Here is a 115,343-nt window from a genome sequence, read left to right as displayed (position 1 = left end):
CGTTTTATGATTCAATTACTGCTAAACAAAAGTTGGTAAAAGGTGATAAATTAGAATACCATTCAAACATAAACTCTGTTATTTCTTATGCTCATTTAAGTGTGCCAAAGTATGGGAATTCTGATAGTGCAATAGAGGTGTTTAGGGGACCAGAATTTGATCAACTTTCCAGTAGAGAAAAAGAACTTTTATTAGAGAGTAGGTTTACCATAACCGGAGCATCCAATCGTATGGCGATTCAATTTATGGAATCTATCTCAAATTCACTTCCTCAAATGTTGACATCTCCGGTATTACCAGGAACAGTTCAATTAACTCCGTCGGGTAAATTGATGGTGTTGATGAGAGATTGTCAAACTACAGGAGGATATCCTAGAGTGTTCCAACTTACCGAAACCTCGATCAATATATTAGCGCAAACTAGGATTAATGAGCAAATTCAATTTCAATTGGTTGATTTTTAATACAATGTGTGGCAGGGGGTAACACCCCTTAACATGCAGGGGGAAAATCCCCTGGTCTATCTTTTTTTAAGATTTTTTTAGTATATCTAACCCGCTAATTATCAGTAATATGATGTTACGGTTTTCCCGCAGTCACTTGCAGTCAATGGTGATGTATACTTGCTTTGCATCTGGATTTTTGGATATATTAGCGATTATAACCTAAAATAATCTATTGTTATGGGAAAACCTAAAAAATGTATAAGTGTCGAAGAGGCCAGAGAATTACAACAAGTGTGGTGTGATACCAGAACTCCAGAAATCGATAAGTGTCTCGGTTTTGAAGATACTCGAGAGTTTTGGTGGAGTGTTGAAGATTTAATGGAGTATCTTAAGTATGTAAAGAAAAAATCTAGAAAAATGGGGATAGATAATCCTGGTATTAGAGTTTATCTAGGTGCGTATCCGGAAACTAAATGTAAAAAACATAAAGGTTATTCGACCCTTTTCTTTGCTCCCACTGGCGCTCCAGTTGGTAGTTTAGGCAAGGGTGGTGATAGTGCACCAAATAATTACGAAATAGAACCAATGAACATTGGTGGTGCAGGTAGTCCACCGCACAGTTATTAAAAGTGGGTCATTTAGTCATAATTAATATATTTGAATTGTTTGCTGTTATTTCGGCTACAATTTATTTTTATGGAAAACCAGTTAAAGATAAGTTTAACAAATATTTTATTCTATTTTTATGGATAACTCTATTTGTTGAACTTGTTTTTGGTTGGTTACCAACTTTAATTGAAGACTACGAACCCCTTTCTTTTTTACAGGATACTATATGGGCAAAAAATTTATGGATTTATAATGTATACATAATTTTAAGTTTTGCGCTCTATATCAACTACTTTAGATGGAATATAAAAACGGTAGTTTTAAAGAATATTCTAAAAACTCTAAGTACGTTTTATATATTAAGTTCAATTTTAAATTTATTATTGTCCGATATATATTTTAAATCTGTTTCCTCATATTCTTTTTTAGTTGGTTCGATTTTTCTTTTGTTTGGAATAGCACTTTATTTTATTGAGATGTTAAAGAGTGATAAGGTTTTAAATTTTTATAAGTTACTTCCTTTTTATGTCTCTATCGGAGCATTGGTTTATCATTTAATAGTTACTCCAATTACAATTTATAGTAAATATTTTTCTCGTGATAAGAGCCCCGAGTTTGTTGAAGTTTACTTTATTATTTTAGTTGCAGCCAATGTTTTTATGTATAGTTGTTATACTTTTGGGTTTTTAGTGTGTTTACCATGGAAGAAACTATATCAAAAGAGCAGATCTTATTAATTATTTACTTTGTTTTAGTAATTTTATGTTTGGTATGTTTTGCCATAATTTTTTTCGTTGCTTTCCAAAGACGCAAAAACAAACTGCTTTTAGAAAAATTAAAAGCCGAACAGCGTTTCGAGGACGAGATATTTAAATCTCGAATAGAAATCCAGGAACAAGCGCTTAAAAATGTAAGTTGGGAACTACATGATAATATCGGACAACTACTTTCCACAGCGGTTATGCAAATCAATATTCTAGGATCTTCACTTAACGAGAAAACTTCAGAATCTTTACAAGACGTTCGCAAACTAGTAGGGGATAGTTTACAGGAGATTAGAAATCTTTCCAAAACCTTAAATCACGAGGTGATCCAAAATATTGGATTGATTAAATCCATCGAAGCTGAATTAAAGCGATTCGAAAAATTAAATTTCCTGGATACTCATTTTGATATCCAAGGAGAAGAGGTACACATCAACCCCAAAGACGAAATTATTTTATATCGGATCATTCAGGAATTTTTTTCAAACACCATAAAACATGCCGAAGCATCCAATATGTATGTTACCCTGATTTATGCTCCTGAACTGCTCAAAATTACAATCAAAGACGACGGGGTAGGTTTTGATATGAATTCGGTAGAAGCCAACTCTGGATTGTTAAATATGAAAAGCAGAGCTGGATTGGTGAATGCAACATTTGAGTACGATTCTGCTCCAAATAAAGGAGTTTTGCTTACCTTGGCGTATCCAATCAAGCCAATGGATTGATTTAATGCACAGATCATATGAAAAAGAAGACTATAGTAATTGTTGATGACCATCTGTTATTTGCACAGTCTCTGGAGAGTTTAGTTTCTCAATTAGAAGATTACGAAGTATTAGCCATACTTAAAAACGGTAAAGAGCTTACGCAGTACTATCTACACAAAAGAAAAACACCAGATCTCATTTTATTAGATGTAAAGATGCCTGTTATGGATGGGATACAAACCATGCAATGGCTCAAAGAAAATAAACCGGATCAAAAAGTACTGGCCTTAACCATGGAGGATGATGAAGAAACCATTATCAAAATGTTGAGAGCTGGAGCCAAGGGGTATTTATTAAAAGACATTCACCCAGAGAATTTTGAATTTGCCATGAAAATGGTGATCGAACAAGGTTTTTATTATTCAGGTAAAATTGAAAGTGCTTTACGACACTCTGGTAATTATGAGGATAAGAACTTTCATGAGAAGCTTACAGAAAGAGAATGGGAGTTTTTGAAGTTAGCATGTTCCGAATTAACCTATAGGGATATCGCCAAGGAAATGAATCTGAGTCCAAAAACTATAGAAAATTACAGAGAAACGGTTTTCAAGAAATTACAAGTAAAAACAAGAGTTGGCTTGGTAATCTATTGTATGAAAAATAAACTTTTTAAAGTAGAGTAGTAAAAACTGAAATTATTTTCTATATATTTGATCCTAGAAATGAACATAGTAACAAAAAATATCATTGTGGTCTCTATTATTGAAGGTATTATTACACTTCGATAAGGGATCTAATGTATATAACCATATAAATTCAAATCCCTTTTCTTTAGAAAAGGGATTTTTTTGTTTGTAACATGAAAAGATTAAACAATAGAATTATTAACGTCATTAGTATCGTTGTGGTGATTTACTCACCATAGGGGAGCACTATTGATGTATTTTGATAAAAAAAACTCCCTTCTGGTACCGAAGGGAGTTTTTTTATGGATAATGAGTAAAAAAAATAAAAAATTAACAAATAGTGGTTGTAAATGAAAAGTATTTAAAGTATTGAAAATCAGAACTTAAAGATGTTAAAACAACAATTGGATGTTGTAAGGATATTGAATAATGTGTAACAATTTTAGCGTAACGAAATAATTTTATACTAGACACTTTTTATTTGTTGATAATCTGATAAATAAAAGGTTAAGTTTTTGAATAATTCGCAATAAAATAAGAACTCGGATACAATGAGTATTAATAAATATAGTAAACAGGTCACTCAAGATGACACTCAACCAGCAGCACAAGCGATGTTACATGCCATTGGTTTAACGGATGAAGATTTTAGTAAACCTTTGGTGGGTATTGCCAGTACAGGTTACGAAGGAAACCCTTGTAATATGCACCTTAATGATCTTGCCAAGTTAGTAAAGCAAGGTACACGCGAAGAGGATGTAGTAGGATTGATATTTAATACAATTGGTGTAAGTGATGGGATTTCTATGGGAACCCCAGGGATGCGTTTTTCATTGCCATCCAGAGATGTGATTGCAGATTCTATGGAAACGGTAGTACAGGCCATGTCGTATGATGGTATGGTAACTGTAGTTGGGTGTGATAAAAACATGCCGGGCGCGCTTATGGCGATGCTACGATTAAATCGTCCCGCAATACTGGTGTACGGTGGTACTATTGCTTCTGGATGCCATGAAGGGAAAAAGCTAGATGTTGTTTCTGCTTTTGAAGCTTGGGGAGAGAAAGTAGCTGGTACGATTACCCAAAAAGAGTATAAGAATGTGATCGAAAAAGCTTGCCCTGGCGCTGGTGCTTGTGGAGGTATGTATACCGCAAATACCATGGCATCTGCCATAGAAGCTCTTGGGATGTCCTTACCTTATAATTCTTCTAATCCAGCCATAAGTGATGAGAAGAAACAAGAAAGTATTGCCGCAGGACAAGCCATGCGATTGCTTCTGGAAAAAGACATCAAGCCAAAAGATATTGTAAACAAGAAAGCATTAGAGAATGCGATACGTTTGGTTACCGTGTTAGGAGGATCTACGAATGCCGTACTGCACTTTTTGGCTATTGCTCGAGCTGCAGATGTAGAGTTTACACTAGCTGATTTTCAAAGAATCAGTGATGAAACGCCATTCCTGGCGGATTTAAAACCAAGTGGGAAATATTTGATGGAAGATGTTCATGCGGTAGGAGGTATTCCTGCCGTTCTTAAATATCTTCTGAAAAAAGGATTACTGCATGGAGACTGTATGACAGTAACCGGGAAAACATTAGCGGAAAACTTATTGGACGTGCCTGACCTTACCGAAGGGCAGGATGTAATAAAGCCATTAGAGAGTCCTATCAAAGCTACGGGGCATTTACGAATTATGTTTGGTAATCTAGCCGAAGAAGGTTGCGTTGCCAAAATAACCGGAAAAGAAGGGTTAAAGTTTACTGGAAAAGCCAAAGTATTTGACAGTGAGTATGATGCAAATGATGGAATCAAAGCAGGAAAAGTAAAATCTGGCGAAGTCGTCGTTATTCGGTATGAAGGGCCGAAAGGAGGACCAGGTATGCCAGAAATGCTAAAGCCAACAGCAGCGATAATGGGTGCAGGTCTAGGGAAAGAGGTGGCCTTGATTACCGATGGCAGATTCTCAGGTGGAACCCATGGTTTTGTTGTGGGGCATATAACGCCTGAAGCCCAGGAAGGAGGAATGATTGCTTTGGTAGAAGATGGAGATATTATCACTATCGATGCCGAAACAAACACCATTGAAGTAGCAATAGATGAAAACGAACTAGAGAAGAGAAAAGCTGCTTGGAAACAACCTCCATTGAAGTTTAATAGAGGAGTATTATACAAATATGCAAATACGGTTTCGTCTGCATCCAGAGGGTGCGTTACAGACGAATTTTAAACAATACAAGCGTATGGAAACACAAACGCAAACCAGAACTAAAAAAACCGAAACGGTTACAAAAAGAATGACAGGTGCCGAAGCTGTAATCCGTTGTCTCTTGGCAGAAGACGTAGATCTAATCTATGGATATCCGGGAGGAGCTATCATGCCGGTTTATGATGAATTATATAAATTTCAAGATCAATTGCACCATGTGCTTACCAGACATGAACAGGGAGCAACACATGCGGCTCAAGGATATGCCAGAACTAGTGGTAAGGTAGGGGTGGCCATAGCTACTTCCGGTCCGGGAGCAACTAATTTCGTAACAGGAATTGCCGATGCGCAAATTGATTCGACACCAATGGTATGTATCACTGGACAAGTGGGATCTCATCTTTTGGGATCAGATGCTTTTCAGGAAACGGATATTATTGGGATTTCTACACCAATCACCAAATGGAACCATCAGGTTACCAAAGCAGAAGATATTCCTACGGTATTGGCAAAAGCGTTTTACATTGCAAGATCCGGCCGACCTGGACCGGTATTAATCGATATTACCAAAGATGCACAATTTGGAGAGTTGGATTTTGCTTATGAAAAGTGCAAGGGTATACGTAGTTACATGCCAGTTCCCGTGACAGATCCTAAAAGTCTTGAAGAAGCTGCCAAATTAATCAATGAGGCCAAAAAACCAATGGTGGTTTTTGGACAGGGCGTGATTTTGGGAGAAGCTGAAGAAGAGTTAAAGAATTTCATAGAAAAATCCGGCATACCCTCTGCCTGGACCATTTTAGGGTTGTCGGCATTACCAACCGCTCACCCTTTGAATGTAGGGATGGTAGGAATGCATGGAAATTATGGACCTAATAGATTAACCAACGAATGTGATCTTTTGATTGCCATCGGAATGCGGTTTGATGATCGGGTTACCGGGAATTTGGAGACCTATGCTAAACAGGCAAAAATTATCCATTTTGAGATCGATCCTGCTGAAGTTAATAAAAATGTATTAGTAGATGTTGCGGTAATGGGTGATGTAAAGTATACATTGAATCAAATACAACCTTTAATTAACCCTAATACCCATGAATCTTGGGTGCAGGAGTTCAAAGACCACGATGCCATAGAATTTGAAAAAGTCATTAAAGAAGATTTGTACCCTACCAAAGATGGTTTGTCTATGGGAGAGGTATTACGAAGAATTAATAACGAAACCAAAGGGGATGCAGTGATCGTATCAGATGTAGGACAACACCAAATGATTGCTTGTAGATATGCAGAATTTGCGCAATCAAAAAGTAATATCACTTCTGGAGGATTAGGAACTATGGGATTTGCACTTCCGGCTGCAATCGGAGCTAAAATGGGTGCGCCAGAAAGAGAAGTAGTAGCAATAATCGGAGACGGAGGGTATCAAATGACGATACAAGAATTAGGTACCATTTTTCAGACCAGAGTACCCGTTAAGATCGTGGTGCTTAATAACGACTTTTTAGGAATGGTGCGTCAATGGCAACAGCTATTTTTTGATAAGCGTTACGCATCTACAGAAATGGTAAATCCTGATTTTGTAAAAATTGCAGAAGGATATCATATCCAGTCTAAAAGAGTTACCAAAAGAGAGGATTTACAAGAAGCAATTGCAGAAATGATTGCGAGTAAGGATCCATACTTCTTGGAAGTGTGTGTGGAAAAAGAAAATAACGTGTTTCCGATGATTCCAACAGGAGCCTCGGTTTCAGATATAAGATTAGAGTAGTTATGGAGAAGGAGAATTTTACAATTTCGGTATATACCGAAAACAATATCGGTTTATTAAATAGGATATCTTCGATTTTTTTAAAGCGCCATATCAATTTGGATAGTATGACGGCTTCACAGTCTGAGATCAAAGATGTGTTTCGCTTTACGATTGCAGTAAAGGTTACCGAAGAGCAAGTGAAAAAGATTGTAGGACAAATAGAAAAGCAGATCGAAGTCATCAAAGCTTTTTATCATAAGGAGGAACAGATTATTTATCAGGAGACAGCACTTTTCAAAGTATCTTCAAAATTACTCTTTGAAGAACGTTCGATTCAGAATGTCATAAAGAATAGCAATGCAAATATCGTCACGGTAACTCCCGAGTTTTTTGTCATCGAAAAAACCGGAAGAAGAAGAGAGGTAGAAGCATTATATAGAAAACTAGAGCCGTATGGATTAATGCAGTTCACGCGATCTGGTAGAATAGCAGTTACCAAAGAGAAGATGCACATATCGTCCATTTTGGAAAGCTTTGCTACAGAAGAGACGGTGTCAGTATAGTATAAACAAGAATCAAAATCAAATCAAAATTTCCGAAAGGAACATACAACTAATTACGAAGTAAAATGGCAAATTATTTTAATACGCTATCATTAAGAGATCAACTAACACAGTTAGGAAAATGCAGATTTATGGACGCCTCAGAGTTTGAGGATGGAGTAGCTGCATTAGAAGGAAAAAAAGTGGTCATTGTAGGCTGTGGGGCTCAGGGACTTAATCAAGGGCTAAACATGAGAGATTCCGGATTGGATATCTCATATGCTTTAAGAGCGTCTGCGATAGAGCAGCAAAGACAGTCTTATAAAAATGCTACAGAGAATAATTTTACTGTGGGAACTTACGAGGAGTTGATTCCTCAAGCGGATATGGTAATCAACCTGACTCCAGATAAACAACATACCCAGGTAGTAAATACCGTAATGCCCTTAATGAAAAAAGGAGCAACATTATCTTATTCTCATGGTTTCAATATTGTAGAAGAAGGGATGAAGGTACGTGACGATCTAACGGTGATCATGGTAGCTCCAAAATGCCCGGGTTCTGAAGTACGAGAAGAATACAAAAGAGGATTTGGAGTTCCTACTTTGATAGCTGTACACCCAGAAAATGATCCTCAGGCTCATGGTTTTGAACAGGCAAAGGCGTATGCTGCTGCCACAGGAGGACATCGAGCAGGAGTGCTAGAATCTTCATTTGTAGCCGAAGTAAAGTCGGATTTAATGGGAGAGCAGACCATTCTTTGTGGGTTGTTACAGACAGGGTCCATTCTATGCTTCGATAAGATGGTAGAAAAAGGAATTGATCCTGGTTATGCTTCAAAATTGATTCAATATGGTTGGGAAACCATTACTGAAGGAATGAAATACGGTGGTATTACCAATATGATGGATCGATTACCAAATATTTCAAAGCTTAAAGCCTTCGATCTTTCAGAAGAATTAAAAACCATCATGCGTCCGCTTTTCCGTAAACATATGGATGATATCATCACGGGACATTTTTCCAAAACAATGATGGAAGACTGGGCAAACGATGACCATAACCTATTGTCTTGGAGGGCTGCTACAGGAGAAACTGCTTTTGAAAAGACACCAGCAGGAGATGTAGAGATTACAGAGCAGGAGTTTTATGACCATGGGGTGTTAATGGTTGCTTTTGTAAGAGCAGGAGTAGAACTGGCTTTTGAAGCGATGACAGAATCTGGAATTATTGAAGAATCTGCATACTACGAGTCTTTGCATGAAACTCCGCTGATTGCAAATACGATTGCCAGAAAAAAGCTGTTCGAAATGAACCGAGTAATTTCGGATACAGCAGAATACGGGTGCTATCTTTTCGACCATGCGTGTAAACCATTACTAGCTGATTTTATGAAAAATATAGATACCGATGTAATTGGTAAAGCATATCATGCAGGAAAGGTGAATGGAGTACATAACTCTAAATTAGTAGAAGTAAATGCTACACTAAGAAATCATCCTATAGAAATTGTAGGAGCCAGATTAAGAGCTTCTATGACTGCTATGAAACCTATAGTAGAAACCAACTAAAACTATAACCAACCATTTTTTTGTACGGCCGGATCTGTTGAGGTATTTTGAGATGTGTATTGTGTGACCTTTGATGGGTCCTGGCTGACAAAAAAATTAAGAACGTACAAAAGGAATTATGAGTACTATAACCACCACATATTTTCCTGAATTAGAAGATATTCAAAAAGCAGCAACTGTTATTAAGGAAGTAGCTATGGTTACCCCTTTAATGAATAGTATACGCTATTCTAAAAGATATGATGCTAATATTCTACTGAAACGAGAAGATCTTCAGCGGGTACGTTCCTATAAAATTAGAGGTGCTTTCAATAAAATCAGCTCACTTTCTAAAGAAGAACTAGATAGAGGAGTAGTTTGTGCAAGTGCAGGCAATCATGCTCAAGGAGTCGCTTTTGCCTGTAACCATTTGGGAATAAATGGTACTATTTACATGCCTGCAGTTACTCCTAAACAAAAAGTGGAGCAAACGCAAATGTTTGGTGGGGAACATGTGAAAATTGTACTGGAAGGAGATACCTTTGATGATTCTTCCAAAGCCGCAAAAGCCATTTGTAAATCCGAAGGTAAGACATTTGTTCATCCTTTTGAAGACCCTAAAACCATCGAAGGGCAAGGAACTATAGGACTCGAGATATTTAAGCAAAGTGATGTACCTATAGACTATATTTTTGTTGCCATAGGAGGGGGAGGACTCGCATCTGGATTATGTGGCGCCATGAAATCCTTATCTCCAAAAACAAAAATTATAGGAGTAGAGCCACAAGGAGCTCCTTCAATGTTAACCTCAATTAGAAACAATAAAAATACCGAGATTTTTGATATCGATAAATTTATCGATGGAGCCGCGGTGCAAAAGGTAGGTGATCTTAATTTTAATATTTGCAAAGAGTACCTTTCGGACATGTATACCGTGCACGAAGGTTTGGTATGTCAAACTATCCTGGATTTGTATAATAGAGATGCTATTGTAGTAGAACCTGCGGGAGCACTCACACTGGCCGCGCTAGAGGCATACAAAGAACAAATCAAAGGTAAAAATGTGGTTTGCATTGTGAGTGGAAGTAACAACGATATCACAAGAACGGCTGAAATCAAAGAAAGAGCATTGCTATATGCAGATTTGAAGCATTACTTCATTATTCGTTTTCCGCAAAGAGCTGGGGCGTTAAAACAGTTTTTGGTAGAGGTACTAGGGCCAAATGACGATATTACTCATTTTGAATACTCCAAAAAATCGAGTAGAGAGAATGGTCCAGCTGTAGTAGGGATCGAACTAAAGAACCAGGAAGATCTACAACCCTTAATTTCCAGAATGAAACAATATAACTTCTTTGGAGACTATCTAAATGATAAACCCCATTTGTTTCAATTTTTAGTTTGAAAAGTACAATTTAGGTTTCTGCAATAGGAATAATAGATACGAAATTCCCCCATAATTAGTACACTTAATAGTAACCAAATCAATTGATTTGGGTTCGGTGTTTTATCAAATGAAATAAAAAAACTTTCAAAATAATTTGTTAAAATCAACTTTTTATCGATATATTGTGCACTTAAACGATAAAAACCTAAATCTATTATGAAAAAAACTCTATTATTTATCGCAGTAGCATTACTTGGATTTACAGCTACAAACGCACAAGTTAAACTTGGTTTTGGTGTTGGTTACGCAGTACCGTCTGGAGATGTTGCAGATTTTACCGATGGAGGTATAGCTGCTCACTTTGAGCTAGGATATGGCATTACAGAGAATATCGACGTTTCTTTCCTATATGCCGGAGACTTCTTAGTTGGAGCGGATATCGTAGCTGTAGCGGGACAAACAGCGGCAGAAATTGGAAATGTAGCCGTTGGAAGTTACTTGCTTAATGGTCGTTACTATTTTACTGATACTGCTTTCAAACCTTATGGTGGTCTTGGTATAGGTCTAGCTACTATTGGTGCTATCGAAGTTGATGGAACCTCTGCAGAATTAGCAGCTAGTACTTCTAACTTTGCTATTCGTCCAGCTTTAGGATTCAAGTACGGAGTACTTAATGTGCACGCTGCTTATTTGAGTGCAGGTAAAACAGGAGATGCTTCAGTAGGAGATATTTCTTTTAACCTAGGACTATTATTTACTTTCGGAGGAAACTAAAATTCCATATATAAAAAATAAGTTTACAAAGTACGATCTTCTGGGTCGTACTTTTTTTATGTTTTCAGATCAGATCTTCTTAAAAAGAAAAACCCTTGCACTAATTGTACAAGGGTATTGACAAGCGAAAATTAAGATGTCAATCATAATCTAATTCATGCTTTAAACTTACATAACTACACAACATTAGATTTATCTTTGATTTATGGATGCTTTGGTTCTATGAATAATAGAAATAGATGTTTTGGTGAGTTCTGTTATTTTTTGATAGTCAAAAGAACCATCCTGATTTTTTATGATCAATTTGGATCCCATTCCTACACAAAATACACCTGATTGAAACCATTCACTTAGATTCTTTTCGTCAGGTGCTACTCCACCACTAGCCATAATACTGGTCCAGGGACATGGTGCTTTCACGCTTTTTACAAAACCCGGTCCGCCAACTTGACTAGCTGGAAATATTTTTACAATTTCTGCTCCCAGTTCTTCGGCATAATTGATTTCAGATAAGGTAGCACAACCGGGTAACCAGGATACCTTTTGTCGGTTACATGTTTTTGCAATTTCTGGATTTAAAATAGGGGAAACGATAAAGTTTGCCCCTTTTAAAATATATAGAGATGCTGTGGCCGGATCTACAATAGATCCAATTCCTAATATCATCTCTGGTAATTCTTTTTTGATCCAGGAGGATATCCCAGAAAAAACTTCGTAGGCTGCTTCTCCTCTGTTGGTAAATTCGAACACTCTGGCACCGCCATCGTAGCAGGCTTGTATTACCTGTTTTACGGTATCTATGTCTTCATGATAAAATAAAGGAACAAGTCCTGTTTTCTCTATAGTTTGTACAACTTCTATTCGGGTATATCTAGCCATTTACCTTAATATTCTTCCGTTTACGTTACCTTTTACTATGTTTTTTATTTCTGTTTCTGAAACCAAATTAGCATCTCCTTCTATAGTGTGTTTCAAGGCACAAGCAGCATTTGCAAATTCAAGCGCTTCATAATCATCATAATGAAGCAGTCCATGGATTAGGCCTGCGGCAAAAGCATCTCCTGTACCTATTCGATCCACTACATGAGTAATTTCTAACTCTCTAGTTTCTGCAAATTCTACTCCATTCCATGTTCTGGCTTTTATTTTATGCCAATTCACATTACGAGAAGATCTTGTTTTATCAAAAACTTTCTGTAGTCCTTTATGATGATCCATTACTGTGGAACTAGCTTCAATAAATTGCTCTATTTCATTAGAATAAGAGGTGTCTAATAGCTCATTAATTTCATTTGGACCTCCGATAAAAATATTGGACAATCCTACTAACTCATTTAGCGTTGCTTTGGCATCTCTACCGTACTTCCATAAATTACTTCGATACGCTGGATCTGCCGATACTGTAATGCCTAATTCATTTGCAACTACTAATGCATCCTTTAGTGCCTGATAAGCATTTTCTGATAGAGCAGGAGTGATCCCGGTCCAATGAAACCAATTTGCGTTTTCCAGAATAGCGTACCAATCAATAATTTTTGGATCGATATTACAAAAGGCAGAATGTGCACGATTATAACTTATGGTAGTAGATCTCATTACAGCTCCTGTTTCCATAAAGTATACGCCGAGAGGATGAGAAGAATCTTGAATAGCTGAGGTATTTACTCCATTTTGTTGCAAGTAACCTTTGACAGCTTCTCCCAAAAAATCATTCGATACTGCGCCAACGTGTTGTGTGCTATTTCCCAATTGTGCAAGAGAAATGGCTACGTTGGCTTCTGTTCCACCAAAGTAATATTCTAATTGGTTAGACTGTTTTAATTTTTTATTTCCCAAAGGAGCAATTCTCATTAAAACTTCTCCAAAGGTTACTATTGTGTTCATTATACTATTATTTCAGCTATAATTTAATCTTTATTTTTAAATTCCTAGTGCTTGCCCTCCACCAATTTGAATAGTTTCTGCAGTGATAAACGCAGAGTCATCACTCGCTAGAAAAGAAACCACCGATGCAACATCTTCTGGCTGTCCTAGTCTGCCTAACAAGATGTTATTTTTCCAAGAGGCAAAAACTTCAGGTTTTGTAGATTTAATCTGTGAGTGAAAAGGAGTGTCAATCGTTCCTGGAGATACTGCATTTACTCGAATTCCGTACTCTGCCAAGTCTTTTGCTAACGCTCTGGTAATAGCATGAACAGCTGCTTTAGAAGTTCCGTAAATTCCTGCGCCAGGTCCACCTGCGGTCCATCCTGCATTAGAAGAATAATTAATAATAGACGCACCTTCAGCTTTCTTTAGGTAAGGAATGGCTGCTCTTGAAGCAAAAAAGGTAGAATCTAGATTCAGAGCCATTACACCTCTATAGAATTCTGTTGTCATTTCTTCAAATCTGGATCTTCCTCCCAATCCACCTGCATTATTTACCAGGACATTAATTTTACCATATTTTTCTCCAATGGCTTTAATATTTGTATTTACAGCCTCCTCATCGGTTACATCAAAACCAAAGTATTCTGCAGTGATCCCTTCAGCTTTAAGCTCGGCAACTCTTTCTGCTCCTTTATCATCTTCGATACCGTTTAGAATAACAGTAAATCCATCTTTACCTAGTCTTTTCGCTACGCCGAAACCGATACCACCGGTAGCTCCGGTTACGATAGCAACTTTTCCGTTTAAGTTCATTTTTATAGTTTTATTTTAGTTGTTTTATTTTTCTTCTTTTAAGGGTTTTATCTCTTTGATTAGTACAAAAATTGATAAAACAGATAGTGGTGCTAAAACTGCCAGAATGATAAATGCAGGCGTATATGACACCGTTGTTATTTTGGGAATTACAAAATTCATGATGGCTACCGAAATGGCTCCGATAGTACCAGCAAGTCCAGCGAGGGCTCCAACAGATTTACTCTTTAAAAGATCACTGGATAAGGTCTGTATATTACTGATCGAAAATTGGAAACCAAATAGCACGATAAATACAAAAGACACAAACTTGATGGGTGTATCTGCAAATAGAATAGCTCCTAGTATGGCCAAGAAAATAATTGCTCCTCCTAATGCGATTACCCGCTTTCGTGCTTTGTCTAGACTTAACGACTTCATGAGTCGTTGTACATACCACCCTCCGGCAATACTTCCTATGGCGGCACCTACGTAAGGGAACCATGCGTAAAGACCAATTTCTTTTACATTAAACCCATATTCTTTATTAAGATAAATCGGCATCCAGAATACAAACAACCACCAAATAGGTTCTATAAAAAAACGGGAAGCCAATATACCCCATGCTTCTTTGAAGCTTAATATTTTTAGTAGGGGTAACCTTTTTTCCTGCTTGTTATCATCTTTGGTAGTTTCTTGATCGGATAGGATGTATTCTTTTTCCTGATCAGTAATCCAAGGATGTTGTTTTGGTTGTTTCTTATTGAAAATCAACCACGGAATGATCCATACAAAACCGATAACTCCTATAATGATAAATGTCCATCTCCACCCATAAGCGCCAAACAACTCAGCAATTGTTGGTGCAGCTACTATCGAACCAATAGCAGCACCAGCATTAAAAATACCTTGGGCTACAGCTCGCTCTTTGATAGGAAACCATTCTGCATTGTTTTTTACTGCTCCGGGCCAATTTCCGGCTTCAGAAACTCCTAAAATTCCTCGATATAAACCTAAAGAGGCTAAACCTCTGGCAAAGAAATGAAGTAAGGAAGCCAGCGACCAGAAAAATATAGATAATACAAATCCGATTTTGGTTCCTACTTTGTCATAAACCCAACCAGAAATAAACTTACCTGCAGCATAAGTAATCGTAAAAATGTTGATGATCCAGGCATAGTCTTCTTCAGTTAGCCCCAGATCTTTTTTCATTTCTGGCCACATGATACCTAATGCAGATCGATCTATATAATTGATAATTGTGGCTAGGCAAACAAGGCCAATAATCCACCATCGTAATCCTTTAATTTTCATAGTCTATTTTGGTTCTAGATAGGGTAAAAGAAGTTCTTAGTGATACTCCGATTACCGTAACAGTTTGTAAAACCATTGTTGAAATTGAATACTTGGTTGTAATAACCAACACATTCGGTTGAATGATTTTAAGAGTGTTATGTTTGTTAATTAGTGCTTTGCGTTTTTATTGATTATAGCAGTATTGATATAAAATTTTAAAATGTGCTTTCATCTTTTCTTTAGCCAGCTTAGGGTCTTGAGAGCGAATAGCTGCATAAATATCAGTATGCTCCTGTATCCCTAAAAATGCTTGATTTTTATCACATACGTGATACTTCTCAAAATTGGTGATGATTCCTGGGGTTATAATAAGCATGAACGTATTCATCGAACTGTTTCTACTGGCTTTTGCAATAGCAAGATGAAATAGTAAGTCTTCTTGAACGGCATCTTCACCATTGATTACCTTTTCAGAATAGGCATCCAGTGCTTCTTTAATTGCTTGTAGATCTTCGTCAGTTCTTCGTATGGCTGCTAATTGGGCCGTTTTTAGTTCTAAAAGAATTCTGGTTTCTACCAAAGATTTAAAATCAGGTTCTTCTAGTCGAAGAATATCTTCTATCATTCCATTAAGTGCCGTGATACCAATATTGGCTACAAATGTTCCACTTTGCGGAATGGATTCCAGAAGTCCATAAAACTCCAACTTTTGAATCGCTTCACGGATGTTTCCTCTGCTTACTTCAAACTTTTCAGATAAAGTTCTTTCTGAAGGAAGTTTATCACCAGGCTCTAAATTTTTGTGGTTAATCAAATCGCGAATTGCAGAAATGATCTTTTTCTGAATGTCGTGATTTTCATTATTTAAAATTTCTAATTTCATAGTTTAAATGAGTGTTGAGCAAACTGGTTAACCAGATTGGTTATCCAAATTTATAAAATTATCAAATACTACAAAAGCATATCTATCATCAATATTATTTTTTTTCAGAAATAACTTTCCGGGCTTATTATCCAAGGGGAGTACTGGGTAATAAACCCGGTGTTATGGCTATCTCAAAAAACTGTTCTCATACGGTTGTGGTTTCTAGTTGGTTTACTGGTTAATGAGAAACTTCTAGGTCATAAAATTTAACTTTTGCAAAAGCATTTGGAGTTTTGGTGGCTAGATAATTTCCTGCCTTGAAATAATTTTCAAAAACTCCCCATCTTTTCATATCGTATCCTCTATACACTTTGCGGTATTTGTCATTAAGGATTACTTCCATCTTACCTTCGGAGGCTATGATTTCTACAGTAAATTTTTCGAAACCAACCTTCTTTGGAAAATTATACCCTTCATCATCTCCCCAGGCATCTTTACGCAGTACTTCCTTATCTGTAGCATCAGGATTTTTTAAGAATTTTGATTTTAATCTAATTCTACCATTATTCCAGTATACTTTCATAATAGGAGGGGCGTCGTTATCCTTTTTTCCGATTAATTCTTTCTGTTCATTAGATAATCTGCCATGAATCTGTAGCACAATTACTTTATCGTGCTTCCCTTTTTGGTTCTTCGAAATCTCATCGATTGCAATGGTAGCTTTCATTCTACCACCATCCTTAAAACTCCAATTCACATTGTTTTTACCAGGAACAAGCTGTTCTCTGAGTTCACATCGAGAATATTTGGTGTTTGTAGTGGTTGCACCTGGTGTTGCATAAAACACCAGGGAACCATCTTTGGGGTCATCATACATATACTTTTGTAAAGTAGGATGATTTGCATAATCCAAAATTTCTGGCGGAGAAACGTTAATTGGTTTTGGGCTACCTATTGGTAACGTAACTTTCCAATGACTCAAATCTATTTTGCCAGATTGTGCTGCCTCATTATTTCCTTCTGATTCTTCTATAGTACTAGCCTCTGCAACGCTGCCATTTTGTGCTTGGCAGGCAGCGCTTACAGATAAACATAGTATTATCAAAAATGAGAATATGTTATTTTGAATGATTTTCATTTTCTCAATTAGTTATTAATTGCTGTAATGGTTACAGAATCTAAACGCACTTCTTCATCACCGCTAGAGTAACCGTATAGAGCAAAGTCAGCAGGGTCTTCCGGCCCAGAGTTACCGATACCGCGTATAAATAACGCTACACTATCATTGGCTCCTGAGTTAAAGAAGAAAGTGAATAAACGATACTCTGATGTATCAGGGTTATCTACAGTTTCTAATAATAGGTTGTTAGCTGCGTCTTCGATCTGAGCGATTGAAGTATAACCAAAACCATCCTGTGGAATTTCCACCGTATCTGCATAAGTAGTAGGAGTATATCCATCTACATAGCCTTCTCCAGCTAGTACTCTTACTTCTAATTGAGTAGGTAGATCTCCAGCTTGATCTGATTCGAAACGAATAGGGATTTCGATTCTATAATCTGCATTAGGAGTTACTGCAAATTCTTGATATGCGTGATCTGGTTCTGCATTATCTAACTTGATGACATCAGAACCGTTACCGCTACTAGACTCTCCTTGCTCTCCAACACTTCTATTGATCCACCCAGAACAGGTACAATCTGATCCTGAAGATTTTGGAAGTCTGTCAAAATCGGGGTTGAGTATTACAGGATCTGGCACATCCGGCACATCTGGCTCGATTAACTCTATAGTTTCAGAGTAGGTAGAGGTTTGACCTAATGCGTCAGACACTGTTAAGGTAACAGTAAAAGAGCCTTCTCCTGGGTAAATATTTACTGGGTCTACTTCTGTAGAGGTATTCCCATCGCCCAAATCCCAACTGTAAGAAGTTGCATTATCAGATTGATTGGCAAAAGTTACCCTTGTAAAAGTCTCAATTTCAACCCCATTCGTAAATGTGAAGAATGCCGTTGGAGGTGTCTCATCTGCGATAGAGTTTTCTTCAGGTAATTCGTCTATAAACTCGCAAGAGGCAAATACCGTAGCAAAAACCAGAAGCAGTGCTATGCTGGCTTTTGAAAGTATTTGGTTGTTTAAAATTATTTTCTTCATAACGTTATGTTTTAACTTTAGTATCCTGGGTTTTGTGTTAGCAATCCTTGACTAATAGAAATCTCTGCTCCAGGAATTGGCAGTAGTAGATCTGTAGCTTGAAATTCAAAACTATTTGCTGCAGAAAAAGCAGACAAAACATCTTGCGCCACTCCGAAACGTTTTAAATCAAGAAAACGGTGGTTCTCGAAAGCTAACTCTACACGTCTTTCATCCATCAATGCTTGCTTGGTAATGGTAGTCACAGGGTCCATGATACCTGCTCTTTGCCGTACTGCCTGGAAAGAAGCAATTGCTGCAGGAGCACTAGTTTCTAGACCTCCAGCCATGATCGCTTCAACATGAAGTAATAATACATCTGCATAGCGAGTCACAATCCAATCGTTACCGGCAATTCTAGGATTAGCCGGTGCCGTAGTAACTCCTACAGTTTCATCTACAATTGGAAGGAATTTTACGGTTTGAAACAAACCAGGGTTTCCTGGGTCTTCTCTAAATGAAAATTGCCCTCTATTTCCCCCAAAATTGTTGAAAGCTTCCACTAACTCGGCAGTTGCATAATTTGAACCGGTACCTCGACCTACAGCATCCAAAAATTCTGCAGAAAATCCTTGGCTGTCATTCACAATGGTATCATCAAAACCGATTGAAAATACCGTTTCATCATTAGCTTCGTTATAAAATATATCTAAGAAATTAGGTTCAAGGCTATAATCACCACTACCAATAACATCCTCTAATAAACGCTGTGCTTCCAGGTAATTGGTTCCTAGAGTTAAGTATACTTTTGCAAGAAAAGTTTGTGCAGCGGCTTTTGACGCTCTAGTTCTAAAGCTATTATCTAAATCACTAGCAACTGCAAACTGAAGATCACTTACAATTAATTCGTAAACCAAACTTTCGTCCACTCGGGTAAAAGCAATTTCGGTTTCCTGAGGACCAATTACTCTATCTACTAGAGGGACATCTCCATAAAAACGAACTAAGTTAAAGTATGCATATGCTCTAAGAAAACGAGCTTCTGCTTCAAATCTATTGGCATTTTCTTCAGATGCATTTTCCAGATTTTCTAGTACCAGATTTGCTCTAAAGATGATATTGTACATACTTCGGTAATAGGTGATTACCGCAGCAGTCTCTGGAGTTACTGTAAAAGTTTCAAAGTCAAAACCTTGAGGAGATCCACTTTTGGTTCTGGAATTGTCACTTAGCGTTTCTGCCATTTGGTATTCTATCTGTATCGCCAAATGTGGATTGTTAAAACCGCCATCGCCTTCTAATGGATTACTACCTTGTAAACCATCATATATGTTGATGATTCCTGCTGTTATTTCATCATCATCATTAAAGAAATTATCAACGGTAGTCGCCGATTCTGGCACGGTGTCTAAATCACATGACCATAAACAAGCGGCCAGGCAAAACAATGAATATATTTTTATTAGTTTCATAAGTCTTGTTTTAGGGATGTTAAAATTCAACATTTACACCTAGTGTTATAGTTTGTTGTATTGGCGTACCACCTCTTTGATAACCAAAGGTAAGTGGTGTTAGCTCTCGAACATGTTCTGGATTCCAACCTGTATAATCATCAGCTGTAATGAATAGTAAGTTTTGACCGGTAGCATATAGTCTAAGACTAGATAAGTTCAAATTATCAAGTACCTGATCTGGGAAATTGAATCCTAAACTTACCGTACGAAGCGCCACATAACCAGCATTTTGTACCAGCTGACTGGTGAATATACGCTGTACCAAAAACTCTTGATCTGGTGTGATAGATCGATCAAAATCTACCGTATTACTATTGAAGAAATCAAAAATGTACTGATCTCCCAGGTTATATGTTTTTGCCCCGTGACTACCTTGGAAAAGGAAGCTGAAATCTACATTTCCAATTTGGATATCGTTACCAAAACTCCAAATCAGATCTGGATACGGGTCACCCAAAATGGTTTTATCATCTTCATCGATTAGACCATCACCGTTCAAATCTTTTGCGTAAGCAAATTGTGTTCTATTCCCCACTTGTCTAAATGGATCATTCAAGAATTCGAAAGGAATGTCTCTATCAAATACATATCCATAGAATGAAGAAATCGGTTGACCTTCAAGGTTAATCCATTCTACCAAACGGCTACCATCATTAGTATTTACAACCTGTCCGTTTGAATCTCCAAAATCCACTAAAGTATTCTTGTTAAAAGATCCTATTAAGGAGGCAGACCATTTAAATTTTTCTCTATTAATAAATCGAGTTCTTAATTCTACTTCGACACCTTCATTTTCAACTGTTCCTAAGTTTACAAGCGCCGATGTGAAACCAGTAGTTCCAGAAACCGGGTTGTCCAGTAATAACTCATCACTAGTTCTTTTATAGTAGTCTACAGAACCAGAAATAGCATTATTAAAGAAACCAAAGTCAACTCCAGGGTTAATTTCTTCAGATCTTTCCCATTGTAGTAATGCATTAGGGATATTAACCGGATTAAAACCATTGGTTATAGCTCCGTCGATTACTGCACTAGAAGGCTCCAATAATGCAAGGGAAGGGTAGTTCTCGGTTAAGAAATCACCATTAAGATCGTTAGTACCTGTAACCCCATAACTTACTCTGAATTTAAGTTGGTTGATCCATTCCACATTTTCCATAAATGCTTCATTAGATACTACCCAACCAGCAGATACCGCAGGGAAGTTACCGTATTTAGTGTCTTGTCCAAAAATTGAACTTCCATCACGACGGATACTTGCATTAAACAAGTACTTATCGTCATAAGAGTAAATTACACGACCTAAAAAGGCGTTCAAAAAGTTTTCATATTCAAATGCAGTGGCGTCATTAATAATAGATCCTCCGCCAACATTTGGAATTAAGTCTGAGGTAAACCCACTAGCTTCAATCTGTGACTCTTCAAAAAATCTGTTTTCCAAAGAAATACCTGCGATAGCACTAATCTTGTGCTTTCCTATGTTTTTGTTAAAACTTAAGATATTGTCAGAAATTAAAGCATATCGACTACGTGTGTCATAAGATGCCGTTGCAGCTGCCGCTCCATTTCTGGTATTGTTTACCCCGCGATAATCGGTATTAATTCTATTTTCATAAGTGGCAGTAAACGTAGATTTAAAGCTTAAATCATCTGTAAACTTATAATCTGCATATAAGTTTCCGAAGAAATTATATCGGTTTTCAAAACGCTGACGCTCTAATAATTTAGCTAAAGGGTTGATATTACTTGTATTACTAATATCTACACCACTGGTTACAGGAACTCCTTGAAAGTTGCCAGCTCCGTCAAAAATACTAGTTGCTCCAGTTGGATATTCGAAATCGTCAAACATTCTTTGCAGAACGTAATCTCCAATTTGTGCATCAGCAAATCGACCACCATCACGTACTCTGTTTACAAAGTTAATGTTGGTTTCATCTAGTCGAGAAGGAACCCATGACGGCTGTCTAACCACGTCATAAAGTCCGGTAGCACTAAATCTTCTTCGTTTTGAGTAAGATGGAGAAAAACTAGCTCCTATTTTAAAGTTGTCCGTAACTTTTGTACTTACCTTAAGTTGTGCTTGATACCTCTCAAAACTATCGGTAAGTAATACTCCATCATCCGAAACATAACTCAGGTTTACATTATATTTGGTTTTTTTACTGCCACCTCTTACACTAAAACTGTGACTTTGAATCACACCTCCATCTAGGATAATGTCTTGCCAGTCGTTATCGGCGTTGATCAGTTGTCTAAATTGACTTCCTAAAGAAAGCCCACCAGTAATTCGACGTTCTCTGTCTAACTCAGCCTGAAAATCTATATCGTAGGCATCACTTCTTCTTCCTTCTTTAATCCCGGTAAACGTATTATAAGTAAAGCGTGCTTTACCTTCTTTACCTTGTTTTGTGGTAATCTGAATAACTCCATTAGATCCTCTCGAACCAAAAATAGAAGCAGAAGCAGCATCTTTCAGTACCTCAAAAGACTCTACGTTATTCATGTCGATATTGGTCAAAAAATCAGAATCCACAACGGCCCCATCTACAACAACTAGTGGTCCGTTGTTTGATGTGATCGATCCCACACCTCGAATTCTAATGGTAGGAGCAGAACCTGCTTCTCCTTCAGAGTTTCTAATATTTACCCCGGATACCTGACCGATTAATGCTTCGTCGACCCTAGATACTGCAATTTGATCTAGATCTTCATTAACAACTTTGGAAATAGCCCCGGTTAGTAATGATTTCTTTTGCGTTCCATATCCGATTACTACAACCTGTTCGAGTTCTGCTGCATCTTCCTGTAGTACTATATTTAGTGTTGTTTGATCAGAAATGATTACTGTTTGAGTTACATATCCGATATACGAAAATTGTAATACGTCTTTTTCTTCGACCTGTATCTGATAATTACCATCAAAATCTGTAGAGGCACCTGTATTGGTATTTGTGATGATCACATTTACTCCTGGTATAGGTAATCCCTTTTCATCGCTGACTCTACCAGATAATAAATAGCTCTCCTGGGCCAAGAGTGGTATTTGTGATAAGACCAGGACAATAAAAATTAGTTTGATTTTAAAATTCATTTTAAATATGTTATGTTTCTACAATGAGAGGGATATCGGTAAGGATATCCTAATGAAGAATAATAAAGAAGATGTATTTCCTAATTCCCCTTTGTACTAATCACATAGCCCAAACATAATTGTTTAAATTTTTGTACTTTTGTAGGACATGTGATGACAAGATCATGTGTTTAACTATTACTTCCCTCCGAAAGAAGTAATTGAAGAAAGGATAGGCGCGCACCTGTCCTTTTTTGTTTTAATTATTTCTGACTGACTTCATAAAATGTATTGAGTTTTTTTCTAGTGATTATTTGATTGTTTTTTGTGGTAAACCAAACTGGATAACCAATTTGGTTTACCAAATATATGTTATTTTAATGTTAAAAAAAAATTATATTGATTTTTATCGTTAAAAAATTGAGTGTTTCTCAATTTGAGGTAGGGGAGAATAAATAAATTCGCAATGCGAGAAAAGGCTGCGCTAGGTTTAGTGCAGATTTTTAAGCCCTGTTATTCCATAAAATCTTCTCGTATTGGACTGAAAGTGTCTATAAGAAAACCTGATTCCAGACAAATCGCTCCATGCATTACATTTGGTGGGATGTAAAATGAATCTCCTGCAGTTAATACCTTTTTTTCTTCACCGATAGTCACCTCAAACTTACCACTTACTACGTAAGTCACTTGAGAATGATAGTGTTGATGCATAACACCAATTCCTCCTTTGTCAAACTTTACGTTTACTAGCATGAGTTTATCATCGTATCCCATAATTTGACGATGTACACCTTCTCCTACTTGTTCCCATTCAATTTCCTTTCCTGATACAAATTCCTGACTTGAGCCAAAACTTTTCATTATTTACCTGTTTTAAATTAGTTTGTTTTTTTATATGCATATGGGCCTTTCCATTCTATGGTATTTCCCATAAATTTTACGGTATGCAAAACCTCTTTATTGTTGTTGGTTAGGCACAACAAAAAGGTGTGTTTGTGGTCTGTTGTTGTGGTAATTGTCCATCCGATGTAATTTTTATCGAGGAGTTCAATTTTTTCAACACTTTTGATTATGCTAGAAGCATTTTTGGCAAGTTCGGTAACAGGGCTGTAAGATCCGTGAGCTTCAATAATAGAAATGAAAGTATCGGATTGAGAATCTACTTTTCTATGGATAAGTGCGGGATCTTTTCTAAGGTTAAATTTGGGATCATTAGCTCCAATACGAGTAAATAACAATTGATCTTCAGCATTGGAGAGCATAGATATGGTATAAAACTGGTGATCTGATAACCAGGTAAACTGAGCAGTTTTTGCGGATAATGCATCGCTTTTTCCTTCTAGCCATAGATGCTGATATCCAAAATCATCACCCAAGGGTTCTGGTTTTACTGGTTTTTGATACTTAAAATTAGTAGCTATTATTTGTCCGTTATAATAAAATGGAAGATCAAATTGATGTGGTTGATCTGATTCGTAATGCATAACATCAATGAGCAGGGGAGCATTGAAATCTTTGTTCTCCAGTAGGATCATGGTTCTGTGCAAAGCAGTATTGGGGTAAGCATTTTTTTCTTTAGCACTTACCCATTGAATTTTTGGGTTTGAAACATCGAATAGATAAGGTTCAGAATGATGTGTACTTCCGATTTCATATTTTCCACCAAAATGAGAGATCTGATCTTGAATGATCGTATTGTGAGCTATAGTTTGTTTGGCCCAGGTTTTATTTTCTTTTAAATATCCACCACCGTTTTTTTGTTCGATATTTACAAATCGAGCTAAACCATAATCTTGTAGAATTTCTTTTCCATCGTTATAATAAGAATAAGATAATTTGTCATAATGACCATGGCTTAATCCCTGCGATGTATATTTCATAACCAATTCAAATGGTTGGTCACTAGATCTTAATATACCAATACCTCCTTGTTTTCCGTTAGCACCATCCTTTAATGCTATCGAGTTTTTTGGGAAAGCTTTTACTTTGTTTTCTTTGATTCCTAAAGCTACATGCAATCCAGCTTCGTCTAGCTGAACTTTATTCTGCTTCTTTGCGATACTTAGTAAGGCTGGATCTTTTTGCCCAAAATAATAGGCAATATCAACTGCAGAAACCAATTCGTTGGATAAGTAAGACATTCCTTTTTGAGCATCGTTTAATGGAAAAAACTCACCATCGCTATCGGTTAAATTGAGCAAAGCATAGACCGATTTGATCAATACCTGATCTTTGTATTCAAAAATGTTTAACTCAGGTTTTTTGTTTTGCAAAGCCTGGGCGAATATCATAAATGGATACATGGCATATCTTTGGTAATAGGGGCCCTCGGTATAATATCCATCGGGAGAAAATGGGGCGTCGAGATTAGCAAGAAATCCAGTTTTTTGTCCATCGATCGATATAAAACCTCCATCATTATCTTTAAGGTTTGGATTGGCTTTTACATCCTGTAAACCATGTAATGCTCTTTGTACTAGTTCTTCATTATCTATTACTAACCCAATCATCCCTACAGCGACATTTCCCCAGGTACTGTGATTATGAATACGATTGAAAAATTGCGGAGTTTCTTTGGATAAAAAATCTGCGTAAGGAATAAAAAGTTGTTGCTCCAGGAATTTTCTATCCTTTTTTGATAAATATTCATAAATGCAATCATAAGCTTGACTAACATATACCAACCAGTTAGCATCATTTAAACATTGCCAGAAAATTTTCCCTCGGGCATAAGATCTTTCCTGAGGATGCAGCGGCAAAGTAGGATACATTTTGGCGTATTCTTTTAGTACCTCATGAACGTATGATGCGTATTTTTCATCTTGTAATATCTGATATAATATTCCTGCTTTTTGAAGTGTTTTCCAGTTTTTCTTATGCTGATCATGCGTATATCCTCCAGCCATATCCTTTGGAATTGGTACAAGAATACCTTTTTCCATTTCGATATCAATCTCGGCTTTAACGTTGGCTAGGGTTTGATCAAAAATTGGGACCTGACCAAGATGTTTTCTGATTTCTTGTACTCCTTTTTTTGTTAGGATCAGATTGGGGTGATCTTGAGCATATATAAAGGATATCCCCACAAATAAAACAGGTAGTACGAAGTAATGCCTAATCTTGATCAAAAATGTTTGTGTGTTCATTTATGCGTCCTTTATACCTTATTTAATAAGTCCAAGATGAAGTCCGTCGTCTCCCTTGTTTTGCAGTTCAGAATCTTCCTGTAGCGAATAAGTGGTTTTGTTCAAAAATTTGGGATCCAAAGACCATAATGTATTTACTTCATAGTCCTGATCTCCGGTTACGATCACTTTTTCAGAATCAAAGAAATTGTTATGATGTACTTTGGCAATAGGGCCGCCTACAACCAAATGCATTTGTATTCCCTTACTGTTGTTGAATATGCTATTTTTAATCTCTGCATTTTGCACACCTACCATGGTTATGGATTTTTTGTTTTTATTTCTTTTTCCATTTCCAACATTATCCAGCACATTGTGGTCAAAAGTTAGAAAGGGACCAAAAGTACTTTCGTCACGACCGTCACGTACCAGATTTAAAACAGCTCCTTGAATGTCTGAAAACACATTATTTTTAAGAATTACAAATTCTGCATTAAATATCCCATTCTCTCCGATCTCCTTATCCAAAGCCAGTATATCACCAGTAATGTTTTTGAAAATAGAATTGGTAATACTAATTGTATCTGCAACTGTGTTTTTGTATACCTTGATAGCATTGTAGGAGTGATTGATATTCAAGTTTTTGAATTCGCAGGCATTGATCAGCAATGTATAGTTTTTGTTCATAGAATATTTGCTGGTTCTGATTACTGAATTTCCTGAGTAATCAGGAGCCTCTTTACCATCAAAAATTAACTTATTAAGTTTGAGATTCCCTCCGTTTTGAATATCAAAAAGTGAATTTTTCTCAAAAACAATCGTTGATTTTTCAAGAAATGAGGTGATAGTAATCGGATGATTGATATCGATGGTTTTGGTGACCAGATATCCATGAGGTGAGGTGAGTTGTATGATGTCTCCAGGTGCAGAGTTTTTTACCGCATCATAAAGTGTATTATTCCCAGGGGCAACTTGAATAGTTTTACCAGCATCAAATTTGATTTTCTCATTGGTTTTAGGATACCATGAAGGACCTGTGTTTTCTTTAGTAGGAGTATTTTCCCCGATACTGGCTCCAGCTTGGTTACTTTGGCTTGGAATAAGCAATCCTTGCGCATTTTTCTGTAGGGCTAGTTTTTTGGATACAAATCCTTTTTCGCTGATTGGTTTTGTATTAGGGCTGATAATATTATTCTGAAAATCAATACCACTGATATCATCATATACGGTAAAGGTATCATCTTTTGATTCGTTATAAAAAATGTTGTTTTTCATTTCAGAATTGAGTGGAGTGGCACTACGTTCACTATCACTTCCTGCGCATAACTGTATATAGTTGCAGTTGATAAAAGTGTTATTATTTATTTTGGCATCTTCTACCTGAAAATATCGGTTAAGTGGTGAATTAGGAACTCCATTCATCACCACCAGAGCTCCACCAAAACGATATCCGGTAAGTCCGATTCCGTAGTTGTTTTCAACAGTTTGTTTCCCGTTAATCACACGGATACCTCCTGTACTAGGTATTCCATTACCTATAAATACATTGTTTTTTACCATGGTCTCATTTCCATGCCTCATAGTAAGTGTTCCTCTACATTCATAAAACACATTATTACGGAAGGTGTTTTGGCAAGATTTGTTGGAGATGATTTCGAGTTCCCCACCACAACGATCAAAATAGTTGTTTTCTACAATGGTGTTTGAATTACTTAATGAGTGATGACTTGTTCCTATACGTAATGTTTCTCCTCCATTAGAACCAAGGGTTTGCCTTGGACCGAAGTAATTATGATCGATTTGGTGATGATTTTCTATGAATTTTTTCGAATTTAAACGAACCGCCATGGTTACCCCCAAATTTCCTTTGCCTTCAAAATGGTTGTGGTCGATACGATTGTTTTTTCCGTAGATACCAATCCAATAATCTTGTTCTCTCCTCTCGGGATTGCTATAGTTATCAATTACACATTCTGTAAGACGTGAATGAGAAGCGAAGGTATTTTTATCTTTTTTAAAAGAGATCACTTCTGAAGTAGGAGTGAAGCCATTTTTAAAAACCAGACCGCTCACTACAAGATGTTCGCCAGCTATTCTAAGATTGGAGTTTCCTTCTAGTGTTGTTTTTCCTTTCTCTTCAACAGTTAAGGTAATAGGATTATCCTTTTCCCCTTTGGCTTCAAATAGTAACTCGGTATCTTGCCATACACCAGAAGCTAGGATGATGGAGTCACCAGGTTTTGCTTGTTGGACAGCATCATTAAAAGCTTGTAAAGTTGTAATGGTATTGTTCTCTTTTGTAGTATTCGAGGATTGGCAAGAAGCTAAAAGTAGTACTAAAAGGACTGCGGGATATGTTACTATTTTTGTCATATGAAATCTGGTTAACCAATTTGGTTAACCAAAAATAGTAATATAAATCAATTATCAAAGAAGAAAATTTATTTTTTTATTAAAAAATTAAAGGATTCCTTACGTAATGTATAAATAAAGAGTGTTATTTCTAATCATTTCTCATTGAGAGTTGTCGTAGTAATAGAGTAGTTTATTGCTCACAATATTTATAAAGTTCTTTAAAATGATCTTTTAAATGTTGTACAGCTTCTTCCGGTTTTTGCTCTTGAATAGCATCGACTATGGCTTGATGCTCTTTAACTAATAAATAGCTCTCTTCTTTGTTGCACACTTTATTTGTAATGAAATGAGTAATAATTTCTGGTGTAATAATAAGCATTAGAGAGTTGATCACACTATTATTACTGGCTTCAGCAATTTTGATATGAAACATCAAATCCTCTTCAATTGCAGCAATACCTTTCATAGCTTTTTCGCTGTACGCTTTATGCGCCTTTTGGATTTCTTCCATTTGCTGTTCTGTTCTTCGCTTTGCGGCCAGTTGCACAGCATTGGTTTCTAAAATAATCCTGGTTTCAACAAAAGATTTGAAATCAGGTTTTTGTAGTTGTAGAATATCCGACATCATTCCATTTAATGCAGTAACACCAATGTTGGATACCCGTGTACCGGATTGAGGAAACTTTTTTACAAGACCATAAAACTCAAGTTTTTGGAGTGCCTGTCTAAGCTGATTTCTAGTCACTCCAAATTTCTCAGAAAGTTCGCGTTCTGCAGGAAGTCGATCTCCAGGTTCCAATTGTTTGGAAAGAATGAGTTCTCTTATTTTGGAAATAATAACTTCTTCTTTGCTTTCCTTTTTGTTTTCTGATGTTTTGGTTTTATCGATTGTGTTTATTTTCATAAGGTTTTGGTACTTGACAATTGGGTAATTCCATTTTGGTTTACCACAAAATATTCTTAAAATTATTAATATAATTTTAAAAAACTTTAAATTTTCTAATAAAAATACGGCTATCCCATAAAAAGAGGAATAGCCGTGTTTTCTTAGATTAATTTATTTCCTTGATGTCAAGTGTTTAATGAAATACTTCAAGTTTATTGATACCCACTCTTCCGTAGTCAGAACTCTTGTAACTTTTTCCTTTCATTGATTGCAAATAGTTTCCTGCCTTAAAGTAGTTTTCTTTGGCAGCAACCGATTTTGAAGTATATATAGTACGTACTCTGTTACCGCTATTGTCTAATTCATAAAGTTTTACGATGCTGTTCTTGTAAGTGAGTTCAAGATACATTTCTTCTCCAAGATTAAAATTCCCCACTGTTTTTCCTCCACCTTCGAGGACTTCAGTAACGTAACCGTTAATTCTCATTTTTACAGATCCACTGGTTTGATTAGCGTTTCCTTGACATTGCACTCGAATTACATCATCAAATTTGTCGGTTTTATCATGAATTTGGCCAAAACAAACTTTTCCAGAACTAGGTAATCGGTCTACTCGTACTCTCCATTTCATACGGTGTTCAGTATTTGTAGTACCATCCCAGAATATGTTGCTATTTCCATTGGCTGTTAATTCTCTCAATTCCATTCTAGGGTTTCCAGAACCTGAAGAAGTATCACTTCCTGCCCAAACTTGGAATATTGCCCAATTATTTTGAACAAAGAACCAATCGTCATTAGTGTAGTTTGGTAGATTAGGAATAGCATCGACATATTGGTTGTTTGACGGAGTTCCGCTCAGACCATTAAGTTTCCAATTCTGTAAACCAAGAAGAGCGTACGGGGTATTGCTAGAAGGTGGTGGTGGTGGATTTACCGATCCGTCTTCTCCATAGATTTCTACTTCGGTAACACTATTCCAATCATTGCTGGAGTTTCCAAAACTAGAAATACGTACATATCTTGCAGTGGTTTCCGAGAAATCATATGTTTCTAATTGACGGGTATTCCCACTACTTCCTTCCTTCTTTTTATCTACTACTGTTGATAAGCTCGAGGTAGAATTACCTACTCTTACTTTAAAAAATGCCTTGCGTTGATCTCCTTTGTACCATGCGATTTTGATCCTGGAGATTTTTTTAGAAGAACCTAAATCAAAAGTGATGTATTTTCCGGTTCTTCCAAAAGAAGACCATCGTGTGTTTAAGTTACCATCCAAAGTATTAGAAGGAACGTTACCGTCATCACCATTAGCCGAAACTGAAACAACAGGTAATTCTCCCAAAGATTGTTTTAGATTATTGTCTTCGGTTAGGGATATATCGTCTGCAAATTCAATATCCGTGGTGCAATTCGTAAATGTAATTAGAGCTAATGCTGTAAGAGTGCAGTAAGCAGCTTTTCTTAAGTTTTTCATGATTGTTTGTTTGTGTTAAATCAATATACCTTCTAATTGGTCGACCAATTTATGTTAATTTGTTGATTTTCACAAATTAAAAATTGATAATTAACAAAATTATTGTTAAAAAAATAGAGAATTGATATTTTTAATAGTAGTTTTTGTTGAGTTAGTATTTATTAAAAATGGTGATCTTTCACCATTAATTTTTGCCAAACTAATAAACGAAGAAGGGGGGTGAAAACTAAAATGCTAGAGCTACAGTATTCAGAAATAAACTGTACACAAGGTATTGATATTAGTCCTATATAAACAGATACTTTTAAGCAGTAGGATGCCCTTTAGTTTTTTTATTTGCTTTGGTAAAGTCATTGGTTTTATAATATGTAATTAGTTTAGAAATCTTTTTTGGTTAACCAATACATAAACTATAGAACACTTTTTTTATTGTTGTCTATTTGTCAAAATCTTTCATTGCGTACTATTTAATTTTTAATACAATTTTTTATCATATTCGCATTAATACTAATTTTTACATAATAATTCACTGTGGTACAAAGTTTTTACTTAATATTGCAGTATTAGTTAACGAAAGGGGCTACGGCCGACGATTTAGAGTTACTATTATGAAAACGGCAACATACATTTATTCGGAAGTTAAAGTTCAATCTTTGAACGTATCAGGTAATATTTCAATTACTCCTATACGCCGTTTCCGTCGCCCCTTGGGGGTTTAATTTTCTTCTGAAGTAGGTGCGCCCTACTTCCCCGAGAGACATCCAACTTGATTTTAGAACTGTAACGAATACTACCTCCTATACTAGTTTTTGCACTTTTCTATATCACTTCCTGGATACCAAAAATAAAATCAAAACTAATTATCAAACTTTTGATAAACGCAGCTTACGTTTATGCAAGAAGTACATATTACAATAGCAGACGAAAGTCATTTTCTATACGCTGAAGAAATTTGCAGTGTAATATCGGATTCCGCCAAGGTTAGAGGAACAGGTATTGCGAAGCGAACACCAGAGTATGTGCAGACCAAAATGAAAAAAGGAGATGCAATCATTGCATTATCCGACAATCAATTTGCTGGTTTTTGTTACATAGAAAGTTGGGGTCATGGCGAGTACGTGGCACATTCGGGTTTAATTGTTCATCCCGACTTCAGAAACCAAGGATTGGCAAAAAAGATTAAAGAATTTACGTTTAATCATTCTTTAAAAAAATACCCTACATCTAAAGTATTCGGAATCACCACAGGTTTGGCAGTGATGAAAATTAATTCTGAATTGGGATATAAACCAGTAACATTCTCAGAATTAACAGATGATCCAAAGTTTTGGTCTGGCTGTAAGACATGTACAAACTATGAGATTTTGACTTCAAAGGATCATAAAATGTGTCTATGTACCGGAATGCTGTACGATCCACTGAAAAAAAAGAAAAAGAAAGAGAAGTGGTTCAATCAAAAAGTATTAAAAAGATTAAAAAAGATCAAGCAAACCATGCTTGCAAATAATAAACCATTGTTATTATGGAAAAAGTAGTATTGGCATATAGTGGAGGGCTAGACACCTCTTATTGTGTAAAATATTTAATTCATGAAAAAAACCTTGAAGTGCATACCATTTTGGTAAATACTGGAGGATTTTCGGAAACAGAATTAGAAGAAACCGAAAAAAGAGCTTATGAACTTGGGAGTTCATCTCATATTAATAAAACCATTGTTGAAGAATTTTACCAAAAAGCAATCAAGTATTTGATTTTTGGGAATGTTCTAAAAAACAATACCTATCCGTTGTCGGTAAGTGCAGAAAGAATCTTCCAGGCGATAGAGGTGATCAATTATGCGAAGCAAATAGGCGCAAAGTATATAGCTCATGGAAGCACTGGGGCAGGGAATGATCAGATAAGATTTGATGTGATTTTTCAAACCCTGGCACCAGAAATTGAAATCATAACACCAATTAGGGATCTTAAACTTTCAAGACAAGAAGAGGTCACTTACCTTCAAAGTCATGGAGTGCAGTACAGTTGGGAAAAGGCCCAATATTCCATCAATAAAGGGATTTGGGGAACCAGTGTAGGAGGTAAAGAAACGCTAACTTCTCAAAACCCGTTACCAGAAGAAGCGTTCCCAAGCCAACTCCAAAAAGAGAAAGAAGAAACGATCACGCTCAATTTTGAGAAAGGAGAACTCGTTGGTTTGGATGGGATAAAAGATACTCCGGTAAATAATATACTGAAACTAGAAGAACTCGCAAGTGCCTTTGCTATAGGTAGAGATATTCATGTTGGAGATACCATAATTGGAATCAAAGGAAGAGTTGGATTTGAAGCAGCTGCACCAATTGTGATTATAAAAGCACATCATCTGTTAGAAAAGCATGTGCTGACCAAATGGCAACAATACTGGAAAGAACAATTGGCGAATTGGTATGGAATGCTTTTACATGAAGGCAATTATCTGGATCCGGTAATGAGAAATATAGAAGTGTTTTTAGAAGATTCGCAGAAATCAGTGACAGGAGAAGTAAAGGTAAAATTAAAACCGTATCACTTTATGTTAGAAGGAGTAGAATCAGATTTTGATATGATGAAATCCGATTTCGGACAGTATGGAGAGATGAATAATTCCTGGACTGCAGATGATGCCAAAGGTTTTATTAAGATCTATGGCAATGCTAATAAAATTTATCACAATGTAAACCCAGATCAATCATGATAAAAGTTGGAATAATAGGAGGGTCAGGATATACTGCCGGAGAATTACTAAGACTTTTAGTGCATCACCCAAAAGCGCAGTTGGATTTTGTGTATAGTACTACCAATGCAGGAGTTACTATAGCTAAACAACACCCTGATCTGGTCGGAGAAATTGATTTAAAATTCACCGATACCGTAAACCCAAATGTGGATGTAGTGTTTTTGTGTTTAGGTCATGGGCGATCTCAGGCTTTTCTAAATGAACATAGTTTTTCTGAAGCGACCAAAGTAATTGATCTCGGAAATGATTTCAGATTGAACAAAGATAAAAGCTACCAAAACAGGGATTTCGTATATGGATTGCCTGAATTGCAAAAGGAAAAGATCATAGAAGCAACAAACATTGCTAATCCAGGTTGTTTTGCTACAGCTATTCAATTGGCACTGTTACCCTTGGCATCCATTGATCAATTAAATAGTGCTGTACATATCAACGCAACAACGGGAAGTACAGGAGCTGGTGTAATACCTGGTAGTACTACTCATTTTAGTTGGAGAGATAATAATTTTTCTAGTTATAAGGTATTTACCCACCAACATCTAGACGAGATCCAGGAAAGCATTGTACAATTACAACCCAATTTTGATAGTCCACTGTTCTTTATCCCTAATCGAGGGAATTTCAGCAAGGGGATATACGTAACACTTTATACAGAATTTTCAGGAAGTGAGGAAGAAGCCATTAAGTTGTACAATGATTTTTATAAAGAAGCCCAGTTTACTGTAGTTTCTGATCAAGAAATTCACTTAAAACAAGTGGTAAATACCAATAAATGTATCCTTCATATTAGTAAGAAGAACGGGATGTTACTCATTACATCTGTTATAGATAATTTGATCAAAGGAGCATCCGGACAAGCCATTCAGAATATGAATTTGATGTTTGGAATTGAAGAAAAAACAGGTTTAGAATTAAAAGCAAGTGCATTTTAGTCATGAATAAGATAACCATCATAGGAGGAGGGAACTTAGGGAAATCCATTATTTCAGGATTGGCCAATAGTGACCTTTTTGAAGCAAAACATATTACTGTAGTCGATAAGTCAGAACATAATTTGACCGAAGTAAAAGAGAAGTTAGGAGTATCAACCTCTCAAAATATTACAGAAGCCATCTCAGGTGTGAAATGGGTGATTTTGTGTGTGCAACCTAGACAGTTGGATGTAGTTCTGGAGGAAATAAAAGAAGAACTCACTGCTGATCAGATATTGATTTCGACTGTCACTGGTACGTCCATCGAAGAGATCAATGAAGTGGTTCCTCAAAACAAGGTGATTCGTGTAATGCCAAATACAGGAGCATCAAAAAAGTTATCGATGACCTGTATTTCTGCAAATGAGGATGTAAAAGAAGAGTTAGCCTTTGTTCAAAAGATGTTTGACACCATCGGAAAAACGTTGATCATTGAAGAGCGACTTATGCAAGCAGCTACCGTATTGGGAGCAAGTGGGATTGCGTTCTTTTTGAGGTTTCTTAGAGCAATGATTCAAGGAGGAATACAAATGGGATTTCATCCTCATGAAGCACAGATTATCGCAGTACAAACAGCTATGGGGGCTGCAACTTTGGTAGCCAAGAATGGAACACACCCTGAACGTGAAATTGATAAGGTAACGACACCTCAAGGATGTACTATCGAAGGTCTTAACGAGATGGAACATCAAGGTCTTAGTTCTTCGGTGATAAAAGGGGTAATGGCCTCGTATGAAAAGATAAATACAATAAAATAAGGAGCATTAAAAAGAATATGAGTATGAAATTGTTTGATGTATATCCATTATATAATGTAGAACCGGTAAAAGCATTCAATAGTACGGTTATTGATAAAAATGGTGTAGCATATTTGGATTTGTACGGAGGTCATGGAGTAATTTCCATAGGGCATTCGCATCCTCACTATACCAAAAAAATAAAAGAGCAGATTGATAAAATTGGATTCTATTCTAATGCGGTACAGAATAGTATGCAAACTGATTTGGCACAAAAGCTGGGAGCATTATCAGGATACGATACTTATCAGTTGTTTTTGTGTAATTCTGGAGCAGAAGCCAATGAAAACGCATTGAAGCTAGCCTCTTTTCATACCGGGAAATCTCGAGTAATTGCTTTTGATAATGCATTTCACGGTAGAACGTCGGCAGCAGTTGCAGTAACTGATAACACCAAAATTAATGCTCCGCTCAATAAGCAGCAAGAAGTAACTTTTCTGCCTTTGAATGATATTGATGCTGTAACCAAAGAATTAGAAAAAGGAGATGTATGTGCTGTAATCATCGAACCTATTCAAGGAGTAGGAGGGCTTGATCAACCGACCACTGCATTTTTTCAGGAATTGCAATCGCTTTGTAAAGAGAATAATGTGGTATTGATTGCCGACGAAATTCAATCTGGATATGGGAGAAGCGGAAAGTTTTTTGCGCATCAACATCATGGTATTACTCCTGATATTATTTCTGTAGCCAAAGGGATGGGGAATGGTTTTCCTATCGGAGGTATACTAATAACTCCACATATTCAATCTAGTTATGGATTGCTGGGAACTACGTTTGGAGGTAATCATTTAGCTTGTGCAGCGGCTCTTGCAGTACTCGAAGTGATCGAAACCGAAAATTTGGTAGATAATGCAGCATCAATTGGAGAGTATTTCTTAACCAAAATTAAAGAACTACCAGGAATTAAAAAATGTAAAGGTAGAGGGCTCATGGTTGGTTTGGAGTTTGACTACGAAGTAGGAGAATTACGTAAAAAGTTGATTTATGATGCACATATTTTTACTGGTGGATCTATGAATAAAAAGCTGTTACGAATACTACCGCCACTTACAATCGATAAAAAAGAAATCGATCAGTTTGTAATGGCATTGCAAAACATCTTAATCGCAGAAAAAGTGTAGCTATGGAAGCAGTACTGAATATAGAACAACGAAATGCAGTTTTGCTAAAGATGGCGGAGTTGATTGCTAAAAACAAGGAAACTTTGATCACGGCCAATCAAAAGGATCTGAACAATTATGCAGGAGAGGATAAAGCAATGTATGACCGATTGAAAGTAGATGTCGATAAAGTACAGGGGATGATTGATGCATTAGAACAATTGGCAAATCTAGAGGATCCTTTAGGAGTAGAACGTTTTCAATTTACACATGAAAATGGAATGCATGTTTTTAATAAAACAGCTCCTTTTGGTACGGTACTTATCATCTACGAATCAAGACCAGATGTGACCGTCGAGGCGACTGGAATTGCGTTCAAATCTGGAAACAAAATTTTACTAAAAGGAGGTAAAGAATCACTAAACTCTAATTTGGAAATAGTAAAGTTATGGCATGAGGCACTAGCAAGTGTTGAAGCTACTACAGATTGGGTTACCTACTTGAATTATGATCGAAAGAAAACCCAAGAGTTTTTGGAGCATCCAACACAAAGAGTGGATCTTATTGTGCCAAGAGGAGGAGAAAAGCTTATTGCATTTGTAAAGCAGCATGCTACTTGTCCGGTGATCGTTAGCGGTCGAGGGAATAATTTTGTATATGTTCATGATGAGGCGGATAGCGCTTTGGCTTTGGATAACATCATTAATGGTAAAACCGACAAAATCTCAGCCTGTAATGCTGTAGATAAGGTTTTGATTGATAAAAACTTACCCAATAAAGAAGATTTTGTAAGAAACCTGATTACAGCACTCAAAGATTATGATGTAGAAATTATTGGGGATTCGTCTTTGGCTAAATATGAGGAGGTAAAGACCATTGAGAATAACAACATCTGGTTCGAAGAGTTTTTGGATTACAAAATTGTAATTGGAGAAACCACGAATAACAAAGAAGCCATTGATAAGATTAATGAATATAGTGGTGGACATTCTGCAGCAATCATTACCAAAAACCAACATATTGCAGATCAGTTCATGATGTCGGTAGATTGTGCAGCAGTATATCATAACGCTTCCACTCGATTTACAGATGGGTTTCAGCTAGGATTAGGTGGAGAGCTGGCAATAAGCACAGATAAATTACATCAAAGAGGGCCAATTGGTTTACAACATTTGGTAACCAACAAATGGTATATACATGGAGAAGGGCAAATCAGATAAGAAAAGAATTGTACTCAAAATAGGATCCAATACCTTGACCAAAGAAACGGATCAGATTTCGAGAGGAAAAATCGAGGACATCGGTAGACAGATTGTTGCTTTACAGGAAGCTTACGAATTTGTAATTGTGAGCTCTGGCGCAATAGCTGTAGCCAAACAATTTGTGAACCTGGAAAGTAATGGTAAGGAAATCAATGTGAAACAGGCTTTGGCATCTATTGGTCAGCCACACTTAATGCGAATTTTTCAAGAGAGTTTTAGAGATCTTGGTTTGTTGACGTCGCAGTGTCTGTTGTCTTATTCGGATTTTGAAAGAGAGGAATCAAAACAAAATATTGTCAATACGATCAATGTATTGGTAGCGAATAACTATATCCCGATCATCAATGAAAATGACACTGTGGCTACAGATGAAATCCAATTTGGAGATAATGATAAGTTAGCGGGGTTAACAGCCGTGTTGTTGGGTGCAGATTTACTTGTCGTTGCCACCAATACCAATGGAATTTGTACAAAGGCCTCTATTCAAAATAAGACCTACCAAACCATAACCGATGTAGTAGATGTAGAAGAGCTGGAACAAGAGATCGTGAGTGCAGTATCTTCTCATGGTACCGGTGGGATGCGTTCAAAAATTGAAGCGGCAAAAATAGCCCAGGCTGCTGAGATAGAAACATGGATTGTAAATGGGCTTAACGATAATTTTATTACCGATGTAATTGAGGACAAGGTCCCTTTTACAAGAATAACAAAAGCAGTATATAATGAATAATTACTTTTCAATAGCAGATATAGATAATGTTGAGGATTGGGTGGGTCAAGCCATAGCGTTAAAAAAGGAACCACTACAGGATAAAGAACTGGGAAAGGACAAAACCATAGGGTTGTTGTTTTTTAATCCCAGTCTACGTACTCGATTAAGCACGCAAAAGGCGGCACTTAATCTGGGGATGAATGTGATGGTGATGAATTTTACAGGAGAAGGCTGGTCTTTAGAATATGGTGATGGTACCATCATGGATCAAGGAAATTCCGAACATGTTAAGGAAGCAGCGCAGGTGGTTTCACAATATTGTGATATACTGGCCATTCGAGCATTTGCACATTTAAAAGACAAAGAAGAGGATTACAGCGAAAAGGTGTTAAAAAGCTTCATGGAATACGCGACCATTCCAGTGGTAAATATGGAAAGTGCAACGGGTCATCCATTACAAGCACTTACCGATGCGATTACTATTATCGAACATAAAAAAAAGGAGAAACCAAAGGTTGTATTATCATGGGCACCGCATCCAAAAGCTTTGCCCCAGGCTGTTGCCAACTCTTTTGTAGAGATGATGCAACGAATGGACGCACATTTTGTAATTACCCATCCAAAGGGATATGAGTTAGCCAGTCAAATTACTAAAGAGGTGCCCATTGATTACAACCAGGAGAATGCTTTTAAAGATGCAGATTTTATTTATGTCAAAAATTGGAGTGCTTACCAGAACTATGGAAAAGTACTATCAACCGATACCGATTGGAAAATTACTGAAGATAAAATGAAGCTGACCAACCAGGCTAAATTTATGCATTGTCTGCCGGTAAGACGAAATGTAGTCGTAGATGATGCAGTGATTGAAAGTAAAGATGCAATTGTAATTCAGCAGGCCAACAATAGAACCTATGCAGCACAATTGGTATTGAAAAAAATATTGAAAGGATTGAAGGGATCATGAAGCAGTTATTAGTAGCAAAAATAGGAGGTAATATTATTGAAGACAAAGATGCGCTAAATCAATTTTTGATAGATTTTTCAAAAATAGAAGGGCCTAAAATTTTGATTCATGGAGGCGGAAAGTCAGCAACACAGCTTTCAAAAAAACTTGGGATCAAAACCGAAATGATCGACGGCAGAAGAATAACCTCGGCAGCAAATTTGGATGTTGTTGTGATGACTTATGCTGGGTTAATCAATAAAAATATTGTTGCTGGGCTGCAAAAACATGGTAGTCCGGCACTAGGATTAACAGGTGCAGATGCAAATACAATTATGGCAACCAAAAGACCCGCACAGTTTGTGGATTATGGTTTTGTAGGCGATGTAGAGAAGGTAAATAATAAGATGATAAAAGGGATATTGGATATGGGGATCATTCCTGTATTTTGTGCAATCACTCATGATGGAAATGGGCAATTGTTAAATACCAATGCCGATACGATAGCCTCAGAGATTGCCTCTGCAATGAGCGCCCATTTTGAAGTGTCCTTGTTCTACTGTTTTGAACTGAAAGGTGTTTTGGAAGATATCAATAATAAGGATTCTGTTATAGAACATATTAATTTAGAAAAATATGCAAAGCTTAGAGATGATGAGGTAATAGCCGATGGAATGCTCCCAAAATTACAGAATTGTTTTGATGCATTGCAAAAGAATGTAGCAAGCGTGCATATTGCAAACGCCGAATTTATAAAAGATAAAACCATAAAACATACTACCTTGAGTTTATAAATCAAGATAGATAAAAAAACATTCAATCATAAAATGAGTACTAGTCTACATAAAGAAGGGTTTACGGGTTTCGAGATTTCGACGCTTACAGATAATGCCATTGAGTTATTAAAAAAACTAATAGAAACCCCTTCTTTTTCTTCAGAAGAAGAGAATACTGCTTTGTTAATTGAAGATTGGTTCGATACGCATAAAATTCCTTTTGAAAGAGAGAATAACAATATATGGGCGTACAACTTACATTTCGATGCTTCAAAACCTACTATTTTATTGAATTCTCATCATGATACGGTGAAACCAAATGGAAATTACACCAATGATCCTTTCCAGGCATTTGTTGAAGACGGAAAATTATTTGGTTTAGGGAGTAATGATGCAGGGGGGTGTTTGGTTTCGTTGCTGGCAACATTTGCTTATTTCTATCCTAAAGAAAACCTGGCCTACAATTTGGTGATAGTTGCATCTGCCGAAGAAGAAAGTAGTGGTCCGTTGGGTCTGAAAAGTGTGCTGAAACACCTTAAGAATGTTGAATTTGCCGTGGTAGGAGAACCTACGCTCATGCAATTGGCAGTAGCCGAAAAAGGATTGTTGGTTCTGGATGTTTCTGTACAGGGAACATCAAGTCACGCTGCTCACCCCAATGAGGATAACTCCATTTATAAGACGTTAGAAGTATTGCAATGGTTTAAAGATTTTACCTTCGAAAAAGAGTCAGAAACTCTGGGTAAAGTTAAAATGACTGTCACCCAAGTAAGTGCAGGGAATCAGCATAATGTGGTTCCTTCTCATTGTGATTTAGTAGTAGATATCCGGGTAAATGATAAATATAAGAACGAAGAAATTCTATCCGTGGTAAAAGAAAATATGCCACCTCATGTTACGGTAACACCAAGATCATTACACCTGGGATCTTCTTCGATACCTATCGACCATCCCATAGTAAAATCTGGAGTGGCTTTAGGAAGAACTACCTATGGATCACCGACGCTATCCGATCAATCTGTATTGAGTTGCCCTTCATTAAAGCTGGGACCAGGGGATTCTACGCGATCGCATTCGGCAAATGAGTTTATTTATATAGATGAGATAAAAAAAGGCGTAGCCTTGTATGTAAAAATTTTAGAGGGAATATTTTAAAGAAAAGCGAGAGATGAAATAAGCCATAACAAAAAAGTGAGATGCTCATTGATATGATGATATGGCGATTCCATCTGACAATTAAAAAACAATAAGTATAAACAGATGAAACTTTGGGACAAGGGATTACCCACAGACGAAAAAATAGATAGGTTTACCGTAGGCAACGATAGACAATTGGATTTGGTTATTGCCAAATACGACGTACGTGCAACGTTAGCTCATGGTAAGATGTTGCACAAGATCGGATTACTTTCGGAAACCGAAATTTCAAGTATAGAAAGCGTGTTGAATGAGCTTAACAAACAAATAGATGAGGGAACCTTCACTATCGAAAATCAGTTTGAAGATGTGCATTCAAAAATAGAATACGAGTTAACGCATCGGATAGGAGAGGCAGGTAAAAAAATACATACGGCGAGATCCAGAAACGATCAGGTTTTGGTAGCTATGCATCTATATCTTAAAGATGAGTTGTTACAAATAAAAAGTCAGGTCAAAGAACTTTCAAAAGTGCTACTGTCCAGAGCAAATGAGTTCAAGAATGTATTGCTTCCAGGATATACGCATTTACAGATTGCAATGCCTTCTTCTTTTGGGTTATGGTTTTCGGCGTATGCAGAGAGTTTTGTAGATGATCTGTTTTTTGTAAATGCTGCTTTACAAGTGGTGGATCAAAATCCGTTAGGGAGTGCTGCAGGTTATGGGAGCTCATTCCCTATCGATAGGGAGTTTACAACACAAGAGCTGGATTTTGCAACCTTGAAATACAATGTAGTAGCTGCTCAAATGAGCAGAGGGAAATCAGAGAAGTCAGTTTCTTTTGCGATTAGTAGTGTAGCCGCAACATTGTCAAAATTAGCAATGGATGTGTGTCTGTATATGAGTCAGAACTTTGATTTTATGAGTATACCTTCAGAATTAACTACGGGGTCAAGTATTATGCCTCATAAAAAGAACCCGGATGTTTTTGAGTTGATTAGAGGAAAGTGCAATAAGATACAGGGGTTGCCGTATGAGCTTACATTACTAACGGCAAACCTTCCAAGTGGGTATCATAGGGATCTTCAATTATTAAAAGAGGGAATAGTTCCTGCTATTCAGGATTTAAAAGCTTCGCTGGAAATGTCGGTGTATGCGTTACAACAAGTAGCGGTAAACCAAGCCATTTTGGAAGACCCAAAATATGATTATCTCTTTAGTGTAGATACATTAAATGCATTGGTGATGCAGGGCATGACTTTTAGAGAGGCTTATGTAAAAATCGGAAAGGATATAGAAGATGGGAACTATCATCCAGAAAAAAATACCACACATACTCATGTGGGTAGTATTAATAATTTATGTCTAAACCAAATAGAAGAGAAACTGGAGCGTGTTTAATTGAGTGTAAGTTGAGTTAGTTTAATTTTTTAGCTTCAGTCTAGACCCCCAAGGAGTTGTTAACCTATGGGGGTTGTTTTTTTGGTATACCAGTCTAAAAAAATTACCTTTAGAAAAGAAAATTCACACAAGTTTTCCTGATATGAGTAAGTTATTTTTTTGGTCTCTTACTGCGGCATTGGCTGGTTTTTTATTTGGATTTGATACGGTAGTGATTTCTGGGGCGGATCAGAGCTTACAGGAATTATGGAGTACTTCTGATGTGTTTCATGGTTCTGTAGTAATGGCTATGGCTTTATGGGGAACAGTAATCGGAGCTATTTTTGGGGGGATCCCTACCAACCAATTGGGAAGAAAAAAGACCTTGCTTTGGATAGGGGTATTTTATTTGATATCGGCAATAGGATCAGCATTGGTAAATGATCCTTGGACTTTTGCAATGTTTAGATTTTTGGGTGGATTAGGTGTTGGAGCATCAACAATTGCAGGACCGGCATACATTTCAGAAATGGCGCCTGCAAAAGACAGAGGTCGATTAGTAGCCTTATATCAGTTCAATATTGTCATGGGGATATTACTGGCTTTTGCATCTAATTACTTCTTAAGCGCTGTAGAAGAATCTGCCTGGCGTTGGATGTTGGGAGTAGAAGCAATACCAGCTTTGCTATATACACTTTTGGTATTTAAAATTCCTAAAAGCCCAAGGTGGCTGATTTCAAAGGGAAAGATCAATGAAGCTCGGGAAACACTTCGAATTATTGATCCAGAGACCGATATAACTTCATTGATTGATGAATCACAATTGAATAGTAAGCAAACAGCCTCTAAAGAACATATTTTTCTAAAGAAATATCGTTTTCCCCTACTACTGGCTTTTTTGATCGCTTTTTTTAATCAATTTTCGGGGATTAATGCCTTTTTGTACTATGCTCCCAGGATTTTTGAAGAAGCAGGATTAGGAAAAAGTACAGCATTGTTGAGTAGCATTGGTATTGGGGTAACGAATTTGATTTTTACCCTTATCGGTGTAGTTCTTATTGATCGCTTAGGGAGAAAATTACTGATGTATGTAGGGTCTGTAGGATACATTATATCGTTGAGTTTGGTATCTATGGCCTTTTTCCTCGATTGGGGAGGGATGGCAGTCCCAATATTTTTGTTTGTTTTTATTGCTTCGCATGCTATTGGGCAGGGAGCAGTTATTTGGGTGTTTATTGCCGAGATTTTTCCAAATCATTTAAGAGCTTCAGGGCAGGCATTTGGTAGTTCTGTGCATTGGGTACTAGCAGCAATTATTCCCTCATTAGTACCACTGCTATTTTCTACGATAGGCTCAGGGATGGTGTTTATGATTTTTGCTGTTATGATGATATTTCAACTGCTGTTTGTGATCTTTTTAATGCCAGAAACTAAAGGAATTTCATTAGAAAATGTGAGTCAACAATTAATCAAAGAAAACTAATTACTTATGAAAATAACCTGTTTTGGAGAAGTATTATGGGATATATTTCCTACCCATCGAAAAATAGGTGGCGCTCCGCTTAATGTGGCTTTACGATTGCATACTATGGGAATCGACACTTCCTTGATCACCAGGATAGGAAATGATGATTTGGGAAGCGATATCGTAGCGTATGCAGAAAAACAAGGTATGCGTAACAATATCTTTCAAGAAGATATTAAACACATTACTGGCGAAGTGTTGGTTACTCTAGATAGTAGTGGTACAGCATCTTATGAGATCAGTAAACCTGTAGCCTGGGATTTTATAGAGCATACCAAGGAGATGGAAGAGTTAATAGTGAGTTCAGACGCCTTTGTGTTTGGTAGTCTTGCTAGTAGAAGTGAAGAAAGTAGAAATACACTTTTGAAATTGTTGAAAAAAGCACAGTACAAAGTGTTGGATGTGAATCTTAGACCTCCTCATTATGATGCTTCCTTATTGTTACAACTAATGAGCCAAGCTGATTTTATTAAACTAAATGACGAAGAATTAGAGGAGATATGTGAACACTTAAACATCCAGGAGAGTACATTAGAAAACCAGGTGAAAGCACTCGCTAAAGAAACAAAAACTGATCAAATTTGTATTACCAAAGGTGGAAAAGGAGCTACTCTGTTTTTTGACAATGAGTTTTATAACAACTCAGGATATAAAATACAAGTAGTAGATACTGTAGGAGCGGGAGATTCCTTTTTGGCAACACTGATCTCTAAATTATTGACAAAAATCCGACCACAAGAAGCCATCGATCTTGCTTGTGCAGTAGGTGCCATGGTTGCGGGTAGCAAGGGAGCGAATCCTATATTTAGTAAAGAAGAAATTGAAGTATTTATGCATGAAAATGTTAAGTAGTTGTATGTGCCTGTATCATAAAAATAATTCTGAAGATGAGTAAGTTAAAAGTGAGTCGAAGACAAGTGATAAAAAACATATCACTAGGAATTGGAGCAGTAGGTATGGGTATGCCTCTTATAGCGGGTGAACCAGAAAAAAAATTGGGTAACACCAAGTCGACTCAATCAAAGCTGAAAAGGAATATTAACCATTCGGCTTGTAGATGGTGTTATCAGAATATTCCTTTAGAAGAATTCGCAGAAAAGGGAAAGGATTTAGGATTAGTAGGAATTGATCTTTTAAAACCTGATGAATGGAAAGTGGTTAAGGATAAGGGAGTTAGTTGCTCGTTGGCAACAGACTCTTTTGCAAACATTATTCATGGATTCCAATCTTAAAAATCATAAAGCATTACAGCAACAATACATGGAGCTGATTTCTAAGGCGGCTGATGCCGGGATACAACAAGTTATTGTCTTTTCTGGGAACCGTCATGGAATATCCGACGAATTGGGTTTAGAAAATTGTGTTCTAGGCTTAAATACATTGGTAAAACATGCTGAAAGGAACAATGTTACTTTAATTATGGAATTGCTCAATAGTAAAGTGGATCATGCAGATTATCAATGTGATCACACCCCTTGGGGAGTTCGTTTGGTAGATAAGATAGGGTCTGATAACTTTAAATTGTTGTATGATATCTACCATATGCAAATTATGGAAGGTGATATTATCGCTACTATTACGAAGTATCATAACTATATCAATCATTACCATACTGGAGGTGTTCCAGGAAGAAATGAAATTAGCAACAAACAAGAACTGAATTATCCTGCAATAATGCGCGCGATTTTGAGCACAGGTTTTAAAGGGTATGTTGCTCAAGAATTTATTCCTAATTACGAAGATAAATTGCAAGCGTTGAAGGAAGCAATTTTAATATGTGATGTATAATGATTAAGGTAGTATCGTTTTTAAATCCTTCAGAACGTCGATATTATGCCTCAAACTAGCATACAATACAAATAGGATAAAAATAGCCACTGCGAAGCCGAATAAGGTTCCGTTTTTACTGGTAGACATCTTTTTGGAAGTGTCTAGATAAACCTTTGAAAACTTTTTGGTGTATTTAGTAACCAGCGCAAAAGTGGGAGCAAAAATAAGTACTACTATAGCCATATCGATAAGTACCAATAGATACCCTTGTTGATCCACATGTTTTTTTACATACTTAATAATGTGTTCATTGATTAACGCAGCACACAAAACAGCAACGGCGTATATGGCATATTTGGTTAGGTTTTTGTTTTTCATGGGGCATTTATTGTTTGAGGGAGAAAAGCTACTAAAACTATCGTATTAAATCAAAATTTAATAAAGAGAAACTACAGATTTACAGTTTTAGTATGTTTTTAATATTGAGAATTACTTACTGTTTTAAGATTAAAATTGAGATTTTAACATCAAATCAAGAATTGTTTTGTGATATTTTTGCTAAATTGATATATTTATGCTAAATAAATATATATGAAAATTGAATCCTGTCCTAATTGCGGTTCTGAAGACTATATTAAGAGTGGTGTAGTTAATGATCGTCAACGTTTTAAATGTAAATCTTGTGGCTATTTTTTCTCTGTAAATAAGATAGGTAAGAAAATAGATGATTACTACGTTAATAAGGCTTTACAGTTGTATTTGGAAGGGTTAACCTATCGAGAAATTGAGCGTATTTTAGGGATTTCGCACGTAAGTATTATGAACTGGGTGAAAAAATACAATATCAAGCGACCTTACAATTCTAATTATCATCCTACTTACAAAATTCTAAATGCTTCAGAACTTGCTACTTATTTTAATGATGTACAAAATTTATCAGGAGCGGGGGTAGTAGTAACCGAACTTGGTGATAAGTTTATGTTGATTAAATGGGAGCGTTTTAGAGATTAACTATATTAAATTAACGAATAACTATATTAGTTTTTTCTTAACTGATGGTTTTTTGGAGATTAGTATCGCGCACAAAATCAATTTATTACTAATCTAATCTTTAAAACTCTATGAGAAAACAGCTAATCATATTGGTAGGTATGCTTCTTCTTACTTGCCACTATACATACTCTCAGGGATCGCCGGATTATACAGGCGGACTTAAGGTGAAACTAAATGAGGACGGTTCAAAATATTTCAGGATTATATCCTGGGCACAATTCTGGGCAAGATACCAGGATGAGGTTCCCGACGATGTAAGTAATACAAGCATGAGTATTCGAAGAGCTCGTATTCTTACTTATTCGCAGATAAACAAAGACTTTTTGATTCTTACACATTTTGGTCTTAATAGTTTGAATGCAAATAATCAAAGTCCCTTGGGCCGAGGGGAAGAATCTCAACTCTTTTTTCATGACGTATGGGGACAATATAACTTAAATGCCAACCATGCTATTGGAGCCGGTTTGCACTACTGGAATGGGATCTCCCGACTCAATAATCAAAGTACCCTTAACATCATGACGTTGGATAATAACCGACAGTCCTGGGCAACGATAGGGCTATCTGATCAGTTTGCCAGACATATCGGGATTTATGCCAAAGGTAGCTTTGGCAAGCTTCAATATCGGGTATCCATCAATGAATCGGGGACCAACAATCTTCAGGAAGGAACAGATCCTGTTGCAGATGGTCCTGCGGTATATGCAGGGAGAAGATTACTAGGGTCCAAAGATGCGGGAAAGAATTTTGCGGGTTATTTTGATTTCAATTTTTTGGATCAGGAATCTAATTTCCTTCCTTACAAAGTAGGAACTTATCTGGGAGGTAAGAAAGTATTTAATGTTGGAGCAGGGTTTTTCTTTCACCCCAAAGGTAGTGTGGTGGCAAATACCGCAGGAGATCTTGAAGGTGAAGATGTGGCCATTTTTGCGGTAGATGCTTTCTATGATGCACCGATAGGAGAAAATGGTTCTGCAATAACAGCCTATGCTACTTATCAGAATAATGATTACGGAGAAAACTTTACCTTAGGGCAAACTTATGAAACAGGTTCGATGATCTATGGTCATGTTGGATATGTTATTCCTAATGATAACAAGAAAACCAAGTTTCAGCCTTATGCTTCTTTTAATACAAGGTCGATAGATGCGATAGATGATAATGCCACAACTTTTGGAGTAGGAGCTAATGCGTATTTCAGTGGGCATCATTCTAAAATTACTTTAGAATATTTAAATACAAAATATGGGGATAACGATGCGCAAAGCTTTGTTACCCTGCAAGCAATGATATACTTATAAAATCTATAATTATGACAGATAAAGAAAAAGCGGTGGCTTATTGGAAGCAGAACCTAAAGTATTTGGTTATTCTTCTCATTATTTGGTTTCTGGTTTCCTATGGAGCGGGAATACTTTTCAAAGACGCACTCAACAATATACGATTAGGAGGATTCAAACTGGGATTTTGGTTTGCACAACAGGGTTCGATTTACACCTTTGTGATTCTAATCTTCGTATATGTTCGATTGATGAATAAACTAGATAAAAAATATGGTTACGATGAGTAATCTTAATACTAACCAAAAAAATATAGCATTATGAGCGTTCAAGTATGGACATGGATTTTAGTAGGGATTACTTTTACCCTTTATTTTGGGATTGCCATTTGGGCCAGAGCAGGCTCTACCAAAGATTTTTACGTAGCCGGAGGAGGAGTTTCTCCATTGGCTAACGGGATGGCTACAGCTGCCGATTGGATGAGTGCAGCCTCATTTATTTCTATGGCGGGATTAATCTCTTTTATGGGATATGATGGTTCTGTTTTTCTTATGGGATGGACCGGTGGATATGTATTATTAGCACTTTTGCTGGCACCATATCTTCGGAAATTTGGAAAGTTTACAGTCCCGGATTTTATAGGAGATCGTTATTATTCGAATACCGCAAGAACCGTTGCTGTTATTTGTGCCTTGATTGTTTCTTTCACTTACGTAGCAGGACAAATGCGAGGAGTTGGGATAGTGTTTTCTCAATTCTTGCAGGTAGATATTAACTTAGGTGTTATTATCGGAATGGCAGTGGTTCTGGTATTTGCTTTTTTGGGAGGAATGAAAGGAATCACGTATACGCAGGTTGCGCAATACTGTGTTTTGATTTTTGCATTTATGGTTCCAGCATTTTTTATCTCGATGCAAATGACAGGAAATATCATCCCGCAAATAGGAATGGGAGGTACAGTAGAAGATGGAACCTACCTCTTAGAAAAACTGGATACGCTACATACGCAGTTAGGGTTTAATGAATATACGGATGGTTCAAAATCCACCTGGGATGTATTTGCGATTACTTTGGCTCTTATGGTAGGTACCGCTGGATTACCTCACGTAATCGTGCGCTTTTTTACAGTTCCTAAGGTAAAAGATGCACGTAAATCTGCGGGGTTAGCATTGTTGTTTATTGCCATTTTATATACTACTGCACCAGCGATTGCTGTATTTGCAAGAACCAATTTGATTGAGACGGTAAGTAACAATTCCTATAAAGAAGTACCAGAATGGTTTAAGAACTGGGAAAATACTGGGCTAATTGCCTGGTCTGATAAAAATGGAGATGGAAAAATACAATATGTAAACGGGAGTGCTACTGAAGGAAAACCAAAGTATACCGGAGAACGTGGAGTAAATGGAGAACGATTGGTGGCTAATGCGAGTAGTACAGAGAATGAACTATATGTGGATAGAGATATTATGGTATTAGCCAATCCAGAGATTGCCAAATTACCAAACTGGGTAGTAGCATTGGTAGCGGCAGGAGGATTGGCTGCAGCATTATCAACTGCAGCAGGATTACTTTTGGTGATATCCACTTCTATTTCTCATGATCTAATCAAAAAACAAATTAAGCCCGATATTTCCGAGAAAGGAGAATTATGGGCAGCACGTATTAGTATTTTGTTTGCTATTATCGTTGCAGGGTTGTTTGGGATTTATCCACCTGGATTTGTCGCCGCCGTCGTCGCACTTGCGTTTGGGCTGGCTGCCGCCTCGTTCTTCCCGGCGATTATCCTTGGGATTTTTGATAAACGAATGAACAGGCAAGGGGCAGTGGCCGGCATGATTGTCGGAATTACCCTAATGCTGGTATATATGATCGTTTACAAAACCGGACTTATAGGAGTAATGGAGCCTCGACCAAAAGAAGAATGGTGGTTTGGGACGTCTCCTGAAGGTTTTGGTACGATTGCAATGATCGTAAATGTTGTTGTATCTGTTATTGTTTCCAGAATGACTTCGGCACCACCAAGTGAAGTTCAAGATATCGTAGAAGATATCAGAATCCCTAGTGGAGCAGGAGAAGCTACTGGACATTAATTTTTAATTTAGTTGAATGCGGTACTATAGTTGGCGATATAGTGCCGTTTTTTCTAAATTTATAGGATGAGTTCAAAAATGAAAAAAAGACATCAGCAAAAACTTATAGTACTATCATTTGTGCTGTTTTTACTATGGAATGTTCCTTTGGTATTGATTTTTGATCAGTCTGGCGAAATTTTTGGTTTCCCGATGATCTATTTCTTTATTTTCCTCATATGGATACTGGCAATTTTCATTTCATATATCATTTTGCATAGACACTATGAATAATTATCTATTGATATCTATCATTATTGTCTATTTGACCTTTTTGTTTTTGATAGCCTTTTGGGCCGAAAAAAATTCAAAAAGCAAATGGGTGAATAACCCATATATATATGTGTTGTCCCTGGCAGTGTACTGTTCGGCCTGGACCTATTATGGAAGCGTTGGGATTGCTTCTCAATCAGGGATAAGTTTTCTTACTATTTATTTGGGACCTGTAATATCGATTCCTCTATGGATATTGGTCATGCGAAGAATTATTCGCATATCCAAACAACATAAAGTATCGAGTATTGCAGACTTTATATCGTTGCGATATGGTAACAATCGTTTTTTGGGAGCTTTGGTTACCATTATCTGTGTGTTTGCCATCGTTCCTTATATTTCTTTACAGCTAAAGGCAATTTCTGAGACTTTTGAGATCATTACAGATGAGACAAGTTATAACTCTACATTGATTGTAGATGACTCTACATTTTATATAGCGGTGCTACTCGCAGTTTTTGTTGCTTTTTTTGGAACTCAAGCTGCAGATGCTTCTCAACATCGTAAAGGGATCATGACCACAGTAGCTGTAGAATCCATTCTAAAATTAGCCTTTTTCCTGGTAATAGGAATATACGTCACTTTTTTTATGTTTAATGGAACTGGTGACATTTACCAACAGGCATCCATGCTAGAAAATTTCAAAAAAATAACCTCTTTCAATGGGTTAGAATCTGGCTTTAATTGGATGTTTACTATCATGCTTTCCTTTTTTGCCATTTTTTTATTACCTCGACAGTTTCATGTTGCCGTCGTAGAAAATGATAGGGAACGCTATTTGAAAAAAGCCATTTGGATGTTTCCATTATACCTTTTGTTATTTAATCTCTTTGTGATTTTTATAGCATGGGCAGGAAACCTGAAGGTTTTAGGAGATGTAAATCATGACTATTACACCTTATTGCTTCCGTTGCAAGAAGGCAATATTTTCCTTGCTTTGTTGGTTTTTCTTGGGGGATTTTCGGCAGTAATCTCAATGGTAGTAGTTTCTACCTTAGCACTTTCCACAATGGTGAGTAATAACTTGATTATCCCTTATGGATTTTTGGACAAGTTTATCAAAGGAAACCCCGAAAAAAATGCTAAGTATATCAAAAACATTAGACGCATTTCCATTTTTACATTGATTATTGCAGCTTATTTTTTCTATATCAACTTTTCTTATGAATTATCCCTGTTTTCTATTGGCTTAATTTCATTTGCAGTTATTGCCCAATTGGCACCTTCTTTTTTCATAGGCCTTTTCTGGAATAGGGGATCTGCCAAAGCAGTAAAAGTAGGAATGATCATTGGAGTTTTGGTAGTGATTTATACCTTGATTTTACCACTTATTGTTAATGTGCTTACCGGTAATAATTTGTTTGTAGAAAAAGGATTATTCGGGATAGCATTATTAAAACCGTATGCACTGTTTGGATTGGACTTTTTGGGACCAGAAGCACACTCATTCTTCTGGAGTATGTTTTTTAATACGCTAAGTTTTTTGATTATTTCTTTACTTTCCAAAGGGAATTATCGAGAGCGTAATTATGCCGAAATGTTTGTGAATAGCAGTAATTATGCAAATCTGCAGGATGGAGCATTTGTATGGAAAGGAGAAGCCTTTATTTCTGATATTAGAGAGGTGTTAAACCGATTCCTAGGAGAGGAACGAACAGAAAAAGCGCTGAATACTTTTCATTTGAAATACGGAATTTCTAAGGAGGAGCAAATGGCCGATGCCAGGTTAATCAAGTTTTCCGAAAAATTACTTACAGGGAGTATAGGTACGGCTTCTGCTAGAATACTGATCAGTAGTGTAGCAAAAGAAGAACCAGTGAGTCTTCTCGAAGTTTTGAAGATATTAGAAGAATCGAAAGAGACCATAGCGGTCAATAAAGCCTTGCAAGAAAAATCCCAAGAACTTACTCAGCTAACCGAAAAGCTGAAAACTGCAAATACAGAATTACTGGAGCAAGATCGATTAAAAGATGAATTTTTGGATACCATTGCTCATGAACTTAAAACACCTGTGACCTCTATACGAGCCGCTTCAGAAGTGCTAACAGACGAAGACGATATGCCGGAGGATTTAAAAAGAAAGTTCTTGGAGAATATAGTGATGGATTCCAATCGATTAACACGATTAATTCATAATATCCTGGATCTGGAAAAGCTTTCCATGGGTCAGGAACATTTGGAAATGGAGCATAGAGAAATAGGCCAAACTATTGATAAAGCAATTCATGGTGTAGAACAAATAGCTAAGAATAAAGGGGTTCAATTAGTTCATGAAAATGATTATCAAATAAAGGCGAATTATGACGAAGATCGAATCATCCAGGTGCTCACCAACCTATTGTCAAATGCACTGAAGTTTTCTAGTGAAAACACCGGAAAAATCAAAGTACAGGTTCGACAAAAAAGGCAAATGGTAGAAATTCTTGTAGAGGATAACGGAAAAGGTATCCCAAAAGAGGAAATGAGCTATATTTTTGATAAATTTTACCAATCAAAAAACCAGAACACCAAAAAACCAATAGGTAGTGGATTAGGTTTGGCGATTAGTAAAAAGATTGTAGAAAGTCATAATGGGAAGATCTGGGTGGATAAAAAATATAAAGAAGGAGCACGTTTTCTGTTTACTATCCCCAAATAAGATAACCTCGAGTCAATGCTAAAAACGTATGAAGAAAATATTAATTGTAGATGATGAACCAAATATTGTAATGTCGTTAGAATATACCTTCAAAAAGAAAAATTTTGAAGTATATATTGCTAGAGATGGTAGCGAAGCATTGCAGATAGCAAAAGAAAAGATTCCTGATCTGGTGCTGTTAGATATTATGATGCCAAATGTTGATGGATACGAAACACTGAAAGAAATAAAAAATGATAAAAGCCTTGAGCATACTAAAGTAGTATTTCTTTCGGCTAAAAATAAAGCCACAGACATCGAAAAAGGATTGAAGCTAGGAGCAGATAAATACTTAACTAAACCTTTTTCTGTGAAAAAGCTAGTGGCAGAAATTAATGAATTATTGAATTAACTTCTGATGTTGTGCGCAAACAACGATAGTGTAATTTATAAATAGATAACCATGAAATTATCTTTAAAACCTTTAGCATCAGATATCTTTATTGGGGTATATGTTATCGCCTCTTTATATCTGAGGTTTTTATTCGAAACACAAATGCAGATAAGTGCTATAAATTCTGTAGTCATTGGATTGTGTTTTGTCGTGATCCTTTGGGTTTTGATAAAATTGAAATTCCTTAATCCAAATTGGTTTGGGCTTTTTAAACCAAAAAAACAAAATAAATAAGAATATAAAATAGACCAACAATGAGTAATTATCACATAAAACATCTTGAAGAATATTATCAGGTATACCGAAAATCGGTGAGAGACCCAGAAACCTTTTGGGCAGAAGTGGCAGAAGAACACTTTATGTGGAGAGAGAAATGGAAAAATGTATTGAGCTGGGATTTTACAAAGCCAGAGGTTACCTGGTTTGAAGGAGCAAAACTAAATATTACCGAGAATTGTATTGATAGACACCTTCGTCATCGCGGACACAAAACAGCTATTCTTTTTGAGCCCAATGATCCGAATGAAGATGCGCAACACATAACATATAAACAATTACATGAACGAGTATGTAAGTTTGCAAATGTGCTGAAGAAAAAAGGAATTCAAAAAGGAGATCGTGTTTGTATCTATCTCCCTATGATTCCTGAATTGGCTATTTCAGTTTTGGCTTGTGCACGAATAGGGGCAGTACATTCGGTGGTATTTGCAGGTTTTTCTGCAACAGCATTATCTACCAGAATTAATGATTGCGATGCAAAAATGGTGATTACTTCTGATGGATCTTTCAGAGGGGCCAAAACGATAGACCTTAAAGGAATTGTAGATGATGCATTAGACAGTTGCCCTGGAGTAGAAACTGTTTTGGTGGCCAAACGTATCGATTCTGATATTGAAATGAAAGCAGATCGTGATTATTGGTTACAACCCTTGTTAGAAGAAGCGGATAAAGAATGTGTTCCAGAAGTTATGGATGCCGAAGATCCTCTTTTTATTTTATATACTTCGGGATCGACTGGAATGCCAAAGGGAATGCTGCACACTACTGCGGGATATATGGTATATACTGCGTATACCTTTAAAAATGTATTTCAATACAAAGAAGATGATATTTATTGGTGTACTGCAGATATAGGATGGATTACTGGCCATTCTTATATTGTATATGGTCCATTGGCAAATGGTGCAACTACAGTTATGTTTGAAGGGGTGCCTTCGTATCCGGACTTTGGTAGATTTTGGGATATTGTCCAAAAACATAAAATAACGCAGTTTTATACTGCGCCTACTGCCATACGTGCTTTGGCAAAAGAAAACTTGGATTATGTTACCCAGAGAGATCTATCTAGCATTAAAGTTTTAGGAACGGTAGGAGAACCTATTAATGAAGAAGCCTGGCATTGGTATAACGATCATGTAGGGCAGAAAAAGAGTCCGATTGTAGATACCTGGTGGCAAACAGAAACTGGAGGTATTATGATTTCTCCAATTCCATTTTCTACACCTACAAAACCCACTTATGCGACCTTACCATTACCAGGGATACAGCCTACATTGATGGATGAAAATGGTCAGGAAATTAAGGGAAATCAGGTAGATGGTCGATTATGTATTAAATTTCCATGGCCATCTATGGCTAGAACAATATGGGGTAATCATCAACGATATAAAGAAACTTATTTTTCCGCTTTCGAAAACAAATACTTTACAGGAGATGGAGCCTTTAGAGATGAGGTTGGATACTATCGAATTACAGGAAGGGTAGATGATGTCATTATTGTTTCTGGACACAATTTGGGTACTGCGCCTATCGAAGATGCTATCAATGAGCATCCGGCAGTAGCAGAATCTGCCATTGTAGGGTTTCCGCATGATATAAAAGGGAATGCACTGTATGGATATATCATTTTGAAAGAAACAGGAGAAACCAGAGATAGAAACAACCTGAGCAAAGAAGTAAATCAACAAATCACCGAACGTATAGGGCCAATAGCTAAACTGGATAAAATACAGTTCGTTCCTGGATTGCCAAAAACCAGAAGTGGTAAGATTATGAGACGTATCTTACGTAAAATAGCGTCAAAAGATACTAGTAATCTTGGCGACACAAGTACATTGTTAAATCCTGAAGTTGTTGAAGAAATCATGGAAAAAGCCCTGTAATGGATTGTTATTTTATGTTGAACTCTCTTATTTTTAAAGAAAATAGCTTTTGAAAGAAGAATCTGTTACATTAAGACCTTTAATGTCTTCTGATGTTAAACATTTGACATCGTTGGCGAACAATAAAAGGGTGTGGGATAACCTTCGGGATTATTTTCCACATCCTTATACAGAAAAGGATGCAATAGTATTTGTAGATATGACGTCTAAGAAGGAACCAACAGGAAGTTTTGGGATCATTTATAATGAGGAATTATGTGGAGTGATTAGCTTAATCTTTCAAGATGATGTGTACGCTAATTCTGCTGAAATTGGATATTGGATAGGAGAACCATTTTGGGGGAAGGGTATTGCAACCAAGGCTATTGCTTTAATCACTAAGTATGGGTTTGAAAACTTGGGTTTAAGACGAATATTTGCCGGGGTTTTTGAATTTAATGAAGTTTCCATGAAGGTTTTGGAGAAGAACGGATATCAAAAAGAGGGGATCTTCAAAAAATCAGTTATAAAAAATGACCGTATTTGGGATGAACATCGGTATTACAGAGTACACCCAGATATAGCTTAAAAAATAAATAATAATCTTAATAAACCTATATCGCTCTCCCAAGCGATATAGGTTTGTAGTTTTAGGGTAATTAAAATACTGTTGTATTTTGATTACTGTTAGGAAACTAAAGCGTTCTCTGAGGCTTGCCCCGTATTTGATTTGATGTAATCATCTACCTGATCATAAGGTACTTCTTTTACATCTACAACAAAATTACAGTTTGAGGCAGAAATCACAACTTTGGATTGATATTCTCCTTCAAAAGAGTGTTTTACCTTATATGGAGTTGTGCCTTTTCCCAGTGGCCCAGTCCAACCCATAACATTAATTTTTAAACCACCAACAAAGTGCGAATCACGTACTAGGCTAAATCCGGTGGAATAATTGGGTGCGTCTCCTTCAACAGATACGATAAATATACCTGGAGTTCTTAACCCTGTCCACAAATAGGTGACACTACACTTTTCTGGTGTTACTGGTTCTTTTCCGTAAAATCCCATAATATTCAAGTTTTGATTCCTACTCTATTAAGATAGGCTTTTCAGATACCGCCTTTAATGAATTGTATACTTCAAAATTAGGAGTATCGTAGTTCTAATAGAAGAGTAGAATTACCATTTTTTAGGAAATCAGTAGAATTACTGATGTCTCCAAATAGTCCCAAAAACCAAATTAATTGTATAAGTACTTTGTTATAAAGGTTAAACAAAATCTTAAGTTGAATCTTACAAAATCATAAGAATTGAATACATAATGTATGATTAAGCAGGTTGTAGGAATTTTTTTGACTTGTTTTAAATGAAAAATAAGAGTAATAGTGCTGATTTTATGACTCATACGTTAACATTTGGTTGTTTAAAAGAGTTAATTTTGTTAAAATAAAGTTAATTAACAGTTAAAATACGTTAATCGTCTCTTTAAATTTTTCATGATTATTTTCATGTATTTTAACAGTATGTTATTTCTTGTTTAACTCTTTGAAATTCAGTAATGCAACACTTTTGCATTACTGAATATTGAGGGATTTTTTTTACAACTTAGAAACAAGCAAACCAAATTTAACCTTTATTCAACTACGTTTTTGCCGTATTCACGTGTAAGAATTAATCTCTACTTTTAATCCGCTAATTATGAGATCTCAACTATTTCAACTTTAATTATTTATTTAACACAAATCAAAAATTAATGAAAACTCAACTTAGAATTTTAGGTGTACTTACAGCTTTTTCTTTTCTTTTTTACAGTTGTGAAAAGGATGCTGAAGTTACAGATTTAGAAACGGGAATTGAAACAGATTCTTTTGAAAACATAGGTGCCGATCAAGCGATACCTGGACAATATATCGTAGTCTATAAAGGAGATCAATCCTTTACTGGGGAAAAAGCTCAAATACAAGCAAAATCCCAACAAACATTATTAAAATACTCAATTTCAGAAGATAATTTAAAGCAAGTATATAGCTCAGCTCTTCAGGGGTTTGCTGTATCTAATCTTTCTGCAAAAGAAGCAGAACTGCTTAGCAATGATCCTGCTGTAGCATTTGTGGAACCAGATTATATCCACAAATTGGATATGGATATGGGTAAACCTGTAAGCTCACTTCCTGCAACAGTAGGAGAGAAAGGTGCTACTAAGGATGTTGGACTTCCTAATGGAGAATTTTTACCATGGGGTGTACAACTAGTAGGAAGAGCTAACGGTAGTGGAAGAACTTGCTGGATTATCGATAGTGGTATTGCTCCACATAGTGATCTAAACATTAACACTGGTAGAAGTAGAAGCTTCGTTGGTGGGTCTTGGCAAGATCAAAACGGACATGGAACTCACGTAGCAGGAACTGTTGCTGCAAGAAACAACGGTTCTGGAGTTATTGGAGTAGCTTATGGAGCTACTGTAGTTTCTGTTAGAGTATTAGATGCTAGAGGTAGTGGTCCTACTTCAGGGATTCTTTCTGGTGTAGATTATGTAGCTAGAAATGCTGGAAATGGAGACACTTGGAATTATAGTGTTGGTTTCCGTAACAGAGCTACTTCTCAGTCTATCGATAATGCCTTTAGAAATCTTGAAAGTAGAGCAATTGGGGCTATGGCAGCTGGAAACAGTAATGATGATACACAGTTTTATTCACCACAAAGATTACGTACTAGTAACTCTTGGAATGTGGGTAATATGACACGTTCAAGATCTGCAGCTGGTAGTTCGAACTTTGGAAGAAGTGTTGATCGTTGGGCTCCTGGTACGGCTGTATGGTCTACTTGGTTAAACGGTCAGTTTAATAGAATTTCTGGTACTTCTATGGCATCGCCACACGTAGCAGGAATCTTATTAATGAGAGGTAACCGTACAGGTACAAACGGATCTGTAAGAAAAGGAGGATATACTGCTCCTGTGGCTACTTTAAATTAAGAAAAAAGAGATCATCTCATAAAATTTGCAATAGAGAGGTTGGAGTTTTCCAGCCTCTTTTTTGGTTAACAACGAAATGAGCATGATTTTGATGTTAGGGAACGAAAAGAGAGAATTATATAATGTAAATTTTGTACATTCAGGATCACTAATTGACCTGACATAAATGAAAATAGTAGACCTCTCAAAACCTATTCGGTACAATAAGAATGATCCCTGGTTTATGCGTGTAAAGATTAAGCATAAACCCCATAAAAAAGCAAAATGGCTGATTCGAATTTTTGGACTTCCTTTCAAATTATTTCCAAAGGGATTTGTGGGTTGGGCAGATGATACCATTCAAAAGATGGGGGTACATGCTACCACACATATTGATGCTCCATGGCATTATTCGCCAACTACTAATGGAGAGAAATCAAAGACCATAGATGAAATTCCGTTAGATTGGTGTTATGGAGATGGACTAGTCATCGATATGAAACATAAAGAAGATTTTGATGCGATCACAGTTTCTGATATCGAATCTTTTTTGAAAGCAAACGACCTAGCATTACAACCTAACATGATTGTCTTGATTAAAACAGGGCGTGATAAATTTAATGGCACCAAGGATTTCCATAAAGTAGGGACGGGAATGAGCGCTGAAGCTACATCCTGGCTTATTGATCAGGGTATAAAGGTAATGGGTATAGATTCTTGGGGTTGGGATCTTCCGCTTCCATATTTGGTTAAAAAGGCTAAAGAAACAAATGACCCAGAATTGTTTTGGGAAGCTCATTTGGTGGGAAGAGATAAAGAGTACTGTCATATGGAGCAATTGGTAAATTTGGATGCGCTTCCGTATACAGGTTTTAAGATAGCCGTGTTTCCATTAAAAATTGTTGGAGCATCGGCTGCTCCGGCTAGAGTAGTTGCAATGCTCGAAGAATAATTGTGTTAGGGATTTTCAAAAACATGTACAATATATGAATACACCAAAAGTAAGGCTAACCTTAGACCGATTTGACATTATTATAGAAATACTCGGTGTTTTAGGAGTAATATTATTGATCGCACTGCCTATTTTATATTATAATGATTTACCAGAATCTATTCCCCGTCATTATGGAGTTGATGGTGAACCTGATGGCTTCGGTCAAAAAAATGTAATTTGGACTTTACCTCTTGTGGGGATAGCTTTATATATAGGATTGAGTATTTTAACCCGACATCCTCATTTGTTTAACTACCCAAATGATATCACCCAAGAAAACAAAGTAAGACAATATACGATAGGTGCCAAAATGGTACGAATGCTAAAAACCATTATCATTGTTAGTTTTGCTTATATCATTTACATCACCATTCAAAATGCTTTGTACGGTAAACAAGGATTAGGTAATTATTTTTTAATCACATTTCTTGGATTAATTTTTGGTGCAATAGGTTATTTTATTTTTCAATCTATAAAGAAACGATAGATATGATGAAAACAGCACATCATCTAGCCAGACACTTTAAAGAGGTGTTCTATGGTCCAAATATGACAGGTAGTAACCTTTATCAACAACTCGAAGGGATCACCTGGCAACAAGCGACTACCCAATTATATGATTTAAATACTATTGCTGTATTGGTTTATCATATTGGGTATTATATAGGAGGTGTGCTTGATGTGTTAAAAGGAGGAGAGCTTACGATACGGGATAAGTATAGTTTTGATTGCCCTGTCATCGACTCCGAAGAAAGCTGGCAATCCTTATTAGAGAAAACATGGAGAGAAGTAGATGAATTTACAGTGCTTTTACAGGAATTATCTGAAACGCAGTTAAAGGAAAGTTTTGTGGATGAAAAGTATGGGAGTTACCATCGTAACATGCTTGGTATTATAGAGCATACCCATTATCATCTTGGACAAATTGCACTGATAAAGAAAATAGTATTAAAAGAAGAATCGAAATGAAAGAATCCATTACCTCTACCCAGGTTTCTATGATGATTCGGAAACCTGTTGCTGAAGTATTTGAAGCCTTTATCGATCCGGTGAGTACCACAAAATTCTGGTTTACCCGAAGTTCTGGAAAACTGGAAGAAGGTAAAAAACTGATATGGGGCTGGGATATGTACAATGTAGAGGCACCGGTATTGGTTAGAAAAATTTCACCTAATAAAGCCATAGAAATCGAATGGGGAGAAGGACAAGACCATTCTATAGTAACTTGGGATTTTGATGCGATTACTGCAAAAAATACTTATGTGACCATTACTAATGCTGAATTGAAAGGCCAGGGAGATGAGCTGACTCACCTATTGATCGATACAACGGGAGGATTCACTATGGTTCTAGCGGGACTAAAAGCCTGGTTGGAGCATGGGATACAACTTCATTTGGTAGGAGACAAGTTTCCTAAAGAACTTAGAGATAGACAAAGTTAAAAATGACTAAGCATACAGATCTTATATGACGTTTGACATCAACAAATCAATAGAAATTTTAGAAAGAACACCTCTGGTGTTGGAAGTGCTACTAGATGGATTATCGGATGAGTGGACAAAGAACAACGAAGGACCAGAAAGTTGGAGTCCATATGATATCGTAGGCCATTTGATTCATGGTGAAAAGACAGATTGGGTAACAAGAGCAAAGGTGATTTTGTCTGAAAGTGAAAACAAAACATTTACACCTTTTGATCGATTTGCGCAATTACAAACCAATCAACAAACTCCTCTTAAAGATTTATTGAAAGCATTCAAGGATTTAAGAGACCAAAACCTGGAAGAACTCAAAGCAATGCAAATTGATGCGGCCCAATTATCTATGAAAGGTATCCATCCAGAGTTAGGAGAGGCCAATTTAAAAGAGTTATTATCGACCTGGGTGGTACATGATTTGGGGCATATTTCTCAGATTACCAGAGTCATGGCCAAACAATATAAAGGCGAGGTAGGTCCCTGGGAAGCATATTTAGGAATACTTAAAAAGTAAAATAACATATGGAAAACAATACGTTACATAAAACATGGAAACCTTTTTTGTGGATTGCAATGGTTTTCTTCACCTTTAATTTAGGGTATAGCCAATCGGTTAGCGAGGAGAAAATGGGAAATCTAAGTTTTATGATAGGGGAGTGGATTGGTACATCCAGTATTTTTCAAAAGGATAGTATTGTAAAAGTGCCTGCATTTGAAAAGGTAGCGTACAAACTGGATAAAAATATCATTACTATCGACTTGAAATCACAGTCACTACAATTGCATACCGTAATTCATTATGATGAAAAGGAAGCATCTTATTACTATACACCCTATTCCAAAGGAAGGGGAGGAAAGAAATACAAAGGAATTTATCAGGATGGAAAATTCATTGTTGCTTTTAGCGAAAGTAGAAGAATCGTTTTTGGGTTAACGGAAGAAGGACATTTTATAGAATACGGAGAACAACTCAAAGACGGGGAGTGGCAAAAATATTTTGAAGACATATTGCAAAAAGCACCATAGCATTTGTATCTGTTGAACATTGGGAGTATTATAAACTACAAAAGGATAAGCATATTAGAATGCTTATCCTTTTTTGTATGGTAATCGTGGATTAATACGTCAATTTTTTCTGTTTCGCCTTGAGTAGTTTATGATTTGTTTTTACAATGCTGTTGATTCCAAAAAGGAGGATCAAGATAATCCCCACGAATATTGGGCCCTTGGGTAGGTTAATTATTCCTTCGGTACCCAAAAAGAACTTGTAGGAAATAAATGTTGTTATCAATCCAAGAATGGAGCAAGTGATGAGTACACTTTTGAAAGATCCTAAAAAGGATGCTTTTTTGAGTTCTTTTTCGGTATCAATACGATGGATCAAATGGTTTACAAAATCATCAGAGGTTGCTACTGTACTTTGACTGATGATCTTTTTTAGTTCTTCTTCTCTCATAATAAATGTTTTAAATCAGGCCCTAATAATTGTTTTAACTCAAATAACATGTTTTCTCTACCACGGTGTAAGTCTACTTTAATTTTGGAAGTTTTAAACCCTGTGATTTTTTCAATTTCTTTGATTTTTAATTCACTCAAATAAAACAAACGCAATAGCAAAGACTCATCTGGTCGTAGTCGTTCTAAAGCAAGGTTGATGTACTTTTTTTGATCTGCTTCATCAATACTACTTTTATCGACTATTGGTATTTCTGCGGTTTGTTCATCCAGTGTAAAAGTGCTTTTCCGCTTTTTCAATTCATTATAGCTTGTGTTTACCACAATTCTATATAACCAGGTAGTAAAGGAAGATTTGAATTTAAAGGTATGTATTTTATGATACACCTTTACAAATACGTCTTGTAAGACGTCCTCTGCCAAATTGTGATCTTTCAGAATTGAAATAGCAAGAGATAGTGATACATCTTTATGCAAATAAACAAGTTGTCTAAATGCCGATGTATCACCATCATTAATTTTACGGATTAACTCGTAATCTCTTTGTACTGGGCTATTTTTCAAGTCGCTTTCTGATAAAATGTGCCAATACCAATCCACCTGCTGCGAATACCAAAATGGTACCCCATACCAATAAATCCATTGTGTCTTCGGTGATCTTCATCGTGGTAAAGATAGAGGAGGTGAGTAGTCCGATACCAAGTCCAAATACAATACAACCCATATCAAGGTATTTGAATTTACTATTTTGTTGTTCTTGATAGATACCATGCTCCATCATAGTTTTTTTGATAAGGTATGTATATCGGGCTATGATAAATATTACAAGGATAATAGCTACTACGATCGATAGGATAGCCAAAAGTTCATTTAAACTGTTCATATTTTTGATTTTTTAGTTTTTAAAAGTGTTCTCCTAATAGTTGTTCTATACTTTCTAATAGCGGGAATAAATTATTAGAATTCCCAAAGATTACAAAACCATATTCTTGTTTTGGTATAAACATGGCATATGCCTGAAAATCCTGATTATTCCCTGTATGCAAATGCATCAATCCGTTTGGAGTTGGTTTTTGCGCAAACCCAAGACCCCAACCCGTTTGTCCGGTTTCTTTTAATAATTTGTTATCCGCTTTAAAATGATTGTGTTCCTTCAGCATTTCGTCTCGGGTAGATGTTTGGATGTGTTTAGGATTCATCATTTCGATGAGAAATAAGGCGTAATCATGTGCAGTTGAGTGTAAGCTAAAACCTGGACCTACTTTTTTGAATCTATTGATCTCTGGATTGACTTTGCCGTCAATATGTCCAATAGCCATATCTTTTTCGTAGATGGTGTCCCAAGTGTACAAGCTATGGAGCATTCCGATAGGTTTTGCGGCTTCCTTGATAAAAAGGCTATCCAGTTTTTTACCCCATCCAAGACCTAATTTGGTGCCAAAAGCAGCTCCAAGGTGTTGATACGCTTCACCTGAGTACGAAAACCCAGTTCCAGGTTCAAATGCAATTTTGATGGGTTTACCCTTTACCCAATTAGGGATTCCTGTTCCGTGAGATAGCACAATACGCGGTGTTAGTTTTGCATAAGCCTCCATAGACTCGGGTGCAACGACACCTTCAGGGAAAATTGCTTTTAGATATGGGTAAAAGGGTTCGTCTAGATCTAATCGTTTTGTTTCTGCCATTTGCATCAAAAAATAAGCAAATAGAGGTTTAGACAAAGAAGCTGCTTCAAATACTGTGTTTTTGGTTACAGGCACCTTCGTTTTCAAACTAGTAACTCCAAATGCTTTGTTGTATACAATTTGATTTTGATTCACAATCGCGATAGAAACACCTGGTATTCCAATAGAATCCATAGCTTTCTGTAGTTGCTGATCCAATTGTTGTGCTTCGATTTTTCTTCCGTCCGGTACCTTAAATGAAGTCCATTCTGATTGCCCAAAAGAGGAACAATAACAGAGTACAAAAAGTACTAGCGTATATATTTTAAAAATATTCATGATGTCAAATTTTAATGTGATTGAAAAGTTTTTGGTGAATTCACGATCATTGGACAAAACGGAATTAAAAAAGGTTACAAAATAATTGTTTACAGCTAGATTTTTAGGTTTAATTATTTGTTTTTCAGTGATTAAGGTGTCGGTGGAAAATAAAATGGATTAGGTTTTAGTAGAATGTTCTGTTTTATATATTTCGATTTTAATTACCTTTATAACAAAAGGGAACTCGGTACTATTGAAATTCAACAACCGAAACCACCAATGGTGATCCAACAATTATATGAACAGGGATTTTATTCATATCAACGATTTTGTCATTTTGTTAGAAGAAGCGAGGTCTAAGGTTACTACAGTAGATGCGTGCTATTTTGACGAACCTGTAATTGCGGTTGCGTTTTATGGATCTGGTAACGTTGATCTATCCGTTACTTATAAAGAAAACCAAAAGGATTTTGTGTATACCAAAGGGTTGGCACTTTCATTCTATGCAGATAAATTCGTAGAATTTAAACATACGGTTTCGGCTAACAAAAATTTAGAATGCATCGTGGTTGCCACAGCATTACGTCATCTCGAAAATTTACCAAATCAAGAAGGTGAAATTTTTACCGAGCTTCTTCAGGAATTGGTTCAGCCTAAAGATCATTATGTCGAAGGACCAAGCTTTTTTATGACTCCAGAAATGGAACGTATCGTAGATGCTTTTTTTACGAATACCTATACGGGTAAAACAAAAATGATGTTTTATCGAAGTCAGATCACCGCTTTACTTTCTCATTTTTTTGGTCAGCTGGCTTTACTAAAGGATAAAGAAGCAAAACCCAATCATCGGGATAAATTAAATCAGGTAAGAGATATTTTACGTTCTGACCTAGAGAATCCACCTACACTTACCGAATTATCTAAGCAAATTGGGATCAATACTACCAAACTTAAAAAAGAGTTCAAGGCAGTCTTTGGAGTTCCAGTCTTTAAATATCTTCAAAATGAACGATTAGATGCTGCTCATAAACTAATCAATGACAAAAAAGCTACTGTGCAGGAAGCTGCTTGGCAGGTAGGATATGATAGCTTAAGTTCTTTCTCTAATGCTTTTGCCAAAAAATTTGGGTATAGACCAAGTCAAATCAAGTAATTCACTTTTGGAACAAATCATACTTCTTTTGGGATAAATAATCCCAACACTTTCTTCAGAATTTTGCTTCATCGAATCACAAAAACTGTAAACGATGATAGCCGTACTCAAATATTTTCTAGGAACCATCACCTTACTCATGCCTTCTTTGGTTGAGGTTGAAAGCGGTACTACCGATCAATCTTTTAGTCAGGGTAATTTACAAGTTATTACTACTCCCAAAGTGGAAGGAATATTTAGGTCAATCACTGGAGAAAATTCAACCGTAATCAATTATAAAAACATCTAATTCAATAACAGCAAAAACTATTCTTATGGACATCACATTCAAATCTATAGTATTACTCTTAAGTATTTTAGGCGTTGGATTAACAGCTGGTCTTTGCTTTACCTGGTCCAATGCGATAACCCCTGGTATTGGTCGATTGGATAATCTTGCATTTTTGCAATCCTTTCAAGCTATGAACAGAGCCATTATCAACCCAAGTTTTTTATTGGTCTTTTTTGCTCCTTCGTTACTTCTTTTTTTGAATGTCTATCTCCATAGAAACATAAATTCAAACACATTTTGGTCTTTTCTTATGGCAGCCTTATTGTTTTTTGCAGGAGTAGGCTTGGTTACCATATTTAAGAACGTACCCCTAAACGAAATGCTTGACAAAACCATTTTACATCAAGCTTCAACAAATCAGTTAACAGATTTACGAACAGCTTTCGAAAAACCATGGAATCGATGGCATATGATTCGAACCGTGAGCTCTTTTACGGCATTTGCCCTATTGCTCACAGGTATTTTATTTCATAAACAGTAATAATTAAAAACAAAAAAAAATGAAAACAGAAAACATTTTAGTTATCGGAGGAACCGGAAAAACAGGACGAAGAATAGTAAGCCTGTTAGAAGAGTTAGGTCACAATGTACGCATAGGCTCTCGGTCGGCAAATCCTTCTTTTGATTGGCATCAACCTGATAATTGGGCGCAGGCATTACAAGGAATTGAAAAGGTGTATATTACTTATCAGCCTGATTTGGCCGTGCCTGGAGCATTAAAAGCGATAGAACAATTGGTTAGTGAAGCTAAAAAAGCATCCGTGAAAAAATTGGTGCTTTTGTCAGGTAAAGGAGAACGAGAGGCAGAGTTGTGTGAGCAAGTGGTTATCCATTCTGGATTAGATTATACCATTGTTAGAGCGAGCTGGTTCAATCAAAATTTTAGTGAGAACTTTATATTAGAGCCTATTTTAGACGGGTTTGTTGCACTACCACAAGCTGAAGTTAAAATTCCTTTTGTAGATGCAGATGATATCGCTGAAGTAGCCGTAAAAGCACTTTTGGATAATGTTCACAATGGAAATATTTATCAACTTACCGGATCTGAAACACTTACTTTTAAAGAGGCGATTGCTATGATTTCCAAAACGATTAATCGCCCGATAACTTTTGTTCCGATTACCGTTCAGGAATATGGAGATGGAATGCGTAAAGCCAATTTACCAGAAGATTTTGTGTGGTTGATAGAATATTTGTTTACCGAAGTATTAGGTAATCCAAAAAATGCTGAAATCACTAATGATATTGAAAAAGTATTGGGAAGAAAACCCATACGTTTTGAAGAATACGTTGCAAATGTTGCAGCTACAAATGTGTGGAGTGTAGGAGAACGTGTAGAATAGAACGGATACTAAAATCGGGGATAACTTGTACTAAAGCTATCCCCGATTTGATATGGTGATAAAGTTCTAAATAATCTTTATTTAATATTTATAGAATTACAAAGGAATATTCCCATGTTTTCTTTTGGGTTGATCTACCTCTTTGTTCTCAAGCATACTAAACGCTTTGATTAACTTTCTACGTGTATCTTTTGGTAGAATAACTTCGTCAATAAATCCGCGTTGTGCTGCTCGATAAGGATTGGCAAATTTATCTGCATATTCTGCTTCTTTTTCTGCCAATTTAGCCTCAGGGTCATCTGCCGCTTGGATTTCTTTTCTGAAAATAATTTCACTGGCACCTTTGGCACCCATTACCGCAATCTCTGCGGTTGGCCAGGCAAAGTTAAGGTCAGCACCAATATGCTTTGAGTTCATCACATCATAAGCACCACCATATGCTTTTCTGGTGATTACGGTAACTCTTGGAACTGTAGCTTCGCTAAGTGCATATAGCAACTTGGCTCCATGAACGATAATTCCATTCCATTCCTGATCTGTACCTGGCAAGAATCCAGGAACATCTTCCAATACCAAAAGAGGGATATTGAAACAGTCACAAAAACGAGTAAATCTAGCTGCTTTTTTCGAACTGTTTACATCCAATACTCCTGCAAGGAATAAGGGTTGGTTAGCTATAATTCCTATGCTTTTTCCACCAAGACGTGCAAAACCAACAATGATATTTTCAGCATAATCCTTGTGGATTTCATAAAATGAATCTTCATCAATAATTCCTTGAATGACATCATGCATGTCATAAGGCTTGTTCGGGTTGTCAGGTACAATCGTACTCAACTCCTCGCGAATCTCTTCTCCCAGTGTAAAAGGTAGTGCTTCTGGAAATTCAGCATTACTCTGTGGGAGGTAACTTAAAAGCTTCTTTACATCTTCCAGACATTCGATATCGTTGGCAGAAGTCACGTGCGCTACTCCCGATTTGGTGGAGTGTGTGCTTGCTCCCCCAAGTTCTTCAGAAGTAACCTCTTCATTGGTCACCGTTTTTACCACATTCGGTCCGGTTACAAACATATAACTGGTGTCTTCTACCATCATTGTAAAGTCTGTCATGGCAGGGGAATATACGGCACCACCTGCACAAGGTCCCATAATGGCAGAGATCTGTGGAATCACTCCAGACGCTTGTACATTGCGATAAAATATATCTGCATAACCACCCAGAGATCGTACTCCTTCCTGAATTCTTGCTCCACCAGAATCATTTAAGCCAATCATAGGAGCTCCTACTTTTACAGCAAGATCCATGATCTTACATATTTTTTCAGCATGAGTTTCAGACAAAGCTCCACCAAAAACGGTAAAATCCTGTGCAAAAACATAAACCAATCTACCGTTTACGGTTCCGTATCCAGTCACCACACCGTCTCCATAATAGATTTCTTTCTCCATTCCGAAGTCTGTGGTTCTATGGGTAACCAGAATGCCGATCTCTTCAAAAGATCCTTCGTCCAATAAATAGGCTATACGTTCTCTAGCGGTTAGCTTTTTCTTTGCATGTTGCTTTTCGATACGCTGTTCACCTCCACCTAGTTTTGCTAGAGCAACTTTTTCTTGTAATGTTTTAATCTTGTCGTCCATAAATTAATGCGTTGGGATACGTAACGTTTTTTGGTCTTTAATATATTGTTTCATGGCTATAATAGCCGCAATTTTAGCTTCTTGTGCTGTCGCAGCTTCAATCTTGTCTGCCGAATAGTATTTTTTTACAAAGTGGGTGTCGAAGTTACCAGAAGTAAAAGCTTCGTGTTGGCAAACAAACTTTCCAAAAGGAAGAGTGGTTTGTACACCTTCTACTTTGTATTCATCAATAGCCTTAATCATCAATTGTATGGCTTCTTCTCGGGTATTTCCATAGGTGATCAATTTTGCCAGCATAGGATCATAGTAGATAGGAATATCCATACCTTCTTCAAAACCGTTATCCACTCGGATACCTTCTCCTTCAGGAATTTGATATACATCCAAATGCCCGACGCTCGGTAAAAAGTCGTTTAGCGGATCTTCGGCATACACTCTCAACTCTAGTGCATGTCCTGTAATAGTTAGATCTTCTTGAGTAATAGGAAGCTGTTCTCCACGAGCAACTTTAATCTGTAACTCTACCAAGTCAACACCAGAGATCAACTCGGTTACCGGATGCTCTACCTGAAGACGAGTATTCATTTCCAGGAAATAGAAGTTATGATTTTCATCTAATAAAAACTCTACAGTTCCGGCACCTAGATAATCACAAGCTTTGGCGACACGTACAGCCGCTTCTCCCATTTGGGTTCTTAGCTCTGGACTAAGTACTGCAGATGGAGCTTCTTCTACCACTTTTTGGTGACGGCGCTGTACACTACATTCTCTTTCGAATAAGTGAATAACATTACCGTGGCTATCTGCCATTACTTGTATTTCTATATGTCGAGGAGATCCTACGTATTTTTCGATAAAAACCGAACCATCTCCAAATGCAGATGTCGCTTCACTAATAGCTCGCTCCATTTGAGATTCCAGATCTTCTTCTTTTTCTACAACGCGCATTCCTTTTCCTCCACCTCCGGCAGACGCTTTGATCAGGATAGGAAACCCAATATCTTTGGCAATAGCTTTTGCTTTTTCAACATCGGTTATGGCTTCTTCAATACCAGGTACCATTGGGATATCGTATGCTTTTACCGCTTCTTTGGCAGCAAGCTTACTTCCCATCACCTGTATGGCTTTAGATTTTGGTCCAATAAAGATCAGCCCATTCTTTTCAACTTCTTCGGCAAAATCTGCATTTTCACTCAAGAACCCATAACCTGGGTGTATGGCGTCTACATTAAGTTCTTTGGCAACTTCAATAATTTTAGATCCTAATAAGTATGATTGGTTAGACGGAGCTTCACCAACACATACCGCTTGATCTGCAAATCTCACATGAGGAGCGTTTCTATCTACTGTAGAGTAAACAGCTACGGTTTTGATCCCCATTTTTTTGGCGGTTTTCATCACTCGTAAAGCGATTTCACCTCTATTTGCAACTAGTATTTTTTTCATAAATTTATTCGAATTCAACTAATAATTGTCCTTTATCTACAGCATCTCCTTTTTGAATAGCAATAGATTTGATAGTACCTTCTCTAGGAGAAAGAATCACGTTTTCCATTTTCATGGCTTCCAAAATTAAAAGAGGATCATCTTCTTTCACTTCTTGTCCAGGTTCAACGTGGATGTCCAGTAACAAACCTGGCATTGGTGCTTTGATAGCATTTACCTGTTTTGAAGATCCTAAAGAGAATCCCATTGCTGCTATTTGCATATCCAAAGCATCTGCAATGTTTACCTGGTAATCGGTATGATTTACTCTAACCGTATATGTTTTACGATTAAAATCAGATCCAATAACTTCGGTATGATAAGAAGTGTGATTGTCAATTACATGAAATTTGTTTTCTGTAGAAGACAAGGCATCGGTTGCATCGATGTCTTTTTTGGTAAACTCGAACTCGTGGGTTTGGTTCACCTTAACTTTATAAGTATCGCTCATATAAGGTTTCTTTTTCGGCGTTAAATATAGGTATTTAAAAGAACCATTTCTTAGAACGAATGCAAAATTATTCTCAATTTATTATGGATATCATAATAAACCCTTTCGATTAGACCTAAAGAATAGGTCTTTGATAAAAAAACGCCTTTTTTGGATCAAATGAGATACGATTTTTAAAAATAGGATTCCGGTAATATAAGCATCTCCTGCAGCAGTATGTCTATCTTGTTTTTTAATATTAAAAATGGAACTCAATTCGTCAAGAGAATAATGTTTGTTTTTATCTGGACATATCGTAGTTTTTTTGAATAAATCACCTGTGTCCAATACTTTGTTTTTTAACTTGGGTAAACCTAGTCTTTTCAGGGAGGTGTTAATCATACTGATGTCAAAAGCAGCATGATGAGCAACCAAAATAGCGTCTTCAATAAACTCTAAAAAAAGCACTATAGCTTGTTTTTCTTCCACCTTTGTCGTAGTTCCTTCTTTTAGAATCCCATGAATTTCTGCTGTTTTTGAATTGTAAACATCTTGTTTTACATATAGTTCTAGGGTGTCACCAACATTCATGATTTGCGAAGTAACACCAATTGCTCCAATAGATAAAATGCGATCATTTTTGATGTGCAGTCCTGTTGTTTCGGTATCAAAAATTACAAATCGTGTAGTCCGCAAATCAAGTTTCTTTTTCGTGCGAAAATGATTGGCATAGTTCATCCAGAAATCGGGTAAAGATTTTTTCTTGGTCCAAGAAAACATGATTATAATATTTGAGATAGATTAAATCGCACTTGTATGAGTTGTTGTATTTCTTTTATGGCCGTAAAACATCGTTTTAGTTTTAGTTTATCTTCTTTGGTGATTGATTTCAAATCAATAAATCGTCCAGAAGTATTTTGCTGAAGACCATGAAGAGTTCTAAATTTTGTCAATACTTGAAAAGCAGTGATACAAGATAGATACAAAGTCTTATTTTGAGGCTCTATTTGCGCAAGCTTTTGGTATCTGAGTACGGTGTTGTTATGCTCTTTAAAATTATAAGATAAGACCAGTAATCGAGCGGCATCCACCAAAGGCATGATTGCTCTGGACTTAATGTCAAATTGATCCTTGTGTTCTCCGCTGGACTCCACGAGAAATTGTCTAAAAAAACTTAGTGGGGGAGGGTTTTTTAATGCGTCTAACCCCAGGAAATTCAGAAAAATATTATAGTTTTTAATAGATTCGAAAATACTTTCAGAAAGTTCTTTGACCAATGAATTATCTCCATAAACAAAATCATAATCAAAAAAAATGGTGCATAACATAATTTGATCCTTGTCGGGAGTTGTAATCCAATTGTGAAACTGTTGTTTCCATTGAGATACCGACAAACACCATTGCGGATTATTAGCCATCATTTGTGCTGGACAATACTCAAAGCCTATTACGTTAAGTTTATCATTTATTTTTTGAGCAAGAGTGAGGAAATAGTTTTTGGTTTCGGTATACTTTTCTTCGGGAACGTCCTTAAAAATTAATGCGTTGTCCTGATCGGTAAGCAATAGTTGCTCATTTCTACCTTGACTTCCTAATGCTAGGAATGCAAATTGAGCAGGAGGGGGAGATTGCATTTCTGCTAAAGAAAGTAAAACTGCTTTTTCTATAACAGTTTTGTTTAAGACAGCAATGATCTTTAAAATGAAGGCAATAGAAATCTGTTGTTGCATGTATCCAAGAAGTAATTCTTGTATATTTTGACGGATGTGCTTTAGTTCTTGATCGGTACTACTGCGCTCTATAGCTTTGATGAGTACGGTAGGAGTATTGCTTTGTAAAACCACGATATCATGCTCTGATAAGATGCCAAGAAGCTTAGAATTAGCTGTACCATCTTCTGTGATGCATAAATGCGAAATTTTGTGTCGTAACATTGCGATTTGAGCTTCTGCTACGGTGATGTCTTTAGCAAATGCAATGACAGGCGAAGACATAATTTGATCAACATTGTCATCAATAGAAAAAGCTCCAGTAGCGACCTTAGTTCGTAAATCTTTATCCGTTACAATACCTAAAGGTTTTTCAGCATCAGTTATAACAATAGAACCAATCTTTTTGGAACTCATCACCTGGGCCGCTAATTTTATAGTCGCATTTGGTAAACAGGTCACCGGATCTTTGGAATATGACACAGAATGAAGTTCGGTAAAATATGTTTTGCTCTGCTGAATGTTCTCTACCTGATTTTCCAGAAAATCACTGTTCTCATGAGCATAAGGATTCCTAATATTGGAGACAAAGCTCGCTAATAAATATTTATTGGCCTTTGCATTGATGGTAATGTTGTTTTCAAGAAGTTTTGAAGAAATACAATAAATGATGCTTTCTTCTATTGCCTCTGCATTCAATATGTAATTCCCCTTCCGTATGAGTGCGCGAAGTCCAAAAATATCACCTTCATCACATTGATCTACCAAGGCCTTATCTTTATCTCTAAAAATACCAATAGCGCCATCTTTTACTACATAAAAATGATCGTGGACTTCCTCGTCGGTGGTAAAAACATTTCCATCCTTTGGGATATATCGTATGGTTACATTTCTCGATATAATTTCCAAATCTTTCCTTTCAAGAAAATCAAAAGGCGGAAAATCCTTTAAAAAATCGAAAACTCTTTCAGCTATTGTATTTTTCATGCTATCAATGTATTCAAAAAACAATGGTCTTTTTATGAGGATTATCATGTCTTGAAGGATAGTTGATCTTACTTCTAATTTCTTGACTTACTGAATTTTGAAAAAGAAAGACTTTAATATTTATATTTACAGATTGTAAATTGTGATTTTATAACTCATGTCAATTCTAGAAGGTTACGTAATCGGTTTGGGAATGGTGATCTTTATAGGTCCTGTTTTCTTCTTGTTGCTTAATAGTAGTCTTCAGTCGGGAGTAAAGGCGGGGGTAGCAGTTGCTTTGGGGATCATAGTAAGTGATATCATCTGCGTTGCATTTTGTTATTATGGCCTTTCTTCGATTATTAATATTGAAAAGAATCAATTCTGGATAGGAGTTGTAGGAAGTATTATTATTCTAATGTTGGGGATAAGCTATTTGTTAAAGAAAGCAGAGATTACGTCTGAAATGACAGCTAGCTCAATGAATCTTAGAGCTTTCTTCTTAAAAGGATTTAGTGTTAATTTCTTCAATCCTTTCGTTTTTGCCGTTTGGATTAGTGCTTTTAACTATGGAAAGCATAAATATCCAGAGGATTATTCTTTACTATTGTTTATGACTTTTATTCTGTTGGGGATTTTAACTACAGATTTATTAAAAGTTTTCTTGTCCAAAAAAGTTAAGCGGTTTATTTCGCTCAAAAGACTTACAATTTTTTTTAGAGCCACTGGTGTTATTCTTATTTTGTTCTCTATCAGATTGCTATACCTGGTTTGGTAAAATGGGTACAAATTAGTTTTACTTATATTTGAGTAACAACATTTAATACTAATCAATATGGAATTTAATTTTCTGATTACCGCTTTAGCGGCTCTGATCCCCATGGTTTTAGGATTTATATGGTATAATCCCAAAGTATTCGGAACAGCATGGATGAACGCATGCGGATTTACCGAAGAAGATTTGAAAGGAGGAAATATGGCTCTTATTTTTATCCTTAGTTATGTATTTAGTTTTTTTCTGGCGTCAATACTTTCAGGAATGGTAATACATCAATATAGTTTTTTCTCTAGTCTTATGGCAGACCCTACATGGAATGAGATAGGTTCCGAAACCCATAAATTCTCACAAACCTATATGGAGAACTATGGACAAAATCACAGAAGTTTTGGACATGGAGTGCTGCATGGTGTAATTGTAGGACTGTTCTTTGTATTACCAGTTTTAGGAACTAATGCAATGTTTGAAAGAAAAGGTTTTAAATACATTGCGGTGAACGTCGGCTATTGGACAGTATGTTTGGCTATTATGGGTGGTGTTATTTGCCAGTTTGCTTAAAACATATCCAACATAAAAATATAAGCCTGAATTTTTCAGGCTTTTTTTATGATTTATTTCCAAGGACTCTATCCCATAGTTTACTTAATAATGGAGAGGCTTCTTCAACTTCACGAGCTCGTTCTTTTGCCTGCAAGTTCCCTTCTTCATCATAATAGAGTTCATAACTAAAAACAAAACGCTCTGCTTGATCACCAATACCCAAGGTTCCAAATCGCAGATCGTTGAAGTAGGTCTTGTTATCCTTTTTTTCAATAGTATACCAACCTTCAGAAAGTTTGATCAATCTTGGGATAAGAGGATCGTTTTTCATTTCACCAAGTAGATGATGGTTCTTTGGGAATTCTGAAAAATCAATAATATCATCTTCATCCAATAATGAATGATAGCCTATCAAAAACGAATCCTGAGTTTCAATATTAGCCGTCCATAAGATGGTGTTGAGTGGGGTAGGACGTGTTTGAATTTCGTTATACTGAATATGTTGATTTTGCAGACTATTCGAAAAATTAGCCCTGGCATTTTGTTGAAGCACAAGGGTAGTGAGCATATAGAAACTACTTAGGTATAGCCCCAAATTATTATATCTTTTTCGTTTGGGATGTGTTCTTTTGTAGAACATCGCTATGATCACACAGATTAAAAAAGGGACAGTATATAAGGGATCAGCAACAAAGATATTATTGAAGGCAACCTTATAATCAAAAGGCCAAAAGAGCTGTGTGCCCCAGGTGGTAAACGCATCTAAGATAGGATGGGTAAACAATCCCCAGAACATGAGTTTACTCCAATCTTTCCAATCGGCTTCTTTGTTTTTGTATAGTTTAGCAATGATCCACCCAAAAATAGGTGCCATTAGGATACTGAAAAGAATAGAATGAGAGAATCTGCGATGTAATTCATTAGCAGTCACATTATCCACAAAGAAGTTTGCGATCACATCCAAATCCGGAATAGTTCCTGCAACAGCTCCCCAAAACATGGCTTTGTTCCCTACTTTTTTACCCAGTGTTGCTTCACCAACAGCTGCGCCCAATACAATTTGAGTTAAAGAATCCATAGTTGGGTTAATCTAATAGAAGTTGTTTAAAAGGATTACGGATTTCGTACTCACTAGGAGAAATTAACTCTACCAAAGGTTTAAGTAAGGTGTTGGAAATGGAGTTTCCATGTCTAACATATAATTTCATCTCCACCGGCTTTGCGCCAACACAACTTTTGATGATCTCTGCCGTTCTTCCCAATCGAAGTTCCTTTGCCTTGTTTTTTATTGCCAAATCCACATAATCATATAACATTTTTTGATAGATGTCGTGCTCCTTGTTGTACCTGTAGTCAATGCCTATATGATTGGCATCAAGTACATTTCCGAGCACAAATGAGGAAGTGAATCCAACTAACTTTTCATTCAGAAAATACCCTCTAAAAATAAATGCATCTTTTAGGTTCTGCTTTAGTTGCTTAAAGGTGGATGCGTTTAATTTTCCAATCTTGAAATCCGCCTTTTCGATTACCGATAAATAGAGTCGATCGATTTCTTCTTGAAATTGTTCAATATCTTCACTACCAAAATCCCGGATAACAATGTTCTCAGATTTTTTGAACACCTTTTTTGCCCGGGTTCTGAATTTGGTACGCATACTGGATAGATAATCGTCAAATGTGTTCCAACTATCTTCTATATGAACTACCATGTTCACATCAATTTTGAATTCCCTAAAATCATGTTCTTTAATATAATCACTCTCGGCAAACGATTGTGGCCAAAACTCTTTAAGCAAAATAAACGAAGGCTTTTCTGTGTTTTCAGATTTTCTTATTTCTCTTAACGCATCTGATAAACTTTCAAAAGCTTGTTTTGCTGTAATCTTGTCGGAGTCATATACAAAACCATGTTCTCCGCAAGAAAATAGATTCCCGCAAACTAACACCTTTACTTCCAAATTTTTGAATAAAGTATTTTTTATGGCTTCGTTAATCTTACATGGAAATTCTTGAAATTTCAATTCGGCTGAATTGAATTTTATCAACTGCGCTGCAGCTATCCCTACGGGCGTAGTACCTTCGTAAAATACAATATACCTAAACTTTATATTTTCTAAAAGTGTGTCTTCAAGTGTTTGAAGATATGCCAAGGATAAAAAGGTGTTGTTTTTTTTGTTAACTGCATTCCAATCATTAACTGGTACATCTACGATACGATCATAGCAATCATACTTTAGTACATTGACCTTACATATATTTTTCAACTTTTCTATCATATATCCCTTACAAAAATTCTCTAGTAAGAATCTCGTTTATTCCAAAATTACGTTTATTTTCCTATTACCTTGTGTTAAAGGTTTATCAAAATGAGACGATTATGTCTTTATTTTGTTACCATGGTTATGGCTTTAATTTCATGAAGTGTGATTTGTTCTCGTTCATTTAATCGTAAAAATCAATGGTTTAGACGAAAACTATCTCACAAAATTTAGTTTTATGATGGAAAATTGGAATAAGTTTTTTTCCTTTGAGCGTAATTGGAAAGTTTTATGGGTAAATCTGTTAATTGCGTTTTGTTAGTAGACGATGATAAGGCTACTAATTTTTTTAACGAGCGAGTAGTTACCAGACACAATGGTTTTGATCAAGTAAACACAGTTCAAAGTGGTTTGGCTGCTCTAGAATATTTATCTGCCGTCGAAAAAGATGAGGCTACAAAACCAGATCTTATTTTTCTAGATATCAATATGCCTGCCATGAACGGATGGGAGTTTTTGGTTGAATTTGAAAAGTTAGATCATAGTTTCACCGAAGGGATCAAGGTAATCCTTCTGTCTACTTCCTCTAATCCTGATGACGTGCTGGCATCTGCCAAAAATCACAATGTAGAAGACTTCATAAATAAGCCTTTATCTCCAGATTTATTAGATAGTGTATTGAGAAATCATTTTTGATGATGGGAAAATTGAAACAAGTTCTTCTGGTCGATGACAGCAAGGCAACCAATTTTTTTAATAAAACAATTATTGAAAAGTTGAATTGCGCTGAAGAAGTGGTTACGGTCCAAAATGGAGAGGAAGCGTTGAAGTTGATACAGTCCAATTCGATACATCCCGAACTTATTTTTTTAGATATTAATATGCCCGTTATGGATGGTTGGGAGTTTCTTTCTGAATATCAAAAATTAGATAAGAAGAATAAAATAACAGTAATTGTTTTGATGATCGGAGCTGCTTTGAGTAAAGAAGAGTTAATAAAAGCCAATAGCATACCTGAAATCAAAGAGTTTAGCGAGAAGATGCTTTCCAAGATTACTGTAGGCAAAATAATCAATCAATATTTTGACGATATAGATATCGAATCCAATTCTTCAGAAAATAACAGAGTTTTGTAAATACAAGGGTTGATATTCTCAAAAATATTTGCAATTTTTATCTTCATGTATTAGTTTTATTTACCCCTAACACGCAAATTATCAAATTCGAAATCAATAAATATTCAAACTTCATTGTTTTTAATTCTAATCCTATGTTAAAGAAAAGATATTCGCTATATCTTTTGGTGTTTTTCGTGTGTTTTGGGTTAGGTGAAATACATGCTCAATCTAGAGCAGTTATATCGGGTAATGTCTCAGATCAGTTTGGTAATTTACCCGGAGCACGAATTACAATTGAAGGAACCGAAAAGAGTATCACCACCGATGTAAATGGTAATTATTCGTTTAATGTAGAAGAAGGAGAATACGTAGTTAGCGCGGGTTTTGTGATGTATACGACAGTATCCAAATCTGTAGTGGTGAAGGTAGGGGATACAGCAGTGGTTGACTTTGTATTAGAAACTGGATTTTCTATGGATCAACCTATTTCTTTGGGATCTCGGGCCAAACCAACTTCTCTATTACAAAATACGGCAGCTGTAGATATCATTTCTCCTCAACAATTGAGCAATTCGTCACAAATAGAATTAAGTCATATTTTACATTATTTAATTCCGTCTTTTCATTCTACGCACCAAACAATAGCCGATGGAACAGATCATATTGATCCTGCTACTTTGAGAGGATTGGGACCAGATCAGGTACTTGTTTTAGTCAATGGGAAAAGAAGACATAGTAGTTCTTTATTGAATGTTAATGGAACTATCGGGAGAGGCTCTGTAGGAACTGATTTCAACGCAATTCCCATAGCGTCTATAGAACGAATAGAAGTATTGCGGGATGGGGCTACATCACAATACGGGTCAGATGCTATTGCAGGGGTGATCAATATCATCCTTAAAAAACAGACAGAAATTATTCAGGTGGATAATAGAGCCGGAATCACTACCGAAGGAGATGGACTAAGTGTGTATTCTTCTGCAAATTTTGGATTGAAAATAGGAGATGAAGGTTATATTAATGTTACTGCAGAGTATCGAGATCGAGAATCGGTAAATAGAGCAGGAGACTATACGGGAACCGTGTATAATGATGATCCTGCTATTGATAATGTATTGATTGAACAAAATAATTTTTTCGGACAAACAGGATATTCCGGAAGAAGAGTGATGGAGATTGGTAGTGCAGAGACTCAAAATCTAACGCTATCCTTTAATGGGGAGATCAAAATGTCGGATAAGGCTACCTTCTATATGCATGGAGGTAGAAACTATCGCGAAGGACGATCCAAAGGTTTTTACCGTTTTCCCAAAGATGAGGAAAGAGTAGTGTTGGAATTGTTTCCCAATGGTTTTTCTCCGGAGATTTTGACAGACATTCAGGATGATGCAGTTACAGGTGGTATCCGAGGGGTAAAAAATGAATGGGACGTCGATTTTAGTCATTCTATTGGGATCAATAGATTAGATTATACCGTAAATAACTCTAATAATGCATCCTTAGGAATTGCTTCTCCCAGAACTTTTTATGCGGGTGGTTTTATCTATAAGCAAAACACGACAAACTTAGATATTTCCCGAACTTTTGATTGGTTAAGTGGTGTAAACATAGCCTTTGGAGCGGAGTTACGTGTAGAAAACTACCAAATAGTTGCTGGAGAAGAAGCTTCTTATATCGATGGAGGTAGTACTTTCTTTAATGACTTAGGAGAAGAAGTACCCAGAGTAGCAGGAGCACAGGTCTTTCCCGGGTTTCCTCCAGAAAGCGAGTTAAACAGATTTAGAACCAATACCTCTGGATATTTGGATGTCGAGGCGAATCTAACAGATCAATTGTTGGTGCGGGGTGCATTGCGATATGAATCTTATAATGATTTTGGAGAACAGTTGATCGGGAAGTTATCTGGTAGATATAGAATCAATGATGATATTAGTGTTAGAGCAGGATTTTCTACAGGATTTAGAGCTCCATCATTACATCAAGTGTATTTCCAGAATATAAGTACGCAATTTATTAACGGGGAAAGCCTTCAGGTAGGAACGTTTAATAATGAAAGTGCAATTGTTACGGAAGCATTTCAAATAGGAAATCTAAAACCAGAATTATCAAGTCATTTCAGTGCAGGTATCAGTGGTAAGTTCAGTGATGATTTTACTTTTAGTGTAGATTACTATCAGATAGATATTGATGATAGAATTGTATTGTCTGGTAGGTTTGCTGAAGGTTATGAAGCGATTTTAGAACCATTTGATGTAGGTGCTGCCCAGTTTTTTACCAATGCAATAGATTCTAAAACAACCGGTGCAGATGCAGTGTTGTTTTATAAAACACCATTGGCGGAAGGTGAGTTTAATGCATCTTTGGGAGCCAATATTACCAGAACACAAGTCAAAGGACCTATCAAAGTTTCGCCTGCATTAGTGGGTCAAGAAGAGGTGCTTTTTAATAGAGAAGAGATTGCTCGGGTAGAGTATGGGCAACCCAGATATAAAGTAAATTCGCTACTATCTTATGAAATAGATAAATTTCGGTTCCAATTGGTCAATACACTATTTGGAGAAGTAAAATTTATCCATCCCAATGATGGAGATCAGGCGAATTGGGTGTTAAACGAGTTTACTGGAAATATAGAAACCAGGGATCAAACTTTTTCTCCAAAATTAGTTACGGATGCCACGATTTCCTATCAAATAAATGATTATGTTCGATGTACTATTGGAGGAAATAATATCTTTAATGTTTTTCCTGATAAGCATACGCATTCTGCAAATACAGATGATGGAAATTTTATTTATAGTAGAAGAGTACAACAATTTGGTGTGAATGGAGCTAATTATTTTGCTAGAGTTTTATTAAGGCTATGATGCAAATATCACTTAGAAGTAGAGAAAGTATAGGGAGTCTTTTGATCGGGCTCTGCTTGTGCTTTTTTTTCTTTTCAAAATCCTTGGCTCAGGAGTTAGGTAACGAAGAAGTGAAGCGTCTGCAACGCGCTATTTTCGTTTTCAATTTTGCACAGCAGGTCGGTTGGCCAAACCTCGAAGATCAAGATAGCTTTAAGATTGGTGTTCTTGGGCCCGACAGAACCACCATTGATTTGAGTGCACTGGCACAGAAACGTAAGATTTTTAATAAACCTGTCGAAATTGTTCGATTTCAGCAGGTAAAGGATATTAAGGGGATCCATCTACTTTATGTAAATAATAAATACAATTACGAGATCTATTACATCCTAAGTAAGATTAGAGATAAGGATATACTTTTGGTTACCGAAGATTACAACTTCAACGCTTCTATGATCAATATGGTCAATGTGGGGGATTCGTTTGAGTATGAAATCAATCTTAGTAGAATCCAAAATGAAGATTTTACGGTTGCCCCCAGTCTACGACAACATGCGATTACTTCTTCAGAAAAATGGAAACGTCTCTACAAGAAAACCGAAAAATCTCTAACCGAAGTTCAGGAAGAGAACAAAGAAAAAGCATCCCAATTAGAGAATAAGGATCGAGAGATTCAGAGTCAAAAAGATAAGATTAGTAATCAACTTGATGAGTTAGATAGTAAAAAACGTGAAATAAGTACTCAAAACAGGGCGATTAGGGATCTGTATACCGAAAGCCAAATACAGCAAAAGAAATTCGAAGAAAAGGTATTGATAGAAGAAGAACTAGAAAAAAATATTCAGGATCAAATTGATTACATTCAGAATCAGGAAAAACAAATCAATAATAGTCATCAAGAGATTCTAGAGCAAAATAAAGTACTCGAAGAACAAAAAAGACAAATAGAGGATCAGAATAAGATCCTAGAGGAGCAGACTTCTGAGATTGATACGCAAAAGAAAATCAACATACTTTTAATAAGTTTGGTTGCGCTTTTTGTAATAGCTGGTTTGATTATTTACAGAGGATACCTTGCCAAGAAACGATTCAATAAAGAATTACAAGCCAAAAACCTGGCTATTTACGAACAATCCCTGGAGTTGGAAGCCAAAAATAAGGAACTGGAACAGTTTGCTTATATCGCCAGTCATGATTTACAGGAACCCTTAAATACTATCTCGAGTTTTATAGGCCTTATTGCCGAAGATTATGGAGAAAGTTTTGACGATGTTGGGAAAGAAAGTTTATTCTTCATCAAAGATGCAAGTGTACGTATGAAGAAACTGATCGATGCGCTGTTAGAGTATTCGCGCCTGGGCAGAAATAGGGATTATGTAGAGATAGATTGCAACAAAATTTTTGAAGAACTAAAAGAAGACTTAGGAACTAGAATAAAAACATCGGGAGCAAAAGTTGTAGCCGATAAACTACCCATTTTAACAGGGTCTGAGATTGAATTTAGATTACTGTTACAAAACTTAATAAGTAATGGTATAAAGTTTAGAGATAGCCAAACCACTCCGGAGATAAAAATTGAATGCGCAAAAATTACAGATCTTAGTGAAGGGCAAAAGGATTTCTGGAAGTTTTCTGTACAAGACAATGGAATAGGAATACCTGAAGAACATAAAGAACGGATTTTTGCCATTTTTCAACGACTACATTCCCGAGAAGAATACCAAGGTACAGGAATTGGTTTAGCCCATTGTAAAAAAATTGTAGAATCTCACGGAGGCAAGATTTGGTTGCATTCTGAAGTAGGTGTGGGTAGTACATTCTTCTTTACAATTCCCGCCTAAAACTAACTGTTTTCAGTGAATTTACTTCACTTCATCAAATCACCCTGAAAACAGTGAATTTTTCTTAAAAAAAATAAAATAATTTTGATGTCATACTTGTATAACTATATGCAAATAATCTTTTAGATCGCATATTCATTATAGAAAAGTATAGTTGGCTTAATGTTGAATTTTGGATGATATACATCCAGTTTTACACGTAACATAGCCTATACACAGATGTTTAAGAAATAAAAGAATTTTGATTAAAAGTATACTTTGAAGCCTTTAGAGATTTTATTGCAGAAAGATGGTTTTATGAATATTTCACATAGAAAGCTTATCTGTATTCTTCCAAAACTACTTTGTTGTTCATTTTTCTTTTGTTTCTCTATATGGTCTTTTGGCCAAGATTTGGGTCAGATAGGCAAAACTAAATTATTTAAATTAACAGGAGGAGTGGCGGCAAATACTGTCTTTTATGAAGGGAACTCAAATCGAGAACCATTTACGTACTTTTTAACAGGAAACGTAAACCTTAATATTAGTGGTGTGTATAACATTCCTTTTTCTTTTTCTTATTCCAATCAGAAATTCGAAAGTAGCAATCCTTTTTCTTTTAATCGATTAAGTATCCATCCTTCGTATAAATGGGTGACAACACATATCGGAGATGTAAGTATGACGTTTTCTCCATATACATTAAACGGACATCAGTTTACAGGATTAGGGGTTGATCTTACTCCAGAAGGACCGTTTAAAATAAGTGCAATGTACGGTCGATTGCTTAAAGCATCTGAATATGATGCCAATGATCCACAATCTTTGACAGCTTTTAAAAGAATTGGTTATGGTGTTAAATCAACGTATCTACAGGAAAAGTTCTCAGTTGGAGTAACCTTTTTTAAAGCTTCAGATGATGAAAATTCATTAGATAATCCCGTTCCCGTTGAACTGGAGTTGCAACCCAAAGAAAATGTGGTGATCAGTGTCGAAGGAAGAGTGAAATTATTTGAAAAAGGCGAAATTCAGATCGAAGCAGCTTCTTCAGCAATAACAGAAGATACTAATGCGGAAGGAGATGAGGAAAGCCCATTTATTTTATCTGCCTTATTGAATAATAACGCAACCACTCAACATTTTAAAGCTTATAAGGCTAATTTTTCTTATCCACTGGGACAAGGATCTGTGGGGGTTGGGTACGAGTATATAGACCCCGACTATAGAACATTGGGGGCTTATTTTTTTAATAACGATCTTGAGAATATTACCTTAAATGCTACACAGAATCTATTCGAAAACAAATTAAATATTGCTTTTAATGGCGGCTTGCAAAGGGATGACCTGAATAACGAAAAAAGCACACAATTACAGCGGGTGGTGAGTGCTGTAAATTTGACGTATACGGCTTCAGAAAGATTAAATATTACGGGAGGATACTCTAATTTTCAGTCTTTCACCAATATTAAGGATCAATTTGATTTCATCAATGAGGTTGCTCAAACAGATAATCTAGACACCTTAAATTTTCAGCAGATATCACAAAATGCCAATCTTAACGCAAATTATATCATAAAAGATACAGAGCTAAGAAAACAAAATCTCAATGTGGCTTTATCTTTTCAAAATGCGGTTAATAAGCAAGGAGGTCGGGTTGTAGAAAACGGAGATTCAAACTTTTATAATGGTAATGTTTCATATGCAATGGGGTATCCTACTATTGATCTCAATATTTCTACATCGGTAAATGTGAGTTATAGTACTATAGGAGTAGATAACAGTGTTACTTATGGACCAATATTATCGGCAAATAAACGATACTTTGATAAAAAGCTGAGAACCACAGGTTCTATTAGCTACAATCGAAGTGAGAGCAATGGGCAAAATCAAGGGGAGGTAACCAATATAAGATTAAGTGGAACTTATACTTATCTTAAGAAACATAATTTCAGTCTTAATCTATTATCTCAATTTAGAAAAACAACCTCATCTAATCAGGATTTTACAGCAACCTTTAGCTATAATTATACATTCGATAAGTTTAATCCCAGGTTTAGGATTCCAGAAAGAAAACCAAGAAAGAAGAAACCTAAAATTCCTAAAAACAGAAAGCCTAAAGAAGAACAAAGAGTACAGTTTAGGTATCGGGATTCTCTATATCAAGGAACTTTGCCAGAGGTCAATATGCAGTTAGAAAGATTACAAAATCATCCTCATTTTGATCATATTCCTGGTTACAAAAAAGGGGAACTTACCATGCTTAGGCAGATTGCAGTCGATGAAAAAGAAGCAAGGCTATACAAACCCAAAGCGGTAGATTTTCTTAGAGAACTCTATAGTTATGAGGATTTTCTTGCAGGTTATAATCAATTGATTTTTAATACACTTCTTGAGTTAAGAAAGGATATGCAACGATTGGATTTTGCTTTTGAACGTGCATTTGTAAAGGCTAAAGTAAAAGTAGACAATCACAGTTTGCATAAAAAGCCGGAAGAAGAACGTAGAAAGGCACCAAAAGCGTTGCGTGAAGAGTATGAGCGATTGCAACAAAACGTAAACATTGCCCTGGGAAGACTGATTGGGCATCGTTGGACACTTCCTATTATCGAAAGTTATAAAACGATAAAAAAGGTGGAGAATCCCGATAAGTACCTTAAAGGATTAATGGAGCAGGAAAAAGAAAACATCTTCAGAATGAAGGATAAGAATGAAGATAATCAGGAAATTGAATTATATATCATTACCCAAATTATAGATTATTATCTGAAAGAGTCATTGAAGCATACTGATGCTAATAAATACCAACTTAAGTACATCGAAAAGATTTAACCTATGAAGAAATACACACTCACACTATTTATATTGCTCTATAGTTTTGTTCAGGTTAATGCACAGCGTTTTCCGATCACTGTGATACCACAGGTAAATCCACCCGCTCCTGTCAATTTTCATAATTATGCGGATAGAACAACAATTAATAGTCCATTACGAGTTCAGTTGTTATTGAGTGATATCACCATTCTCAATGAACAAATACGATTAAAAGTCTTTTTTGAAGGTAACGGAATCAACTTTGAGAGTAGGGATGTTGTGTTGGGAGCAGCTCCATTGTTTATCGATGGTGGTGTTCCTCTGGTTTTAACCAACGCTGAGTTGGCACCTTATTTTGAATTTCAAAATATCCGTGGGATCAATCAAAATGTGTACGGGAGTACAATTCCCGAAGGGAGTTATCAGTTCTGTTTTGAGGTTTATGATGCTAGCACAGGAAACCGTTTGTCATCAAAAACATGTATAAGTACATATATTTTTAAGAATGAACCTCCTATATTAAATACACCTTTTAATAAAACAAATATTGAACCAAAAGAAGTTGATAACATAGTTTTTCAATGGACTCCTCGTCATATCAATGTTAGCAATGTAGAATATGAATTGAGTATTGTCGAAATTTGGGACAATGTCGTAGATCCTCAAACCGCTTTTTTATCGGTTCCTCCAATATTTGAAACCACAACAAGATCCACCTCATTTGTGTATGGCCCGGCGCAGCCATTATTGCTTCCAGACAAACGATACGCTTGGCGAGTTAGAGCAAAAGCTTTGCAAGGTGCCGAAGAAATAGGTTTGTTTAGAAATGAAGGAAAAAGCGAGATTTTCTGGTTTTCCAGAACTTCTCCTTGTGATGCACCACTTAATATATATGCTGAGCAAAAGGGGATATCAAAAATTAATGTGTTTTGGGATGAAGACCCTGTAGAGTATAGTGAATATACCATAGCATATAGAGAAGCGAACAAACCTAATGCCAATTGGTTTACTATGAGAACTAATAGTGGTTGGGCTACCGTTTGGGATCTGAAACCAGGAACGACTTACGAGTATAAGGTTAGAGGAAAATGTAAATATCAATATGGGCCATATTCAGAACCACAGGAAATAACTACTGAAACAGTACAAGACGAAACTGCAAATTATAATTGTGGTATAGTACCCGACGCAATTGCTATCACCAACAGAGAACCGCATGCCGATTTACGTATAGGAGATAGAGTTACGGCAGGAGATTTTGTGATGACCATTACAGAATTAGATGGTGGCAGTGGAGGAAGAATATCAGGAAAAGGATATGTGCGAGTGCCTTATCTAAAATTTGCTCGTTTTAGCGTAAAGTTTGAAGGAATACTCGTAAATACAGATAATCAATTAGCGGAAGGAGAAATCGTGACCTTGTATGACCCTGAATTTGGTGAAGGAGAAGATATGACTGTCGATGTAGATCTGGATGTGATCGAAATGATTACTGGTGATCAAGGTGAATTGTCCAGTGCAGAGGTGGATTTTGTTATTGCAGATATCACACAAAATGAAAATAATGCTTGGGTGATTACTGGAACTAATGGAGAACAAGCTATAGTTCCTGGAGATCAGGAAGTAGTCATTCGGGATCAAAGTGGCACCGCTTATACTATTGGAGAAGATGGTACTGTAACCAGGGAACAAGTTGCAGAAGGAGGTCCAGCCACTGATTCTAATACCGAAGGGATTAACGGGGGAAATGCTACTGAGGTCACTGCTATAGGAGTTAATGTAGAATTTCTGAACTCTGGATACTATACATTTGATGCTTTGCCAGAAGCTGTAAAAGAAGAATTAGCTTCAGAATACAAAACACTAACTGTAGCCAGTGGAGAGGATTATGTAATTCCGTACAAAGCAATATCCAAAATTAAAGGAGGGGATATAGTAAAAGCCGAGGTAACTTTTGAAGATGATTCATTCACCAAAGAGGATATCATTTTCAAAACAAAAGAAGGAATAGAAGTTCCTGTTACCTGGAACGATAACGTTGCTACACTTTCCATAAAAAATAAATCTGATTATCTGATCGAGGAAATTTTGGCAACGGTGAAACCCAAAAAAGAAAGTGAACAATACACCATAGCTGGAGCATTACAATTGGTACACTTGGGGAATCAGCAATTAGCAAATATAAACTTGGTAATAATTCCCGTAAATGACGCAAAGGTGCCCTCTAATATTAAAGGAGAACTCAACCAAATATACAATAAAGCGGGAGTAGGGTTTAATGTGAATATAGGGGCTCGCCTTCAAATTTCTGAAAGTGCCTGGGATGATGGTAATGGAATTCTGGATATCGGAGATAGCGGATTGTTCTCTTACTATACCAACGAAGAGAAGGAGATTATCAACTATTTCAAGACTAATGGTGCCTACAAAGATGATACTTACTTTCTCTTCATAACTGATGTCCCAATTTCAAAACTAGATGTACAGGGTTTTATGCCACTCAAAAGCCAGTTTGGGTTTATTTTTGGCAACTCATCCCATCAAAATACTACAATAGCTCACGAATTAGGACATGGGGTTTTTGGTTTAGAACATCCTTTTAGCGAATATGAAACGAACGAAAAGGCTACGGATTTTTTGATGGATTACAACAATGGCGAAGTACTAAGCCATATGGATTGGAAAAAAATGCATGCCCCTGGATTCAAATTATACTGGTTTCAAGGGGATGAAGATGGAGAGTCATCGAATCCTTATGTAGATGATAACACCAATACCTGTGATATCAGCTCTATATCTTCTTTAGATCAAAAAAATCTGGAAGAACTTAAAAGAATAAGTAAGAATATTGATACCGAAACGGCTTCCCATATTGAAGAAACCATAAACAAGATCGAAAAGTTTTGTTTGTTACAGCAGCTAGAGTATACAGAACTTGTAACCTTGTTACGAAAACTAGGAATACAAAATAGTATTCCGGAAGATCACGAAAAAGCAATCCTCAAGCTTTTAAGTAGTATTTCTGTAGAAAAACATTCAGACGTTCATGATGATCTTCTAGCCCAGAACAATTATAGTCTCCTAAAAAATTTGCTAAAGAGAATGAATGATGAGTTTGCTTTTTATGGAGATGATAATAGAACTTATTTTACAGAAATTCTGGCGGGAATTACTTCTAATAATAATGATGATGATGAGAAATGGAATGTTTTAAATCTGATTGTCAAAGAAAGATTTGATGATCTGGAAAAAAGAGAGCAGCAGGCATTTCAAGAAATATTACTATCTCTAGATGAATATAAAGAACTCCAAGATGCCATCCCGGTTATTTCAAATTTATTCACCGAAATGCTTATCGATGGCTGTGAAAATTTAGATAGTTATAAAATTATTTTTGATATCGCCATAAAGAGAAATCAAAACAGAGAAGCATTTGCACGCTTTACTCAATCGGAAAGAAGAGCAATGGAAAAGGATAATTACTTTTTTGAACACATAGGATCTTTAAATTGGATTTTGCCCTATGATATTATGTTTAAAAACGCATATTTTGATCCAGTCAACGTAAAGGCGGAAGACTTTTACCAATGGCCCAATTTATTGATGAGGGAATTTTCAAAGGCCGACTACAGGAGAGATGAAATCATCGCTTCAGAGCTAAACACCTCACAAAATTCTCTTCAATATTTTCAAACGTTTATTAGAGTTTATGATGATTTTTTAAATGCTTATGAAGAGGAAAACAGTAGATTTTGGCCAAAATATGATGGCAATGAAGGTTTGGTTGTTAGTGAACTTGCAAAAATCTTAGATCACATTAATCTTAATGAGAATGTAAACTCCTTAACAAAAGTAAAAGAAAGTATTCGGTTAGCTGTATTTGAGGCCATACTCACCGACAAAAAAATTGAAGATGATGATCTGGATGCCATTTATAAAGATATTCATAATGACGCTTTAATGAAATTGGCACTGAGTTTTTCTTACAGAAGAAGGAGTGTAATTCGTGCCATTGAAGACGTAGGTTTTAAACAAATATACAAACAGCTTTCAGGGGATAGATTAAGCAAGTTTTTAGCCTGGGTAGGTCAGTATGTGGTTGAAACCAATTATGTAGAGTCCCTGACTTTAGAAGAAGTTGAAGATATGGATCAGGCATCTCAAAGTGATTTCGATGATGATGATAACATCCTGCAATTGGAAGCAAATATTTTTCAGTTCGACAATTTTTCTTCAAAATTTATTGACAACAAGACCATAAGCGCAAATGGAAAATCGCTACCATACAATAAGATGGTCTTAGTTTATGTAGCCGATGATTTTACCTTCTTAGGGCAAGAGTTTAAAAAAGGGTCAGTACTAAATATTCCGATAATTCATGCCTTTGCAATTAGTAACAGTAATTGGAATACGGTGGCTGGAAAATCAGCATGGTTAGCTGCTGATGTCCTATCATTTGCCATTGGCGTTGGTGCTATTAAGGTTGTCTTTACTACTGGAAATATTATTAGAAAAGCTATTGTCGTATCCGATGTAGCGGGTTCTGCAATTGGGGGAGTCGCTACAGCATTAAACGAAAGTGCCGTCTCCAAGGAAGTACGAACCAACATGCACATTCTTTCTATAATGACGGCTGTTCCAAGTTTGGCAATGAACATTCAAAAGGTGGATGCTTTGGTAGCAAGAACCGACAAAGCCATAGATGGATTAAGCGGTCTTAATGATGGAACAAGAGCAACGTTAAAAGCCTTTTTGAAAGACTTCAAAACTCCAAGCTTTAGAGCGAATAGTATTATCACAAATATCAAAAAATCAAGACCAAACTGTAAATAACCGAATAAACGCACATAGAAATGAAATTTACCATCCATATAAAAAGACTATTAGTTTCTATTTTATTCTTGCTAATAGGTTTCCAAAATAGTATACATGCTCAAGAGGATCCATGCCCTTTGGATATACTAAATAATGAATTGATTGAAGCGAATTCTGAACAAGTATTCAAACATTTTGAAACACATGCAGAGAATGCTTACGATGCCTGGCGTATTTTGTATGAGGCAGATAAGAATGCAGACCGATTAGATATAGTGAACCTCGAAAAGGTATCAGACTATTTAGTAAGTGTCCAAAAGTCTACAGATGAGGTGATTGATGAAATTAGGGTTGCTGGAAGCTATAGCTCCTGGGAAAAAACTGCATTTGGATCACCAACTAATTCAGCGAAAAAATTAAAGGAGGATGTCGAAAAAATTTATGATGATTATTTTGATAATGATCTGACCAAAGAAATTCTTATTGCTAATATTCAAAGAGCAATCAAGGAATCTTTTCTTCCAGAATCTATCAAAAGTGCAATTGCCAAGATAGAAGATTATAGCGCGCTTTCTAATGTGATCAGAGTTGGAGGAGAAGAGCTTTTCGCCTTGTCAAGTTCTTCTAACTCAGTACTGGTTAACTACGCAGCTAATTTGATTGAAGCACGAGCAACTTCTAAGATCGTAGATGATAAGACGTTCAAAACTGCCATAAGAGATGCAGAAGAGGTACACAGGTTACCAGCTATTGATGCAGTAGAGATTACCAATGGTAGTGGAGGGTTAGGAAGAATTTTTTCTGGAGAGTATAACGGACAATCAGCGATTTTTAAATTCGATAAAACTGGAAAACAAGATTATGATACAGTTCAGGAAATAGAAGATGTAGCAAAAGCTTTAGAACCTTATGACGGCCCCAAAGTGTTGGGGCGTGTTCGAGTAAAAGACATCAATGGTGTGTGGCAAGAAGCCGTAGCGCTAGAAAAAATTGAGGGTCATGATTTGTTTAGGCTCAGTACTCAATTTAAGAATGGAGAGGCGCTTGATCTTCAGGTTACAGAAACTCATCTGAATAAGATTGATGAAATAACAGAAAGATTAGCCAGCGAAGGGAAATTCTTTGACGAAACCAATCTGGGAGATTTCATGTTAACCAAGAACCCTGATCGTCCTGTGGTCCCTCTGGATATGTTCGTAAAAAGTGGAAACAAAAATGCTCAAGGGCTTTTAGATCATCAAGGGCTTCCTATTCGTAATACTGTTGTTGAGCTTATCAACAGCCCCGCTGCTGGATTGGCTAAATACAACAATATTCGGAAACATATAGGAGATGGAAGAATAAAAGCGTATTTGAATACCGCAGAGGCTAATACTTTTACAGAGATTTTACGAAAAGGGCATGCCGATGTACTTCAAGAAATAGACAAAATGGATGTTGATGATTTTGGAGAAATGGTGAGAGGCTACAAAGATAATCCGAAGGCTTTTGAAGATTCTTTAGCAGATTTAAATAAATTCAGTGGCAATTATGGGTGGCTTACCTATTGGAAACTTACACCAGATATTAAAAACTCCTTCAAAACGCTAAGAGAAGATTTAAAAGATAAAGACTTATTGCCTACTGGAGATGCTACTGAAATAGAATTAGCAACGCTACATGCTTTTACGGTAAAAGGGGATTTTATTAATGTTCCATTACGATATAATCAAAGTTACCTAGGAACTTATGCGGCTCGAGGAGTAAAACATTTACAATCTGCGCTCGATAAATTGAGAAAAGTAGATAGTAGACGTATTATGGGTGAGGTTTTCAGCGGTAAAACTTTTTCAAAAACTGATTTTGAATCACAGTTTGTGGGTGGAACAGGTAAGACAATAAGTTATAATAGCTTTGTGTCATCTACACTTAAGAAAGAAGTTGCAGAAGGATTTATAAAACTTACCGCCCAACACGCGGGTAGCGGAGAAAAAATAGCAGTGATACAACGAATTTTAACCAAAAATGGAGTATACATTGACGATCTTTCGGATTGGGGCAAGCATCTAGGAAAACAAAGACATGCAGATGCTGATGCTGCCGTTCAAGTTCAAGAAGAAGTGCTAATAAATGCTGGTAGTTTTAAACAAACTGCAGAACCTATAGCAATAAAAGATGTAAATGGACAACATCTAGAGATAGGAGGATATAAAGCCTATTATGTAGATTTAATTGAATTATAATTATGATGAAACGAATTACGCCAGAAAATTTGCCGGAGATTTTGGATGAAAACACTATAGAAACACTAGCCCATATGGCTAATGAAATTCCACAATCTAAAGAGTGGCATCAAATTTTTGAAATGTTATCTCCCCAAGATCTGAGAAAAGTGATGGATATGAGACTTTTAATTCAAGACAAAGATGTAGAAGCCAAAAAAGCATCAATGTCGGATAAAGAAAAAGAGGAGGAGAAGAATAAACGAAAAAAAATGCTGAAGAAAATTGAGGAGGATCCAAATACATTTTATGGAAATATGGGACAACCGGAAACTCCTCAAGATTTTAAAAATAGATATGGAGTCTGGCCTCCCGGTTATGACGACAATGGTAAAAAGATAAAATGATGAACAGCTAAAACAATCACCAAAATAGCTTGATAATAAGCAGCGACGGTGATAAGAACTTCTGTGTAACAGACAGAAACATTATTTGACACAGATCAAAAAACCCTGAAAACAGGGGTGTTTTCCCTTGGAATTATTAATAAAATTGTAGTGTGAATTATTGCCATAACCAGCAATACGTTTTTTTAAAAAATAGTTTTTGGAAAAAGATATGACCAATTAAGAATGTTGAATTTTATACTCTGGCTAAGATCTGCTTGGCTTTAAAACCTATGAATAACCTCATATCACTTATATTGTCTAGTTGTCTTCTTTTGTTTACAACAAATCACTTATCCGCAAAAGACAAACTTGTTTCTAAAACAAATATTTCAGTACTTGTTTCAGAGGTAAATAGTACTACCAAAGATAGCTTAACCCATCATGTAACTGATCGTACTAAAAAAGTTACTCCAACAAAATCACTTAAAAAGTTTAGGGATTTTAAGTCTCTAGAACAGTTTGATATACCGGTTCCTTTAAAAAAATCAAACAAGTTAAAGGTTCAAGAAGGGTTTCAGTTTAATAACACGACAGCATCATTACAAAACAAGAAATGGCTCGATATGGCAAACAATACGTTTGCTGCTATTGAGCAGACACAAAATTATGTAGATCTACTTTCAGATCAAACTCTTGGACAACTACCGGTAGCCATCCGTCCCACAGAGATTAGTAATGTAAAATATACTGTAGGTATTGCCAAAGCTGTTTTTAAACCTGCATTTACAGAGCTTACGGCCTTCCTAAAAGTAGAAACTGCTAGAGGAACACTAATTTTAGGAGCTACAGATATCAAACTTTCACATGAGGGAGGTATTATAGGTGATGCAAAACTTAACCTGATCTCTCAATTTACATTCAACATCAATAACGGTAAAGCTGTTGTAACACTCAATGGTAGTTTTGAGAATCCCGCAACTTATGCTACTATAGATTGTTCAGGATTTAAAGAATTAGGAATAGATGCAGATCTTAAATTTTCCAATGGATTGCTATATCCTGTAGATGAGGATGGAAAAGAAAGATTGGGATATGTCGAAGGGAATTTCAAAACGATAGTAAGCGATTGGAATGATATTGTAGCAAACATTACGCTTCCAGAATTTGGAATGAAGGGGTTAGAAGGAACTACTTTTAAATTGAATACAGCCATATTTGATTTTAGTGATTTGCGTAATGACCAAGCTATGCCACAAGATTACGTGAGCAAATACTACAGTGAAAACCCAACACTTTGGAGAGGAGTCTATATCAATACCCTAGAAGTTGTTTTACCCAAAGCTTTCAAAAAAAATAACAGTGACAAACGCGTTTCATTTGGAGCATCTAATCTGATTATTGATGAGAAGGGTATTACTGGGAAATTTGAAGGTGAAAATATTCTAACTATAGATGAAGGTTCGGCATCCAAATGGAAATTCTCCTTAGATCGATTTCTTTTAGACATAGAAACCAATAGCATAAAAGCAGGTGAGTTTAGCGGGGAGATGCTATTGCCAGTATCAGAGGTTGATCGTTTGAAATATGATGCTATTATCCGTCCGGATGAATATAGTTTCAGAGTGAGTAGTACCAATGAGATTGATTTTGATGTATGGAGTGCAAAGGTGATTCTAGCCAAAGATTCATATGTTGAAATGAAGATTGAGGACGATAAATTTAGACCGAAAGCTAATCTTAATGGATCGGTAAATATTCAATCAGGACTAAGTAGTGGTTCTAGCGGCAATACCGTGGATTTTAAAGGGATCGTATTCGAGAATATGCTACTCCAGACAGAATCCCCAAAGTTTTCGGTGGATTACTTTGGATACAAAGGCAGTATGAGTGTAGCCAATTTCCCTGTCACACTGAATGAAGTAGGGTTAAGAACACCTGCTGGTGATCGCGCCGAGTTGGTCTTTGATTTTAATATCAATCTTACCTCCGAGAGTGATGGAGGTAATGGTGGAGGGGCAAAGTTGGCCATCAAGGCCAAACTCGAAGATGAAGGAGGTAGAGACCACTGGAAATATGATGGAGTGCGTTTGGAGCGAGTATTTGTCGAGATGGAAGTTGCCGGACTCGAACTTAAAGGTGCAATTTTCATCTTTGAGGATGATCCTACATACGGTACCGGGTTTGCAGGAGCAGTGGGGGCCAAATTTAGTGTTGGAATGAATTTGGAAGTAGAAGCCAAAGCGCTATTTGGACGCAAAGAAGATTTTAGATATTGGTTTGCCGATGCCCAGGTTACGTTACCTCAGGGAATTCCAATTTTTACCGCGTTTTCTATAAATTCCTTCGGGGGAGGTTTTTATAATCATATGAAAATGTCCGGGGTTAATCGTCAACAAAATGCAGCATTCAATGATATTGGAGCCTCAACGTCTGGGGTGGTTTATGAGCCTTATAAAGAAAATGGTTTTGGACTCAAAGCCACCGTTGGATTAATAACTACTGGGTCAGAGGAGTTGTTTCACGGTTCTCTTGAATTTGGAATCGCATTTCTTAATTCTGGAGGGCTGCAGGAGATTTATTTCAAAGGAGAAGGAGAACTTATTTCCAGTATTCCTGGGGATTTTTATGAAAAACTTCAGGATAAACTTGCCCTTATTTCTCAAGGAGCCGATGCTATAATACCTGCGTATCAACCTGAAGGGGCCATGTCTGCTAATGTATTTATAAAGTTTGATTTTGTAAATGATGTTTTTCATGCAACATCAGAATTATATATCAATTTTGGGATTCTAAAAGGAGTTGGACCTAATGGCCGTGCTGGATGGATGGATTTTTATGTCTCTAGAGACAAGTGGCATATCCTTATCGGTACACCAAGTGACCCGGTAGGAGTAAAGCTAAACTTAGGAATACTAAAACTGAAAACCGAAAGCTATTTTATGGCGGGAGACGGTCTCCCAGGAAGCCCGCCTCCACCGGATATGGTGGCCAACATATTGGGTGTGGATGCAGCAAAATTAGACTATACACGTGATATTAATCTATTGGATGCAGGAAAAGGGTTGGCTTTTGGAGCACATTGGAGTATGACTACTGGGGATATTCGTTTCCTCATTTTCTATGCACGGTTTGATGCGGGAATTGGCTTTGATATTATGCTAAAAGATTATGGTGATGCCCATTGTAAGGGATCAAGTGAGCAAATTGGATTAAATGGTTGGTATGCCAACGGACAGGCGTATGCATACTTGCAAGGACAGATTGGACTAAAATTCAAGTTATTCGGGAAGAAAAAGAAAATAGTCATATTCGCAGGGGGTGGTGCCGTATTGATGCAGGCCAGGCTTCCGAATCCGGTGTGGTTAAGAGGGTATCTTGCTGGGAAATATAATTTATTAGGAGGCCTTATTAAAGGAAGGTTTAGGTTCAAAGTTGAATTAGGAGACAAGTGTGAAATTGTTGGAGGTAGTGCTCTTGATGGAATTGTAGTGATTGGAGATATGACACCGAAAGAAGGAGCTAGCGATGTGGATGTTTTTGCAGCACCACAAGTGGCATTCAACTTACAAATAAACAAAGTGTTTGAATTGCCTGATGATACTGGCGACAGAAAGTACAAGATCCTTATGGATACGTTTGAAGTCACTAAGGATGGACAACCCATTGTAGGAGAATTAGAGTGGAATAACAGTAATGATATTGCAGTGTTTTATTCCCATGAGATCTTACCTCCAAAATCTAATATAAAGGCCTATGTTCAGCTACATTTTGAAGAATTTATAAATGGAAAATGGGAAACCATTATGGATGATGGAAAAATAGCAACAGAATCCAAAGAAATTAATTTTACAACAGGAACAGCACCAGAGACTATACCACTTAACAATATAGCATATATGTATCCCACGGTGGATCAAAAGAACTTTTTCATAAAAGAGTATGATAAAGGGTATGTCAATCTGAAAAGAGGACAATCTTATTTATTTGATGCGGTACCTACATGGGATAAAACGATCACCATAACTTCAAATGCAGGTGAAATCCTTACCAAGGGATACTCTTATAATCCAGCGGCCAGACAAATTGTATTCAGCTTGCCCAAAGAGATTGCTACAGAGACTGATTATGCAGTTTCAGTAAAACTGGTTCCCGACCAGATGGATACAGATAGTAATGTTACCGATACTTATGTATCCAAAGATGTGGGAGAAGGGGAGTCTGGTAATGAGGTTGAGGTAAGGTCAAGACAACTCGAAGATGTAATTATAAAAGGAGATGAACGAGAGTTGTTGACCTTTGAATTTGCAACAAGTACATATGAAACTTTTGATAAAAAGATGAATGCCATGAAGAATCGTAAAGATTTATATGAGCATGTCACTCATCCTTATGGACTGACACTATTAACAGGTATCGATCCACTAGAGCCTTTTGATTTGGTAGAATTGGTGGGTAACAAGTATTCTGGAAATGTACCGCTTATCATTGCAAGAGCAATACCTGATAATTCCTATTATCAAAATCAAATTTATCCTTTGTTGTATGAAAATTATCCGATTGAAGGTGAAATATCAGTATCAAGAGAAACCGACAAAGTAGGAATCCCTCCTGTAGAAGGTGTAGAGCCTATGTCTTGGTATTTGACCTATTTAGAAAACGATTACACAGGCGAAATAAGCGATTATAATCCCTACAGATATAATCTTACACATTATTATCACCAAGATTATGAGGATTTGCGATATCAATTAGTAAGCTCAGATTTACCTTGGGAGTCGATGACCAGATATAAAAAACTGATAATAGATCCTTTCCCTTTGATGAAGAAAGGAAAGTATAAAACCAAACTTCAGTATGTACTACCAGGTCAGGTTAAGAATGGAGGAGATAAAACTATAAAATTCACAAACCCTTTATATGACTAATACATTGAAAAACATATTAGGAACTATGTTAGTGTTGCTCTCTGTTTTTGGGTTTGCCCAAGAACCTATAGGAGATGAAGAACCTGCTGTACAGGTCATAGGTACTGTTACCAAGGATGCAATTATGCTACGATGGGCTGCAAATACTCCATTAGCATGGAAGTATGCTAATGAATATGGATATATGATCGAACGTAGAACTATAGCCATTGGTCAAGAAATGATAAAAGACCCTATTGTAAAGAAATTAACGGTATCTCCTTTAAAACCGCAACCTATCGAAAACTGGGAATCATGGGTAGATCAAAATAACAATGCAGCTATAGCTGCTCAAGCGATTTATGGAGAAGATTTTAATGTAGAGTTAGAAGGGGATAGTAATGGTTTGATGAGTATTATTAATCAGGCCAAAGCATTAGAACAAAGATTTTCTTTTGCGTTATATGCAGCAGATCAGGATTTTGAAGTTGCAAAACTTTCTGGCTTGGCTTATATCGATACTGATGTAAAACCCAACGAACGTTATTTGTATAAGGTGTATACTATGATCCCTCCAGAGAAAAAACAAGTGAAATTTGGTGGAGTGTACCTGGGGCTGAATGATTTTAGACCATTACCAGAACCTAAAGATTTTGTCGGAATTTTTGGAGATAGAACCGCCATGCTAAGTTGGGACTTCAATCTGCTAAGAAGAGAATACAATAATTATATCATCGAGCGATCTGATGATTTTGGAAAGACTTATAAGTCGTTAGAAGGAGTTCCCATTGTGAACATGAGTGAAAAAGAGAAAAAGCCTACTGATCGGATGTTCTACGTAGATACTTTACCTCAAAACAATAAAAAATACTTTTATAGAATCAAAGGAATTTCTCCATTTGGTGTTGTAGGTCCTCCTTCTAAGGTCACCTCTGGAACTGGAAGAAAAGCCATGCATTACAATCCGGCTATAAATGAAGCCAAGTTGCAATCCGATAATACTACTGTTATAATTAACTGGGAATTTCCTGAAGAAGGTTTAGAAGCTATCGATTATTTCGAATTAAATCGTTCCAATCAAATAAAAGAAGGATATCAGGTAGTGGTTCCTAATATTTCCAAAAATACGAGAAGTATTACTTACAAAAACCTAGATGTTATCAATTATTTCACAGTAACCGCTGTTGGTCTTGACGGAACAAAACGAACTTCATTTCCGCAGATGGTACAACCTGTAGATGATACACCACCTGCGATTCCTATTGATCTTAGAGGAGTGATAGATTCTACGGGAATTGTACAACTCAATTGGCAATCTAATACTGAAGCTGATTTCTTAGGGTATCGAGTGTTTAGAGCAAATCTGGAAAATGAAGAGTTTACACAAATCACTTTCCGTCCCATTGCAGAAAGTAATATTACAGATACAATCAATATTAAGACACTAAATAATAAGATCTATTATAAAGTACAATCCTTTGATAAGCGTTATAACCCTTCTGGGTTTTCAGAAATATTAGAACTCAAAAAACCTGATATTATACCACCCACTCAACCTGTATTCAAATCGTTTAAAGCAGACAATGGGGTTATCGAACTAAAATGGATCACCAGTAGTAGTATTGATGCAGCCAAAACCTTGGTTTACCGAAAAGAAAAAGGGGCGAATACTTCTTGGGAGTTGGTAGCTGATATTAATCTTCCGAAGGATACTTTTAAGGATATATCAGTTCGGCCCAAAGTACCCTACCTCTATACTTTGATCACTATGGATGAATCGGGGCTAGAATCTGAGCCTATTAAACCTTTAACAATTAGTTTACCAGATAATGCTGCAAAACCCGAAATAGAGAGGTTTACGACCTTGGTGAATAGGGAAGAAAAATACATCTCATTAAGTTGGAAATATAAACAGAGCAATGTGGTCGAATTTTTATTGTATCGCGCAGAAGAGGAACTAAAGCCGACTTTATATAAGGTTTTTGATAAGCAGGATGATAATTTTTCGGATAGTAATTTAAGAGTCAACACCAAATACACTTATGTATTACAAGCTGTGTTTGAAACAGGAGCGAAATCTCCTTTCAAGAAAATCGAAGTAACGTATTAAAGACATAGGTATGAAGAAAATATTAACTTTACTTATACTTATTTTTGGAGTGCTTTCTACAATGGCACAAAGTCAATATACTTTAACAATAGATGGGTATGTTGGACAGGGGAGATCAAGTTGTGGTAGTGGGAGTAATGGGTTAAAAAGGATTATAGTACATTATGAGCGAGGCGCTCCTAGAACAATTCATGATTTTGGGCGTTATATCAATCGGGATTTTGACTATACCGTTAATTTTGATCGATCAAACAGAATAGTTCGTTTAGAATTTCGATCCACCTCAAGGGATAGAAATAGTTTTGGTGATTGTAGTCGTAGTTATCACGATACTAAATTTATTGATTTTTCCACCTTTTGTTTGATAAGAAATTATCAAAAAGAGGATTTCCTGGAAAGAAGGTTTAGACGAGGCAATGTCCTTATCTCTATAGTACCTAATATAGACCTTTCTTTTGCAGACGGAACACCAGCAAATAGAATAAATTCCGGATGTGAAAGTGGATCTATAGATATCAATGCAACCTCTGGATTTGCACCTGCTAATGATATTTATAACTGGGAATTTTATGACCCGGTAAATACAGAAACTCGAAACCACCCTGATTATCAGGCATTGATAAATGCCGAAGCACGTGCAAGAGGTAATTGGTTAAATTGTATAAGAACAGGAGATCCAGATAGATGTATTGCACAAGAGTTCGCATGGATAGCCGCTCAACAGGCTTTAAATTCCTACACAGGACCTACGACTATACAGGTTTCCGTATGGAGACCAATACCTAATAAAACAGGTCAATCCAATATTGCATTAAGATTACAGGATTTGTACAACAATTCAGCAGATCGGGAAGCGGCGGTTAATCAAAACATTATCATTAGAATGAGTCCAAGTTGTAATGTTTTTAATGCCAGAACTAACGAGGTTACTATACAATACTTACCTGATCCGCCAGAGGTAACCAGAACAGAAATTGATCAGCCAACGTGTTCCTATTCTGGCGATGCAGGTTTTAGTTTGTTTTTTGACAGGCAGATTAACAGTTTTGAAGCGGTCAATATTAATCTACTAAGAAGGCTTGATAATGGAACAACCTATGTTCCGCATGATAATAATACCAATATCCGCTCATTTACTCAGGTAAATGCAACTACTTATAGATACGACTGGAGAACTAGCTCGGGAGTAAATTTAACCGATGGTCAATACAGAGTTGAAGTAACAGGATATAGAAGAGGGGGAAGTAGCTCAGCTCCGTTTTGTGATCCTTTTATTCGCAATTTCACAATTTCTGCTCCAACCGAGGTTCAATTTACTACATCAAAAATTAGGGATGAATTTTGTCCAGATGCTAATGATGGACAAATTAGAATCACTGCTTCCGGAGGATCAGGAACCTATCAATATAGACTTAATCCTTGGTTGTCCTGGCAATCTTTACCAAGCTCCACCTATACAGTTACCAATTTATCTCCAAGGAGTTACAATATTAGTGTTAGGGATAGTCGAGGTTGTGTAGCCCAGAATAATATTCCTGCACCTATTACTATATTGGAAAAAGATCCTATCGAACATCCACAAAATACGGGGAGTGTATTAGTAACTCATCCTGGAGCGCCTGGAGCTAATGATGGTTCCATTCAAATTGCAAGTGTTGGAGGGGGAACACCATTTACAAATAGTACAGGAAATTATTATAATTATACCTTGTTTGTAAATGGTTCAAGTACCAATACAGTGGCTCGTGCTACTGTTAATGGGTTTACTATAAATGGACTTTCGGCAGCAAATTATCAAATTCAATACACAGATAATAATGGTTGTGTTTCAGACTTAATTTCTTTACCAACACTGGTAGATCCTCAACCTATTACATTCAACATTCAAAAACAAGATCCATCATGTTCTGATGCCAATGATGGAAGGTTAACTCTAACAAATTTGGCTGGAGGATATCCTCCATACCTAATTACCTGGAGAAAAGATGGTAATGCTTATGGTGCAGTCAATGCTACTTCAGTTTCAGGAGATCAAGGAAACTATGAGGTTGTTGTTACAGATAGTAGATCTGGTAGGCGAGAGCAAACAAATATTCGATTTGACAATGTACCTTTACCGATCGCAATCGCTGATATTGCGATACAGCCTATAACTTGTTTTGGGGGCGAAGCAACGGTAACTGTTACGGCTTCGGGAGGAGCTTCTGGAACCTATCAGTATGCTTTATGGAATGGCAGTAATACCGTTTGGCAGAATAGTAATGTTTTTAATCTAAGAGCAAATACGAATACAGGATATATTTTTAGAGTTAGGGATAGAAATACAAGCTCTTGTATTTCGGAAATTTCTGCTAGACAATTTATCAGCCAACCTTCAGAAATAAGAGTTACTTCTACCAATACTATAAATAATAACATTTTTGGTGATAATCAAGGAAGTATAGTGATTACTATTGCAGGAGGAAATCCTAATTATACAGTAAATTGGGAAAGAAATGGAACTTCAATTCCTAATACTGGAACTTCCATTTCGGGTCTAATTGCGGGAATTTATGTGCCTGTAATTAGAGATGCTAGTAGTTGTGTTGTACGAGGAACAGGAATAACCATAACCGAACCTGATGAGTTACTAGTGACTATTGTAGAGAATACCGCCGTACCGTGTCATGGAGAAACAGGGATTTTGCGTGCAAATGTTACAGGAGGTTCTGGGTCATATACTTATGAATGGTTTCGAGAAGGGAATGCAATCGGCGGACAAACCTCTGCAATACTCCCTAATGTACAAAGTGGGAATTATAGTGTTCGGATTAGAGATGGATTTACTTCAAATCAGGATACTCATGTGTTGGGAGAACCAGATCCTTTAGGTTTATCATTATCAAAAAGGGATGTTTCTTGTTTTAATGGAACCAATGGACAGATAATGCTAACTTCTCAGGGAGGAACTAGACCTTATGAGTTCTCAATAGATAACAGACAATCCTATATTTCAGAAAACGATTTGACCAACTTTACTATAGAAGGTTTAAGTGATGGAGCTTATGAGGTATGGATAAGAGACGCAAATGGTTGCGAATTATCATCCCCAGAATCTATTACGTTAATAGCACCAGATGAAATTGTAATAACTCAAACAGCACTTGATTATGTTACCACTATAGGAGGTACCAACGGAAGCATTGCAATTAGTGTTAGTGGTGGAGTAGGTACCTATAGCTATTCCTGGACAAAATTAAATGATCCAACATTTACAAGAACGACCGCGAATATCGATAACTTATCTGTAGGATCTTATACGGTTCAGGTAAGAGATAATAACAATTGTTTGGTAGAAAGAACATTTGAAATGTTAGAGCCATTACCACTAGAAGTAAATATAACAGTCGAAACACCAATTTTGTGTCACGGAGATGTTCTTGGAGAACTTGTGGCAACAGTTTCAGGAGGATATCCTATAAATGCTACACCGGCGGATTTTGAGTATCAATGGTATCGTATAGAGAATTCTATTGAAACACCATTAAATACTGATCTGACATTGGATAGATTAACAGATCTTCCTGCGGGAACATATAGAGTTGTAGCCACAGATATCACACGGGTAAATAGTGATGATGTTATAGACTTGACCCAACCAGATGATTTGGTGGTTAACCTTGATAATGTATCTCATATAAATTGTTACGGAGATGCCACAGGTGCCATAGAAGTTACCGTGGTTGGTGGCCCTAGAGATGCTAGTACTGGACAGTATCTCCCTTATGCATTTAGATGGTCCAAACAAGAAGATCCAAGTTTTCAAGCAGCGACAGAAGATCTTGAAAATGTAACTGCTGGAACATACGAATTAGTAGTGATAGACGATAATTTATGTACTACCACATTAGTTCCATCTGTTGAGATAAGACAACCAGACGCCGCTTTAGAAATTTATGATGTAACCCCCGTTAATCTTACAGGTTTTCAAACCCAAAATGGAAGTATTTCTGTAGAAGTAAGAGGAGGAACAATACCCTACACTTATGAGTGGAGTGATCTTGAGGATCCGAGTTATACTTCTAGTAGTCAGGATATAGATAATTTGTCTATAGGGAGATATAGGTTATTGGTTACGGATGATAACAATTGTACAACTTCAATTGTTCGAGAAATTACTGAACCTAACCAATTGATAGTGAACATTACGCCGCAAACTGACGATGAAGGAATTCAATGTAATGGTGAGCGTACTGTTTTACCTTTGGTAACCACAACAGAAGGTGGGGTAGGATCATATACCTACGAATGGTTTGAACAACAAGACCCTTCTAGGGTATTGTTTACCGCATCAGCAACCGAAAATGTTATAGCGGGAGTTTACACTGTTGTTGTAACGGATGAAAATGGGAATACAGATAGTGATACCTATGAGGTAATTCAGCCTGATGAAATTTCTATTACCGAAAGTGTTAGAGATTTATTATGTAGAGGTGATAGAGATGGTAGTATTGATATTTCAGTAACAGGAGGGGTTCCTCCGTATACGTATCGTTGGAGTAATGGCGAATCTTCTCAGGATATCTCAGACTTGACGGCAGGAATTTATGGTATTACCATTATAGATACTAGAGGTTGTGTGTTCGAAAGAGATATAGAAGTCACACAACCAACGGGGTTATTTGTTTTGGGAGATATAGAAAGAGTTTATCCCTCTGCCGATGGTATAAGAGATGGTAGGATTACTATAAATATTGCAGGAGGAACACCTCCTTATCGTTATGAATGGAGAGATTTTGACGGAATCTTACAAAGTTCTACTACAAATACGATTAGTAATTTAGGTATTGAAAAATACTCTGTAACTGTTATTGATGCTAATAATTGTGTGTTATTCATAGAGGATGTTGATTTATTCGAGCCTCCTGCGTTGGAAGTTAGTATTGAACCCGTAAATGTGATTTCTTGTTTTGGAAGTTCTACATCTGGAAGTCTAAGTGCAATTGCTGTTGGAGGAATACCCTTTAATTCAACAAAACAATATAATTACCAATGGTTCAATGCAGATACTAATACTTCTGTTGGTATAGATAGTTATTTATTACAAGGAATACCCGCAGGGAATTACTATGTTACAACAACAGATGCGGTTGGGACAAGTAGTACAAGTGTAGTGTTTGAAATTACCCAACCAGATCCATTAGTGGCAGTTTTAGAAGCGGATTATATGAATTGTGGTGATGAAAATGACTGGACGATTATCCCAAGAATAGAAGGAGGTACTGCACCTTATACATATGTTTGGAATAATGGTGCTACTACCGAAAGATTATCCAATATGATTGCAGGTACTTATAGTGTGGACATTGTGGATGTAAGAGGCTGTCAAACTTCGGCTTCTATTACGATTAACCTTCCTGAAACTTTATCTACTTCAGCATTGATTACAATTCCTACTTGTTTTGGGGGGTGTGATGGAGCTATCTTGTTAGAAACACAGGGAGGAACTGGTCCATATACCTACCAATGGAGCAATAATAGTAATGACGAGGATATCGTCAATGTTTGCTCCGGAACGTACATGGTACTAGTAACTGATGCCAAGGGATGCCAAATCACGAGAGAATTTGAAATTGGAGATCCAGAACAACTTACTATAGAATTAGGAGAAGATGTCACACTTTGTCAAGACCAAACTTTTACGCTGAATGCAACTATCGATGACCCTAATGCAAGTTATGTATGGACTTCAGATAATGGATTTAGTAGTACACAGCCAGTTATCGAAGTGATAGATATTGGTATTTATGAAGCTGTGGTTACCGATTCTAATGGATGTATAGCTAGAGATACTATTTTTGTTGATAGATCCGATGAGATCATTTCTGCCCAGTTTATTGCTTCTACTCAAGTATTTACTGGAGAAGAATTTGTAATTGTTGATAATAGTGATCCAGAGCCGGATTCTGTAGATTGGATTTTTCCCGATGACGCTATTGTCATTTATGAAGATGATGATTATGCAGAATTACTATTTGAAAATCCCGGCGAGTATGAAATTACACTACAAACCTATATCGGACTGTGTACAACATCAGTGACAAAAAGGGTAATAGTGGTAGATAAAGAATTTGAAAACGATGATCCAGATGGCGACAATACTGCGGAAATAGAGAGTTTTATAGACTATCTTGTTTACCCTAATCCAACGAGCAATGGTCAGTTTACTGTAGACGTTCACTTGAAAAATGCACAAGATATAAGTCTAAAGGTTTTTAATATTACCAACAATACTTTGTTAGATTCTAGATCAGGACAAGCCAACGATACGTACTCTTTTGCATACGATATGTCAAATTTACCTACGGGAATATATTTTATTCTTTTGGAAACCAATACAGGTAGTCAAGTGCGAAAACTGGTAATTGAATAGGTGAAAATAATAAGGTTCTTTTCTCCGGGTCGTTCTTACAACTCTCTAATCCAGATGTTACGATATTGAACAGGGTTACTATGATCTTGTAGTTTGATAGGACCTTTATCATGAGCTGGATTTTTAGGAGGACCGATGTACTCGGTAGTACCTAAAATTTCTACGTGATCTTGCACTAGTACTCCGTTATGGATAACTGTAAAGGTACCAGATTTTGTTTTTTTGCCCTGATCATCAAACTCAGGAGCATGAAAAATGATATCGTACGTTTGCCATTGATCCGGAGCTTTTGTAGCATTTACCAAAGGAATATGTTGTTTATACACCGATGTAGCTTGTCCGTTACTATAAGTTCGGTTTTGATAACTATCCAAAATTTGAACTTCGTATTTGTTCTGAAAAAAAACACCACTATTTCCTCTTCCTTGTCCTTCACCTTCGATAACATCTGGAGCACTCCATTCCAAATGTAATTGTACACTCCCAAATGTTTGTTTGGTTTGTATATCTCCGGTACCAGGTTTTACAGTCATAGTTTTGTCTGCATTAATAGTCCAACCAGCCTTAGAAACGGAGTCTTTTGCAGAAACCCATTGTTCTAGATTGTTGCCGTCAAACAACACGATGGCGTCAGAAGGCACATTGTTTTCATCAAACGATACCGCTTTTGGTTCTGGCTCCCATATTTCAGTAGCTTTTGGATCTGTAATTTCTTGCCCGGATACTTCAGGCTTAGTCTCTTCTTCCTGTTTGGTTTCCTCGACCTGTTCGGTAACAGTAGTTTTTTCTTTGCATGAATAAATAAGCCCTATTAGAGACAAAAGTAGAATCGCTTTTTTCATTGTAGTACCGTTGTTTATAGGTTTATAATCCTAATATTTTTTTCAGATGTTCTTTATCAATTTCTGCTCCGGCAAAATCATCAAATGCTTTTTGAGTAGCTTCTATGATATGACTTTGGATGAAAGGAGCTCCCTCTTTTGCTCCTTGTTCAGGAGATTTGATACAGCATTCCCATTCCATCACCGCCCAAACATCACATCCGTATTGAGTAAGTTTCGAAAATATAGTTTTAAAATCAACCTGACCATCACCAGGAGAACGATATCGACCGGCTCTATCAATCCAATCACTATAACCACCAAATGCACCTTTTTTACCATTCGGGTTAAACTCAGAGTCTTTTACATGAAAAGCTTTGATAAATTCGTGATAATGATCTATATATTCAATATAATCCAATTGCTGCAATACAAAATGACTAGGGTCATACAATATATTTACTCTTTTATGATTTCCTGTAGCTTCTAGAAAGCGTTCAAAAGTAACCCCATCATGAAGATCCTCTCCAGGATGAATCTCGTAACACACATCTACACCTTCGTCTTCAAAATGATTAAGTATAGGAAGCCATCGATTTGCAAGTTCTTTAAATCCCATTTCTACCAAACCAGCTGGGCGTTGCGGCCAGGGGTGCATCGTATGCCAAAGTAGAGCACCAGAAAAAGTAGCGTGGACATTTAGTCCTAATCTTCTACTTGCTGTAGCGGCATTTTTTACCTGTTGCACGGCCCATTTGGTTCGCTCCTTAGGATTGTTTTTATATGAGTCGGGAGCAAAGTTATCAAACATAATATCATAAGCGGGATGCACTGCCACCAACTGACCTTGCAAATGGGTAGAAAGCTCGGTAATCTCTAATCCATATGATGCTATTTTACCTTTTAACTCATCGCAATAGGTTTGACTTTGTGCGGCTTGTTCCAAATCGATTAATCGGGTTTCCCATGTTGGGATTTGTATGCCTTTGTATCCTAGTTCTGAAGCCCATTTGCATAATCCATCAAGGGAGTTAAACGGAGCAGAATCGTCCATAAATTGAGCAAGAAATATAGCAGGTCCTTTGATCGTTTTCATGTGGTTAGATTTTTGTCCATGAAGCATTATTGTTACTACTCTCTACAGCTGCGTAGATAAATTTCATTCCGCGTACGCCATCTTTTACGGTTGGGAAATCTAGAGAAGCTGATTGTGATTGGTTATTTTTTACGTTAAGCAACTCTTGCGCAAAGCTTCTGTACATTGTGGCAAAACCTTCTAGATACCCTTCGGGATGTCCTGCTGGTATGCGCACATAATTAGAGGACTCGGGATACCCTCCATTACCTCCAGGGGTGAATATTTGCTTTGTGCTTTCTAACCAACGTACAGTGAGTTCATTGGGATTTTCTTGGTACCATTCGATACTTCCTTTGGTACCGTATACTTTTACTCCTAAATTATTTTCTTCACCAGTGGCGATTTGAGAAAAGGTCATCACTCCCTTAGCTCCATTATCAAATCGTAATAAGATATTACCATCATCATCTAGTGTTCTCCCTTCTCCAAATGCAGAGAGATCGGCGGCTAATTCTTCAATTTGTAGTCCAGTGATATATTCAACTAGATTTTCTGCATGTGTACCGATATCACCCAGAGCACCTCCGATGCCAGATCTTTTGGGATCGACTCTCCAGGCCGCTTGTTTCTGACCTGTTTTTTCTACAGAGGTGGCTAACCATCCCTGTAGGTATTGTGCACAAACTTTACGGATATCTCCCAAATCTCCTTTGGCAATCATCGCTTTGGCCTGCTTTACCATCGGATAGCCGGTATAGTTATGCGTAAGCGCAAAAACTTTTCCTGAAGAATGAACTATTTTCTCTAGTTCCAAAGCTTCCTCCAAAGTTAGTGTCATTGGTTTATCACAAATCACATGAAAATCATGTTCGAGGGCCATTTTTGCAGGTGGAAAATGCATATGGTTTGGAGTTACAATGGAGACGAAATCCATTCGTTCTTCCTCAGGAAGTTTGGCTTCTTCAAGAATCATCTCTTCAAAACTACCGTAAGCACGTTCTTTTGGGATTCCTAAAGTCTCGGCAGAAGCTAAGCTTTTTTCAGTACTACTAGAAAAAGCTCCGCACACAAGATTGATCATTCCATCGATACTAGCAGCTTTACGATGCACATCTCCTATAAATGAACCAATGCCACCGCCTACCATTCCCATTTTGAGTCGGGTCATATTACTACTCTTTATATTCTATTTTTTCATTTTTAAAAAATACGGCAAATAATACCAATACTACGGCTGCAAATATTGCAGGGAATATCCAAATACTGCTCCAGTCATGTTGGCCATCACCGATAACATTGGCATCGGTTATTTTTCCTGCGACGTAAAAACCTACCAACATTCCTACTCCGTATGTAGCCAGGGTTATTAGTCCTTGCGCAGCACTTTTCACTTTCTCACCGGCTTTACTATCCGTATAGATTTGTCCAGAAACAAAGAAGAAATCATAACAAATACCGTGCATTGCTATTCCTATAATCAACATAAAAGCCAATTCTCCTGAATTACCATATGCAAATAATAAATATCGAATACCCCAAGCGAGCATTCCTACCAAAAGTGTCTTTTTAAAACCAAACCGTTTAAAGAAAAAAGGAAGTAATAACATAAATAATACCTCTGAGGCCTGTCCAATGGTCATTTTACCCGTTGGATTCGGTACTTTGATCTCACTCAAAAATTGATTGGTATGTTGGTAATAAAAGGCTAACGGAATACAAATCAGGACAGACGATAGGAAAAAGATCAAGAAATTACGATCCTTGAGTAGTTTAAGTGCGTCTAGTCCTAAAATTTCGGATACGGTTATTTTTTGATCCTTGCTTACTTTGGGTGGAGTCTTAGGTAAAGTAAAACTAAAAACGCCCAAGAAAGCTGAGGCTATGGCAGTCATCAAAAACGTATTCTTAAGCATACCGCTGGCGATTCCCTCTTCAGAGTCCCAATGGAAAGCGTAGCTTATTAATAGACCTGCAACAATCCATCCAATCGTACCAAACACACGCACCAATGAGAATTGTTTTGCAGGATCATTCATTTGATGAAACGATACCGAATTTACCAGGGCTAATGTTGGCATATAAGCGATCATATACCCTAATACATAAGGGTAAAAAATACCAAAGTCGGTGGCATTGGCCATTTGATACATCAAAAATGCTCCTATCAAATGAAGTACTCCTAATATTTTTTCGGCATTAAAAAAGCGGTCTGCTACCAATCCTATTATAAAAGGAGCAATGATTGCGCCCCAGGATTGAGTAGAGTAGGCCATACCCGTTTCTATGTCTGAAGTTTTGAGTGTATTGGGTAAATAACTTCCCAGAGTAACGAACCAACCACCCCAAATGAAGAATTCTAAAAACATCATCAAGGAGAGCTGAAATTGTGTGCTTTTTTTCATGAACTTAGTTTAGCTTAGTTGAAAGATCAGTGAGTAAATCTCTTGTGGCTATAATTCCTTTTTCTTCACTCAATCGGTCTCCTTCATATTCTACCCCGATATACCCATTGTATCCAGATTTTTTAATGATCTGAAGCATTTTCTTATAATCAATAGTGGTTTCGGCTCCGTTATCATCAAAATCATAGGATTTTGCGCTTACCGCCTTGGCAAAAGGCATCATTTCTTCTACACCTTGATATTTTGGATACTCTTTTACACATTTAGTCCCCCAGCGTTCGCCTCCTTCACGTTCTAAGCAAAAATTCCCAAAATCAGGAAGTGTTCCACAATTAGGCATATTCACCTTTTTCATTACTTGAACCAAAAGTTCGGCATTAGAAGATAGGTAACCATGATTTTCTACGATAACATTTACATTCTTTGTCGCTGCATATTGTGATAACTTGGTCAATCCATCGACAGCCGCAACCAACCATTTCTCGGTGTCGTTGGTGCCAAATAAATTGACACGAATAGAGTGACATCCTAAAAACTGAGCTGCATCCACCCATTTCTTATGATTTTCTACGGCTTTATCTCTATCAGCTTCGCTAACCACTGCCAGATCCCCTTCATGATCCACCATGATCATCAAATTTTGCATACCATGCTCATCACTTTTTGCTTTAAGTGCTTCGATAAGATTTTGCAAAGCTTTTTCAGGTTCTGGATCTTTTTTGAGTTCTTCTGTATACAGCTGACTTACATATTCCAAACCTTCAAAACCAAGGTTTTTGGCTTTCTCTGCAAAATCCATAGGATTTAATTCTCCAGATTTGATGGCCTTATGAAGAGACCATTGCGCAAGAGATAATTTGAAAAACGGTTTAGCTTCTTCTTTCATTTCAACTACAGGTTCTTTTTCTTCTTGAGTTGCTACTTTATCATTCGTTTTTTCCTTACAGGAATATGAAATCATCAAAAGTGAAAATAAGCCTATTCTAAAAATTGATTTGAACATTGTATATCTATTAGGTTTTGTTTTTAGTTATAGTGACCAGGCACGCCCTTGTGTCAATTTTTCCAGATCATCACATCCAACTTGCTCTCCTGGAACTGGCATATAAGCCAGTACATCTTTTCCAATTTTTTCGCTGGTTTTAAATCCCCAAATAGATAAACCACGAACCCAGGATAGATAGGTGAAAATAAGAGCGTCTTCAGAAACTTTATCCAGATCTTCAGGGCTAGTGATATTTTCCAACTCCTTTTGGTAAGCTTCCTGTTGGTCTTTGGAAGCTCTAAGATATTTAGAAAGTAAAGCGTCATAAGTTTCTACCTTGATCTTCTTTACTGGGTTTTCTTCACTTACTCCTAAGGTATTATTGACGATCCCTGCTATTTTCTTAAACAGCATGGCTTCTTCTTCCTCCGAAGCATTGTTGACATACCGATCTACAAACATCGGAACATTAAGCGCTTTGGCTCCTGGCATGTTCTCCGTTTCTGGAATGATGAGATCTACGAGTTGATCCAGCACTTTTGCTTCGTCCTCCGAAAGCAATTCAGGTGTCCAGGTGAGTTGGATCTCTCTGGTACAGCTTTGTAGGATACTTAGCATTGTTGGTGTGGCCACCAATATTCCGGCCGATATCCCTATATTTTTTATGGCTTCTCTTCTTTTCATAATGTTAGAATTAAGCGTTTTTCAAGATTTGTTTTGCAGCATGATCTGCGGCTCTGGCGGTAAACGCCATATAGGTCAAAGATGGATTTACACAACTAGCAGAGGTCATGAAAGAACCATCGGTAACATATACGTTAGGTACAGCATGAATTTGATTGTGTTTGTTAAGAACAGAGGTCTTGGGATCGTGTCCCATTCTGGCAGTACCCATTTCGTGAATTCCTAATCCTATTCCTCCGATATCGTCACGCGGTTCGATGTCTTTAAATCCTGCTTTCTTAAGCATATCCATCGCTTGCTTGATCATATCTTTTCGCATTTCGATTTCATTCTCTTTAAATTCAGCATCAAACGTAACTGTAGGTAATCCCCATTCATCTAACTTTTCATAATCCAAAGTCATTTTGTTTTCATGATAAGGGAGACATTCTCCAAAACCGTTTAATCCCATTCTCCATTTTCCAGGTTTAAGAATTTCCTCTTTCAATTCTTTTCCATATCCTAATTCAGCTACCATATCTTCCCAATCATGTCTGCTGGCACCTCCCTGAAAACCATATCCACGTTTAAAGGTTTCCTGATCGGTCTCTCCGCCAATATTTCTGAAACGAGGAATGTAAATTCCATTGGGTCTTCGTCCTTTGTAATATTTGTCTTCAAAACCGTCAAAGGTTCCATAAGCTCCAGCTTTAAAATGGTGATCCATGATATTATGTCCTAACTCTCCAGAGTCATTTCCCATACCATTTGGAAATCTTTCAGACTTAGACTGAAGTAAAATACTGGCCGATGCAATTGCCGAAGCACACAAAAAGATGACCTTGGCAGTATATTCAAATTTTTCTTTGGTTTCTGCGTCGATTACTCTAACTCCCGTAGCTTTACCTGTTTTATCATCATACATTACTTCGTGAACGATAGAATGTGGTCTAAGGGTGAGGTTACCAGTTCTTTCTGCCGCAGGTAGAGTCGAAGAGTTACTACTGAAATAGGCTCCAAAAGGACATCCTCTCATACATCGATCTCGGAACTGACAGTTCATCCGACCTTCAAAAGTCTTGGTACCTGTGATGTGAGCAGATCTACCGATAGTCATTACTCGATCCCCGTAATTATCTGCGATATTTGATTTCAGATGTTCTTCTACACAATTCAACTCCATTGGAGGGAGAAATTGGCCATCTGGTAATTGTTCTAATCCTAATTTCTCTCCGCTTACGCCTATATATTCTTCAACTTTATCATACCAGGGAGCAATATCTTTATAACGAACCGGCCAATCAACCGCAATACCTTCTTTTTTGTTCGCTTCAAAATCGATATCACTCAATCGATAACTTTGTCTTCCCCACATTAGTGATCTACCACCTACATGATATCCACGTATCCAATCAAAACGTTTGGTTTCGTTATAAGGGTGTTTTTTATCATTTACAAAGAAATGTCGATGTGCTTTTGCAGTAACATATCCTGTTCTATGTTGTTTTTCTTGTTCCTTAATTTCTTCTCGGGACGGTTGTCCTTTATAGTCGTAGTCCCACGGATCATCGTTCATGGTGGGGTAATTTTCGATATGACGTACCATTCGTCCTCGTTCTAAGACAAGAGTTTTCAGTCCTTTTTCGCAAAGTTCTTTTGCTGCCCAACCTCCAGTGATTCCTGTCCCTACTACGATTGCATCATATTGTGGTTCTGTTTGCATAGTAAAAGATGATTTTGAGATTAATTAATTTTTTATTTCAAGGTTCTAAACCATTCTGCCATTGCTCTGGCTTCTTCTTCTGGGATATTTTGATTGATCATAAGTGTATTGTTGTATTCCTTCAGAAGTGCCTTTGCAACTGGATCTTTTTTTAGCATTTCATCGGGATTCATGATCATGTTCATTACCCATTCTGGACTTCTTTTTTCATAAATACCAGCCATAGGTGGGCCGATAAATTTTTGAGAAGCTTTATGGCAAGCAACACATTTTGATTTGAATAGTGATTCTCCTTTTGTAGCGAGTTCTTGATTAATATCTTTTTCGAAAGTAATAGATTCAATTGGCCCAACTCCTTTATTTTCTATCATTACGGGAGTTTTATCGACTTCTTTTTTTACTTCGGTCTTTATGTTGTTGTTTTTGGTACCAATGGTAATCGTTTGTTTTTCTTTTTTAGTTTCAGAACAGCTTGTAGCAATCAATAGGAATGCTATTCCTAGACTTCGATAAAATAATTTCATAGTAATTCTTGTTTTCTTTTTACCCCTCTAGCTTATTAGAGAAGGGGATCGATGAAACATAGACAGAATAATTTCTAGATATTTTAGCAATCTTTAGGTTAATGTTGGGTATGTCTGGAGTATTATCAAATTTATTGTGAAAACTTTACAGTATTTTTAACTTGTTGTGCATTTTTTTGCATTAAATTGTCTTCGATTTTGTTCTTTCAGATAATTTAAGAGTATGAGAAAAGCTGCTTTTGAAAAGGTTGTTCCCCCAAAGGATTCCTCGTTTAAAGTATTCCATTGTAAAGCCTCTTTTGCTTCTTTTGAAGGGCGTTGGCATTTTCAT

Annotated in this window: 94 protein-coding genes (2 of these 94 cut by a window edge); 59 read left to right on the top strand and 35 right to left on the bottom strand. The window is 36.6% G+C overall.

Annotated features, from left to right (window positions below; genetic code table 11):
- From ACXAGJ_RS11745 to ACXAGJ_RS11695, 11 genes are all read left to right on the top strand, one after another.
- On the top strand, positions 1-464 hold the 3' portion of the coding sequence (locus ACXAGJ_RS11745; protein ID WP_474840055.1) for a 5-oxoprolinase subunit C family protein. 394 nt of this gene lie to the left of the window's left edge; only the last 464 of its 858 coding nucleotides appear in the window; its start codon lies off the left edge, out of view; the stop codon is at positions 462-464.
- Between the two features lie 219 nt (positions 465-683).
- Entirely contained in the window at positions 684-1,073 is a 390-nt protein-coding gene (locus ACXAGJ_RS11740) for a hypothetical protein (protein ID WP_474840053.1), read from the top strand.
- A 2-nt stretch (positions 1,074-1,075) separates the two neighbouring features.
- Positions 1,076-1,792 (top strand): hypothetical protein, encoded by a 717-nt coding sequence (locus ACXAGJ_RS11735; protein WP_474840051.1) that lies wholly within the window; start codon positions 1,076-1,078, stop codon positions 1,790-1,792.
- Positions 1,756-2,547 (top strand): sensor histidine kinase, encoded by a 792-nt coding sequence (locus tag ACXAGJ_RS11730; RefSeq protein ID WP_474840049.1) that lies wholly within the window; start codon positions 1,756-1,758, stop codon positions 2,545-2,547. The genes ACXAGJ_RS11735 and ACXAGJ_RS11730 overlap by 37 nt, the downstream gene beginning before the upstream one ends.
- 17 nt (positions 2,548-2,564) lie before the next feature.
- Positions 2,565-3,212: a response regulator gene (locus ACXAGJ_RS11725; protein WP_073316372.1), complete on the top strand. Its 648-nt coding sequence runs from the start codon at positions 2,565-2,567 to the stop codon at positions 3,210-3,212.
- Between the two features lie 554 nt (positions 3,213-3,766).
- Complete coding sequence (gene ilvD / locus ACXAGJ_RS11720; protein WP_474840047.1) at positions 3,767-5,443, top strand: dihydroxy-acid dehydratase; 1,677 nt, start codon at positions 3,767-3,769, stop codon at positions 5,441-5,443.
- 13 nt (positions 5,444-5,456) lie between these two features.
- Positions 5,457-7,190: a biosynthetic-type acetolactate synthase large subunit gene (gene ilvB / locus ACXAGJ_RS11715; protein WP_474840045.1), complete on the top strand. Its 1,734-nt coding sequence runs from the start codon at positions 5,457-5,459 to the stop codon at positions 7,188-7,190.
- Between the two features lie 2 nt (positions 7,191-7,192).
- Positions 7,193-7,735: an acetolactate synthase small subunit gene (gene ilvN, locus ACXAGJ_RS11710; RefSeq protein WP_474840043.1), complete on the top strand. Its 543-nt coding sequence runs from the start codon at positions 7,193-7,195 to the stop codon at positions 7,733-7,735.
- A 65-nt stretch (positions 7,736-7,800) separates the two neighbouring features.
- Positions 7,801-9,285, top strand: a complete 1,485-nt coding sequence (gene ilvC, locus ACXAGJ_RS11705; protein ID WP_474840041.1) for a ketol-acid reductoisomerase — start codon at positions 7,801-7,803, stop codon at positions 9,283-9,285.
- Between the two features lie 118 nt (positions 9,286-9,403).
- Entirely contained in the window at positions 9,404-10,669 is a 1,266-nt protein-coding gene (gene ilvA / locus ACXAGJ_RS11700) for a threonine ammonia-lyase (protein WP_474840039.1), read from the top strand.
- 198 nt (positions 10,670-10,867) lie between these two features.
- Entirely contained in the window at positions 10,868-11,425 is a 558-nt protein-coding gene (locus ACXAGJ_RS11695) for a hypothetical protein (protein ID WP_473280945.1), read from the top strand.
- A gap of 192 nt (positions 11,426-11,617) precedes the next feature.
- Here ACXAGJ_RS11695 and ACXAGJ_RS11690 read toward each other — a convergent pair whose 3' ends face one another.
- The 14 genes from ACXAGJ_RS11690 to ACXAGJ_RS11625 all read right to left on the bottom strand — a co-directional run bounded on the left by ACXAGJ_RS11690 (position 11,618) and on the right by ACXAGJ_RS11625 (position 30,807).
- A complete protein-coding gene (locus ACXAGJ_RS11690; protein ID WP_474840037.1) occupies positions 11,618-12,304 on the bottom strand; it encodes a bifunctional 4-hydroxy-2-oxoglutarate aldolase/2-dehydro-3-deoxy-phosphogluconate aldolase in 687 nt (228 codons plus the stop codon).
- Positions 12,305-13,309: a sugar kinase gene (locus ACXAGJ_RS11685; RefSeq protein WP_474840035.1), complete on the bottom strand. Its 1,005-nt coding sequence runs from the start codon at positions 13,307-13,309 to the stop codon at positions 12,305-12,307. It abuts the gene before it with no gap.
- 36 nt (positions 13,310-13,345) lie between these two features.
- On the bottom strand, positions 13,346-14,107 hold the full coding sequence (locus ACXAGJ_RS11680; RefSeq protein WP_073316381.1) for an SDR family NAD(P)-dependent oxidoreductase: 762 nt from the start codon (positions 14,105-14,107) through the stop codon (positions 13,346-13,348).
- A 24-nt stretch (positions 14,108-14,131) separates the two neighbouring features.
- The gene (locus tag ACXAGJ_RS11675; RefSeq protein ID WP_474840033.1) at positions 14,132-15,400 is read right to left on the bottom strand and encodes an MFS transporter; all 1,269 of its coding nucleotides are present in this window, start codon (positions 15,398-15,400) and stop codon (positions 14,132-14,134) included.
- Between the two features lie 166 nt (positions 15,401-15,566).
- On the bottom strand, positions 15,567-16,265 hold the full coding sequence (locus tag ACXAGJ_RS11670) for an FCD domain-containing protein (protein WP_473280937.1): 699 nt from the start codon (positions 16,263-16,265) through the stop codon (positions 15,567-15,569).
- A gap of 220 nt (positions 16,266-16,485) precedes the next feature.
- The gene (locus tag ACXAGJ_RS11665; protein WP_474840032.1) at positions 16,486-17,385 is read right to left on the bottom strand and encodes a polysaccharide lyase family 7 protein; all 900 of its coding nucleotides are present in this window, start codon (positions 17,383-17,385) and stop codon (positions 16,486-16,488) included.
- 8 nt (positions 17,386-17,393) lie between these two features.
- Positions 17,394-18,401 carry a PKD domain-containing protein gene (locus ACXAGJ_RS11660; RefSeq protein ID WP_474840031.1) on the bottom strand — a complete coding sequence of 336 codons (1,008 nt, stop codon included), beginning with the start codon at positions 18,399-18,401 and terminating at the stop codon, positions 17,394-17,396.
- A 17-nt stretch (positions 18,402-18,418) separates the two neighbouring features.
- Complete coding sequence (locus tag ACXAGJ_RS11655) at positions 18,419-19,852, bottom strand: RagB/SusD family nutrient uptake outer membrane protein (RefSeq protein ID WP_474840029.1); 1,434 nt, start codon at positions 19,850-19,852, stop codon at positions 18,419-18,421.
- A 19-nt stretch (positions 19,853-19,871) separates the two neighbouring features.
- Positions 19,872-22,988 (bottom strand): SusC/RagA family TonB-linked outer membrane protein, encoded by a 3,117-nt coding sequence (locus ACXAGJ_RS11650; protein WP_474840027.1) that lies wholly within the window; start codon positions 22,986-22,988, stop codon positions 19,872-19,874.
- A 492-nt stretch (positions 22,989-23,480) separates the two neighbouring features.
- Positions 23,481-23,828: a cupin domain-containing protein gene (locus ACXAGJ_RS11645; protein ID WP_474840025.1), complete on the bottom strand. Its 348-nt coding sequence runs from the start codon at positions 23,826-23,828 to the stop codon at positions 23,481-23,483.
- A 17-nt stretch (positions 23,829-23,845) separates the two neighbouring features.
- Complete coding sequence (locus tag ACXAGJ_RS11640; protein WP_474840023.1) at positions 23,846-26,113, bottom strand: heparinase II/III domain-containing protein; 2,268 nt, start codon at positions 26,111-26,113, stop codon at positions 23,846-23,848.
- An 18-nt stretch (positions 26,114-26,131) separates the two neighbouring features.
- Positions 26,132-28,465, bottom strand: coding sequence for a chondroitinase-B domain-containing protein (locus tag ACXAGJ_RS11635; RefSeq protein WP_474840021.1), 2,334 nt, complete (start codon positions 28,463-28,465; stop codon positions 26,132-26,134).
- A gap of 172 nt (positions 28,466-28,637) precedes the next feature.
- A complete protein-coding gene (locus tag ACXAGJ_RS11630) occupies positions 28,638-29,351 on the bottom strand; it encodes a FadR/GntR family transcriptional regulator (protein ID WP_474840019.1) in 714 nt (237 codons plus the stop codon).
- Between the two features lie 175 nt (positions 29,352-29,526).
- Positions 29,527-30,807 carry a polysaccharide lyase family 7 protein gene (locus tag ACXAGJ_RS11625; protein ID WP_474840017.1) on the bottom strand — a complete coding sequence of 427 codons (1,281 nt, stop codon included), beginning with the start codon at positions 30,805-30,807 and terminating at the stop codon, positions 29,527-29,529.
- A gap of 893 nt (positions 30,808-31,700) precedes the next feature.
- Here ACXAGJ_RS11625 and ACXAGJ_RS11620 point away from each other — a divergent pair.
- From ACXAGJ_RS11620 to ACXAGJ_RS11550, 15 genes are all read left to right on the top strand, one after another.
- A complete protein-coding gene (locus ACXAGJ_RS11620) occupies positions 31,701-32,342 on the top strand; it encodes a GNAT family N-acetyltransferase (protein WP_474840015.1) in 642 nt (213 codons plus the stop codon).
- A complete protein-coding gene (locus ACXAGJ_RS11615) occupies positions 32,330-33,520 on the top strand; it encodes an argininosuccinate synthase (protein WP_474840013.1) in 1,191 nt (396 codons plus the stop codon). The genes ACXAGJ_RS11620 and ACXAGJ_RS11615 overlap by 13 nt, the downstream gene beginning before the upstream one ends.
- Entirely contained in the window at positions 33,517-34,494 is a 978-nt protein-coding gene (gene argC / locus ACXAGJ_RS11610) for an N-acetyl-gamma-glutamyl-phosphate reductase (RefSeq protein WP_474840011.1), read from the top strand. The genes ACXAGJ_RS11615 and argC overlap by 4 nt, the downstream gene beginning before the upstream one ends.
- A gap of 2 nt (positions 34,495-34,496) precedes the next feature.
- Positions 34,497-35,291: a pyrroline-5-carboxylate reductase gene (gene proC / locus ACXAGJ_RS11605; RefSeq protein WP_474840009.1), complete on the top strand. Its 795-nt coding sequence runs from the start codon at positions 34,497-34,499 to the stop codon at positions 35,289-35,291.
- 23 nt (positions 35,292-35,314) lie between these two features.
- Entirely contained in the window at positions 35,315-36,454 is a 1,140-nt protein-coding gene (locus ACXAGJ_RS11600) for an aspartate aminotransferase family protein (protein WP_474840006.1), read from the top strand.
- A 2-nt stretch (positions 36,455-36,456) separates the two neighbouring features.
- Positions 36,457-37,653, top strand: coding sequence for a glutamate-5-semialdehyde dehydrogenase (locus ACXAGJ_RS11595; RefSeq protein WP_474840004.1), 1,197 nt, complete (start codon positions 36,457-36,459; stop codon positions 37,651-37,653).
- The gene (gene proB, locus ACXAGJ_RS11590) at positions 37,631-38,425 is read left to right on the top strand and encodes a glutamate 5-kinase (RefSeq protein WP_474840002.1); all 795 of its coding nucleotides are present in this window, start codon (positions 37,631-37,633) and stop codon (positions 38,423-38,425) included. The genes ACXAGJ_RS11595 and proB overlap by 23 nt, the downstream gene beginning before the upstream one ends.
- Complete coding sequence (locus tag ACXAGJ_RS11585) at positions 38,418-39,374, top strand: N-acetylornithine carbamoyltransferase (protein WP_474840000.1); 957 nt, start codon at positions 38,418-38,420, stop codon at positions 39,372-39,374. The genes proB and ACXAGJ_RS11585 overlap by 8 nt, the downstream gene beginning before the upstream one ends.
- Positions 39,371-40,147 carry an acetylglutamate kinase gene (gene argB / locus ACXAGJ_RS11580; protein ID WP_474839998.1) on the top strand — a complete coding sequence of 259 codons (777 nt, stop codon included), beginning with the start codon at positions 39,371-39,373 and terminating at the stop codon, positions 40,145-40,147. The genes ACXAGJ_RS11585 and argB overlap by 4 nt, the downstream gene beginning before the upstream one ends.
- Positions 40,148-40,180: 33 nt before the next feature.
- Entirely contained in the window at positions 40,181-41,284 is a 1,104-nt protein-coding gene (locus ACXAGJ_RS11575; RefSeq protein WP_474839996.1) for a M20 family metallo-hydrolase, read from the top strand.
- A 105-nt stretch (positions 41,285-41,389) separates the two neighbouring features.
- The gene (argH, locus tag ACXAGJ_RS11570) at positions 41,390-42,667 is read left to right on the top strand and encodes an argininosuccinate lyase (protein ID WP_474839994.1); all 1,278 of its coding nucleotides are present in this window, start codon (positions 41,390-41,392) and stop codon (positions 42,665-42,667) included.
- A 142-nt stretch (positions 42,668-42,809) separates the two neighbouring features.
- Complete coding sequence (locus tag ACXAGJ_RS11565) at positions 42,810-44,129, top strand: sugar porter family MFS transporter (protein WP_474839992.1); 1,320 nt, start codon at positions 42,810-42,812, stop codon at positions 44,127-44,129.
- 6 nt (positions 44,130-44,135) lie between these two features.
- Complete coding sequence (locus ACXAGJ_RS11560; RefSeq protein WP_474839990.1) at positions 44,136-45,023, top strand: carbohydrate kinase family protein; 888 nt, start codon at positions 44,136-44,138, stop codon at positions 45,021-45,023.
- Positions 45,024-45,058: 35 nt separating this feature from the next.
- Positions 45,059-45,403 carry a hypothetical protein gene (locus ACXAGJ_RS11555; RefSeq protein ID WP_474839988.1) on the top strand — a complete coding sequence of 115 codons (345 nt, stop codon included), beginning with the start codon at positions 45,059-45,061 and terminating at the stop codon, positions 45,401-45,403.
- A complete protein-coding gene (locus tag ACXAGJ_RS11550) occupies positions 45,387-45,959 on the top strand; it encodes a hydroxypyruvate isomerase family protein (protein ID WP_474839986.1) in 573 nt (190 codons plus the stop codon). Before ACXAGJ_RS11555 ends, ACXAGJ_RS11550 begins: the two co-directional genes overlap by 17 nt.
- Positions 45,960-45,962: 3 nt before the next feature.
- On the opposite strand, the gene ACXAGJ_RS11545 is transcribed toward ACXAGJ_RS11550, so the two are convergent.
- Complete coding sequence (locus tag ACXAGJ_RS11545) at positions 45,963-46,319, bottom strand: hypothetical protein (protein ID WP_474839984.1); 357 nt, start codon at positions 46,317-46,319, stop codon at positions 45,963-45,965.
- 213 nt (positions 46,320-46,532) lie between these two features.
- On the opposite strand from ACXAGJ_RS11545, the gene ACXAGJ_RS11540 reads away from it, so the two are divergent.
- The 8 genes from ACXAGJ_RS11540 (at position 46,533) to ACXAGJ_RS11505 (ending at position 56,480) form a co-directional block, all read left to right on the top strand.
- Positions 46,533-46,952 carry a transposase gene (locus ACXAGJ_RS11540; protein ID WP_474839982.1) on the top strand — a complete coding sequence of 140 codons (420 nt, stop codon included), beginning with the start codon at positions 46,533-46,535 and terminating at the stop codon, positions 46,950-46,952.
- A gap of 110 nt (positions 46,953-47,062) precedes the next feature.
- On the top strand, positions 47,063-48,295 hold the full coding sequence (locus tag ACXAGJ_RS11535; RefSeq protein ID WP_474839980.1) for a hypothetical protein: 1,233 nt from the start codon (positions 47,063-47,065) through the stop codon (positions 48,293-48,295).
- Positions 48,296-48,306: 11 nt separating this feature from the next.
- Positions 48,307-48,564, top strand: a complete 258-nt coding sequence (locus ACXAGJ_RS11530; RefSeq protein WP_073316407.1) for a DUF4212 domain-containing protein — start codon at positions 48,307-48,309, stop codon at positions 48,562-48,564.
- Positions 48,565-48,594: 30 nt separating this feature from the next.
- Positions 48,595-50,367 carry a sodium:solute symporter family protein gene (locus ACXAGJ_RS11525; protein WP_073316408.1) on the top strand — a complete coding sequence of 591 codons (1,773 nt, stop codon included), beginning with the start codon at positions 48,595-48,597 and terminating at the stop codon, positions 50,365-50,367.
- Between the two features lie 265 nt (positions 50,368-50,632).
- On the top strand, positions 50,633-53,317 hold the full coding sequence (locus ACXAGJ_RS11520) for an ATP-binding protein (protein ID WP_474839977.1): 2,685 nt from the start codon (positions 50,633-50,635) through the stop codon (positions 53,315-53,317).
- 28 nt (positions 53,318-53,345) lie between these two features.
- The gene (locus tag ACXAGJ_RS11515; RefSeq protein ID WP_473280880.1) at positions 53,346-53,708 is read left to right on the top strand and encodes a response regulator; all 363 of its coding nucleotides are present in this window, start codon (positions 53,346-53,348) and stop codon (positions 53,706-53,708) included.
- A 296-nt stretch (positions 53,709-54,004) separates the two neighbouring features.
- Positions 54,005-55,912, top strand: a complete 1,908-nt coding sequence (acs, locus tag ACXAGJ_RS11510) for an acetate--CoA ligase (protein WP_474839975.1) — start codon at positions 54,005-54,007, stop codon at positions 55,910-55,912.
- Between the two features lie 49 nt (positions 55,913-55,961).
- Complete coding sequence (locus ACXAGJ_RS11505; RefSeq protein WP_474839973.1) at positions 55,962-56,480, top strand: GNAT family N-acetyltransferase; 519 nt, start codon at positions 55,962-55,964, stop codon at positions 56,478-56,480.
- A 98-nt stretch (positions 56,481-56,578) separates the two neighbouring features.
- On the opposite strand, the gene ACXAGJ_RS11500 is transcribed toward ACXAGJ_RS11505, so the two are convergent.
- A complete protein-coding gene (locus tag ACXAGJ_RS11500; protein WP_474839971.1) occupies positions 56,579-56,962 on the bottom strand; it encodes a hypothetical protein in 384 nt (127 codons plus the stop codon).
- A gap of 685 nt (positions 56,963-57,647) precedes the next feature.
- Between ACXAGJ_RS11500 and ACXAGJ_RS11495 the strand changes: the two genes are divergently transcribed.
- The 7 genes from ACXAGJ_RS11495 to ACXAGJ_RS11465 all read left to right on the top strand — a co-directional run bounded on the left by ACXAGJ_RS11495 (position 57,648) and on the right by ACXAGJ_RS11465 (position 62,345).
- Positions 57,648-58,868, top strand: coding sequence for a S8 family serine peptidase (locus ACXAGJ_RS11495; protein WP_474839969.1), 1,221 nt, complete (start codon positions 57,648-57,650; stop codon positions 58,866-58,868).
- 166 nt (positions 58,869-59,034) lie between these two features.
- The gene (locus ACXAGJ_RS11490; protein WP_474839968.1) at positions 59,035-59,799 is read left to right on the top strand and encodes a cyclase family protein; all 765 of its coding nucleotides are present in this window, start codon (positions 59,035-59,037) and stop codon (positions 59,797-59,799) included.
- A gap of 34 nt (positions 59,800-59,833) precedes the next feature.
- Positions 59,834-60,328, top strand: coding sequence for a DUF1648 domain-containing protein (locus tag ACXAGJ_RS11485; protein ID WP_474839966.1), 495 nt, complete (start codon positions 59,834-59,836; stop codon positions 60,326-60,328).
- Between the two features lie 2 nt (positions 60,329-60,330).
- Positions 60,331-60,810: a DinB family protein gene (locus ACXAGJ_RS11480; protein ID WP_474839964.1), complete on the top strand. Its 480-nt coding sequence runs from the start codon at positions 60,331-60,333 to the stop codon at positions 60,808-60,810.
- Positions 60,807-61,283, top strand: coding sequence for an SRPBCC family protein (locus tag ACXAGJ_RS11475; protein WP_474839962.1), 477 nt, complete (start codon positions 60,807-60,809; stop codon positions 61,281-61,283). Before ACXAGJ_RS11480 ends, ACXAGJ_RS11475 begins: the two co-directional genes overlap by 4 nt.
- 25 nt (positions 61,284-61,308) lie before the next feature.
- Positions 61,309-61,833, top strand: coding sequence for a DinB family protein (locus ACXAGJ_RS11470; RefSeq protein ID WP_474839960.1), 525 nt, complete (start codon positions 61,309-61,311; stop codon positions 61,831-61,833).
- Between the two features lie 8 nt (positions 61,834-61,841).
- Positions 61,842-62,345 (top strand): hypothetical protein, encoded by a 504-nt coding sequence (locus tag ACXAGJ_RS11465; protein WP_474839958.1) that lies wholly within the window; start codon positions 61,842-61,844, stop codon positions 62,343-62,345.
- A 91-nt stretch (positions 62,346-62,436) separates the two neighbouring features.
- Here the strand turns inward: ACXAGJ_RS11465 and ACXAGJ_RS11460 are convergent, their stop codons facing one another.
- Genes ACXAGJ_RS11460 through ACXAGJ_RS11445 form a run of 4 tightly spaced genes read right to left on the bottom strand, consistent with a single transcriptional unit; the run spans position 62,437 to position 64,777 of the window.
- A complete protein-coding gene (locus ACXAGJ_RS11460) occupies positions 62,437-62,775 on the bottom strand; it encodes a hypothetical protein (protein WP_474839956.1) in 339 nt (112 codons plus the stop codon).
- Positions 62,772-63,338, bottom strand: coding sequence for an RNA polymerase sigma factor (locus ACXAGJ_RS11455; RefSeq protein ID WP_474839954.1), 567 nt, complete (start codon positions 63,336-63,338; stop codon positions 62,772-62,774). Before ACXAGJ_RS11455 ends, ACXAGJ_RS11460 begins: the two co-directional genes overlap by 4 nt.
- Positions 63,328-63,657, bottom strand: a complete 330-nt coding sequence (locus tag ACXAGJ_RS11450; RefSeq protein WP_474839952.1) for a hypothetical protein — start codon at positions 63,655-63,657, stop codon at positions 63,328-63,330. The genes ACXAGJ_RS11455 and ACXAGJ_RS11450 overlap by 11 nt, the downstream gene beginning before the upstream one ends.
- Positions 63,658-63,676: 19 nt before the next feature.
- Entirely contained in the window at positions 63,677-64,777 is a 1,101-nt protein-coding gene (locus ACXAGJ_RS11445; protein WP_474839950.1) for a serine hydrolase domain-containing protein, read from the bottom strand.
- A gap of 280 nt (positions 64,778-65,057) precedes the next feature.
- Here ACXAGJ_RS11445 and ACXAGJ_RS11440 point away from each other — a divergent pair, with 280 nt between their 5' ends.
- From ACXAGJ_RS11440 to ACXAGJ_RS11425, 4 genes are all read left to right on the top strand, one after another.
- The gene (locus ACXAGJ_RS11440; protein WP_474839948.1) at positions 65,058-65,912 is read left to right on the top strand and encodes a helix-turn-helix domain-containing protein; all 855 of its coding nucleotides are present in this window, start codon (positions 65,058-65,060) and stop codon (positions 65,910-65,912) included.
- 94 nt (positions 65,913-66,006) lie between these two features.
- Positions 66,007-66,201 (top strand): hypothetical protein, encoded by a 195-nt coding sequence (locus ACXAGJ_RS11435; protein ID WP_474839946.1) that lies wholly within the window; start codon positions 66,007-66,009, stop codon positions 66,199-66,201.
- Positions 66,202-66,226: 25 nt separating this feature from the next.
- The gene (locus tag ACXAGJ_RS11430; protein ID WP_474839944.1) at positions 66,227-66,724 is read left to right on the top strand and encodes an anthrone oxygenase family protein; all 498 of its coding nucleotides are present in this window, start codon (positions 66,227-66,229) and stop codon (positions 66,722-66,724) included.
- 19 nt (positions 66,725-66,743) lie between these two features.
- Entirely contained in the window at positions 66,744-67,586 is an 843-nt protein-coding gene (locus ACXAGJ_RS11425; protein ID WP_474839942.1) for an NmrA family NAD(P)-binding protein, read from the top strand.
- Positions 67,587-67,682: 96 nt separating this feature from the next.
- Here ACXAGJ_RS11425 and ACXAGJ_RS11420 read toward each other — a convergent pair whose 3' ends face one another.
- The 5 genes from ACXAGJ_RS11420 to ACXAGJ_RS11400 all read right to left on the bottom strand — a co-directional run bounded on the left by ACXAGJ_RS11420 (position 67,683) and on the right by ACXAGJ_RS11400 (position 73,835).
- A complete protein-coding gene (locus ACXAGJ_RS11420) occupies positions 67,683-69,224 on the bottom strand; it encodes an acyl-CoA carboxylase subunit beta (RefSeq protein ID WP_474839940.1) in 1,542 nt (513 codons plus the stop codon).
- 3 nt (positions 69,225-69,227) lie between these two features.
- Positions 69,228-70,670, bottom strand: coding sequence for an acetyl-CoA carboxylase biotin carboxylase subunit (accC, locus tag ACXAGJ_RS11415; RefSeq protein ID WP_474839938.1), 1,443 nt, complete (start codon positions 70,668-70,670; stop codon positions 69,228-69,230).
- Positions 70,671-70,674: 4 nt separating this feature from the next.
- Positions 70,675-71,160, bottom strand: a complete 486-nt coding sequence (locus ACXAGJ_RS11410) for an acyl-CoA carboxylase biotin carboxyl carrier protein subunit (protein ID WP_474839936.1) — start codon at positions 71,158-71,160, stop codon at positions 70,675-70,677.
- Positions 71,161-71,250: 90 nt separating this feature from the next.
- Positions 71,251-71,919, bottom strand: a complete 669-nt coding sequence (locus ACXAGJ_RS11405) for a 3'-5' exonuclease (RefSeq protein ID WP_474839934.1) — start codon at positions 71,917-71,919, stop codon at positions 71,251-71,253.
- 2 nt (positions 71,920-71,921) lie between these two features.
- On the bottom strand, positions 71,922-73,835 hold the full coding sequence (locus ACXAGJ_RS11400; protein ID WP_474839932.1) for a DUF294 nucleotidyltransferase-like domain-containing protein: 1,914 nt from the start codon (positions 73,833-73,835) through the stop codon (positions 71,922-71,924).
- 157 nt (positions 73,836-73,992) lie between these two features.
- Here ACXAGJ_RS11400 and ACXAGJ_RS11395 point away from each other — a divergent pair, with 157 nt between their 5' ends.
- Together ACXAGJ_RS11395 and ACXAGJ_RS11390 are read left to right on the top strand one after the other, a co-directional pair.
- Entirely contained in the window at positions 73,993-74,592 is a 600-nt protein-coding gene (locus ACXAGJ_RS11395; RefSeq protein ID WP_474839930.1) for a LysE family translocator, read from the top strand.
- A 57-nt stretch (positions 74,593-74,649) separates the two neighbouring features.
- Entirely contained in the window at positions 74,650-75,150 is a 501-nt protein-coding gene (locus ACXAGJ_RS11390; RefSeq protein ID WP_474839928.1) for a DUF1761 domain-containing protein, read from the top strand.
- 46 nt (positions 75,151-75,196) lie between these two features.
- On the opposite strand, the gene ACXAGJ_RS11385 is transcribed toward ACXAGJ_RS11390, so the two are convergent.
- Together ACXAGJ_RS11385 and ACXAGJ_RS11380 are read right to left on the bottom strand one after the other, a co-directional pair.
- Positions 75,197-76,210 (bottom strand): metal-dependent hydrolase, encoded by a 1,014-nt coding sequence (locus ACXAGJ_RS11385; protein ID WP_474839926.1) that lies wholly within the window; start codon positions 76,208-76,210, stop codon positions 75,197-75,199.
- A gap of 7 nt (positions 76,211-76,217) precedes the next feature.
- A complete protein-coding gene (locus tag ACXAGJ_RS11380; protein ID WP_474839924.1) occupies positions 76,218-77,399 on the bottom strand; it encodes a hypothetical protein in 1,182 nt (393 codons plus the stop codon).
- Between the two features lie 285 nt (positions 77,400-77,684).
- On the opposite strand from ACXAGJ_RS11380, the gene ACXAGJ_RS11375 reads away from it, so the two are divergent.
- The 11 genes from ACXAGJ_RS11375 (at position 77,685) to ACXAGJ_RS11325 (ending at position 106,816) form a co-directional block, all read left to right on the top strand.
- Entirely contained in the window at positions 77,685-78,089 is a 405-nt protein-coding gene (locus ACXAGJ_RS11375) for a response regulator (protein WP_474839922.1), read from the top strand.
- A complete protein-coding gene (locus ACXAGJ_RS11370; protein WP_474839920.1) occupies positions 78,089-78,529 on the top strand; it encodes a response regulator in 441 nt (146 codons plus the stop codon). The genes ACXAGJ_RS11375 and ACXAGJ_RS11370 overlap by 1 nt, the downstream gene beginning before the upstream one ends.
- Before the next feature lie 134 nt (positions 78,530-78,663).
- Positions 78,664-81,375, top strand: coding sequence for a TonB-dependent receptor (locus ACXAGJ_RS11365; RefSeq protein WP_474839918.1), 2,712 nt, complete (start codon positions 78,664-78,666; stop codon positions 81,373-81,375).
- Complete coding sequence (locus ACXAGJ_RS11360; protein ID WP_474839916.1) at positions 81,372-83,195, top strand: YfiR/HmsC family protein; 1,824 nt, start codon at positions 81,372-81,374, stop codon at positions 83,193-83,195. The genes ACXAGJ_RS11365 and ACXAGJ_RS11360 overlap by 4 nt, the downstream gene beginning before the upstream one ends.
- Positions 83,196-83,492: 297 nt before the next feature.
- Positions 83,493-86,003, top strand: coding sequence for a TonB-dependent receptor (locus ACXAGJ_RS11355; protein WP_474839914.1), 2,511 nt, complete (start codon positions 83,493-83,495; stop codon positions 86,001-86,003).
- Positions 86,004-86,006: 3 nt separating this feature from the next.
- Positions 86,007-90,818, top strand: a complete 4,812-nt coding sequence (locus ACXAGJ_RS11350; RefSeq protein ID WP_474839912.1) for a fibronectin type III domain-containing protein — start codon at positions 86,007-86,009, stop codon at positions 90,816-90,818.
- Between the two features lie 20 nt (positions 90,819-90,838).
- Positions 90,839-93,022: a hypothetical protein gene (locus tag ACXAGJ_RS11345; protein ID WP_474839910.1), complete on the top strand. Its 2,184-nt coding sequence runs from the start codon at positions 90,839-90,841 to the stop codon at positions 93,020-93,022.
- 2 nt (positions 93,023-93,024) lie between these two features.
- Positions 93,025-93,408, top strand: coding sequence for a hypothetical protein (locus tag ACXAGJ_RS11340; protein ID WP_474839908.1), 384 nt, complete (start codon positions 93,025-93,027; stop codon positions 93,406-93,408).
- Positions 93,409-93,680: 272 nt separating this feature from the next.
- A complete protein-coding gene (locus ACXAGJ_RS11335; RefSeq protein WP_474839906.1) occupies positions 93,681-98,315 on the top strand; it encodes a hypothetical protein in 4,635 nt (1,544 codons plus the stop codon).
- Entirely contained in the window at positions 98,308-100,404 is a 2,097-nt protein-coding gene (locus ACXAGJ_RS11330) for a fibronectin type III domain-containing protein (protein WP_474839904.1), read from the top strand. The genes ACXAGJ_RS11335 and ACXAGJ_RS11330 overlap by 8 nt, the downstream gene beginning before the upstream one ends.
- Positions 100,405-100,414: 10 nt before the next feature.
- Entirely contained in the window at positions 100,415-106,816 is a 6,402-nt protein-coding gene (locus ACXAGJ_RS11325) for a T9SS type A sorting domain-containing protein (protein WP_474839902.1), read from the top strand.
- Positions 106,817-106,851: 35 nt separating this feature from the next.
- On the opposite strand, the gene ACXAGJ_RS11320 is transcribed toward ACXAGJ_RS11325, so the two are convergent.
- From ACXAGJ_RS11320 to ACXAGJ_RS11285, 8 genes are read right to left on the bottom strand one after another with little or no spacing between them, the layout of a single operon-like run.
- On the bottom strand, positions 106,852-107,658 hold the full coding sequence (locus tag ACXAGJ_RS11320; RefSeq protein ID WP_474839900.1) for a 3-keto-disaccharide hydrolase: 807 nt from the start codon (positions 107,656-107,658) through the stop codon (positions 106,852-106,854).
- A gap of 22 nt (positions 107,659-107,680) precedes the next feature.
- The gene (locus tag ACXAGJ_RS11315; RefSeq protein WP_474839898.1) at positions 107,681-108,733 is read right to left on the bottom strand and encodes a sugar phosphate isomerase/epimerase family protein; all 1,053 of its coding nucleotides are present in this window, start codon (positions 108,731-108,733) and stop codon (positions 107,681-107,683) included.
- A 4-nt stretch (positions 108,734-108,737) separates the two neighbouring features.
- Positions 108,738-109,883, bottom strand: a complete 1,146-nt coding sequence (locus ACXAGJ_RS11310; protein ID WP_474839896.1) for a Gfo/Idh/MocA family protein — start codon at positions 109,881-109,883, stop codon at positions 108,738-108,740.
- Positions 109,884-109,887: 4 nt separating this feature from the next.
- Positions 109,888-111,117 (bottom strand): nucleoside permease, encoded by a 1,230-nt coding sequence (locus ACXAGJ_RS11305; RefSeq protein ID WP_474839894.1) that lies wholly within the window; start codon positions 111,115-111,117, stop codon positions 109,888-109,890.
- 4 nt (positions 111,118-111,121) lie between these two features.
- Positions 111,122-112,120, bottom strand: coding sequence for a sugar phosphate isomerase/epimerase family protein (locus tag ACXAGJ_RS11300; protein ID WP_474839892.1), 999 nt, complete (start codon positions 112,118-112,120; stop codon positions 111,122-111,124).
- Positions 112,121-112,147: 27 nt separating this feature from the next.
- Complete coding sequence (locus ACXAGJ_RS11295) at positions 112,148-112,786, bottom strand: gluconate 2-dehydrogenase subunit 3 family protein (RefSeq protein ID WP_474839890.1); 639 nt, start codon at positions 112,784-112,786, stop codon at positions 112,148-112,150.
- Positions 112,787-112,796: 10 nt separating this feature from the next.
- Entirely contained in the window at positions 112,797-114,488 is a 1,692-nt protein-coding gene (locus ACXAGJ_RS11290; protein WP_474839888.1) for a GMC oxidoreductase, read from the bottom strand.
- Between the two features lie 32 nt (positions 114,489-114,520).
- Entirely contained in the window at positions 114,521-115,012 is a 492-nt protein-coding gene (locus ACXAGJ_RS11285) for a c-type cytochrome (RefSeq protein WP_474839886.1), read from the bottom strand.
- Between the two features lie 223 nt (positions 115,013-115,235).
- Between ACXAGJ_RS11285 and ACXAGJ_RS11280 the strand changes: the two genes are divergently transcribed.
- A protein-coding gene (locus ACXAGJ_RS11280) for an AraC family transcriptional regulator (RefSeq protein WP_474839884.1) crosses the window boundary here: on the top strand, positions 115,236-115,343 show its 5' end (the start). 777 nt of this gene lie beyond the right edge of the window; 108 of the gene's 885 nt are visible here — the first part of the coding sequence; its start codon is at positions 115,236-115,238; its stop codon lies off the right edge, out of view.

This window comes from Aquimarina sp. AWH4_224 (genome assembly GCF_056160245.1).
Note: the sequence above shows the minus strand (reverse complement) of the source record. Positions and strands in the feature narration are given on the sequence as shown.

What these genes read in the sequence shown, in the direction of transcription:
- ACXAGJ_RS11405 (WP_474839934.1), bottom strand. Translation starts at nt 71,919, where the DNA reads ATGTTTTCTTGGACCAAGAAAAAATCTTTACCCGATTTCTGGATGAAC.
- ACXAGJ_RS11695 (WP_473280945.1), top strand. Translation starts at nt 10,868, where the DNA reads ATGAAAAAAACTCTATTATTTATCGCAGTAGCATTACTTGGATTTACA.
- ACXAGJ_RS11685 (WP_474840035.1), bottom strand. Translation starts at nt 13,309, where the DNA reads ATGAACACAATAGTAACCTTTGGAGAAGTTTTAATGAGAATTGCTCCT.
- ilvD (WP_474840047.1), top strand. Translation starts at nt 3,767, where the DNA reads ATGAGTATTAATAAATATAGTAAACAGGTCACTCAAGATGACACTCAA.
- ACXAGJ_RS11620 (WP_474840015.1), top strand. Translation starts at nt 31,701, where the DNA reads ATGCAAGAAGTACATATTACAATAGCAGACGAAAGTCATTTTCTATAC.
- ACXAGJ_RS11445 (WP_474839950.1), bottom strand. Translation starts at nt 64,777, where the DNA reads ATGAATATTTTTAAAATATATACGCTAGTACTTTTTGTACTCTGTTAT.
- ACXAGJ_RS11480 (WP_474839964.1), top strand. Translation starts at nt 60,331, where the DNA reads ATGATGAAAACAGCACATCATCTAGCCAGACACTTTAAAGAGGTGTTC.
- ACXAGJ_RS11465 (WP_474839958.1), top strand. Translation starts at nt 61,842, where the DNA reads ATGGAAAACAATACGTTACATAAAACATGGAAACCTTTTTTGTGGATT.
- ACXAGJ_RS11650 (WP_474840027.1), bottom strand. Translation starts at nt 22,988, where the DNA reads ATGAATTTTAAAATCAAACTAATTTTTATTGTCCTGGTCTTATCACAA.
- ACXAGJ_RS11340 (WP_474839908.1), top strand. Translation starts at nt 93,025, where the DNA reads ATGATGAAACGAATTACGCCAGAAAATTTGCCGGAGATTTTGGATGAA.
- ACXAGJ_RS11410 (WP_474839936.1), bottom strand. Translation starts at nt 71,160, where the DNA reads ATGAGCGATACTTATAAAGTTAAGGTGAACCAAACCCACGAGTTCGAG.
- ACXAGJ_RS11345 (WP_474839910.1), top strand. Translation starts at nt 90,839, where the DNA reads ATGAAATTTACCATCCATATAAAAAGACTATTAGTTTCTATTTTATTC.
- ACXAGJ_RS11635 (WP_474840021.1), bottom strand. Translation starts at nt 28,465, where the DNA reads ATGACAAAAATAGTAACATATCCCGCAGTCCTTTTAGTACTACTTTTA.
- ACXAGJ_RS11490 (WP_474839968.1), top strand. Translation starts at nt 59,035, where the DNA reads ATGAAAATAGTAGACCTCTCAAAACCTATTCGGTACAATAAGAATGAT.
- ACXAGJ_RS11310 (WP_474839896.1), bottom strand. Translation starts at nt 109,883, where the DNA reads ATGACCCGACTCAAAATGGGAATGGTAGGCGGTGGCATTGGTTCATTT.
- ACXAGJ_RS11485 (WP_474839966.1), top strand. Translation starts at nt 59,834, where the DNA reads ATGAATACACCAAAAGTAAGGCTAACCTTAGACCGATTTGACATTATT.
- ilvA (WP_474840039.1), top strand. Translation starts at nt 9,404, where the DNA reads ATGAGTACTATAACCACCACATATTTTCCTGAATTAGAAGATATTCAA.
- ACXAGJ_RS11285 (WP_474839886.1), bottom strand. Translation starts at nt 115,012, where the DNA reads ATGAAATTATTTTATCGAAGTCTAGGAATAGCATTCCTATTGATTGCT.
- ACXAGJ_RS11525 (WP_073316408.1), top strand. Translation starts at nt 48,595, where the DNA reads ATGAGCGTTCAAGTATGGACATGGATTTTAGTAGGGATTACTTTTACC.
- proB (WP_474840002.1), top strand. Translation starts at nt 37,631, where the DNA reads ATGGAGAAGGGCAAATCAGATAAGAAAAGAATTGTACTCAAAATAGGA.
- ACXAGJ_RS11430 (WP_474839944.1), top strand. Translation starts at nt 66,227, where the DNA reads ATGGACATCACATTCAAATCTATAGTATTACTCTTAAGTATTTTAGGC.
- ilvN (WP_474840043.1), top strand. Translation starts at nt 7,193, where the DNA reads ATGGAGAAGGAGAATTTTACAATTTCGGTATATACCGAAAACAATATC.
- ACXAGJ_RS11600 (WP_474840006.1), top strand. Translation starts at nt 35,315, where the DNA reads ATGAAATTGTTTGATGTATATCCATTATATAATGTAGAACCGGTAAAA.
- ACXAGJ_RS11385 (WP_474839926.1), bottom strand. Translation starts at nt 76,210, where the DNA reads ATGGATTCTTTAACTCAAATTGTATTGGGCGCAGCTGTTGGTGAAGCA.
- ACXAGJ_RS11645 (WP_474840025.1), bottom strand. Translation starts at nt 23,828, where the DNA reads ATGAAAAGTTTTGGCTCAAGTCAGGAATTTGTATCAGGAAAGGAAATT.
- ACXAGJ_RS11450 (WP_474839952.1), bottom strand. Translation starts at nt 63,657, where the DNA reads ATGAACAGTTTAAATGAACTTTTGGCTATCCTATCGATCGTAGTAGCT.
- ACXAGJ_RS11585 (WP_474840000.1), top strand. Translation starts at nt 38,418, where the DNA reads ATGAATAATTACTTTTCAATAGCAGATATAGATAATGTTGAGGATTGG.
- ACXAGJ_RS11300 (WP_474839892.1), bottom strand. Translation starts at nt 112,120, where the DNA reads ATGTTCAAATCAATTTTTAGAATAGGCTTATTTTCACTTTTGATGATT.
- ACXAGJ_RS11520 (WP_474839977.1), top strand. Translation starts at nt 50,633, where the DNA reads ATGAATAATTATCTATTGATATCTATCATTATTGTCTATTTGACCTTT.
- ACXAGJ_RS11640 (WP_474840023.1), bottom strand. Translation starts at nt 26,113, where the DNA reads ATGAACACACAAACATTTTTGATCAAGATTAGGCATTACTTCGTACTA.
- acs (WP_474839975.1), top strand. Translation starts at nt 54,005, where the DNA reads ATGAGTAATTATCACATAAAACATCTTGAAGAATATTATCAGGTATAC.
- ACXAGJ_RS11690 (WP_474840037.1), bottom strand. Translation starts at nt 12,304, where the DNA reads ATGGCTAGATATACCCGAATAGAAGTTGTACAAACTATAGAGAAAACA.
- ACXAGJ_RS11335 (WP_474839906.1), top strand. Translation starts at nt 93,681, where the DNA reads ATGAATAACCTCATATCACTTATATTGTCTAGTTGTCTTCTTTTGTTT.
- argC (WP_474840011.1), top strand. Translation starts at nt 33,517, where the DNA reads ATGATAAAAGTTGGAATAATAGGAGGGTCAGGATATACTGCCGGAGAA.
- ilvB (WP_474840045.1), top strand. Translation starts at nt 5,457, where the DNA reads ATGGAAACACAAACGCAAACCAGAACTAAAAAAACCGAAACGGTTACA.
- ACXAGJ_RS11560 (WP_474839990.1), top strand. Translation starts at nt 44,136, where the DNA reads ATGAAAATAACCTGTTTTGGAGAAGTATTATGGGATATATTTCCTACC.
- ACXAGJ_RS11290 (WP_474839888.1), bottom strand. Translation starts at nt 114,488, where the DNA reads ATGCAAACAGAACCACAATATGATGCAATCGTAGTAGGGACAGGAATC.
- ACXAGJ_RS11540 (WP_474839982.1), top strand. Translation starts at nt 46,533, where the DNA reads ATGAAAATTGAATCCTGTCCTAATTGCGGTTCTGAAGACTATATTAAG.
- ACXAGJ_RS11470 (WP_474839960.1), top strand. Translation starts at nt 61,309, where the DNA reads ATGACGTTTGACATCAACAAATCAATAGAAATTTTAGAAAGAACACCT.
- ACXAGJ_RS11360 (WP_474839916.1), top strand. Translation starts at nt 81,372, where the DNA reads ATGATGCAAATATCACTTAGAAGTAGAGAAAGTATAGGGAGTCTTTTG.
- ACXAGJ_RS11315 (WP_474839898.1), bottom strand. Translation starts at nt 108,733, where the DNA reads ATGAAAACGATCAAAGGACCTGCTATATTTCTTGCTCAATTTATGGAC.
- ACXAGJ_RS11670 (WP_473280937.1), bottom strand. Translation starts at nt 16,265, where the DNA reads ATGAAATTAGAAATTTTAAATAATGAAAATCACGACATTCAGAAAAAG.
- ACXAGJ_RS11365 (WP_474839918.1), top strand. Translation starts at nt 78,664, where the DNA reads ATGTTAAAGAAAAGATATTCGCTATATCTTTTGGTGTTTTTCGTGTGT.
- ACXAGJ_RS11390 (WP_474839928.1), top strand. Translation starts at nt 74,650, where the DNA reads ATGGAATTTAATTTTCTGATTACCGCTTTAGCGGCTCTGATCCCCATG.
- ACXAGJ_RS11595 (WP_474840004.1), top strand. Translation starts at nt 36,457, where the DNA reads ATGGAAGCAGTACTGAATATAGAACAACGAAATGCAGTTTTGCTAAAG.
- ACXAGJ_RS11545 (WP_474839984.1), bottom strand. Translation starts at nt 46,319, where the DNA reads ATGAAAAACAAAAACCTAACCAAATATGCCATATACGCCGTTGCTGTT.
- ACXAGJ_RS11500 (WP_474839971.1), bottom strand. Translation starts at nt 56,962, where the DNA reads ATGGGATTTTACGGAAAAGAACCAGTAACACCAGAAAAGTGTAGTGTC.
- ACXAGJ_RS11575 (WP_474839996.1), top strand. Translation starts at nt 40,181, where the DNA reads ATGAGTACTAGTCTACATAAAGAAGGGTTTACGGGTTTCGAGATTTCG.
- ACXAGJ_RS11675 (WP_474840033.1), bottom strand. Translation starts at nt 15,400, where the DNA reads ATGAAAATTAAAGGATTACGATGGTGGATTATTGGCCTTGTTTGCCTA.
- argB (WP_474839998.1), top strand. Translation starts at nt 39,371, where the DNA reads ATGAAGCAGTTATTAGTAGCAAAAATAGGAGGTAATATTATTGAAGAC.
- ACXAGJ_RS11400 (WP_474839932.1), bottom strand. Translation starts at nt 73,835, where the DNA reads ATGAAAAATACAATAGCTGAAAGAGTTTTCGATTTTTTAAAGGATTTT.
- ACXAGJ_RS11440 (WP_474839948.1), top strand. Translation starts at nt 65,058, where the DNA reads ATGAACAGGGATTTTATTCATATCAACGATTTTGTCATTTTGTTAGAA.
- accC (WP_474839938.1), bottom strand. Translation starts at nt 70,670, where the DNA reads ATGAAAAAAATACTAGTTGCAAATAGAGGTGAAATCGCTTTACGAGTG.
- ACXAGJ_RS11725 (WP_073316372.1), top strand. Translation starts at nt 2,565, where the DNA reads ATGAAAAAGAAGACTATAGTAATTGTTGATGACCATCTGTTATTTGCA.
- ACXAGJ_RS11550 (WP_474839986.1), top strand. Translation starts at nt 45,387, where the DNA reads ATGGATTCCAATCTTAAAAATCATAAAGCATTACAGCAACAATACATG.
- ACXAGJ_RS11420 (WP_474839940.1), bottom strand. Translation starts at nt 69,224, where the DNA reads ATGGACGACAAGATTAAAACATTACAAGAAAAAGTTGCTCTAGCAAAA.
- ACXAGJ_RS11730 (WP_474840049.1), top strand. Translation starts at nt 1,756, where the DNA reads ATGGAAGAAACTATATCAAAAGAGCAGATCTTATTAATTATTTACTTT.
- ACXAGJ_RS11475 (WP_474839962.1), top strand. Translation starts at nt 60,807, where the DNA reads ATGAAAGAATCCATTACCTCTACCCAGGTTTCTATGATGATTCGGAAA.
- ACXAGJ_RS11555 (WP_474839988.1), top strand. Translation starts at nt 45,059, where the DNA reads ATGAGTAAGTTAAAAGTGAGTCGAAGACAAGTGATAAAAAACATATCA.
- ACXAGJ_RS11530 (WP_073316407.1), top strand. Translation starts at nt 48,307, where the DNA reads ATGACAGATAAAGAAAAAGCGGTGGCTTATTGGAAGCAGAACCTAAAG.
- ACXAGJ_RS11330 (WP_474839904.1), top strand. Translation starts at nt 98,308, where the DNA reads ATGACTAATACATTGAAAAACATATTAGGAACTATGTTAGTGTTGCTC.
- ilvC (WP_474840041.1), top strand. Translation starts at nt 7,801, where the DNA reads ATGGCAAATTATTTTAATACGCTATCATTAAGAGATCAACTAACACAG.
- ACXAGJ_RS11655 (WP_474840029.1), bottom strand. Translation starts at nt 19,852, where the DNA reads ATGAAACTAATAAAAATATATTCATTGTTTTGCCTGGCCGCTTGTTTA.
- ACXAGJ_RS11740 (WP_474840053.1), top strand. Translation starts at nt 684, where the DNA reads ATGGGAAAACCTAAAAAATGTATAAGTGTCGAAGAGGCCAGAGAATTA.
- ACXAGJ_RS11370 (WP_474839920.1), top strand. Translation starts at nt 78,089, where the DNA reads ATGATGGGAAAATTGAAACAAGTTCTTCTGGTCGATGACAGCAAGGCA.
- ACXAGJ_RS11435 (WP_474839946.1), top strand. Translation starts at nt 66,007, where the DNA reads ATGATAGCCGTACTCAAATATTTTCTAGGAACCATCACCTTACTCATG.
- ACXAGJ_RS11305 (WP_474839894.1), bottom strand. Translation starts at nt 111,117, where the DNA reads ATGAAAAAAAGCACACAATTTCAGCTCTCCTTGATGATGTTTTTAGAA.
- ACXAGJ_RS11665 (WP_474840032.1), bottom strand. Translation starts at nt 17,385, where the DNA reads ATGAAAATCATTCAAAATAACATATTCTCATTTTTGATAATACTATGT.
- argH (WP_474839994.1), top strand. Translation starts at nt 41,390, where the DNA reads ATGAAACTTTGGGACAAGGGATTACCCACAGACGAAAAAATAGATAGG.
- ACXAGJ_RS11395 (WP_474839930.1), top strand. Translation starts at nt 73,993, where the DNA reads ATGTCAATTCTAGAAGGTTACGTAATCGGTTTGGGAATGGTGATCTTT.
- ACXAGJ_RS11350 (WP_474839912.1), top strand. Translation starts at nt 86,007, where the DNA reads ATGAAGAAATACACACTCACACTATTTATATTGCTCTATAGTTTTGTT.
- ACXAGJ_RS11515 (WP_473280880.1), top strand. Translation starts at nt 53,346, where the DNA reads ATGAAGAAAATATTAATTGTAGATGATGAACCAAATATTGTAATGTCG.
- ACXAGJ_RS11625 (WP_474840017.1), bottom strand. Translation starts at nt 30,807, where the DNA reads ATGAAAAACTTAAGAAAAGCTGCTTACTGCACTCTTACAGCATTAGCT.
- ACXAGJ_RS11460 (WP_474839956.1), bottom strand. Translation starts at nt 62,775, where the DNA reads ATGAGAGAAGAAGAACTAAAAAAGATCATCAGTCAAAGTACAGTAGCA.
- ACXAGJ_RS11295 (WP_474839890.1), bottom strand. Translation starts at nt 112,786, where the DNA reads ATGAAAAGAAGAGAAGCCATAAAAAATATAGGGATATCGGCCGGAATA.
- ACXAGJ_RS11565 (WP_474839992.1), top strand. Translation starts at nt 42,810, where the DNA reads ATGAGTAAGTTATTTTTTTGGTCTCTTACTGCGGCATTGGCTGGTTTT.
- ACXAGJ_RS11325 (WP_474839902.1), top strand. Translation starts at nt 100,415, where the DNA reads ATGAAGAAAATATTAACTTTACTTATACTTATTTTTGGAGTGCTTTCT.
- ACXAGJ_RS11660 (WP_474840031.1), bottom strand. Translation starts at nt 18,401, where the DNA reads ATGAAGAAAATAATTTTAAACAACCAAATACTTTCAAAAGCCAGCATA.
- ACXAGJ_RS11630 (WP_474840019.1), bottom strand. Translation starts at nt 29,351, where the DNA reads ATGAAAATAAACACAATCGATAAAACCAAAACATCAGAAAACAAAAAG.
- proC (WP_474840009.1), top strand. Translation starts at nt 34,497, where the DNA reads ATGAATAAGATAACCATCATAGGAGGAGGGAACTTAGGGAAATCCATT.
- ACXAGJ_RS11355 (WP_474839914.1), top strand. Translation starts at nt 83,493, where the DNA reads ATGAATATTTCACATAGAAAGCTTATCTGTATTCTTCCAAAACTACTT.
- ACXAGJ_RS11680 (WP_073316381.1), bottom strand. Translation starts at nt 14,107, where the DNA reads ATGAACTTAAACGGAAAAGTTGCTATCGTAACCGGAGCTACCGGTGGT.
- ACXAGJ_RS11425 (WP_474839942.1), top strand. Translation starts at nt 66,744, where the DNA reads ATGAAAACAGAAAACATTTTAGTTATCGGAGGAACCGGAAAAACAGGA.
- ACXAGJ_RS11375 (WP_474839922.1), top strand. Translation starts at nt 77,685, where the DNA reads ATGGGTAAATCTGTTAATTGCGTTTTGTTAGTAGACGATGATAAGGCT.
- ACXAGJ_RS11615 (WP_474840013.1), top strand. Translation starts at nt 32,330, where the DNA reads ATGGAAAAAGTAGTATTGGCATATAGTGGAGGGCTAGACACCTCTTAT.
- ACXAGJ_RS11495 (WP_474839969.1), top strand. Translation starts at nt 57,648, where the DNA reads ATGAAAACTCAACTTAGAATTTTAGGTGTACTTACAGCTTTTTCTTTT.
- ACXAGJ_RS11535 (WP_474839980.1), top strand. Translation starts at nt 47,063, where the DNA reads ATGAGAAAACAGCTAATCATATTGGTAGGTATGCTTCTTCTTACTTGC.
- ACXAGJ_RS11320 (WP_474839900.1), bottom strand. Translation starts at nt 107,658, where the DNA reads ATGAAAAAAGCGATTCTACTTTTGTCTCTAATAGGGCTTATTTATTCA.